Source organism: Sphingomonas tagetis (assembly GCF_024211275.1).
GTDB lineage: Bacteria > Pseudomonadota > Alphaproteobacteria > Sphingomonadales > Sphingomonadaceae > Sphingomonas > Sphingomonas tagetis.
On the sequence record NZ_JAMLDX010000001.1, the window covers coordinates 109,887 to 223,231 of the forward strand.

General features: G+C 66.7%; 109 protein-coding genes, 2 tRNA genes and 1 riboswitch (2 of these 112 cut by a window edge). Of the genes, 60 read left to right on the forward strand and 51 right to left on the reverse strand.

Translation table 11 applies throughout. The features are described 5' to 3' along the window. The 4 genes in view from M9978_RS00565 to M9978_RS00580 are tightly spaced (at most 58 nt apart) and all read left to right on the forward strand, a layout consistent with a single transcriptional unit that may run on beyond the window. Positions 1-579: the 3' portion of a hypothetical protein gene (locus M9978_RS00565; protein WP_254290845.1), read on the forward strand. Its footprint begins 108 nt before the window's first position; only the last 579 of its 687 coding nucleotides appear in the window; its start codon lies off the left edge, out of view; it ends in the stop codon at positions 577-579. Between the two features lie 41 nt (positions 580-620). Then, positions 621-833 (forward strand): hypothetical protein, encoded by a 213-nt coding sequence (locus tag M9978_RS00570; protein WP_254290846.1) that lies wholly within the window; start codon positions 621-623, stop codon positions 831-833. A 51-nt stretch (positions 834-884) separates the two neighbouring features. Continuing rightward, a complete protein-coding gene (locus tag M9978_RS00575) occupies positions 885-2,159 on the forward strand; it encodes an MFS transporter (protein WP_254290847.1) in 1,275 nt (424 codons plus the stop codon). A 58-nt stretch (positions 2,160-2,217) separates the two neighbouring features. After that, positions 2,218-3,324, forward strand: a complete 1,107-nt coding sequence (locus M9978_RS00580; RefSeq protein WP_254290848.1) for a helix-turn-helix transcriptional regulator — start codon at positions 2,218-2,220, stop codon at positions 3,322-3,324. A gap of 175 nt (positions 3,325-3,499) precedes the next feature. On the opposite strand, the gene M9978_RS00585 is transcribed toward M9978_RS00580, so the two are convergent. The 4 genes from M9978_RS00585 to M9978_RS00600 all read right to left on the reverse strand — a co-directional run bounded on the left by M9978_RS00585 (position 3,500) and on the right by M9978_RS00600 (position 5,480). Beyond that, positions 3,500-3,775 (reverse strand): type II toxin-antitoxin system RelE/ParE family toxin, encoded by a 276-nt coding sequence (locus tag M9978_RS00585; protein ID WP_254290849.1) that lies wholly within the window; start codon positions 3,773-3,775, stop codon positions 3,500-3,502. Beyond that, on the reverse strand, positions 3,768-3,944 hold the full coding sequence (gene relB / locus M9978_RS00590) for a type II toxin-antitoxin system RelB family antitoxin (RefSeq protein WP_254290850.1): 177 nt from the start codon (positions 3,942-3,944) through the stop codon (positions 3,768-3,770). Before relB ends, M9978_RS00585 begins: the two co-directional genes overlap by 8 nt. A gap of 47 nt (positions 3,945-3,991) precedes the next feature. Then, positions 3,992-4,068: transfer RNA gene (locus M9978_RS00595), tRNA-Pro, on the reverse strand. Between the two features lie 113 nt (positions 4,069-4,181). Continuing rightward, on the reverse strand, positions 4,182-5,480 hold the full coding sequence (locus M9978_RS00600; RefSeq protein ID WP_254290851.1) for an FAD-dependent oxidoreductase: 1,299 nt from the start codon (positions 5,478-5,480) through the stop codon (positions 4,182-4,184). 37 nt (positions 5,481-5,517) lie between these two features. Here M9978_RS00600 and pnuC point away from each other — a divergent pair, with 37 nt between their 5' ends. Beyond that, positions 5,518-6,126, forward strand: coding sequence for a nicotinamide riboside transporter PnuC (gene pnuC / locus M9978_RS00605; RefSeq protein WP_367305025.1), 609 nt, complete (start codon positions 5,518-5,520; stop codon positions 6,124-6,126). Then, positions 6,123-6,635 carry an AAA family ATPase gene (locus tag M9978_RS00610; RefSeq protein ID WP_254290852.1) on the forward strand — a complete coding sequence of 171 codons (513 nt, stop codon included), beginning with the start codon at positions 6,123-6,125 and terminating at the stop codon, positions 6,633-6,635. The genes pnuC and M9978_RS00610 overlap by 4 nt, the downstream gene beginning before the upstream one ends. Here the strand turns inward: M9978_RS00610 and M9978_RS00615 are convergent. From M9978_RS00615 to M9978_RS00635, 5 genes are all read right to left on the reverse strand, one after another. Then, positions 6,632-7,585: a YVTN family beta-propeller repeat protein gene (locus M9978_RS00615; protein WP_254290853.1), complete on the reverse strand. Its 954-nt coding sequence runs from the start codon at positions 7,583-7,585 to the stop codon at positions 6,632-6,634. The genes M9978_RS00610 and M9978_RS00615 overlap by 4 nt on opposite strands. Positions 7,586-7,687: 102 nt before the next feature. Further along, the gene (locus M9978_RS00620; RefSeq protein ID WP_254290854.1) at positions 7,688-8,530 is read right to left on the reverse strand and encodes a CsgG/HfaB family protein; all 843 of its coding nucleotides are present in this window, start codon (positions 8,528-8,530) and stop codon (positions 7,688-7,690) included. A 172-nt stretch (positions 8,531-8,702) separates the two neighbouring features. Then, positions 8,703-9,173 (reverse strand): phosphoglycerate mutase family protein, encoded by a 471-nt coding sequence (locus M9978_RS00625; RefSeq protein WP_254290855.1) that lies wholly within the window; start codon positions 9,171-9,173, stop codon positions 8,703-8,705. Beyond that, positions 9,173-10,942, reverse strand: coding sequence for a B12-binding domain-containing radical SAM protein (locus M9978_RS00630; RefSeq protein WP_254290856.1), 1,770 nt, complete (start codon positions 10,940-10,942; stop codon positions 9,173-9,175). Before M9978_RS00630 ends, M9978_RS00625 begins: the two co-directional genes overlap by 1 nt. 67 nt (positions 10,943-11,009) lie before the next feature. Next, the gene (locus M9978_RS00635; RefSeq protein WP_254290857.1) at positions 11,010-11,726 is read right to left on the reverse strand and encodes a DUF72 domain-containing protein; all 717 of its coding nucleotides are present in this window, start codon (positions 11,724-11,726) and stop codon (positions 11,010-11,012) included. Positions 11,727-11,793: 67 nt separating this feature from the next. On the opposite strand from M9978_RS00635, the gene lepA reads away from it, so the two are divergent. The 4 genes from lepA (at position 11,794) to M9978_RS00655 (ending at position 18,254) form a co-directional block, all read left to right on the forward strand. Continuing rightward, a complete protein-coding gene (gene lepA / locus M9978_RS00640) occupies positions 11,794-13,602 on the forward strand; it encodes a translation elongation factor 4 (RefSeq protein ID WP_254290858.1) in 1,809 nt (602 codons plus the stop codon). 214 nt (positions 13,603-13,816) lie between these two features. Then, complete coding sequence (locus M9978_RS00645) at positions 13,817-15,679, forward strand: EAL domain-containing response regulator (RefSeq protein ID WP_254290859.1); 1,863 nt, start codon at positions 13,817-13,819, stop codon at positions 15,677-15,679. Next, on the forward strand, positions 15,679-17,544 hold the full coding sequence (locus tag M9978_RS00650) for a sensor histidine kinase (protein WP_254290860.1): 1,866 nt from the start codon (positions 15,679-15,681) through the stop codon (positions 17,542-17,544). The genes M9978_RS00645 and M9978_RS00650 overlap by 1 nt, the downstream gene beginning before the upstream one ends. Before the next feature lie 53 nt (positions 17,545-17,597). Then, positions 17,598-18,254: a hypothetical protein gene (locus M9978_RS00655; RefSeq protein ID WP_254290861.1), complete on the forward strand. Its 657-nt coding sequence runs from the start codon at positions 17,598-17,600 to the stop codon at positions 18,252-18,254. On the opposite strand, the gene M9978_RS00660 is transcribed toward M9978_RS00655, so the two are convergent. The 5 genes from M9978_RS00660 to M9978_RS00680 form a co-directional block, all read right to left on the reverse strand. Further along, positions 18,251-19,402, reverse strand: a complete 1,152-nt coding sequence (locus M9978_RS00660; RefSeq protein WP_254290862.1) for an SET domain-containing protein-lysine N-methyltransferase — start codon at positions 19,400-19,402, stop codon at positions 18,251-18,253. The two genes, M9978_RS00655 and M9978_RS00660, sit on opposite strands and share 4 nt — an antisense overlap. An 88-nt stretch (positions 19,403-19,490) precedes the next feature. Continuing rightward, the gene (locus M9978_RS00665; protein ID WP_254290863.1) at positions 19,491-20,210 is read right to left on the reverse strand and encodes a 3'(2'),5'-bisphosphate nucleotidase CysQ; all 720 of its coding nucleotides are present in this window, start codon (positions 20,208-20,210) and stop codon (positions 19,491-19,493) included. A 22-nt stretch (positions 20,211-20,232) separates the two neighbouring features. Continuing rightward, entirely contained in the window at positions 20,233-22,146 is a 1,914-nt protein-coding gene (cysN, locus tag M9978_RS00670; protein WP_254290864.1) for a sulfate adenylyltransferase subunit CysN, read from the reverse strand. Next, positions 22,146-23,042 carry a sulfate adenylyltransferase subunit CysD gene (gene cysD, locus M9978_RS00675; protein ID WP_254290865.1) on the reverse strand — a complete coding sequence of 299 codons (897 nt, stop codon included), beginning with the start codon at positions 23,040-23,042 and terminating at the stop codon, positions 22,146-22,148. Before cysD ends, cysN begins: the two co-directional genes overlap by 1 nt. A gap of 83 nt (positions 23,043-23,125) precedes the next feature. Further along, positions 23,126-24,433 (reverse strand): UDP-glucose dehydrogenase family protein, encoded by a 1,308-nt coding sequence (locus M9978_RS00680; RefSeq protein WP_254291295.1) that lies wholly within the window; start codon positions 24,431-24,433, stop codon positions 23,126-23,128. A gap of 43 nt (positions 24,434-24,476) precedes the next feature. Between M9978_RS00680 and M9978_RS00685 the strand changes: the two genes are divergently transcribed. The 4 genes from M9978_RS00685 (at position 24,477) to M9978_RS00700 (ending at position 29,105) form a co-directional block, all read left to right on the forward strand. Continuing rightward, the gene (locus tag M9978_RS00685; protein WP_254290866.1) at positions 24,477-24,617 is read left to right on the forward strand and encodes a hypothetical protein; all 141 of its coding nucleotides are present in this window, start codon (positions 24,477-24,479) and stop codon (positions 24,615-24,617) included. A 356-nt stretch (positions 24,618-24,973) separates the two neighbouring features. Then, entirely contained in the window at positions 24,974-26,236 is a 1,263-nt protein-coding gene (locus tag M9978_RS00690) for a GGDEF domain-containing phosphodiesterase (RefSeq protein WP_254290867.1), read from the forward strand. After that, entirely contained in the window at positions 26,236-28,662 is a 2,427-nt protein-coding gene (locus M9978_RS00695) for an ATP-binding response regulator (protein WP_254290868.1), read from the forward strand. Before M9978_RS00690 ends, M9978_RS00695 begins: the two co-directional genes overlap by 1 nt. Positions 28,663-28,715: 53 nt before the next feature. Next, on the forward strand, positions 28,716-29,105 hold the full coding sequence (locus M9978_RS00700; protein ID WP_254290869.1) for a response regulator: 390 nt from the start codon (positions 28,716-28,718) through the stop codon (positions 29,103-29,105). Between the two features lie 40 nt (positions 29,106-29,145). On the opposite strand, the gene M9978_RS00705 is transcribed toward M9978_RS00700, so the two are convergent. The 5 genes from M9978_RS00705 to M9978_RS00725 form a co-directional block, all read right to left on the reverse strand. Continuing rightward, positions 29,146-29,847, reverse strand: a complete 702-nt coding sequence (locus M9978_RS00705) for a 2OG-Fe(II) oxygenase (protein ID WP_254290870.1) — start codon at positions 29,845-29,847, stop codon at positions 29,146-29,148. A gap of 88 nt (positions 29,848-29,935) precedes the next feature. After that, a complete protein-coding gene (locus tag M9978_RS00710; protein ID WP_254290871.1) occupies positions 29,936-30,832 on the reverse strand; it encodes an RcnB family protein in 897 nt (298 codons plus the stop codon). 108 nt (positions 30,833-30,940) lie between these two features. After that, positions 30,941-31,450 (reverse strand): (2Fe-2S)-binding protein, encoded by a 510-nt coding sequence (locus tag M9978_RS00715; RefSeq protein WP_254290872.1) that lies wholly within the window; start codon positions 31,448-31,450, stop codon positions 30,941-30,943. Next, on the reverse strand, positions 31,447-31,902 hold the full coding sequence (locus M9978_RS00720; protein WP_254290873.1) for a MaoC family dehydratase: 456 nt from the start codon (positions 31,900-31,902) through the stop codon (positions 31,447-31,449). Before M9978_RS00720 ends, M9978_RS00715 begins: the two co-directional genes overlap by 4 nt. Before the next feature lie 50 nt (positions 31,903-31,952). Beyond that, the gene (locus M9978_RS00725) at positions 31,953-32,810 is read right to left on the reverse strand and encodes a LysR family transcriptional regulator (protein ID WP_254290874.1); all 858 of its coding nucleotides are present in this window, start codon (positions 32,808-32,810) and stop codon (positions 31,953-31,955) included. Between the two features lie 104 nt (positions 32,811-32,914). Here M9978_RS00725 and M9978_RS00730 point away from each other — a divergent pair, with 104 nt between their 5' ends. After that, on the forward strand, positions 32,915-34,066 hold the full coding sequence (locus M9978_RS00730; protein WP_302053747.1) for an isovaleryl-CoA dehydrogenase: 1,152 nt from the start codon (positions 32,915-32,917) through the stop codon (positions 34,064-34,066). Between the two features lies 1 nt (position 34,067). Here the strand turns inward: M9978_RS00730 and M9978_RS00735 are convergent, their stop codons facing one another. Continuing rightward, a complete protein-coding gene (locus M9978_RS00735) occupies positions 34,068-34,406 on the reverse strand; it encodes a DMT family protein (protein WP_254290876.1) in 339 nt (112 codons plus the stop codon). A 48-nt stretch (positions 34,407-34,454) separates the two neighbouring features. Here M9978_RS00735 and M9978_RS00740 point away from each other — a divergent pair, with 48 nt between their 5' ends. Beyond that, entirely contained in the window at positions 34,455-36,056 is a 1,602-nt protein-coding gene (locus M9978_RS00740; RefSeq protein WP_254290877.1) for a carboxyl transferase domain-containing protein, read from the forward strand. 5 nt (positions 36,057-36,061) lie between these two features. After that, complete coding sequence (locus M9978_RS00745) at positions 36,062-37,942, forward strand: acetyl/propionyl/methylcrotonyl-CoA carboxylase subunit alpha (protein ID WP_254290878.1); 1,881 nt, start codon at positions 36,062-36,064, stop codon at positions 37,940-37,942. A 7-nt stretch (positions 37,943-37,949) separates the two neighbouring features. Here M9978_RS00745 and M9978_RS00750 read toward each other — a convergent pair whose 3' ends face one another. Beyond that, on the reverse strand, positions 37,950-38,711 hold the full coding sequence (locus M9978_RS00750) for a class II aldolase/adducin family protein (RefSeq protein ID WP_254290879.1): 762 nt from the start codon (positions 38,709-38,711) through the stop codon (positions 37,950-37,952). Between the two features lie 90 nt (positions 38,712-38,801). Then, positions 38,802-38,913: riboswitch (yybP-ykoY riboswitch) on the forward strand. A gap of 92 nt (positions 38,914-39,005) precedes the next feature. Between M9978_RS00750 and M9978_RS00755 the strand changes: the two genes are divergently transcribed. The 3 genes from M9978_RS00755 to M9978_RS00765 all read left to right on the forward strand — a co-directional run bounded on the left by M9978_RS00755 (position 39,006) and on the right by M9978_RS00765 (position 41,237). Continuing rightward, on the forward strand, positions 39,006-39,575 hold the full coding sequence (locus tag M9978_RS00755; RefSeq protein ID WP_254290880.1) for a TMEM165/GDT1 family protein: 570 nt from the start codon (positions 39,006-39,008) through the stop codon (positions 39,573-39,575). A gap of 9 nt (positions 39,576-39,584) precedes the next feature. Further along, the gene (locus M9978_RS00760; RefSeq protein ID WP_254290881.1) at positions 39,585-40,457 is read left to right on the forward strand and encodes an ROK family protein; all 873 of its coding nucleotides are present in this window, start codon (positions 39,585-39,587) and stop codon (positions 40,455-40,457) included. Between the two features lie 153 nt (positions 40,458-40,610). Continuing rightward, positions 40,611-41,237 carry a PilZ domain-containing protein gene (locus tag M9978_RS00765; RefSeq protein WP_254290882.1) on the forward strand — a complete coding sequence of 209 codons (627 nt, stop codon included), beginning with the start codon at positions 40,611-40,613 and terminating at the stop codon, positions 41,235-41,237. A gap of 26 nt (positions 41,238-41,263) precedes the next feature. On the opposite strand, the gene M9978_RS00770 is transcribed toward M9978_RS00765, so the two are convergent. The 4 genes from M9978_RS00770 to M9978_RS00785 all read right to left on the reverse strand — a co-directional run bounded on the left by M9978_RS00770 (position 41,264) and on the right by M9978_RS00785 (position 44,724). Next, positions 41,264-42,409, reverse strand: a complete 1,146-nt coding sequence (locus M9978_RS00770) for a glutathionylspermidine synthase family protein (RefSeq protein ID WP_254290883.1) — start codon at positions 42,407-42,409, stop codon at positions 41,264-41,266. Between the two features lie 34 nt (positions 42,410-42,443). Further along, on the reverse strand, positions 42,444-42,854 hold the full coding sequence (locus M9978_RS00775) for a hypothetical protein (RefSeq protein WP_254290884.1): 411 nt from the start codon (positions 42,852-42,854) through the stop codon (positions 42,444-42,446). A gap of 21 nt (positions 42,855-42,875) precedes the next feature. Beyond that, entirely contained in the window at positions 42,876-43,283 is a 408-nt protein-coding gene (locus tag M9978_RS00780) for a DUF350 domain-containing protein (protein WP_254290885.1), read from the reverse strand. A 76-nt stretch (positions 43,284-43,359) separates the two neighbouring features. Further along, positions 43,360-44,724, reverse strand: coding sequence for a class II 3-deoxy-7-phosphoheptulonate synthase (locus M9978_RS00785; RefSeq protein WP_254291296.1), 1,365 nt, complete (start codon positions 44,722-44,724; stop codon positions 43,360-43,362). Positions 44,725-45,097: 373 nt separating this feature from the next. Here M9978_RS00785 and M9978_RS00790 point away from each other — a divergent pair, with 373 nt between their 5' ends. After that, the gene (locus M9978_RS00790) at positions 45,098-45,499 is read left to right on the forward strand and encodes a hypothetical protein (RefSeq protein WP_254290886.1); all 402 of its coding nucleotides are present in this window, start codon (positions 45,098-45,100) and stop codon (positions 45,497-45,499) included. Between the two features lie 3 nt (positions 45,500-45,502). Here the strand turns inward: M9978_RS00790 and M9978_RS00795 are convergent, their stop codons facing one another. From M9978_RS00795 to M9978_RS00825, 7 genes are all read right to left on the reverse strand, one after another. After that, complete coding sequence (locus tag M9978_RS00795) at positions 45,503-45,718, reverse strand: hypothetical protein (RefSeq protein WP_254290887.1); 216 nt, start codon at positions 45,716-45,718, stop codon at positions 45,503-45,505. Positions 45,719-45,782: 64 nt separating this feature from the next. After that, positions 45,783-47,039, reverse strand: a complete 1,257-nt coding sequence (locus tag M9978_RS00800) for an N-succinylarginine dihydrolase (protein WP_254290888.1) — start codon at positions 47,037-47,039, stop codon at positions 45,783-45,785. Continuing rightward, a complete protein-coding gene (locus M9978_RS00805) occupies positions 47,026-48,036 on the reverse strand; it encodes an arginine N-succinyltransferase (RefSeq protein ID WP_254290889.1) in 1,011 nt (336 codons plus the stop codon). The genes M9978_RS00800 and M9978_RS00805 overlap by 14 nt, the downstream gene beginning before the upstream one ends. Beyond that, entirely contained in the window at positions 48,033-49,238 is a 1,206-nt protein-coding gene (locus tag M9978_RS00810; RefSeq protein WP_254290890.1) for a hydrolase, read from the reverse strand. The genes M9978_RS00805 and M9978_RS00810 overlap by 4 nt, the downstream gene beginning before the upstream one ends. 217 nt (positions 49,239-49,455) lie before the next feature. Next, positions 49,456-50,379 (reverse strand): DUF481 domain-containing protein, encoded by a 924-nt coding sequence (locus M9978_RS00815; protein ID WP_254290891.1) that lies wholly within the window; start codon positions 50,377-50,379, stop codon positions 49,456-49,458. Positions 50,380-50,425: 46 nt separating this feature from the next. Next, a complete protein-coding gene (locus M9978_RS00820) occupies positions 50,426-50,914 on the reverse strand; it encodes an RNA pyrophosphohydrolase (RefSeq protein ID WP_254290892.1) in 489 nt (162 codons plus the stop codon). Beyond that, positions 50,911-51,885 (reverse strand): alpha/beta hydrolase, encoded by a 975-nt coding sequence (locus tag M9978_RS00825; protein WP_254290893.1) that lies wholly within the window; start codon positions 51,883-51,885, stop codon positions 50,911-50,913. The genes M9978_RS00820 and M9978_RS00825 overlap by 4 nt, the downstream gene beginning before the upstream one ends. A 325-nt stretch (positions 51,886-52,210) precedes the next feature. Here M9978_RS00825 and M9978_RS00830 point away from each other — a divergent pair, with 325 nt between their 5' ends. Next, the gene (locus M9978_RS00830) at positions 52,211-53,236 is read left to right on the forward strand and encodes an aspartate-semialdehyde dehydrogenase (protein ID WP_254290894.1); all 1,026 of its coding nucleotides are present in this window, start codon (positions 52,211-52,213) and stop codon (positions 53,234-53,236) included. Positions 53,237-53,342: 106 nt separating this feature from the next. Here the strand turns inward: M9978_RS00830 and M9978_RS00835 are convergent, their stop codons facing one another. The 6 genes from M9978_RS00835 to M9978_RS00860 form a co-directional block, all read right to left on the reverse strand. Then, a complete protein-coding gene (locus M9978_RS00835; protein WP_254290895.1) occupies positions 53,343-54,914 on the reverse strand; it encodes a M56 family metallopeptidase in 1,572 nt (523 codons plus the stop codon). Next, entirely contained in the window at positions 54,911-55,279 is a 369-nt protein-coding gene (locus M9978_RS00840; protein ID WP_254290896.1) for a BlaI/MecI/CopY family transcriptional regulator, read from the reverse strand. The genes M9978_RS00835 and M9978_RS00840 overlap by 4 nt, the downstream gene beginning before the upstream one ends. Before the next feature lie 294 nt (positions 55,280-55,573). After that, positions 55,574-56,872: a glycosyltransferase gene (locus M9978_RS00845; RefSeq protein WP_254290897.1), complete on the reverse strand. Its 1,299-nt coding sequence runs from the start codon at positions 56,870-56,872 to the stop codon at positions 55,574-55,576. Positions 56,873-56,905: 33 nt separating this feature from the next. Further along, positions 56,906-57,235, reverse strand: a complete 330-nt coding sequence (gene grxD, locus M9978_RS00850) for a Grx4 family monothiol glutaredoxin (protein ID WP_254290898.1) — start codon at positions 57,233-57,235, stop codon at positions 56,906-56,908. A 4-nt stretch (positions 57,236-57,239) separates the two neighbouring features. Beyond that, a complete protein-coding gene (locus M9978_RS00855; protein ID WP_254290899.1) occupies positions 57,240-57,506 on the reverse strand; it encodes a BolA/IbaG family iron-sulfur metabolism protein in 267 nt (88 codons plus the stop codon). 1 nt (position 57,507) lies between these two features. Beyond that, complete coding sequence (locus M9978_RS00860; protein WP_254290900.1) at positions 57,508-57,831, reverse strand: DUF1476 domain-containing protein; 324 nt, start codon at positions 57,829-57,831, stop codon at positions 57,508-57,510. Between the two features lie 150 nt (positions 57,832-57,981). On the opposite strand from M9978_RS00860, the gene nadC reads away from it, so the two are divergent. The 3 genes from nadC to M9978_RS00875 are packed head-to-tail and all read left to right on the forward strand — an operon-like array spanning position 57,982 to position 60,000. Beyond that, positions 57,982-58,827: a carboxylating nicotinate-nucleotide diphosphorylase gene (gene nadC, locus M9978_RS00865; RefSeq protein WP_254290901.1), complete on the forward strand. Its 846-nt coding sequence runs from the start codon at positions 57,982-57,984 to the stop codon at positions 58,825-58,827. A gap of 34 nt (positions 58,828-58,861) precedes the next feature. Then, positions 58,862-59,311, forward strand: a complete 450-nt coding sequence (locus M9978_RS00870; RefSeq protein WP_254290902.1) for a hypothetical protein — start codon at positions 58,862-58,864, stop codon at positions 59,309-59,311. Then, a complete protein-coding gene (locus tag M9978_RS00875; protein ID WP_254290903.1) occupies positions 59,308-60,000 on the forward strand; it encodes a ribonuclease T2 family protein in 693 nt (230 codons plus the stop codon). Before M9978_RS00870 ends, M9978_RS00875 begins: the two co-directional genes overlap by 4 nt. On the opposite strand, the gene M9978_RS00880 is transcribed toward M9978_RS00875, so the two are convergent. From M9978_RS00880 to M9978_RS00890, 3 genes are read right to left on the reverse strand one after another with little or no spacing between them, the layout of a single operon-like run. After that, the gene (locus M9978_RS00880; protein WP_254290904.1) at positions 59,997-60,407 is read right to left on the reverse strand and encodes a DUF4112 domain-containing protein; all 411 of its coding nucleotides are present in this window, start codon (positions 60,405-60,407) and stop codon (positions 59,997-59,999) included. The two genes, M9978_RS00875 and M9978_RS00880, sit on opposite strands and share 4 nt — an antisense overlap. Before the next feature lie 12 nt (positions 60,408-60,419). Then, entirely contained in the window at positions 60,420-61,883 is a 1,464-nt protein-coding gene (locus tag M9978_RS00885) for an ABC transporter substrate-binding protein (protein WP_254290905.1), read from the reverse strand. A 38-nt stretch (positions 61,884-61,921) separates the two neighbouring features. Further along, complete coding sequence (locus M9978_RS00890) at positions 61,922-62,389, reverse strand: Lrp/AsnC family transcriptional regulator (protein WP_254290906.1); 468 nt, start codon at positions 62,387-62,389, stop codon at positions 61,922-61,924. Between the two features lie 123 nt (positions 62,390-62,512). Here M9978_RS00890 and putA point away from each other — a divergent pair, with 123 nt between their 5' ends. Further along, positions 62,513-66,109, forward strand: coding sequence for a trifunctional transcriptional regulator/proline dehydrogenase/L-glutamate gamma-semialdehyde dehydrogenase (gene putA, locus M9978_RS00895; RefSeq protein WP_254290907.1), 3,597 nt, complete (start codon positions 62,513-62,515; stop codon positions 66,107-66,109). A 93-nt stretch (positions 66,110-66,202) separates the two neighbouring features. After that, entirely contained in the window at positions 66,203-67,423 is a 1,221-nt protein-coding gene (locus M9978_RS00900; RefSeq protein WP_254290908.1) for an NAD(P)/FAD-dependent oxidoreductase, read from the forward strand. Between the two features lie 79 nt (positions 67,424-67,502). Here the strand turns inward: M9978_RS00900 and M9978_RS00905 are convergent, their stop codons facing one another. Next, positions 67,503-67,967, reverse strand: coding sequence for an Hsp20 family protein (locus tag M9978_RS00905; protein ID WP_254290909.1), 465 nt, complete (start codon positions 67,965-67,967; stop codon positions 67,503-67,505). Between the two features lie 254 nt (positions 67,968-68,221). Between M9978_RS00905 and M9978_RS00910 the strand changes: the two genes are divergently transcribed. The 13 genes from M9978_RS00910 (at position 68,222) to rutA (ending at position 83,694) form a co-directional block, all read left to right on the forward strand. After that, the gene (locus M9978_RS00910; RefSeq protein WP_302053748.1) at positions 68,222-70,693 is read left to right on the forward strand and encodes a TonB-dependent receptor; all 2,472 of its coding nucleotides are present in this window, start codon (positions 68,222-68,224) and stop codon (positions 70,691-70,693) included. A 540-nt stretch (positions 70,694-71,233) separates the two neighbouring features. Next, the gene (locus M9978_RS00915) at positions 71,234-72,484 is read left to right on the forward strand and encodes a lipoprotein-releasing ABC transporter permease subunit (protein ID WP_254290911.1); all 1,251 of its coding nucleotides are present in this window, start codon (positions 71,234-71,236) and stop codon (positions 72,482-72,484) included. Continuing rightward, on the forward strand, positions 72,477-73,181 hold the full coding sequence (locus M9978_RS00920; RefSeq protein ID WP_254290912.1) for an ABC transporter ATP-binding protein: 705 nt from the start codon (positions 72,477-72,479) through the stop codon (positions 73,179-73,181). The genes M9978_RS00915 and M9978_RS00920 overlap by 8 nt, the downstream gene beginning before the upstream one ends. Beyond that, positions 73,178-73,780, forward strand: a complete 603-nt coding sequence (locus M9978_RS00925) for a GNAT family N-acetyltransferase (protein ID WP_254290913.1) — start codon at positions 73,178-73,180, stop codon at positions 73,778-73,780. Before M9978_RS00920 ends, M9978_RS00925 begins: the two co-directional genes overlap by 4 nt. Positions 73,781-73,916: 136 nt before the next feature. Beyond that, positions 73,917-74,504, forward strand: a complete 588-nt coding sequence (locus M9978_RS00930; RefSeq protein ID WP_254290914.1) for an amidohydrolase family protein — start codon at positions 73,917-73,919, stop codon at positions 74,502-74,504. Then, complete coding sequence (locus tag M9978_RS00935) at positions 74,498-74,959, forward strand: amidohydrolase family protein (protein WP_254290915.1); 462 nt, start codon at positions 74,498-74,500, stop codon at positions 74,957-74,959. Before M9978_RS00930 ends, M9978_RS00935 begins: the two co-directional genes overlap by 7 nt. Positions 74,960-74,978: 19 nt before the next feature. Next, positions 74,979-75,464, forward strand: coding sequence for a glutathione peroxidase (locus M9978_RS00940; protein ID WP_254290916.1), 486 nt, complete (start codon positions 74,979-74,981; stop codon positions 75,462-75,464). An 80-nt stretch (positions 75,465-75,544) separates the two neighbouring features. Next, positions 75,545-79,027 carry a DNA polymerase III subunit alpha gene (gene dnaE / locus M9978_RS00945; protein WP_254290917.1) on the forward strand — a complete coding sequence of 1,161 codons (3,483 nt, stop codon included), beginning with the start codon at positions 75,545-75,547 and terminating at the stop codon, positions 79,025-79,027. Positions 79,028-79,110: 83 nt separating this feature from the next. Further along, entirely contained in the window at positions 79,111-80,706 is a 1,596-nt protein-coding gene (locus M9978_RS00950; protein WP_254290918.1) for a long-chain fatty acid--CoA ligase, read from the forward strand. Positions 80,707-80,737: 31 nt separating this feature from the next. After that, the gene (gene rutB, locus M9978_RS00955) at positions 80,738-81,457 is read left to right on the forward strand and encodes a pyrimidine utilization protein B (RefSeq protein ID WP_254290919.1); all 720 of its coding nucleotides are present in this window, start codon (positions 80,738-80,740) and stop codon (positions 81,455-81,457) included. Positions 81,458-81,462: 5 nt separating this feature from the next. Then, positions 81,463-81,846 (forward strand): pyrimidine utilization protein C, encoded by a 384-nt coding sequence (gene rutC, locus M9978_RS00960; protein ID WP_254290920.1) that lies wholly within the window; start codon positions 81,463-81,465, stop codon positions 81,844-81,846. Continuing rightward, positions 81,846-82,631 carry a pyrimidine utilization protein D gene (rutD, locus tag M9978_RS00965; protein ID WP_254290921.1) on the forward strand — a complete coding sequence of 262 codons (786 nt, stop codon included), beginning with the start codon at positions 81,846-81,848 and terminating at the stop codon, positions 82,629-82,631. Before rutC ends, rutD begins: the two co-directional genes overlap by 1 nt. 4 nt (positions 82,632-82,635) lie before the next feature. Then, positions 82,636-83,694, forward strand: coding sequence for a pyrimidine utilization protein A (rutA, locus tag M9978_RS00970; protein WP_254290922.1), 1,059 nt, complete (start codon positions 82,636-82,638; stop codon positions 83,692-83,694). Here the strand turns inward: rutA and M9978_RS00975 are convergent. From M9978_RS00975 to M9978_RS00985, 3 genes are all read right to left on the reverse strand, one after another. Then, positions 83,691-84,230 (reverse strand): DUF4199 domain-containing protein, encoded by a 540-nt coding sequence (locus tag M9978_RS00975; protein WP_254290923.1) that lies wholly within the window; start codon positions 84,228-84,230, stop codon positions 83,691-83,693. The genes rutA and M9978_RS00975 overlap by 4 nt on opposite strands. A 97-nt stretch (positions 84,231-84,327) precedes the next feature. Further along, positions 84,328-84,765 (reverse strand): helix-turn-helix transcriptional regulator, encoded by a 438-nt coding sequence (locus M9978_RS00980; RefSeq protein ID WP_254290924.1) that lies wholly within the window; start codon positions 84,763-84,765, stop codon positions 84,328-84,330. Between the two features lie 39 nt (positions 84,766-84,804). Further along, positions 84,805-85,875, reverse strand: a complete 1,071-nt coding sequence (locus M9978_RS00985) for a PA0069 family radical SAM protein (RefSeq protein ID WP_254290925.1) — start codon at positions 85,873-85,875, stop codon at positions 84,805-84,807. A gap of 128 nt (positions 85,876-86,003) precedes the next feature. Here M9978_RS00985 and M9978_RS00990 point away from each other — a divergent pair, with 128 nt between their 5' ends. Continuing rightward, on the forward strand, positions 86,004-87,200 hold the full coding sequence (locus M9978_RS00990; RefSeq protein ID WP_254290926.1) for an MFS transporter: 1,197 nt from the start codon (positions 86,004-86,006) through the stop codon (positions 87,198-87,200). A gap of 106 nt (positions 87,201-87,306) precedes the next feature. Here the strand turns inward: M9978_RS00990 and moaB are convergent, their stop codons facing one another. Genes moaB through M9978_RS01005 form a run of 3 tightly spaced genes read right to left on the reverse strand, consistent with a single transcriptional unit; the run spans position 87,307 to position 90,327 of the window. Then, positions 87,307-87,834, reverse strand: a complete 528-nt coding sequence (moaB, locus tag M9978_RS00995; protein ID WP_254290927.1) for a molybdenum cofactor biosynthesis protein B — start codon at positions 87,832-87,834, stop codon at positions 87,307-87,309. Continuing rightward, the gene (locus tag M9978_RS01000) at positions 87,824-89,596 is read right to left on the reverse strand and encodes a lytic transglycosylase domain-containing protein (RefSeq protein WP_254290928.1); all 1,773 of its coding nucleotides are present in this window, start codon (positions 89,594-89,596) and stop codon (positions 87,824-87,826) included. The genes moaB and M9978_RS01000 overlap by 11 nt, the downstream gene beginning before the upstream one ends. Next, positions 89,593-90,327, reverse strand: coding sequence for a uracil-DNA glycosylase (locus tag M9978_RS01005; protein WP_254290931.1), 735 nt, complete (start codon positions 90,325-90,327; stop codon positions 89,593-89,595). The genes M9978_RS01000 and M9978_RS01005 overlap by 4 nt, the downstream gene beginning before the upstream one ends. 116 nt (positions 90,328-90,443) lie before the next feature. Here M9978_RS01005 and M9978_RS01010 point away from each other — a divergent pair, with 116 nt between their 5' ends. The 9 genes from M9978_RS01010 to M9978_RS01050 all read left to right on the forward strand — a co-directional run bounded on the left by M9978_RS01010 (position 90,444) and on the right by M9978_RS01050 (position 100,936). Then, positions 90,444-92,105: an electron transfer flavoprotein-ubiquinone oxidoreductase gene (locus M9978_RS01010; RefSeq protein ID WP_254290932.1), complete on the forward strand. Its 1,662-nt coding sequence runs from the start codon at positions 90,444-90,446 to the stop codon at positions 92,103-92,105. Between the two features lie 22 nt (positions 92,106-92,127). Beyond that, positions 92,128-93,765, forward strand: a complete 1,638-nt coding sequence (locus tag M9978_RS01015) for a tetratricopeptide repeat protein (protein WP_254290933.1) — start codon at positions 92,128-92,130, stop codon at positions 93,763-93,765. Continuing rightward, complete coding sequence (locus M9978_RS01020; protein WP_254291297.1) at positions 93,762-94,592, forward strand: 4-(cytidine 5'-diphospho)-2-C-methyl-D-erythritol kinase; 831 nt, start codon at positions 93,762-93,764, stop codon at positions 94,590-94,592. Before M9978_RS01015 ends, M9978_RS01020 begins: the two co-directional genes overlap by 4 nt. A gap of 184 nt (positions 94,593-94,776) precedes the next feature. Next, positions 94,777-95,505 carry an enoyl-CoA hydratase/isomerase family protein gene (locus M9978_RS01025; RefSeq protein WP_254290939.1) on the forward strand — a complete coding sequence of 243 codons (729 nt, stop codon included), beginning with the start codon at positions 94,777-94,779 and terminating at the stop codon, positions 95,503-95,505. Beyond that, positions 95,502-96,233, forward strand: coding sequence for an N-formylglutamate amidohydrolase (locus M9978_RS01030; protein WP_254290941.1), 732 nt, complete (start codon positions 95,502-95,504; stop codon positions 96,231-96,233). The genes M9978_RS01025 and M9978_RS01030 overlap by 4 nt, the downstream gene beginning before the upstream one ends. Positions 96,234-96,240: 7 nt before the next feature. Then, positions 96,241-97,962, forward strand: coding sequence for a dihydroxy-acid dehydratase (gene ilvD, locus M9978_RS01035; protein WP_254290942.1), 1,722 nt, complete (start codon positions 96,241-96,243; stop codon positions 97,960-97,962). Then, complete coding sequence (locus tag M9978_RS01040; RefSeq protein ID WP_254290945.1) at positions 97,943-98,344, forward strand: hypothetical protein; 402 nt, start codon at positions 97,943-97,945, stop codon at positions 98,342-98,344. The genes ilvD and M9978_RS01040 overlap by 20 nt, the downstream gene beginning before the upstream one ends. Next, on the forward strand, positions 98,341-99,747 hold the full coding sequence (locus M9978_RS01045; RefSeq protein ID WP_254290947.1) for an NAD(P)H-hydrate dehydratase: 1,407 nt from the start codon (positions 98,341-98,343) through the stop codon (positions 99,745-99,747). Before M9978_RS01040 ends, M9978_RS01045 begins: the two co-directional genes overlap by 4 nt. Continuing rightward, on the forward strand, positions 99,740-100,936 hold the full coding sequence (locus tag M9978_RS01050) for a class I SAM-dependent RNA methyltransferase (RefSeq protein ID WP_254290948.1): 1,197 nt from the start codon (positions 99,740-99,742) through the stop codon (positions 100,934-100,936). Before M9978_RS01045 ends, M9978_RS01050 begins: the two co-directional genes overlap by 8 nt. Here M9978_RS01050 and truA read toward each other — a convergent pair. Then, positions 100,927-101,667 carry a tRNA pseudouridine(38-40) synthase TruA gene (gene truA, locus M9978_RS01055; RefSeq protein ID WP_254290949.1) on the reverse strand — a complete coding sequence of 247 codons (741 nt, stop codon included), beginning with the start codon at positions 101,665-101,667 and terminating at the stop codon, positions 100,927-100,929. The genes M9978_RS01050 and truA overlap by 10 nt on opposite strands. Continuing rightward, complete coding sequence (gene fmt, locus M9978_RS01060; RefSeq protein WP_254290951.1) at positions 101,664-102,569, reverse strand: methionyl-tRNA formyltransferase; 906 nt, start codon at positions 102,567-102,569, stop codon at positions 101,664-101,666. The genes truA and fmt overlap by 4 nt, the downstream gene beginning before the upstream one ends. Before the next feature lie 321 nt (positions 102,570-102,890). Here fmt and recR point away from each other — a divergent pair, with 321 nt between their 5' ends. From recR to M9978_RS01080, 4 genes are all read left to right on the forward strand, one after another. Then, positions 102,891-103,487 carry a recombination mediator RecR gene (recR, locus tag M9978_RS01065; protein WP_254290952.1) on the forward strand — a complete coding sequence of 199 codons (597 nt, stop codon included), beginning with the start codon at positions 102,891-102,893 and terminating at the stop codon, positions 103,485-103,487. Positions 103,488-103,524: 37 nt separating this feature from the next. After that, a complete protein-coding gene (def, locus tag M9978_RS01070) occupies positions 103,525-104,052 on the forward strand; it encodes a peptide deformylase (RefSeq protein WP_254290953.1) in 528 nt (175 codons plus the stop codon). Positions 104,053-104,277: 225 nt separating this feature from the next. Then, the gene (locus tag M9978_RS01075; RefSeq protein ID WP_254290955.1) at positions 104,278-105,624 is read left to right on the forward strand and encodes a DNA recombination protein RmuC; all 1,347 of its coding nucleotides are present in this window, start codon (positions 104,278-104,280) and stop codon (positions 105,622-105,624) included. Continuing rightward, positions 105,624-105,884 carry a hypothetical protein gene (locus M9978_RS01080; RefSeq protein WP_254290956.1) on the forward strand — a complete coding sequence of 87 codons (261 nt, stop codon included), beginning with the start codon at positions 105,624-105,626 and terminating at the stop codon, positions 105,882-105,884. The genes M9978_RS01075 and M9978_RS01080 overlap by 1 nt, the downstream gene beginning before the upstream one ends. Before the next feature lie 13 nt (positions 105,885-105,897). Here M9978_RS01080 and M9978_RS01085 read toward each other — a convergent pair. Beyond that, a tRNA-Cys gene (locus M9978_RS01085) sits at positions 105,898-105,971 on the reverse strand. 168 nt (positions 105,972-106,139) lie between these two features. On the opposite strand from M9978_RS01085, the gene M9978_RS01090 reads away from it, so the two are divergent. From M9978_RS01090 to M9978_RS01115, 6 genes are all read left to right on the forward strand, one after another. Beyond that, complete coding sequence (locus M9978_RS01090; RefSeq protein WP_254290957.1) at positions 106,140-106,799, forward strand: protein-L-isoaspartate O-methyltransferase family protein; 660 nt, start codon at positions 106,140-106,142, stop codon at positions 106,797-106,799. Positions 106,800-106,816: 17 nt separating this feature from the next. After that, the gene (locus tag M9978_RS01095; protein WP_254290959.1) at positions 106,817-108,319 is read left to right on the forward strand and encodes a TolC family outer membrane protein; all 1,503 of its coding nucleotides are present in this window, start codon (positions 106,817-106,819) and stop codon (positions 108,317-108,319) included. Between the two features lie 68 nt (positions 108,320-108,387). Further along, on the forward strand, positions 108,388-108,834 hold the full coding sequence (locus tag M9978_RS01100; RefSeq protein ID WP_254290960.1) for a DUF2497 domain-containing protein: 447 nt from the start codon (positions 108,388-108,390) through the stop codon (positions 108,832-108,834). A 36-nt stretch (positions 108,835-108,870) separates the two neighbouring features. Further along, positions 108,871-111,693, forward strand: coding sequence for a valine--tRNA ligase (locus tag M9978_RS01105; RefSeq protein ID WP_254290963.1), 2,823 nt, complete (start codon positions 108,871-108,873; stop codon positions 111,691-111,693). Positions 111,694-112,079: 386 nt separating this feature from the next. Beyond that, the gene (hemB, locus tag M9978_RS01110; protein ID WP_254290965.1) at positions 112,080-113,069 is read left to right on the forward strand and encodes a porphobilinogen synthase; all 990 of its coding nucleotides are present in this window, start codon (positions 112,080-112,082) and stop codon (positions 113,067-113,069) included. Between the two features lie 12 nt (positions 113,070-113,081). Further along, positions 113,082-113,345, forward strand: the 5' portion of a protein-coding gene (locus tag M9978_RS01115) for a GNAT family N-acetyltransferase (RefSeq protein WP_254290966.1). 285 nt of this gene lie beyond the right edge of the window; the window shows 264 of its 549 coding nt (coding positions 1-264); the start codon lies at positions 113,082-113,084; its stop codon lies beyond the right edge, outside the window.

Consider the following 113,345-nt stretch of genomic DNA (forward strand, 5'->3'; position numbering starts at 1 on the left):
GAATGGCTGGGCGATTTCGGCGGCGAGGGCGAGCAGGGGCTGGAGCTGCTGTTCGGGGTTTCGGACATGCTCGTGATCGGGGCGGAGGCGGAGTTCGAGGGGCCGCGCGAAGGGCTGGTGTTCGAGGAAGCTTCGGCGGTGGTGATGTGGCGCTTTGCCGATCCCGGGGATGTGCCGGTGGGCCTCGGGCTGATGGGCGAGGTGGCAGTGGACCGCGGCGGGCGCGTGTCGGGGCTGGAAGCGCGCGGGATCGTCGAGGTGCAGCGCGGCGGCTGGTGGCTGCAGGGCAATGCGATGCTGCGGCATATGCGCGAGGATGGCGAGCGGGGGACAGGGCTGGCCTATTCGGCTTCGGTGCAGCGCGATGTCGGCGGACTGTTCGTGGGGATCGAGGCTTCGGGGCAGGCGGTGCGGCTGGGTGGTGAGTTCGGGCTTGGTCACTATGCCGGGCCGAGCGTGACGTTCGAGCATGAGTTTGGCGACGAGCGCGAGGTCGAGATCGGGCTGGCGTGGCTGGAGCGGCTGAAGGGCGACGGCGCGCCGTCGGGGCCGCGGGTGTTCGTGCAGTTCACCTTCTGAGGGCGTTGACGCGGGCCGGGTGAGCGCCGACATGCGGCGTCATGATCGACAAGCTCAAGGGCCGCTTCACCCCGCGCCGGATCGCGCTGATCGTCGCGCTGGCAGTGATCGTCGCGTGGGCCGGCTGGCGCACCGGCGCGTTCGAGGGACAGCCGCAGAAAAAGCCGTGCGAGGCCGGGCGCAAGGAGATCAAGGACAATATGGGCAAAGTGATTCAGGTGATCCGCACCACCTGCGGCACCGCGAAGGATTGACCTCACCGCTGACGTAGCGGAAAGCCGTCCGATAATTTCGGAGGGGGCATGATGGACGCGGATCGGGCACGGCAGCGGCGCGCGCTGTGGGCGAGCTTTGTCGGCACGGGAATCGAATTCTACGATTTCTACATCTACGCCACCGCCGCGAGCCTGGTGTTCGGGCAGATCTTCTTTCCCAAGGGCGACCCCGGCGTGCAGCAGATGGCGGCGTTCGCGACGCTGGCGGTGGCGTTCTTCGCGCGGCCGGTGGGGGCGGCGGTGTTCGGCCATTATGGCGACCGCATCGGGCGCAAGGCGACGTTGGTCGCGTCGCTGCTGACGATGGGGCTTTCGACGACGTTGGTGGCGTTCCTGCCGACCTATGAGATGGCGGGCTGGATCGCGCCGCTGGCGCTGTGCGTGCTGCGCTTCGGGCAGGGCTTTGGCTTGGGCGGCGAATGGGGCGGGGCGGCGTTGCTGGCGGTGGAGAATGCGCCGCCGGGCTGGCGCGCGCGGTTCGGCGCGGCGCCGCAAATGGGTGCGCCGGCGGGGTTCATCGCCGCCAATGGGCTGTTCCTGCTGCTCGGGCTGATGATGACGCCGGCGGAGTTTGCCGACTGGGGCTGGCGGATTCCGTTCCTGCTTTCGGCGGGGCTGGTCGCGGTGGGGCTGTGGGTGCGGCTCAAGCTCACCGAGACGCCCGAGTTCAAGGCGAGCCTGGCCGAAGCGCCGCCGCCCAAGGTGCCGCTGGGCGAGGTCGTCTCCAAGCATGGCAGCGCGCTGCTCGGGGGGACGATCGGCGCGGTGTGCTGTTTCGCGGTCTATTATATCGCGACGGCATTCCTGCTCGGCTGGGGGACCAAGACGCTGGGTTATTCGATGCGCGACTTTCTGGGGTGCCAGCTGGCCGCGATCCTGTTCATGGCGGGCGGCATCTATTTTGCGGCGTGGCTTGCCGATGCGAAGTTCGATCCGCGCCGCGTGCTGGCGGGCGGGTGCGTGCTGGTCGCGCTGAGCGGGTTCACGATCGCGCCGCTGATGGGCGCGGGGTTGCCGGGCGTGTTCGTGTTCCTGTCGCTGCTGCTGTTCGCGATGGGCTTCGTCTATGGTCCGCTCGGCGCATGGCTGCCCGGGCTGTTCCCGCCGCGCGTGCGCTACACCGGCGCGTCGATGACGTTCAACATCGCCGGCGTGATCGGCGGCGGGCTGACGCCGCTGATCGCGCAGGCGCTGGCGCTGCGGGGCGGGCTGGCACCGGTCGGCTGGTATCTGAGCGCGGCCGGGCTGCTCAGTTTGATCGCGCTGGTCGCACTTCGCCGCCAAGCGGCTGAAACTGCGGATTGACTTGCCTTAACGGATCGTTCTTCGCATTTTTCCTCAAGAAGCTGGAATCGAGGCAAGGGTGCGAGCGGCCAATTCCCCGGACTGGGACGATGTCTTCATGGCGGCGGCGCTCGAGCCGCACCGGTGGATGGAGTCGCTCGACCTGATGGCGAGCCGCACCGGCGCGTCGCACGGCCAGCTGATCGGGATCGGCGGCGCGCGCGACGTGCCGTTCAACCTGATCACCAATTCGGATGGCTGGCCGATGGACGAGCTGGTCGAGGCCGGTGGCTATGGCGCGGACGTCAATTTTCGTGTTGCCGCCAACGCCAGTTCGCTGATGCGCGGCCATTATGATCCGGTGCTGCACGAGGATCATTATGACTCGGTCACGCCGGGGCTGGCGTCGCGCAGCTATGTCGACTTTTGCGACGCGATCGACATCCCGCATGGCTGCCAGACCAATCTGGTGCTCGACGGGGTGGGGCTGATCGGGCTGGCGACGCTGCGCAAACGGCGCGAGGGGCGCACCACGCCAGCGCAGCGGCGGACTTTCGCACGGGCGGCGGCGGCGGCGCGGCGCGCGGTGCGGCTGCAGGAACGGCTCGAAGGGCAGCAGGCGATGCTGCTGGCCGGGGCGTTCGACGCGCTCGCGCTGACCGCGTTCATCATCGACGCGCGCGGGCAGTTGCTCGCGCACACGGCAGCGGCGGACGAGCGGTTGCGTGCCGGCGACGTCTACCTGCGCGACGGCGTGCCCCATGCGCCGGGTATGCCCTGGCCGCTGAGCCGCGCGATCGCGGCGCTGACCGCGGACGACGGGACGGCGCATGTGCAGCTGCGCATCGACCTGCCGGCGGGGCGGGCGCCGCTGTTTCTCGAAGGGTTCCGGCTGCCGCCGCGGCCCTGGTCGCTCGGGCGGCTGCCGCACGCCATCCTGGTCGCCCGGCAGCCGCGCCGCGACCGTGCCGGCGTGATGGCGTTCCTCGCAGCGATCTATGGCCTGACCAGCGCGGAGGCGGACATTGCGATCCGCCTGTTCGAAGGCAAGCCGCGCGGCGAGATCGCCGCCGAGCGCGGCGTGACCGTGGAGACGCTGCGCGGGCAGATCAAGTCGCTCTATGCCAAGACCGGCGCGGACGGCGAGGCGGCGCTGGTGCGCGTGCTGGCGGTAATTCTCGCTTAAAGGGCTCGGTTGGACGCATATCCCCCGCTTGGGGGATGCGGCGATGCAGCATAAAAGGCATCATGCTGAGGTCCGGCCGTTGCACGCCGTCGGACGGCTACGCCGGGAGTTTTCGGGCTCCCGTGGGGCGCAGGGTGGCAGCGTAACGCCGTCCTGCGCCCTTTACGGCTAGCGGTCAGGGGTAAAGCTGGCGGGCGTGCAGGACGCGCAGAATGCGCACCCGATCTTCGTTGACGTGATAGACGATTATGTAATTGGGATGCACGATCGCTTCGCGTGTGCCGGGTTGGCGGCCAGAACGATAAGCGAATGGAAGCGACGCAGCGCGTTCGGCACCCTCGACGATCAATTGCTCAAGCCGTTCTGCCGCGGCTCGATTGCGCTCCGATACGAAGATGAAGAGGTCCCGCAGGTCGCGTCGGGCTTCGGAAGCCCATGTGAGCTTACGCACCGCCGTGTTTTTCGATGATAGCGCGGATTTCGGCCTTCATCTGTTCGTGAGAAATATCGGGTTCTGTGGAGTTGAGTGCGGCCTCGACCTGCGCGCGAAACCATTTGTCATAGGCTTGCGCGTCTTCCTCGGTCTCGAACTCCGAGTAGATTGGATCGAGCTTTCCCATTCGGGCAATATACCCGCTGCCGGGGTGGACGACAAGTTGGGCGAATGTGGTCGGGGAGAGAGGATTCGAACCTCCGGCCCCTGCCTCCCGAAGGCAGTGCTCTACCAGGCTGAGCTACTCCCCGACGGAGTGCCAAGTCCTTTGAAATGCCCCGGGTTGGGCGGACCGGCTTTCGCTTGGAGCGGGGCCTATAGCCAGCCGTATCGCGGCGCGCAAGCACTCAACGCCAGGGATTTTTCAGCTGCTGCGCGCGGCGAGCATGGCGTCGATGCTGGTGAATTTCTCGCGCGGGGCGCCGTCGCGGGCGGCGGCGATCTCGGCGGCTTCGATCTTCTGCCAGTCGCGGAAGGTGACGACATCGGCACCGCGCGATTCGAGCAGCGCGTCGAGGCCGGCGCGGCCGCGCTTGCGGCTGTTGGGTTCGGTGTCCTCGGCGATCTTCTCGACGATCGCGAAGCCGTCGGGGCGGTTGGTGCCGATCGTGCCCGTGGGGCCGCGCCGCGCCCAGCCGACCGCATAGAGGCCAGGCAACACGCGGCCTTCGGCATTGGCGAAGCGGCCGGCGCGGTCGTCATAGGGCACGCCCTCGATCGGCGGCGTGCGATAGCCGATGCACGACACGACCAGGCTGGCGGGGACGGCATAAGTCTCGCCGGTGCCGACCGCGGCGCCGCGCTCGTCCAGCCGAGTGCGCTCGACGATCACGCGCTCGACCTTGCCGTCGCCTTCGATGCGGACGGGCATGGCGTAGAAGTCGAACACGATGTGCACCGGCTTTTCGACATGCGCGGCGGCGAAGTGGCGCAAATGGGTGACCGACTTGCGGTGGCCGGGTTCGAGCATCGCGTCGTCGAGTTCGGGCGGGAGGTCGGCGGGGTCGATCACCGGGGCGGCGCGCTGGAGTTCGCCGAGCTCGCCAAGTTCCTTGGGCGTCATGTTGATCTGGTGCGGGCCGCGGCGGCCGAGCAGGGTGATCGTCTCGACCTTCGCGCCGTCGAGTGCGGTGAGCGCGTGGCCGACAATGTCGCTGCCGGCGAACTCGGCCTGGGTCTTCGCAAGCACGCGCGCGACGTCGAGTGCGACATTGCCGTTGCCGATCACGACCGCGCCGGGGCCGTGCAGCGACGGGTTCAGATCGGCGAAGTCGGGATGGCCGTTGTACCAGCCGACAAAGGCGGCGCTGCCGGTGACGCCGGGCAGGTCGGCGCCGGGGATGTCGAGCGGGCGGTCGCGCGGCGCGCCAGTGGCGAGGACAACGGCGTCGTAGAGCTGGAGCAATTCGGGGATCGACACCTGCTCGCCGATGGTGATGTTGCCGACGAAGCGGACATTCTCGCTCAGCGCGGTGGTTTCGTAGCGGCGCGAGACCCCCTTGATCGACTGGTGATCGGGCGCGACGCCGGTGCGGATCAGGCCGAACGGGACCGGCAGGCGATCGATGATGTCGACGCGGACCTGATCGCCGAACTGCTTTTGTGCAGCCTCGGCGGTATAATAGCCGGCCGGTCCCGATCCGATCACCGCGATATGACGCATGCAGACCCTCCCGCTATTTTCAGAGGAGCGTAGCGGCTTGGCGGGGGAGGGCAAGTGCGGCATGGCGTGGAGCGTGAACCCGGTCGAGATCCTCGCGGCGCTGCTGGTGCTGATCAACATCGCGCTCGTGGCGAAGCGCAGCGTGTGGAACTATCCGTTCGGGATCGTGGCGGTGGCGCTCTACGCCTTCCTGTTTTTCGGGGCGAAGCTGTACAGCGACATGCTGCTTCAGGGATTTTTCCTGGTGCTCAACCTGTATGGCTGGGTCAACTGGCGGCGCTCGCAGGTCGATGCTGGCGAAGTGGTGGTGCTGACGCTTGGCTGGCCGGCACGAGCGGCGTGGCTGGCGGGATGCGGGGTGGCGATCTGGGGGTGGGGCGCGTTGATGCACCGATTCACGGACGCGTCGCTGCCGTGGTGGGACGCGGGGGTGGCGATCACCAGCGTGGCGGCGCAGCTGCTGCTCTCGCGGCGCATCCTCGAGAATTGGGTGCTGTGGATCGCGGTTGATGTGGTCGCGGTGCCGTTGTTCGCGGTGCGCGGGCTGTGGTTTACCGCGGGCGTCTATGTGGTGCTGCTGGGGCTATCGTTGTGGGGGCTGATCGACTGGCATCGCGCGTCGGCGCGGCATAGGGCGGTGGCATGACGTTTCGCACGATCTGCCTCCACGGCCCCGAGAGCACGGGCAAGTCGGCGATCGCGCCGCGGCTGGCGGCGTATCTGGGCGGCGAGGTGGTCGAGGAATATGGCCGCGAATATGCCGAGGCGCGCGGGACGGACTTCACGATGGGCGATCTGCTGGAGATCGCCAAGACGCATGATGCCGGGGTGCGGACCATGCTGGCGGCGGGGATCGAACCGCTGATCCTCGACACCGACCCGCTGATGACGGCGGTGTGGGCGGACATGCTGTTCGGGCAGCGCGATCCGTGGTTCGATGCGTGGCAGGGCATGGCGGACCTGTATCTACTGTTCGATATCGATTTGCCGTGGGTGGCGGACGGGACGCGGCTGTTCGGATCGCCGGACGCGCGACGGCGGTTCTTCGATCTGTCGCGGGCCGAGCTGGAGCGGCGCGGGGTGCGCTGGGCGCTGGTGCGCGGCGAGGGCGAGGCGCGGTGGGCGAGCGTGTTGCGGGCGGTCGAGGGCGTTTAAGGGATTTTCGTCACCGCCAGCCCGTCGCCATTCTTGCCGACGGTGATGCGGCGGAGCACTTTGCCCGCTTCGGCATCGATCTCGGCGACCTGATTGCGGGCGGTTTCGGCGGCGTAGAGGCGCTTGCCGTCCGCCGACCAGATCAGCGTGACCTGACCGGCCTCGGCACTGCCCGAGACGGGGAAGTTGCGCAGCACGCGGTGCGTCGCGGCGTCGATCAGCGTGACGCTGCCCTTGCCGATATTGCTGGTGGCGACGGTCTTGCCGTCGGGGCTGGCGATGACGCGGATCGCGTTGCCGTCTACGGTCAGCTCGGCGAGCTTTTCATGGGTGGCGGCGTCGAGCACGGTGAGGCGGGGCGCGTCGAGGTCGCCGACGAAGACCTTGCCGCCGGCGACCGCGATCCCCTCCGGCTTGCCGCCCACGGCGATGTCGGCGAGTTTGGCGTTCTTGATGAGGTCGAGCGCGGTGACCGTGCCCGAGCCGATATTGGCGACGAACGCCTTTTCCTCGCCGAGCAGTGCGACCATGTGCGAACCCTGCTGGCCGGTCGCGATCGAGGTGAGCTTGCCGTCCGGCTCGACGATCGCGACCGACTGGCTGGCTTCGGTGGTGGCGATCAGGCGCTCGCTTTTGGGCATCCAGAGCAGGCCGTGCGGGCGCTTGTTGGGGTCGAGCGCGATCGTCGCGATCTTGCCGAGCGGGTCGAGGTCGATGACGTCGATCGTCGTGCCGCCATAGGAAACCACCGCCGCCTGCGTGCCGTCGCCCATCACCGCGATCTCGTGCGGCTGGTTGCCGGTCGGGATCTTCGCCAGCTCCTTGCCAGTGGCGAGATCGTAGATGCCGAGCGTGTCCTCGCCCTTGTTACCGACCAGCAGCAGGTCGCGCGCCGTGGCGGGCGGGGTGCAGGCGGACAAGGCGATTGCGGCGAGGATCAGGCGGCGCATGGGTGTCTCCCGGTTGCGATGCCGGGAGGCTAGCGCGGTGGCGGCGAAAGAAAAGGGCCGGAGCGTCGCCGCCCCGGCCCATTTTTCATCGTGACGCCTTGATCAGCGGCGCGTGGCGGGCGGGGCCGCCGCGGCGGCATCGTCCGGCAGGCCGCCGAGCTGGTCGACCAGCTTGATGTACGCGTCGAGATAGGCGAGCACGATCACCTGGCCGATCTCGGTGTTCTGATAGCCGCCGCCGCCGGCCGCGGCGAAACCGCCCCACCAGCCGGCGCCGCCGCCCGCGCCGAAGCCGACATCGGTCTTGCGCGCATAGCCTTCGGTCAGCGCCTTTTCCTCGGTGGTGCGGGCATCGACCATCGAGAGGGTGACGCTGGCTTCCTTCTTGCTGATCTTCAGCCCGCCGGCGATCGCGCCGACGCCGCCGAGGATGCCGCCGCGGCGGCCGAGAATGCCGCCGATCGCGCCGCCCACGGCGCTGCCGCCCGAGTCACGGTTGCCCGAGACGATGTCGGGCTGGAGGAAATAGTCGGCGGTGCGGACCTGGCCCTTGCCGATGTTCTGGCCGCGCTGCATTTCGCCTTGCTCCTGCATCGCGCGCTCCATCGCGCGGCTCTGCATCGCGCGGCCGCGGTTGACGATGGTGAAGCAGCCCGATTGCTGGACGAACACCTTGAGCACCGCTTCCGGGCTGCCGAGGTTGAATTCGCGCCACCACTGATTGTCGGGCTCGACGATCGCAACGGTGCCGAGGTTGCGGGTGCAGCGCGGAATCTCGCGCTGGCCGCGCTCCTGGTCGCGGCGACCCGACGAGGCGCCCTTGGTGGTGCCGTCGCGATAGGTGCGGCCCGACGAGCTGGTCGCGGTCTGCGCCGAAGCGGCGATCGGGCCGGCCGCCATCGAGGCAAGCGCGGTGGCGGCGATGAGATTCCGAACGATACGCATGAAGTGATCCTCCCTTGTCGGGGCGGGATGTACGCCCCGTGGCATTGCCGGCGAATTTGCCGGAACAGGCCAACGCGAACAACTGATACGCTCTGACAGTGTGAAGGCTTGCGCCCTCCCCAGTGGCGTTAATACCAGAGGGGCAGGGCGGGCGTCATGCGAAAAACGCGGTTCAAGGCTCGATTTTGACGTGCTTCGCCTTGCCGCCGCGCACGGTCCACAGATCGCCGAAATCCTCATGCTTCAAATCCGCCGGGCGCTGGCCGCCGAGTTGCTGGACGAGGTCGGGCACGGTGTTGCTGTGGCCGACGATCAGCACCGGCTTTCCCGCCGCTCTGGCGCGGGCGACGATGGCGGGGGTGTCACGTGGGTCATAGGGTTCGGGCACGATGCCGCGGATAGCCGCCAGCGGGGCGGCGGTCTGGCGGGTGCGCTTGAAATCGCTGACATAGATCGCCGCGAGCTTCTTGCCGCGAAACCATTTGGCGAGCTTGTCCGCGCGCGCCGTGCCGGCGGGCAGAAGGTCGGGGTCGCGCTCGCCAGCGGGCGTGTCGTAATGGCGCGTGACATAGACCGGCGCAGCCTGCGGCGGCGCGAAGCCCGCGCAGAGCAGGGCGGCGAGGGCGGCAATCAGCAGGCGCATCAGGCGGCGACCGTCTGTTCCTTGGGCGGGCGCACGCGCGTTTCGCGAACCACCGCGTCATGGCCGCCGCGCGTCTCGTTGAACAGGCCGAGGCTTTCGAGCTCATCGGGATTGGGCGGGCTGATCGACACGTCCATGTAATCCCAGCGGTCTTGCGCCGCGAGCACCTTCTTGAGCACGCGCTTCTCCTGCCAGAAGCCGAAGGCGTAGCGGGCGATCTTGACCACGCTGCCGACCCAGTAGCGCGGGTAGAAGACCAGCGGGTTCTCGATCTTCATGCCCGGGCGGCGCGAGCGGCGGCGCTTCCGGCGGACGACGCCGCCTTCGAGCGTATGCACTTTCTCGTGACTGTAGAGCATGCGGAACTCGTTCATATATTGGAGCGCGCGGCGCGGACTGCCGTTCTTGCGGCGGGCGTGGCGCTTGGCCACCGTCTCCATATGATCCCAGGTGAAATAGGCGTCCCACGCCGCCTGATACGCATCCTCCCATTCCTCGTTCGACATTCTGGGGTGAGTCGAGACGCGGTGGTGCAGGTCGTATTTGTTGAGGTCGGGGTCCATCCACTCGCCCTTTTTGAGCTTGACGAGATGGTCCTCCGAACCCGGCAGCGGGGTGAGGATGAAGAATTCGAGGATATCGACCGGCAGCTCTTTCTTGATGATTTCGATATCGTGGAGGATCGACTCCTTGGTGTCGCCGGGGAAACCGAGGATATAGCCGGCGAGCAGGAAGCAGCCGCGCTCGTGCCACATCTGCATCATGTGGCGATATTCGGTGATCTTGTTCTGGCGCTTGTTGGCGGCGATCAGATTGTCGGGGTTGATGTTCTCGAGCCCGAGGAACACGCGCCACGCACCGGCTTTGGCCGCCTTGTCGATGAAGCCGGGGATGCGATGGCACATGGTGTCGACCTGAATCGTCAGGTGGACCGCCATCCCTTCCTCTTCCTTGAGGCGGATCAGCGTGTCGAAGAACGCTTCCCAGTCCTTGTTGCGCGCGAGATTGTCGTCGGTGACGAAATAGGCCTTGATCCCCTGCGCGTAATTCTCGCGGATCATCAGCTCGAGGTCTTCGGGCGAGCGGAAGCGGCTCTTGCGGCCTTGGACGTTGATGATCGTGCAGAAGCTGCACTGGAACGGGCAGCCGCGGCCTAGGTCGAAGCTCGACCAGGGGGCTGAGGTCTTGATCGATTCGGCGGGCAACCAGGGCGTGGGGGCGCCGGCGATGCTCGGCAAGTCGTTGATATAGTTATAGACCGGCTTGAGATCGTCGTTCCAGGCATCGCGGAAGACCTGGTCGAGCCGGCCTTCCTCGGCCTCGCCCGCGAAGATCGAGCAGCCGATGTCGAGCGCTTCCTGGATTTCCGGGGGGATATCCTTGAGCATCGACAGGCAGCCCGAGACGTGGAAGCCGCCGATCACGACTTGCAGTCCCTCGTCGCGGAACTCGCGCGCGAGGTCGAGCGCGTGGGGATATTGGTTCGACTGCACGCCGACCAGCCCGATCAGCGTCTTTGCGCCGCGGCGGCGGGCGTCGCGGGCGATCTTTGCTGGATCGATATGGGTGTTGCACTCGTCGATCGGAGTCAGGTTGATCCTGACATCCGGACCGAGCACCTGCCGTCGCGTCGCGTCGCGGCCGAGGCCGTTGAGCGCGGCGAGCGAATTCGAGGGCAGGACAGTGCGAAACCACACGATCGGGTAGCCGTCATCGTCATAGTGCGTCGGCTTGATCATGATGAAGTCGAAGTCGGTGGGCGTCGTCATGTCATGTCCCCCTGATGTCGTTACCGTAACGTCATTCCGCGGCTTCCGCAAAGGCTGGTTGCAGTGGCTATGTCTTTGTCAGATCGAGGAAAGTCAGCGCGTTACGAGTGGCCGCGCCGCTGATCGTGTTGTCGAACACCACCCAGCGTTCGCCGACCGCCGCGCGTACCTTGCCGAGCCACGCCGCCAGCGCGGCGTCGTCATAGGGGGAGCGGTAGATTTGCGGCGACCCGTGCAGGCGAAAATAGGTGAGGCCGGTCCAGCCGCCCGGCTCCCCAGCGACCGGCGCCGGTGCGGGATCGGCAGCGGCGCGGGCGATGCGGTGCGCGGTAAGCAGCGCCTCGGCCTGCGGCTCGAACCAGCTCGCGTGGCGCGGTTCGAGCACGACCGGGCCGCCGGCAGTGGCGGCGAGCCGGGTGAAGAAGCGGTCCGCGAGCGCCGCGTCGAACGCGAAGCTTCGCGGAAGCTGAACGAGGATCGGCCCGCGCTTTTCGCCGAGTCCGCCGGCTTCCTCGGCGAAGCGCGTCAGCAGCGCGTCGCAATCGGCCAGCCGCGCTTCGTGCGTGATCGCCTTTGGCAGCTTGACGGCGAAGCGAAAGTCCGCCGGCACGCTCGCCGCCCAGCGTTCATAGGTGGCGCGTTTGTGCGGGCCGTAGAAGCTCGAATTGATCTCGGTGGCGTTGAGACGGCCGGCATAGCGTTCGAGATTGCTCGCGCCCGCCGGGAAACGGTCGCGCACGTCGCGCGGGAGCGCCCAGGCGGCGGTGCCGATGTACAGCCTCATGCCGCACAAGCGCATCGTGGCGCGGGGGGTTCCTGCGCCGCCATCCCCCTGCTAAGCGCGCGCCATCATGGCCACCGACCTTTCCCGTATCCGCAATTTTTCGATCATCGCCCATATCGACCACGGCAAGTCCACGCTGGCCGACCGGCTGATCCAGCGCACCGGCGGGCTGACCGCGCGCGAGATGTCCGAGCAGGTGCTCGACAATATGGACATCGAGAAGGAGCGCGGCATCACGATCAAGGCGCAGACCGTGCGCCTCGACTGGAAGGGGCCGGACGGGCTGGATTACGTCCTCAACCTGATGGACACGCCGGGGCATGTCGACTTCGCCTATGAGGTGAGCCGGTCGCTGGCGGCGTGCGAGGGCGCGCTGCTGGTGGTGGATGCTGCGCAGGGCGTCGAGGCGCAGACGCTCGCCAACGTCTATCAGTCGATCGAGCACGACCATGAGATCGTGCCCGTCATCAACAAGATCGACCTGCCCAGCGCCGAGCCAGAAAAGGTGCGCCACGAGATCGAGGAAGTGATCGGCATCGACGCCTCGAACGCGGTGCTCGCCTCGGCCAAGGCGGGGATCGGGATCGAGGAGATCCTGAACGCGGTGGTCGAGCGGATTCCGGCGCCGAAGGGCGACGCCAGCGCGCCGCTCAAGGCGATGCTGGTGGATAGCTGGTACGACCCGTATCTCGGCGTCGTCATCCTTGTCCGCGTGATCGACGGGATGATCAGGAAGGGCCAGCAGATCAAGTTCATGGCCGCCGGGACGACGCATCTGGTCGACCGCGTCGGCGCGTTCCGGCCCAAGATCGAGCAGCTGCCCGACCTTGGCCCGGGCGAGATCGGCTTCATCACCGCGCAGATCAAGGAAGTGGCGCAGGCGCGCGTCGGCGACACGCTGACCGACGCCAAGCGGCCGGCGCTGGAGGCGTTGCCGGGCTTCAAGGAAGTGCAGTCGGTGGTGTTCTGCGGGCTGTTCCCGGTCGATGCCAATGACTTCGAGAAACTGCGCGAGAGCATTTCGAAGTTGCGATTGAACGATGCCAGCTTCTCGTTCGAGATGGAGACGTCGGCGGCATTGGGCTTCGGCTTCCGCTGCGGGTTCCTGGGCCTGCTGCATCTGGAGATCATTCAGGAGCGGCTGACGCGCGAGTACGATCTCGACCTGATCACCACCGCGCCGTCGGTGGTGTACCAGATCGAGCTGACGCATGGCGGCGGGCATATCGAGCTGCACAATCCCGCCGACATGCCCGAGCCGAACAAGATCGAGAGCATCGCCGAGCCGTGGATTCAGGCGGTGATCTATGTCCCCGACGAATATCTCGGCTCGATCCTGAAGCTGTGCCAGGACCGGCGCGGGATCCAGAAAAACCTGACCTATGTCGGCGGGCGAGCGCAGGTGACCTATGAGCTGCCGCTCAACGAGGTGGTGTTCGATTTTTACGATCGACTGAAGTCGTTGTCGAAGGGCTATGCCAGCTTCGATTACGAGCAGATCGGCTATCGCGAGGGCGATCTGGTGAAGATGGGCATCCTCGTCAACGAGGAGCCGGTCGATGCGCTGAGCATGATCGTCCACCGCGCCACCGCCGAGGTGCGCGGGCGCGGGATGGTCGAGCGGCTCAAGGAGCTGATCCCGCGCCATCTGTTCAAGATCCCGATCCAGGCGGCGATCGGCGGCAAGGTGATCGCGCGCGAGACGATCAGCGCGATGCGCAAGGACGTGACCGCGAAATGCTATGGCGGCGACGCGACGCGCAAACGCAAGCTGCTGGAGAAGCAGAAGAAGGGCAAGGCGAAGATGCGCGAATATGGCTCGGTCAGCATCCCGCAGGAGGCGTTCATCGCCGCGCTGCGGATGGGCGAGGAATAGCGCGTCAGAGTCTGACCGTGGTTTGGGACGGCGCACCGGGGCATTGAATGGCCATGCGGTGACGCATCATCCCCTCCTGACTTCGGGGCGCCCCGGCGAGAGCCGCGGCGCCCCTTTTTTCGTGCCAAGTCGGATGCAACGAAAGTTAACCCTTTTACGCCCCCTTAACCCTGCTCGCTTACGTCCTCTTCAAGGAATTTAGGGGGAACCGGCCTTGCGCATTCTGATCGTGGACGACGAACCGGGGATGCACCAATCCTATCGCCAGTGCTTCAAGAGCACCGGCGGGGAAAAGGCAGCCGCGCTCGACGCGATGGCGGCGGAGCTGTTCGGCGACGACGAACCCGTCGAGGCGCCCGCGGGCGAGCTGTCGTTCGAGGCGACGCATTGCATGCAGGGACTCGAGGGCGTCGAGGCGGTCGCGGCCTCGCTGGAGAGCGGCGAGCGCTATGCGGTGGCGTTCATCGACGTGCGCATGCCGCCGGGCATCGACGGGAAGGAGACCGCCAAGCGAATCCGCGCGCTCGATCCCGACATCAACCTCGTCATCGTCACCGGCTATTCCGACTTCTCGCCGCTGGAAATCAGCCGCGAGGCGGGGCCGGCGGACAAGATCTTCTACATCGCCAAGCCGTTCCAGGTCGAAGAGGTGGTGCAGACCGCGACGGCGCTGAGCAAGCGCTGGGAAGTCGACCACGCGCTGGCGGCGGCGATGGTGACGCTGGAGGCGCAGAAGGCCGAGCTCGCCGCGAACGAGAGCAAGGCGACGCATCTCGCCAATCACGACAGCCTGACCGACGCGCCCAACCGGCTCGCCTTCATGCGCGCGCTGACCGAGCATGTGCGTGGCCCCGACACGTTCGCCATGGCGATGATGGACCTCGACCGGTTCAAGCTGGTCAACGACACGTTCGGCCATGTCGCCGGCGACGAGTTGATCCGCATGGTGTGCGAAGTGGTGCAGGATTGCGTCACCGACGGCTTTGTCGCGCGGCTGGGCGGCGACGAGTTCGCGATGCTGATGAAGGTCGGCGGCGAGGGCGAGGCGGTCGAGACGGTCGAGAAGCTGCTGAAATGCTGCGCGACGACGTTCACGGTGTTCGGCCATTCGGTGCAGGGTTCGGCTTCGGCCGGCCTCGTCATCGTCGAGCCGGGCATGCAGCATGACCCGATCGACGTGATGCGCCGCGCTGACCTGGCGCTCAACGAAGCCAAGAAATCGGGCCGCGGCGTGGTGCGCGTGTTCGACGAGAGCATGGACGAATCGATCCGCTTCCGACGCCAGATCGAGGGCGGGCTGAGCCAGGCGATCGCCAATGGCGAGCTGCGGCTGGTCTATCAGCCGATCGTCGCGCGTGAGCAGATGGAAGTGGTGGCGTTCGAGGCTTTGCTGCGCTGGAACAGCCCGCAATATGGTCAGATCTCGCCCGGCCTGTTCATCCCGATCGCCGAGGAATCGAACCTGATCCACGAGCTGGGCGACTGGGTGCTCGACGAGGCGCTCAAGATGCTGGCGCAGTGGCCGGGGCAATATGTGTCGGTGAACTTCTCGCCGCGCCAGTTTCGTCGTCAGAATTTCGTCGGCCATGTCGTCGAGCGGGTGCAGCATGCCGGGATCGAGCCGGGCCGGCTGCAGATCGAGATCACCGAGACCGCGATCTTCGACAATGCCGAGCGCGCCGCCGACACGCTCTACCGGCTGCGCCAGATGGGCTTCCGCATCGCGCTCGACGATTTCGGGACGGGCTATTCGAGCCTCTACAATATCCGCAAATTCGCGCTGGATTGCCTGAAGATCGACCGCAGCTTCATCGACGGCATGGGCCGCGAGCGCGAGAGCGCGGCGATCGTCCATTCGATCATCCATCTCGGCCATGCGCTGGGGCTGGAAGTGGTGGCCGAAGGCGTCGAGACCGAAGCGCATCTGCAGGCGCTGCGCGTCGCCGGGTGCAGCCACTATCAGGGCTATTATCTCGCACGGCCGCTGGAGGCCGCGGTCGCGGTCGAGATCGCCAATGAGCGGTATATGGAGCCGGTGATCGAGCAGGCCACGGCGAGCAACGGCACGCACGGATAATGGCGAAAAGGCGCGCCGCATGGACGCGGCTGCGTGGCCGCATTCCCCGCTCGCTCGGCGCGAAGCTGGTCGCGATCCTGACCGGGATCGGGCTGCTCGGCGCGGGCGCGGTGACCTTGCTGCTCGCACTCGTCATCACACCCAATTTCGACCGGCTGGAGCAACAGGCGGTCGAGGGGCATATCGAACGCACGCGCGCGGCGCTGACCGAATATGCATCCAAGGTGCAGGCGTCGGTGCGCGACTATGGCGACTGGAACGAGAGCTACGACTATATGGGCGCGCCCAACCGCGCGTTCGAGGAGGATAGCTTCGCGACCTCGGCGATGGTCAATCTCGGCGTCAACGGCATGGCTTATGTGACGCCCGCCGGGAAGGTGGTGATCGCGCGCTGGCTCGATATCGGGACGGGCAGGGACCAGCCGGCGATGCGCGGGCGGATGCTCGACGCGATCGGGCGGATCGATTTCGGCAAGGCGCTGGCGAAGGACAATTCGGCGAGCTTCTATGTGCGGCTGGGCGACCAGATCGCGGCGTTCGGCGTGGCGCAGGTGCGGCGCACCGACGGCAGCGGGAGCCCGCGCGGGCATGTGGTGATGGCGCGCCTGATCAGCTCGCAGCAATTGTCCAATTTGCTGCAGCTTCAGGCGAAGCTCGACGTGCCGCATCCGGTGCCCGACGCGACGGTGATCCGCCATAACGGCACGATGGCGGTCGCGGTGCCGGTACGCGGGCCGGACGGCGTGCCCGTGGCGAGCGCGACCTATGATGTGCACCGCGACCTGTCGGCGCTCGGCCGTTCGATGCTGACGCTGGCGGTGGCGGGCACGACGCTGCTGTTGCTGGTGGTGATGGCGGTGCTGAGCTGGATGATCGTGCGGCTGGTGCTGCGCCCCTTGAACCGCGTCGAGCGGCATATGGGGCTGGTGCGTCAGTCGGGCAATCTGACGCCGTTCGTCGATACGCCGCGGCAGGACGAGATCGGGCGGATGGTCGGCAGCTTCAACGCGATGCTGAGCCAGCTCAAGGATCTGCGCGAGCAGGTCGAGGCGCAGTCGTTCAAGCTCGGCCAGTCGGAGAGCGCGGTGGCGGTGATGCACAATGTGCGCAACGCGCTGAACCCGATCAGCACCGTGCTGAGCCAGGGGCTGGCGCAGGCCCCGGCAGCGGACAAGGCGCTGCTCGACCGTGCGTTGGCGGAACTGGCCGACGAGGGCATTCCCGCGGCGCGGCGGCAGAAGCTTGCTGCGTTCGTTGCTGCAGCATTTGAGGGCGAAGCTCAGGCGCGCACGACCCGCAAGGGGCAGATGGAGATCGGCCGCGACGCGCTGCACAATGTCCTCGAGATCATCGGACGGCAGCAGGAGCAGGCGCACGAGCGGCCGCCGCTCGACACCTGCGACGTCACCGATGTCGTCGCGCGCAACGCGACGATCGCGCGCTATTCGGGCGCGAGTTCGATCGCCTTCCACTTCCCGTCCAAACCGCATTGGGTGCAGGCGAACCGTGTGCTGTTGAGTCAGGTGATCGGCAACCTGTTCGCCAACGCCGCCGAGGCGATCACCGCGACCGGGCGGGACGGGGGCAGCATCGCGGTGACCATCCACCAGAAGGACGGTCATGTCGAAGTGCTGATCCGCGACGATGGCGAGGGGTTCGATCCGGAAGCGGCGTCCCAGCTGTTCCAGCGCGGCTTTTCGACGCGCGCCAGCAAGACCGGCGGGCTGGGGCTGCACTGGTGCGCCAACTCGATGCTGTCGATGGGTGGCAGTCTGACGCTGAAGAGCGAGGGCAAGGGCTATGGCGCGCGGGCGGTGCTGACATTGCAGGCGTCGGACGCGATGCGCGCGGAAGCGGCGGCCTGAGGCGTCAGGCTTTGTCTCTGTTGGGTTCAGCCAGAGCCATCTAGATCGTCGCGATGCTGTTCCGCTTGTCGCTTGCTGCTGCACTGGCCGCTACCGCCTTGCCCGCCACTGCCTGTTCGGTCGTGCAGGGGTATCGCATTCCGAGCACGCTCGAACTGACCCAACGAGCCGATGCGATCGTGCTCGCGCGCGTCGAAGGCGGTGTGGCGGCAAGACCTTCAGCACGGGATGAACGACTGACGCTGGCGCTGATCCTGTCACTGAAAGGCCAGAGCCTGCCGCTCCGCATCACGATGCCGGGCTGGCTGGAAGCGGGACCTGCGAAGGCGACGCGGAGCGACCCGGCCGAGTTGGCGCAGGCCAATCCCGATGCGTTCAGTGGCGCGTGCAACCGTTACATCTTTGCCAAGGGCATGACGCTGCTGCTGTTCCTGACCAAGCGCGATGGCGAATGGCAGGCGATCAGCGCGCCGTTTGCGCGCACCGCAGAGGACGTGCCGTCGCTCGACGCGCGCTGGGTCAAGGCGGTGCGGGAATATGTCGCCATCGCCGCTTTGCCCGAGGCGGCGCGACGCGCGCGGCTGGTGGCGCGGCGCGATTTGCTGCGCAGCAAAGGCGATGCGGACTCGCGCGCGATTGCTGCGGACATGGACCGCGAACTGGCCGGACCACGCAAGCCGTTGCGCGAGCCGTTGCCGCCTATGCCCTAACGCCCCCAGCCCGCCTTGCGCGCCGGCGTCACCGCGTCCTTGCGCCGTAGATAGGGCGCGACGAGGTTGCGGGCGCGGAAGAACTCCTGGCGGTCGGCTTCGAGCGTGTCGAAATTACCGATCACGCGGCGGCAGGCGTCGCTGCGGCACTGGCAGATCATGTGCCAATTGGATTGCGCGAGCGTGGTCGAATAGTCCCAGCTGATCTCGTCGCCGCTGGCGATGTCGCGGATCGCGACCAGGATCACGCCGTCCTCGGTAAAGCGCAGCCCGGCATTGGGGTCGCAGCTGTGGTTGACGAGATCGTCGAGCTGGCCGGACGGCCCCATATAATGGTCGGGCGTCACCTGCACGAAGCGGTCGTCGCTGCCGCGCATCAGGCTGGGGATCTCGTTGGTGCGGAAGCGGCGGCCGGTGAAGCGCATCAGCTCCGCGCCCTCGGCGAAGCGCACCGTCGCATAGACCGCCTTGCCGAGATGGTTCTCGCCCACCGCGAACAGGTTGCGGCTGTGGCGGTAGCGGTCGAGGATCAGGAAGCCGCCGCGCTTCCAGCCAAGCGAGCGCAGCGGGTTGATCGTGGCGAGGCCGATCATGAACCAGATGCTGGCGTGGCAGGCCAGTTCGACGAAGATATAGGCGAGCTCGTCGGTGCCGGTGCCGCCGGCGCGCACCGCGACGAACAGCGTGGCGAGGTCGCCGATCGTCCACAGGCCCCAGGCGGGCGAGCGCTCGCGGCTGCGGTCCTGCCAGACGCTCGCCCAGGTCGGCCAGAAGCTGACCGGTACGGCGGCGACGACCAGCATGTGCGCCCAAAAGGCTTCGCGGAAGGCGACCCACAGGATCAGGGCGACGAGGCAGGCCGCCATGCAGAAGGCCTCGATCGTGGTCGGCGGCGCCCAGCTCGACCGGCGCCACAGCGCGAGCGTGACGGCGATGCAGCAGATTGCGGAGAGCAGGAACACCCAGCCCTGCGGCGCACCGGGATTGACCGCGTAATAGGTCAGCGCCTCGATCGAGGCCGACGCGCTCCAGATCAGCCAGGAGGCGCGATTGGGCTGGACGATCTGCCGGCGCAGGCCGAGCAGATAGACTCCATAGGCCGCGAAGCTGAAGCTCATCGCGATCAGGAACCAGATATCGGTCGTCACTCGGCCCCCCTTATGTGAAGAGCCGTTTACCTTGTTTATTTACCGTCGTCAAAGCACGACTCGTGGTGACTCCACGAGTCGCGGCGAATCAGCGGGGATGGCGAGCGACGAGTTCGAGCACCGAATCGGCGAGTTCGCGGCGGCAGATGAGCAGGTCGGGGATGCTGGTCGAGGCCTCGTTGTAATGCAGCGGGGCGCCGTCGATGCGGCTCGCGTGCAAACCGGCGGCGAGCGCGACCGCGACCGGTGCGCAGTTGTCCCATTGATGCTGGCCGCCCGAATGGAGGTAGATTTCCGCTTCGCCCAGCACGACCGCCATTGCCTTCGCCCCGGCCGAACCCATGCCGATCGGGGTTGCGGGCAAGGCTTGCGCGACCGCGGTGCAAAGCTGGCTGGGCCGGGTGCGGCTGACCAGCATGCGCGGCGGCGTGGCCGCGGGCGGCAGCGGTGGTAGCGCGTCGCTGACCAAGGTGATGCCGCGGCGGGGAAGGGCGACCGCACCGACCGCGGGCGCACCGTCGATCGCGAGCGCGATATGCACGGCCCAGTCGTCGCGGCCTTCCGCGAATTCGCGCGTTCCGTCGAGCGGGTCGACGATCCATACGCGGCGCGACGACAGCCGCGCGGGATCGTCCACCGATTCCTCGGACAGGATCGGGTCGTCGGGCCGTGCGCTGCGCAGCATGTCGAGGATCAGCCGGTTGGCCTCACGATCGCCACGCGCACCGTCCGCGCCCTCGTCCTGCACGCGCAGCAATAGCGCGCCCGCCGCATCGGCGATGTCGCGCGCGAGTTGCGCGTCGGTCATGCGTCGGCCCCGCTCATCGCCGTCAGAGTACCGGCGACCAGACGCCGAGGATATGCTCGATGATCAGTTCGGCAGCCTGTTCAGGCGTGATACGTGACGTGTCGATGCGGATTTCGGGGGTTTCCGGCGCCTCATAGGGGCTGGAGATGCCGGTGAAGTTCGCGATCTCGCCGGCGCGGGCCTTTTTGTAGAGGCCCTTCACGTCGCGGCGCTCTGCCTCCTCGAGCGGGGTGTCGATGAAGATCTCGAAGAACTCGCCATCGGGGATCATGCTGCGCACCATTTCGCGCTCGGCGCGGAACGGCGAGATGAAGGCGGTGAGCACGATCAGCCCGGCATCGGTCATCAGCTTGGCGAGCTCGCCGACGCGGCGGATGTTCTCCACGCGGTCGGCGTCGCTGAAGCCGAGGTCGCGGTTGAGCCCGTGACGGACATTATCGCCGTCGAGCAGGAAGCTGTGCTTGCCCATCGCGTGCAGCTTTTTCTCGACCAGATTGGCGATGGTCGACTTGCCCGAGCCGGACAGGCCGGTGAACCACAGCAGGCGCGGCTGCTGGCCCTTTTGCGCGGCATGGAGGTCGCGCGTGATCTCGACCGCCTGCCAATGCACATTCTGCGCCCGGCGCAGCGCGCGGCGGATCATGCCGGCGGCGACGGTGGCGTTGGTCAGCTTGTCGATGAGAATGAAGCCGCCAAGGTCGCGATTAACCTCGTAGGGCTCGAACACGATACCGCGGTCGGTGGCGATCTCGGCAACGCCGATGTCGTTGAGGTTGAGCGTCTTGGCCGAAAGCTTGGCCAGCGTGTTGACGTCGATTGCGTGCTCGGGCTCGCGGATCGAGACGCTGACCGTCTGCGTGCCGAGCTTGAGCCAATAGCTGCGGCCCGGGAGCAGCGGCGTCTGGTCCATCCACACGATCGTCGCGCTGAACTGGTCGGCGACCTCGGGCGGTTCGGCGGCGGCGACGATGACGTCGCCGCGCGAACAATCGACCTCGTCAGCAAGCGTGAGCGTGACCGACTGATCAGGGCCGGCCTGCGCAAGGTCGCCGTCGAAGGTGACGATGCGGCTGACCGTGCTGGTGCGGCCCGAAGGCAGGATGCGCACCTGATCGCCGGGCTTCACCGAGCCGCTGGCGATCGTGCCGGCAAAGCCGCGGAAGTCGAGATTGGGGCGGTTGACCCACTGCACCGGCAGGCGGAACGGGCGCGTGTCGCCAGCCACGCCGACCGGCACCGTTTCGAGATGCTCGATCAGCGCGGGGCCGGTGAACCACGGCGTATTGGCGCTGAGCGCGGTGATGTTGTCGCCCTTGAACCCCGAGATCGGGATGGCGGTGAAGTCGTCGATGCCGATGCTGGTGGCAAACTCGCGATAGTCGGCGACGATCCCGTCGAACACAGACTGGTCATAGCCCACCAGATCCATCTTGTTCACCGCCAGCACGATGTGGCGGATGCCGATCAGGTGCGCGAGATAGGAGTGGCGGCGCGTCTGGGTGAGCACGCCCTTGCGCGCGTCGATGAGGATGACGGCGAGGTCGGCGGTCGATGCGCCCGTCACCATGTTGCGGGTATACTGCTCGTGGCCCGGCGTGTCGGCGACGATGAACTTGCGCTTTTCGGTCGCGAAGAAGCGATAGGCGACGTCGATCGTGATACCCTGCTCGCGCTCGGCGGCGAGGCCGTCGACCAGCAACGCGAAGTCGATCTCCTGCCCCTGCGTGCCGACTTTCTTGCTGTCGGCCTCGAGCGCGGCGAGCTGATCCTCGAAGATCATCTTGCTGTCGTAGAGCAGGCGGCCGATCAGTGTAGACTTGCCGTCATCGACGCTGCCGCAGGTGATGAAACGCAGCAGCGACTTCGACTGATGCTGCGCCAGATACTCGGCGATATCGGTCGCGATCAGATCGTCGGGGCGGTAGGAGGAGGTCATCAGAAATAGCCCTCCTGCTTCTTCTTCTCCATCGACGCGGCCTGATCGTGGTCGATCGCGCGGCCCTGGCGTTCGCTGGTGGTGGTCAGCAGCATTTCCTGAATGACGTCGTCCAGCGTCGCGGCCTCGCTTTCGACCGCACCGGTGAGCGGATAGCAGCCGAGCGTGCGGAAACGGACCGAACGCGTGACCGGCGTCTCGCCGTTGAGTGGGAAACGCTCGTCATCGACCATGATCGTCAGGCCGTCGCGCACCACGGTCGGGCGCGGCGCGGCGAAATAGAGCGGCACGATCTCGATCCCCTCGGCGCGAATATATTGCCAGATGTCGAGCTCGGTCCAGTTGGAGAGCGGGAAGACGCGGATGCTCTCGCCCTTCGCCTTCTTGGCATTGTAGAGCCGCCACAGCTCGGGGCGCTGCGCTTTGGGGTCCCAGCGGTGGCTGGCCGAGCGGAAGCTGAACACGCGCTCCTTGGCGCGGCTCTTCTCCTCGTCGCGCCGCGCGCCGCCGAACGCCGCGTCGAAGCCATATTTGTCGAGCGCCTGCTTGAGCCCTTCGGTCTTCCACAGATCGGTATGCAGCCCGCCATGATCGAACGGATTGATCCCGCGCGCCTCGGCTTCCGGGTTCTTGTAAACAAGTAGCTCCATCCCCGCCTCGCGCGCGGCGCGGTCGCGCAGCGCGTACATGTCGCGGAATTTCCAGGTCGTATCGACATGGAGCAGCGGGAAGGGCGGCGGGGCGGGGAAGAACGCCTTCTTGGCGAGGTGAAGCATCACCGCGCTGTCCTTGCCGATCGAATAGAGCATCACCGGGCGCTCGGCCTCGGCCACGACCTCGCGCAGGATATGGATGCTCTCGGCTTCGAGCCGGGAAAGATGGGTAAGCGACTGCATGGGCGGCGATCTAGTGAGCGCGAAGCCCATGCGCGATCTAGATAAAGTTTAGGCCGCCCCAGCCGGCCATCATCCCCCTTGCGTTACCCCTTGCCGATGCCGACCAGTTCGAACCCGGCGCGCAGTGCTTCGCCGGCGGGGTAGATGTTGCGCAGGTCGACCAGCAGCGGGCGGTTGAGCAGGCCCTTCATGCGGGTGAGGTCGAGCGCGCGGAACTCGTCCCATTCGGTGACGATGACCAGTGCGTCGGCGCCGTCCGCGGCGGCATAGGGGCTGGCGGTGAACTCGACATCCTTGAGCATTTTCCGCGCCTGTTCGACGCCCTCGGGATCGTAAGCCTTCACGATCGCGCCGGCGTCCTGCAGCGTTTGGATCACCGCGATCGACGGCGCGTCGCGCATGTCGTCGGTGTTGGGCTTGAAGGTGAGGCCGAGGATCGCGACGGTCTTGCCGCGCACCTCGCCACCCATCGCCTTGATCACCTTGCGGCCCATCGCGCGCTTGCGGCTGTCATTGACCTGCACCGTCGCCTCGACGATGCGCAGCGGCGTCTCGGCGTCGTCGGCGGTCTTGAGCAGCGCGAGCGTGTCCTTGGGGAAGCACGAGCCGCCATAGCCGGGGCCGGCGTTGAGGAACTTGCGGCCGATGCGGTTGTCCATGCCGATGCCACGCGACACCTCCTGCACGTCGGCGCCGACCGCCTCGCACAGATCCGCAATCTCGTTGATGAAGGTGATCTTGACCGCGAGGAAGGCGTTGGCAGCGTATTTGATGAGCTCGGCGGTGCGGCGGCCGGTGAACATCACCGGGGCGGACTGGTTGAGCGAGAGCGGGCGGTAGATGCCGCGCATCACCTCGCTCGCGCCTTCGTCCTCGCTGCCGACGACAACGCGGTCGGGCCGCTTGAAGTCCTCGATCGCGGCGCCCTCGCGCAGGAATTCGGGGTTGGAGACGACCGTGATGCCCTTATCCGGCGCGATTCGCGCGACGATCCGCTCGACCTCGTCGCCGGTCCCGACCGGAACGGTCGACTTGGTCACGATCACCGCCGGGCCGTCGAGCGCCGCGACGATCTCCTCGGCGGCGGCGAAGACGTAGGAGAGATCGGCATGGCCGTCGCCGCGGCGGCTCGGCGTGCCGACCGCGATGAACACCGCGTCGGCGCCCTTGACGCCCGCCGCGAGATCGGTGGTGAAGGCGAGGCGGCCGGCCTTGACGTTCGAGGCGACCAGCTCGGCCAGCCCCGGCTCGTAGATCGGCATCACATTCTGGTGCAGCAATTCGATCTTGCGCGCGTCCTTGTCGACACACACCACGTCATGCCCGAAATCCGAAAAACACGCCCCCGACACCAGGCCCACATAGCCCGTACCGATCATCGCTATGCGCACGAACAAGTCCCTTTCGATCGCAGACTGGGCGCGGTTTAGCGGAATGGCGATCTACGGCAAGGGCGGCCGCGGCAGGCATAAAAAAACGCGCTATCCCAGCAGGATGCGCGTCGATCTCAGTGGGGAGAACAGCCCGGACGAGTGCTACGCGGAGCCTAAGCGCCGCGCCGACTGTCCGGGCTAAAGAAGGTTACCAGGGGCGAAGGCCTTCGCCGTAGGTCTCTTCCTGAAAGAAGACGAACATTAATATTCTCCCATTGCACGCGTCTCGCGCGCCAAAATGGGTTAACCTAAAATTAATGCTGAATCAACTGTTAACGTTCCATAGTGAACAAACTGCTGCTCGCAGCGAGGGTTTCGTCCTTAAGGGTTCCTTCAAGTCTGGCCGTTATCGCGGTGGAGATGTCCGAGCGTGCCGACCTCTCCGCTGCGCAGAATCCGCCTCCGCGGATGCCGATCACGGCTGCCGGTTTACCAATGGGTCTGGACGCGCCGGCAAGCTTTCCACGAGCGCGTGCAGGACTTGGGGCGCGGGGTGCGATGTCGCGTTCGACGGCCGCCAACGGCCTGTGGCGCGCGCTGGCGCTGTGCGAAGTCGCCAATTTCCAGTCGCTCCGCCGCCACCTCGGCCGGCCGCGTGCCGACACGCTGGTTCTCGACATCGCCGACCGCATTCTGGAAGCCGAGCCGACGCTGCGCGTGTCGGCGGCCGGGCGTGCGCTGGTCGAGATTGGCTTCGAAGCCGAATCCGCCGAACAGGCGACGGCAGTGATCGAAGGTCTTTGCCGCATCTTTTCGCGGTCGCTCGACATTGATGGCGAACGGCATGTCGTGCAGCTGCGCTGGGGCCTGGCGACGATGCCGGCGGGCGAGGATGACGATGTCCGCCTGACCGAAGCGGCGGAGCAGGCGCTCGAACAGGCACGTAGCGAGGCGCGCGTGGTGACGCTGGACCTGTCCAGTGCCGACGCGACGCTCGACCGGGTCAGCCTGATGCGCGAACTGCCGCGCGCGATCATCTCGGGACAGCTGTTCCTGCAATATCAGCCCAAGGTGAATGTGCGGCGCGAGGCGGTGACCGGAGCCGAGGCGCTGGTCCGCTGGCGCCATCCGGTGCGCGGCCTGATCCTTCCGGGCGATTTCATCGCCGCGGCGGAAGAATGCGGCGAAATCGCCGGTCTGACGATCTGGACGCTGCGCCAGGTGATCGCGGATCAGCAGGTAATGCGCGCGCACGGGCACGACATGCCGGTGTTCATCAATATCTCCGGCGTGCTGCTGGCCGATGACGCGTTCGTCAACGAAGCGTGCCGGATCGTTCAGGACTCGGGCGCCAAGATCGGGTTCGAGATCACCGAGACCGCAGTGATCCGCGATCCCGACAGCGCCATCGCGCATCTGCAACGCTTTTCCGACATCGGCATTCCGCTGGCGATCGACGATTATGGCGCTGGCCTGTCGTCGCTGGCCTATCTCAAGCAGCTGCCGGCGACCGAGCTGAAGATCGACAAAATGTTCGTGATGCAGCTGACGTCGAGCAACCGCGATCCGCTGATCGTGCGCTCGACCATCGATCTGGCACACGCGCTGGAGATGGAAGTCACCGCCGAGGGCGTCGAGACGCCCGCCGCGCTGGCGCTGCTGAGCGTGATGGGCTGCGACATGGTTCAGGGCTTCCTGATCAGCCGTCCGATCGCGCTCGACGCGTTCGTCCGCTTCCTCGACGAAGAGGGGCACAAGGCGGTGTCGGCGGTGCGGCCGAGCTTCATGCGGCCCGACGGATTCTGGCGCAAGAGCGGCTGATGCGTCGTTCGCTGACGATCCTGGCGCTCGCCGCCGCTTTTGCCATTGCCCTTCCTGCTGCCGCTCAGCAGCAAGCGGCCGACGCGCTGAACGAGCGTGCCAAGGCCGCGATGATGTCCGAGCCGCCGCAGGCGCTCGCACTGGCGACTCAGGCCGAGCAGCGTGCAGCGACGATCGGGGACGTGACCGCCCGCAACCGCACCGCGGCCACCGCGCTCTGGTTGCAAAGCGAAGCGCTGATCCGGTCGCGCGACGCCAAGGCGGCGGCGCCGCGGATCACCAGGGCGCTCCGGCTGATCGGCGGCGCGTCGGGGCCGAGCAAGCTGCGCGGCGACCTGTTGCTGGCGCGGGCTGGCGTGCAGCAATCGCAGGCGCGACCCGCCGAGGCGCTGGCGTCGCTTCAGGAAGCCTTCCGGATTTTCGGCGAGGTCAACGAAAAGCGCAGCCAGTCGATCGCGCTGCAGACGATGGCGATGCTGTACACCGACGCCATCGATCTCGCGAGCGCCGACAAATATCTCAAACAGGCGGCGGAGATTTATGAAGGCGATCCGCAGCTCCTGCTGTTCCTCTACAACAACCGTGGCAACGTGCTGCTGCAGATGGAGCGGGCGACCGAGGCCACGGCGCAATATCGCCGCGCGCTGAACGTTGCGCGAACGCTGGGCAGTGAGACGGTGCTGCCGCCGATCCTGGCCAATCTGGCACGCTCGCTGATGGTCGAGAACAAGCTCGACGAGGCGGACACGGTCATCAGCGAGGGGCTGGCGATCATCCGCCGCAGCGGCAAGGGCTCAGAAGCGCGGCTGCTCACGCTGGCCGCCGATTCGGCCTACCGTCATCGCGATCTTCCGCGCGCGCGGGCACTGATCGAGCGCAGCTTCGTCGGGGTCAATCTCGCCGAAACGCCGATCGCGTTCCGCGACGCGCATCTGACCGCGTACAACATCTACAAGGCGCTCGGTGACGACGCGCGGGCGCTCCCGCATCTCGAACGCGTGCGCAAGCTCGGTGACGACACGGCGAAGCTTGCCACCACGACCAGCACGGCGCTGATGGCGGCGCGGTTCGACTATGCCAATCAGGAACTGCGCATCGCGAACCTGAAGGCCGAAGAACTGCGCAAGGCGGCCGAGTTCCAGCGCACGATCTTCCTCGGACTGGGCGGCGCGACGCTGGTGATCATCGTGCTGCTGAGCATCGGCCTGTTCACGATCCGCCGCAGCCGAAACCAGGTGCGTGCGGCCAACACCGAACTCAACCAGACCAATGTGGCCCTCGAAAAGGCGTTGAAGGCCAAGACCGAATTCCTGGCGACGACCAGCCACGAGATCCGCACGCCATTGAACGGCATCCTCGGCATGACCCAGATCATGCTGCGTGACCCTGCGGTGCCGGCGGCGACGCGCGACCGGCTGGGGATCGTGCATGGCGCGGGCATGACGATGCGCGCGCTGGTCGACGACATTCTCGACGTCGCCAAGATGGAGACGGGCAATCTGACCGTCGAGCTTGCAGCGACCGACCTCCACGCCACGCTGCGCGACGTGACGCGGATGTGGGACGAGCAGGCGCGCGCCAAGAATGTCGGGTTCAAGCTCGATTTCGCCGACGCGCCGCGCTGGATCGAGACCGACAGCGGTCGGCTGCGCCAGATGCTGTTCAACCTGCTGTCGAACGCGGTCAAGTTCACCGAAGCCGGCGAGATTGGCGTGCGCGCGGTGGCCGAGGGCGAACGGCTGCGGCTGGCGGTGTCGGACAGCGGCATCGGCATTCCAGCCGATAAGCATGAGGAAATCTTCGAATCCTTCAAGCAGGCGGATTCGGGCACGACGCGCAAGTTCGGCGGCACCGGGCTTGGTCTGGCGATCGTGCGCAATCTCGCGCATGCGCTGGAAGGCGAGGTCGCCGTCGCCAGCGTGGAGGGTCAGGGGACCACCTTCACCGTCGATCTGCCGCTCAAGCTGGTCGAGGCGCCAGCCGGTAGCGATGCGGAAACGCAAGGCGGCGAGACGATCGTCGTGCTCGACAAGAACCCGATCGCGCGCGGCATGCTGCGCACCATGTTCACGCCGAAATTCGCTGCGGTCGAGTTCGCCGCTACCCCGGACGAGGCGATCGATCGCGTGCCCGACGACCAGCCTACACTTCTGCTCGCGGACGAGGCGACGCTGAAGTCCGCGGGCGAGGATGCGGTCGCGGTGCTTGCCGCACTGGTCGAGCGAGCCAAGCAGAAGGGTGCGCGCACGGCGGTGCTGTGGGCCAAGCCGGATGAGGAAATGATCGCCGCCCTGAACGGCACCGGCGTCGGCACGATCGTCGCGAAACCCGTTGCAGGCCCGGCACTTATCGAGGCGCTGATTGCCGGCGCGCAAGAAAATCATCGTCGCAGTGGAGACGGTAAGCTTGAATCGCAGGCGGCTTAGAGCGATAGCACACATATGACCTCACGGCCCCGCAATCTGGCGACGATCCGCCAATGAATATCCTGTTCATCGAGGATGATCCGATGAACCGGCGGGTCGTTCGCGACATGCTCGACGTCGCCGGGGCGAACATGGCGGAAGCCGAGCATGCCGAAGCGGGGCTCAAGCGGATCGACGAAGAGGATTTCGACGTCATCCTGGTCGATCTGCGCATGCCGGGCATGGACGGGATCGAAGCGATCGAGCGCATCCGTGCGCGCGGCGATCAGAAGGCCGAGCTGCCGGTGATCGTGGTAACCGCTGACACTGCCGTGGACCTGCGCGAACGCTGCATGACGGCGGGCGCCGACGAGGTGCTGTTCAAGCCGGTGGCGATGGACGATCTGTTCGACACGATCGGCCGCGTGCTGGCACAGCGCAGCGGCGACGGGATGCTGATCTAGCTTTTGCCGGATCGGCGGGCGGGCTGGCGCCGCCAACCAATCAATATGTCTGGATCGGCATGTTGATCCAGGGATGTTCCCTGAACCATTTGGTGATGATGTACTTGACGCCTTTCACCACCGGCGTGCCCTCGTGCAGCGTCGCCGGGTTGGGCGCGCCGTCGGGCTTCATGTTGTTCCAGGCGAGCAGCAGGCCGCGCTTGGGCGCGACGCGGACGCCGGCCTGGGGGAACCAGGTCGCGCCGCCTTCTTCGACATCGTTGAGGTAGATCATCGCCGTCCAGGTGCGCTGGCCGCCCGACGCCTTCATCGCCGCCCAATAATCCTGATTCTCGGCGAACCAGTCATAATGCGCGCGGAATTGCTGGCCGGGGGCATAGCGCTGCCCTTGCATCGTCTCGCCATGTTCGGGCGGCACGCCGATCAGATTGGCCATGCGCTCGTCGATCGGGCGCACTTCCGGCGACCAACGGTCGAGATCGCAGCTCTCACTGGTGCGGAAATAGGGGTCGTCGGACGCGGCGAGCAGGGTCGATGGTCGGCGGTTGGTGTCGATCAGCCGGATCAGCGTGTCGCAGTCGCGGTCGTCGAGGAAGCCGGGATAATAATAGACCTGCGCATTCTCGACCTTGGCCTTGCGGATCGCGGGATTGGCCTCGAGCCGGGTGGCGACCTGGGCCGAGACGCGCGCACGGGCAAGCGAGCCGCCGCCGATCGGGGGTTTCTTCGCGAAGATGCTCATCGCGCGGCAATTTGCCGAGGAGCCGCGGAAACGCAAGAGGCCCGGCCGTTGCCGGCCGGGCCTCCCGTGCGTGACTTCGGGCAATCGCTTACCAGAAGATGTCGTACTCGACGTCGATCACCTCACCGGTCTCGATATCGACCAGCAGCGCATCGTTGTAATAACGCACCCAGCGATACGGGCCATAGGCCGGCGGCAGGCGGTAGTAGAACGGATCGTTGATCCAGTAGCTCGGCGAGAACAGCATCGAGCCCAGGGTCAGGCCGATCGAGAAACGCCGGTAGCCGTAATTCCACCCCGACGGCGCATAGTAGCGCGGCAGGCGATAGACGTTGCGGTTGTACTGGCGATAGCTGCCCCAGTCGTAGCGGCGGTCCTGACGCCAGCCGCGGCTCCAGTCGCGCGTGTCGCCACGCCGATACTGCTGCTGACCGCTGTAGCGACGCTGCCCGTCATACTGGCGCTGTCCATCATAACGGCGCTGGCCGTCATACTGGCGCTGGCCATCGTAGCGGCGTTGTCCGTCATAGCGGCGCTGGCCATCGGCCTGACGCTGGCCCTGCCAGTCGCGGCGCTGGCCGTCGGCCTGACGCTGCTGGCTCCAGTCGCGGCGCGGCTGCTGCTGGATCTGCGGTGCAGCCTGCTGCTGCGGCGCCTGATATTGGCGCTGCTGACGATCGCCGCCGCTCCACTGGCGCTGCGGACGCTCGCCGCCGCTCCACTGGCGCTGACGGTCGCCGCCGCCACTCCACTGACGCTGCTGCGGCTGGGCCTGTACCTGCGGTTGAGCCTGCTGCTGTTGCGGCGCCTGAGCCTGACGCTGCTGGCGCTCGCCGCCACTCCACTGGCGCTGCGGACGCTCGCCGCCGCCCTGACGGGCTTCGCCGCCGCCGCGGCCGCGCCACTGACCGCGCTCCTGCGCGGACGCCGCCACCGGGGTCAAAATGGTCGCACCGATCAGCGCGGCCAGGATAAACTTCTTCATTTGTGTCCTCCGCTCCCGGCAGAGCGCCGGCATTCAGAATAACGCACTATTGGACCGAGTCGGCTGACGCGTCTCTGAATTGCACTGACAGCATTGCGAAAGGATTCACTATTCGGTGGCGGCCGCCGGCGCAGTGCTTTCGGCCTCGTCGCCGGCATCGTCCTCGCCGCGCGCCAGCCGCGCCGCGCGGCCGACCGCTTCGACCAGCCGGGGGTAGATGCCGCAGCGGCAGAGGTTGGTGATCGCCGCCTTGATGTCCTCGTCCGAAGGGTTGCGGTTCTTGCGCAGCAACGCGGCGGCGGTCATCACCATGCCGGGAATGCAATAGCCGCACTGGCCGACATTGGCGTCGAGAAAGGCGCGCTGGACCGGGTGATCGCGATTGTCCGACAGCCCCTCGATCGTGGTGACGAAGGTGCCCTCGATCGAGCCGATCGTCACCTGGCACGACCGCACCGCTGCGCCGTCGATATCGACCGTGCACGCGCCGCAATCGCCAGAGCCGCAGCCATATTTGGTGCCGGTGAGGTTGGAAGCGTCGCGCAGCGCCCAGAGCAGCGGGGTGCGCGCGTCGAGCTTGTATTCGACCGGCTGGTTGTTGACGGTGAACCGGGTCATGCTGCGGGTTTGGAGCGCAGCAAGGCGCTGCGGAGCGTGGTGCAGACGATCTCGTCGCGCTGGTTGAGCATCACATGCTTGAAGGTGACGATGCCCTGGCCGGGGCGCGACTTCGACGGACGCAGTTCGACCACTTCGGTCTCGGCGCGCAGCGTGTCGCCGATGAACACCGGCTTGGGCATTCGCACCTCGTCATAGCCGAGATTGGCGATCAGTGTGCCGAGCGTGGTGTCGCCGACTGAGATGCCGACCAGCAGCGCGAAGGTGAAGGTGCCGTTGACGAGGATACGGCCGAACTCGCTCGCGCCCGCCGCTTCGGCATCCAGGTGTAGCGGCTGCGGATTGTGCGTGAGCGTCGAGACGAGCAGATTGTCGGTCTCGGTCACCGTGCGGCGCAGGTCGTGGACGATGCGGTCGCCGATTTGCCATTCGTCATAAAACCGGCCCGCCATTCGTCGTCTCCCGCTTGGTTTGCGTTCAAATAGCCGATGAGCGGCGCGTGTCAGCCCCCGAACTGAGCGCGCAATGCGTCGAGCAGCGGTTCGGCATCGTCGCGCAGCCGTGCGGCATCCTCGCCCCAGACAAGCCCAAGCGTGCGCGTGAGGTCGAAACCGGTCAGCGCCGGACTGGCGACGCCGGCGTGGCGGTGAGAGGCGGGGACGACCGTCACGCCGAGCCCGGCGCGGACCATGTCGAGCGCGCGATCGTCATTGGTGGTGCGCAGCGCGAAGAAGGGGCGGATGCCGCGCTGCGTGAAATAGCGGCTGGTTTCGGACAATGCCTCGCAATGACGGCGCACGATCATCGTCTCGCCCGCCATCGCCTCGCCGGGCAGCGAGGGCTCGGCGGCGAGCGGATGCGCGCTGGGGAGGGCGAGCGCATAGCCTTCGGTGCGCAAGGGTTCGGCATCGGCATCGCGCACGATCGTCAGCGCAAGGTCGATGCGGCCGCGCGCGAGATATTGCGTGAGGCTCCGTTCATTGCCTTCAAGCAGTTCGACGCGGACGCCGGGCGCGGTCTGCGCCAGCGTCACGACCAGCGCGGACAGCTCGGCCGTGGCGATCGTCGAGAGCACGCCCAGCCGCAGCGTATCGACCGGGGCGAGTCCCGTGATCGACGCCTGCGCCAGATGAAATTCGCGTTCGATCCGCCGCGCATGCACGGCGAAGCGCGCGCCCGCCTCGGTCAGCTCGACGCGCTGGCTGTTGCGGCGGAGCAGCTTCGCGCCCGCCTCGCGCTCCAGCTTGGCGATGCCGGCGGAGAGCGTGGGCTGCGTCACATTCACCTGATTGGCCGCCGCGGTGAAGCTGCCGTTATCGATCACGGCGAGAAAATAGCGCAGCAAATAGCGGTCTATCATAGATCACATCTATACTGTTGCGCGCTGCCTTTCAATTTTTCTCGGGCACCACGACGCGATATGCTGCGTTCAACGAACTTGACGATCCAGGAGAGCGTATGAGCCTGCCCCAGATGGACTTCGCGCTCGGCGAAACCGCAGAGATGATCCGCGACACTACGCAGCGCTTTGCCAAGGAGCGGATCGAGCCGCTCGCCGCGAAGATCGATGCCGACGACTGGTTCCCGCGCGACGAGCTGTGGACCGCGATGGGCGAGCTCGGGCTGCACGGCATCACCGTCAGCGAGGAATTTGGCGGCCTCGGCCTCGGCTATCTCGAGCATGTCATCGCGTGCGAGGAAGTCAGCCGCGCCTCGGCGTCGATCGGCCTGAGCTATGGCGCGCACTCGAATTTGTGCGTCAACCAGATCAGCCGCTGGGCGTCGCCCGAGCAGAAGGCGAAATATCTGCCCAAACTGATCTCCGGCGAGCATGTCGGATCGCTGGCGATGTCCGAGGCCGGCGCTGGCAGCGACGTCGTCGGCATGAAATTGCGCGCCGAGCACAAGGGCGACCGCTACATCCTCAACGGCACGAAGTTCTGGATCACCAACGCGGCCTATGCCGACACGCTGGTCGTCTATGCCAAGACCGGTGAGGGCTCGCGCGGCATCACCACCTTCCTGATCGAGAAGGACATGCCCGGTTTCAGCATCGGGCAGAAGATCGACAAGATGGGGATGCGCGGCTCGCCGACCGCCGAGCTGGTGTTCGACGATTGCGAAGTGCCCGAAGAGAATGTCATGGGGCCGCTCAACGGCGGCGTCGGCGTGCTGATGTCGGGCCTCGACTATGAGCGCACTGTGCTCGCCGGCATTCAGCTCGGCATCATGCAGGCGTGCCTCGACGTGGTGCTGCCGTACCTTCGCGAGCGCAAGCAGTTCGGACAGGCGATCGGCTCGTTCCAGCTGATGCAGGCCAAGGTCGCCGACATGTATGTCGCGCTCAACTCGGCGCGGGCCTATGTCTATGCGGTGGCGCAGGCGTGCGATGCCGGGCGGACCACGCGCTTCGACGCGGCGGGCGCGATCCTGCTGGCGAGCGAGAATGCGTTCAAGGTCGCGGGCGAGGCGGTGCAGGCGCTGGGCGGCGCGGGCTATACCAAGGACTGGCCGGTCGAACGCTTCCTGCGCGACGCCAAGCTGCTCGACATCGGGGCGGGGACCAACGAGATCCGCCGAATGCTGATCGGTCGCGAGCTGATCGGCGCGGCGTGAGCTATTTGCCCACGAACAGGAAGGCCACGCCGGCCATGATGCAGCCGAACGCGGCGAAGTGGCGCCAGTGCAGCGCTTCGCCGAGCACGGTGACCATGAACACGCCGAACACGGTCAGCGCGATCGCCTCCTGCGCGATCTTGAGCTGGCCCGGTGTCCAGCCGGCGAGGAAGCCGACGCGGTTGGCCGGGACGGCGAAGCAATATTCGACCCCGGCGATCAGCCAGGAGATCAGGATCACGGTGAGCAGCGGCTTTTCGAGTCCGCCTTTGCCGAGGTGCCAATACCAGGCGATGGTCATGAAGATGTTGGATGCGACGAGCAGCAGGATGGTCAGCATGATGGCTCCCTTGGCGACGATGTGCGCGAGCGGGACGGGAGAGGCAAGATGAGCGGTCCGGTGCTCAAGTCCGCGCTGAACGCGGAGGACGCGGGGTTTCAGGCCAATGCTGCGCACAATCGCGCGCTGGTCGAGCGGCTCCACGCCGATGTCGCGCAGGCGGCGCTGGGCGGCAACGAGAAGAGCCGCGAGCGCCACACGTCGCGCGGCAAGCTGCTGCCGCGCGAGCGCGTCGAGCGGCTGCTCGATCCGGGCGCGCCGTTCCTCGAGATCGGCCAGCTCGTCGCGTGCGACATGTATGACGGCGAGGTCCCTGGCGCGGGTGTGATCGCAGGGATCGGCCGCGTATCGGGCCGCCAGGTGATGATCCTGTGCAACGACGCCACGGTGAAGGGCGGCACCTACTATCCGATGACCGTCAAGAAGCATCTGCGCGCGCAGGAGATTGCCGAGGCGAACCGGCTGCCGTGCATCTATCTGGTCGATAGCGGTGGCGCCAACCTGCCGCATCAGGCTGAGGTGTTCCCCGACAAGGAGCATTTCGGCCGCATCTTCTTCAATCAGGCGAACATGTCGGCCAAGGGCATCCCGCAGATCGCCTGCGTGATGGGCAGCTGCACCGCGGGCGGCGCCTATGTGCCCGCCATGTCCGACGAGACAGTTATCGTGCGCAATCAGGGCACGATCTTCCTTGCCGGCCCGCCGCTGGTGAAGGCCGCGACGGGCGAGGAGATCACTGCCGAGGATCTGGGCGGTGGCGACCTGCACGGGCGCAAGTCGGGCGTGGTCGATCATGTCGCGGAGAATGACGCGCACGCGCTGACGATCGTGCGCGACATCGTGTCGCACCTGCCGCGCGACCGGAAGCCCGACGTCCCGATCATCGACCCGATCGCGCCGAAGTTCGACGCCGAAGACCTTTACGGCATCGTCCCGACCGACGTGCGCGCGCCCTATGACGTGCATGAGGTGATCGCGCGGATCGTCGATGGTAGCGAATTTCACGAGTTCAAGGCGCTCTATGGTTCCACGCTGGTGTGCGGCTTCGCGCATATCTGGGGCATCCCGGTCGCGATCCTCGCGAACAACGGCGTGCTGTTCAGCGAGAGCGCGGTCAAGGGCGCGCACTTCATCGAGCTCGCCTGCCAGCGCCGCATCCCGCTGCTGTTCCTCCAGAACATCTCCGGCTTCATGGTCGGCGGCAAATACGAGGCTGAGGGCATCGCCAAGCATGGCGCCAAGCTGGTGACCGCGGTGGCCACGGCGAGTGTGCCGAAGATCACCGTGCTGATCGGCGGCAGCTTCGGCGCGGGCAATTACGGCATGTGCGGGCGGGCTTACAGCCCACGCTTCCTGTTTTCGTGGCCCAACTCGCGGATCAGCGTGATGGGCGGCGAGCAGGCCGCGTCGGTGCTGGCGACGGTCCATCGCGATGCCGACAAATGGTCGCCGGAGGATGCCGAGGCGTTCAAGGCGCCGATCCGTCAGAAGTACGAGGACGAAGGCAACCCCTGGCACGCCACGGCGCGGCTGTGGGACGATGGCATCATCGACCCGGCGCAGACCCGCGACGTGCTGGGACTGGCCTTCGCGGCGACGTTGAACGCGCCGATAGCAGAGACACCGCGCTTCGGCGTGTTCCGGATGTGATGGCCATGATCAACTCCCTCCTCATCGCCAATCGCGGCGAGATCGCCTGCCGGATCATCCGCACGGCGCGGCAGCTCGGCATCCGCACCGTTGCGGTCTATTCGGACGCCGACGCCAAGGCGATGCACGTCCGTGCCGCCGATCAGGCAGTGCATATCGGCGGCTCGCAGGCGCGCGAATCCTATCTGATCGGCGAGCGCATCATCGCCGCCGCGAAGGAGACCGGGGCCGAGGCGATTCACCCCGGCTATGGCTTCCTCTCCGAAAATGCCGAGTTCGCACAGGCGGTGATCGATGCGGGGCTGATCTGGGTCGGCCCCAACCCCGACAGCATCACCGCCATGGGCCTCAAGGACGCGGCCAAGGAGCGGATGATCGCCGCCAACGTCCCGGTCACGCCCGGCTATCTTGGTGAGGACCAGTCCCCAGAACGCCTCCAGGCCGAAGCCGATGCGATCGGCTATCCGGTGCTGATCAAGGCGGTCGCGGGCGGCGGCGGCAAGGGCATGCGGCGCGTCGATGCTGCGCAGCATTTTGCCGATGCGCTGCAATCGTGCCAGCGCGAAGCGGCTTCTTCGTTTGGCAACACGCAGGTGCTGATCGAGAAATACATCCTCTCGCCGCGCCATATCGAGGTTCAGATCTTCGGCGACCGGCATGGCAATGTCGTCCACCTGTTCGAGCGCGACTGTTCGATGCAGCGCCGCCATCAGAAGGTGATCGAGGAAGCGCCCGCGCCCGGCATGAGCGAGGCGGCACGCGCAGCAGTGTGCGACGCGGCGGTCAAGGCGGCGAAGGCGGTGAACTATGTCGGCGCAGGCACGGTCGAGTTCATCGCCGACGCCAGCGCGGGCCTGCACGGCGACCGCATCTGGTTCATGGAGATGAACACGCGGCTCCAGGTCGAGCATCCGGTGACCGAGGCGATTACCGGCGTGGATCTGGTCGAATGGCAGTTGCGCGTCGCGTCGGGCGAACCGATCCCGCTGCGCCAGGATCAGCTGTCGATCACTGGCCACGCGATCGAGGCGCGGTTGTATGCCGAGGACCCCGCGCGCGGCTTCCTGCCCTCGACCGGAAAGCTCGAAATACTCGATTTCCCGACCAATTCGCGCGTCGATACCGGCGTCGAGGCAGGGTCGGTGATCTCGCCCTATTACGACCCGATGATCGCCAAGCTGATCGTGCATGGCGAGACGCGCGACGATGCCATCGCACTGCTACGCGCGGATTTGAGCCATCTCACCGTGTGGCCAGTGCGCACCAACGCCGGCTTCCTGTTCCGGCTGCTCGACGACGCCGATTTCCGGCGCGCGCAGCTCGACACCGGGCTGATCGAGCGGCGCGGCGAGGCGCTGACGATCGATCCGCTGCCGGGTGCGGCCGATCTGACGCACGCGCTCTACTTCCTCGAACAGGACCCGCGCGCCGACACGCTGCTGATCACCACCGGGCTCGAAGGCTTCCGCCTCAATCGCACGCCCGCGACCGAGCGCGCGGTCAATGTCAGCGGCGAGCGGGTGACGTTCGAGATCGACCGCGGCCCGATCCAGTCACACTTCCAGCAATATCGCCGCGAGGGCGATGCGCTGCTCGTGCATGGCGGCGCGACCTTCCGAGTCACCCCCGACCGCACCGAGGGCGGCCCCGGTGGTGCGACCGGCGACGGCTCGATCCTCTCGCCGATGCCGGGCCGGATCGTCTCGGTCGAGGTGAGCGAAGGACAGGCGGTGACAGCCGGTCAGAAACTGCTGGTGCTCGAAGCGATGAAGATGGAGCAGGCGCTGACCGCGCCGTTCGACGGCGTTGTCGAAACGCTCAACGCCGTCGCCGGCGCGCAGGTGCAGGTCGATACGCTGCTGGTGAAGGTCAGCAAGGCGGACTAGCGGGCGCTCATTCCCGCCAGCTCTTGTCGGTCCGGTCGACCAGCCGCACCATCGCGGCGAAGTCGGCGGCGCCGGGGCCGCCGGGGACCTGTGCCATGTGCAGGTCGCGCTGATGCACCGCGACAACCTCGTCCGAGACGGTGAGCGGCGTGCCCATGCTGGCGGTGGCGACCTGGATCTCGCAGGCGCGCTGCAACGACCAATGCTTGATGAACGCCTCGGGCAGGGTGCGGCCCATGACGAGGATGCCGTGGTTGCGCAGCAGCATCACGCGCTTGCTGCCCAAATTCGCCAGCAGCCGCGCGCCCTCTTCGTCGCGCACGGTCACGCCCTCGAAATCATGATACGCGATCTGGCCAGCGAAGTTGCAGGCGTAGAAATTGGTGGGCCTTAGGCCGCCCTCGACGCTGCTGACCGCCATGCCCGCCGTGGTGTGCGTGTGCATGATGCAATGCGCGTCGGGCAGATGGCGGTGGAACAGCGCATGCTGGACGAAGCCGGCGCGGTTGACGGGGTAGGGGCTGTCGTCGAGCTTGTTGCCGTCGATGTCGATCTTGACGAGGTTCGACGCCTTCACCTCGCTGAAGTGCAGCCCGAACGGATTGATCAGGAACGCGCCTTCCTCGCCCGGGATCTTCAGCGTGATGTGGTTGTAGATCATCTCCGACCAGCCGAGCATGTCGAACACGCGATAGCAGGCGGCGAGTTGCTGGCGGGCCTCCCATTCGGCTTCGGTGATCTGCGGCTTGTCGAGACTCGCGGTGGCCATGACCCTCTCCGTTTTCGTGGTTGCGGTATGTATGCCATGAGCCGGGCGCGCGGAGCAACTTGCCTTGGCCGCGGCGGGCAGCTAGGGGCCACGTCAGTCATCTGGGGAGTAGCCAGCCGTCGCGAGACGGGCCTTCGCGTCAACATACTTGGTCGAGAGGCCATGGTGCGAAGGGGACGATACCGCGAGCCGGTGTTCGTCCGGGCGAGACCAATGGCGCCATGCTTTCCGCTCAGGCCGGGCGGGGGGGCATGGTGTCATTGCGTTCGAACCTGCCCGGCCCGGAGACGTTTCTTGGAAGCCCTGCTCACCTCCACCGCCGTTGTCGCGCTCGCCGAAATCGGTGACAAGACGCAGTTGCTCGCGATCCTGCTGGCGACGCGGTTCAAGCGGCCGCTGCCGATCATCCTCGGCATCCTTGTGGCGACGCTGGCCAATCATTTCCTGGCCGCGCTGGTCGGGCAGCAAGCGGCCACGATCCTCGAAGGGACGTGGTTCCGCTACGCGATTGCCGCGTCGTTCATCGCGATGGCGCTGTGGACGCTGGTTCCCGACAAGCTCGACGATCTGGAAGACAAGCCGGCGCGGTTCGGCGCGTTCGTCACGACGACCGTCGCGTTCTTTCTGGTCGAGATGGGCGACAAGACACAGGTCGCGACGGTGGCGCTGGGCGCGCGCTTTGCCGAGGTCGGCTGGGTGACGGCGGGAACGACGTTGGGCATGATGATCGCCAATGTTCCTGCCGTGCTGCTGGGCAACGAATTGGTGAAGCGCGTGCCGATGAAAGCCGTGCGCTTTGCCGCGGCGCTGTTGTTCCTTGCGATCGGGCTATGGGTCCTCGCGCAGACGATATTGCGTGGCTAAGCAACAGCGATGAGCAGCGAATCCCATTTTCTAGCGGTCGAGACCGGCGGCACCAAATTGCTCGCGCGGCTGGTGCGCGGCGATGCCGTGGTGGCGGAAGAACGGTGGCCGACCACCACGCCCGCGTCGGCGGAGGCGGCGCTGGTCGCTTTTGCCGGGGCCGTGCCGGTTGCCGGAATCGGCATCGCGGCGTTCGGGCCGATCGTGGTCGACCCGGCGGCGGCGAATTATGGCGAAGTGCTGGCGACACCCAAGCCGGGCTGGACCGGCGCGAACTTGCGCAAGCTGTTGAGCGAGCGGCTGGGCGCACCGGCGGCGGTCGATACCGATGTGAACCTCGCCGCGGTCGCCGAGCAGCGGCATGGTGCGGGGCAGGGCTGCGCGAGCGTCGCCTATGTCACGATCGGCACCGGGATCGGCGCCGGACTGGCGCGCGAGGGGCGGACATTGGTGGGGGCACTGCATCCGGAGATGGGGCATGTGCCGGTGCTCCGGCTGGCCGGTGACGAGACGCGCAGCGGCTGCCCGTTCCACGCGAGCTGCGCCGAAGGAATGGCTGCCGGACCGGGTGTGCAGGCGCGGCTACAGGGTCGCAAGCTCGAGGATTCGCCGGCCGATTTCGCCGCTGTTGCCGACTATGTCGGCCAGTTGTTCGCGACGATCGTGCTGGCATGGTCGCCGCACCGCATCGTCGCGGGCGGCGGCGTGCTCGGCGTGCGGGGGCTGCGCGAAGCCGCGGCGGTCCGGATGACGGCGGCGCTGGGCGGCTATGGCGTCGGCGCGGCGGCGCAAGCTGCTGGGTTTGTCGCCGCGCCCAAGCTCGAACATGCCGGGCTCGAGGGCGCATTGCTGCTCGCCCGGACTGCCGCCAAAGCGGTGTGAAATCGACCCGGATCGGCGAATTCTAACTTAATATTAAGTGCACTTTTCAAGGCGTTGGTAGCAGGAGTTCCCATAAAGGAGGCTCGGGGTGGGCTGGAACGGCTGCGGTGAGCACACGCGGTTCCAGTTTCTGGGTGCTCGCGGGGGATGCCCGTGCAGAGAAAGAAGAAGGACGTGGCCGGTCAGGCGAACGAGGATCGCCGTTCCGGTAATCGATTTACCACGGTGTTTCAGGTGGCGCGCGTCGAGACCGATGCGGGCAGCGAACATTTGTGCCTGATCCGCAATATCGGGCCGGGCGGCGTGATGCTGGAGACGCCGGTGCCGGTCGAAACGGGCACGCGGCTTCATATCGAACCCAAGGTCTGCGCGCCCCTGAAGGGCACGGTCTGCTGGGTGAAAGACAAGCATGCCGGCATCGCCTTCGACGATCCGATCGACGTCGAATCCTATCTCCGGACGGCGCGCCCGCTGCCCTCGGGGCAGGTGCCGCGTAGGCCACGAGTCTCGGCCGGATTTCAGGGACAGTTGCGGATCGGGCGGGACTGGTATCCGGTCCAGATCCTCGATCTGTCGCAAGGCGGCGCGAAGGTGGAGGCCGAAATCATCATCGAGCAAGGCGTCGCGGTCGAGCTGTGCGTAGAGCGTTCGGTTTCGCTGCACGCCCATGTGCGATGGATGCGCAATGGCCAGGCCGGATTGATCTTCGTTCGCGCGCTGTCGATTGCCGATCTCGCCAAATGGACCGGGCCGGCGGCTTCGGGCGCCGCGGCGGCATGAAACGGGGATGCTGAGGCGGGAGCGCTTCAGCCCCGGATCACATGCGGCACGAAGCGCGCGCGGTTGCCGGTGATCAGCCCGTCCTCGCGAATGCCCATGCCCGCCGCAGCGCCATCGACGATCCAGCTGCCGATCACCGGATAGCCCTTGCCGAAATCGCGCATCGGATAGAGTTCCTGATACATGGTCAGGCCCTCGCGATAGTCGCCCGCCGAACGGGCGAGCGTCTCGCCGTGGCGGACGACCTCGATGTTGGCGCCTTCACGCGCGAGGAACGGCTTGGCGACATAGCTTTCGCCGATGCGGTCCTTGACGACCGACGCGGCGAGCAGGTTCGGGTGGCCGGGGAACATCGCCCATAGCACCTGCAGGATCGCCTTGTTGCTCCACAGCATCTTCCAGATCGGCTCGATCCAGGCGGTGTCGTCGAGATGGCGGACGATATCCTCGCCATAGCTTTCGCGGACGATCCATTCCCATGGATAGAGTTTGAAGATCGCGCTGATCAACTGGTTTTGGTGGTCGAGGATGCGGCCGTCCTCGTCGATCCCGATATCGTCGATCACCACGGCATGCGTCGTCAGCCCCGCTTGCTGCGCGAGATCGCGCATATAGGTGGTGGTGATTGTGTCCTCATGCGCCGCGTCGGCGACATGGGTGAACCAGACATGCTGGCCGGGCAGGCGCGAGCGGATCGCGGCCCATTGACCGATCAGCTTTTCGTGCAGGCTGTTGAACTGGTCGTCCTGCGGAAAGACGGCTTCCTTCCAGTCCCATTGCACCACCGCGCATTCGAGCATCGAGGTCGGCGTGTCGCAGTTGAACTCGAACAGCTTGGGGTCGCCGTCACCGTTGTAGCCGAAATCGAACCGGCCATAGTTCAGCGCGGGCGGCTCGTGCTTCCACGCGGTGCGGATGGCCCTGTGGCAATAGCTCGGGATGCCGAACTGTTCGAGGATCTCGGCGTCCTTGACGATATAGTCGCCGGCTTCGAGGAACAGCTCGTGGACGGTCTCGGTCGCGGTCTCGATTCGGTCGATCTCGTCCATCGTGAACGAATAACAGGCGCTCTCGTCCCAATAGGGGCCGTCGGCATCGCTGTGCCAGATCAGCCCCTGCGCCTCGACCGCTTCCTGCCAGTTTTCGCGCGGGGCGACATCGTGGCGCTGCATCAGCGGCGTCCGCTATAAAAGACTTGCCGCTCCATCAGGAGCGGCCGCCGCCAAAGCTCCGCCCGCTCGATCCGAGGCCGCCTCGCGACACTGCCGCCGAGCGCGCCATGCGGGTGTGCATCGGCGCGCTGGCATAGCTGGCGCCGGCGGCCGGGCGGTACGAGCCGTATTTCGCGTAACGCGCGTCGCGAATGGACTCGCCATAATAGGGGATCATCGAGCGGCGCCCGAGGTAGAACCAGTAATAGCCGCCATAGCCGCCGCCGCTGTAATAGCTGCGCTTGTCGCAGCGATCCTCATCGATGCGGTTGCCGTTCTGGTCGACGCAGATCGCGGTGTCGCCATCGGCATAGGTGTCGCCGTTCCAGTCGCTGCCCGGCGAGCAGCCGGGCAGGGATGCGAGCGCCGCGGCCATCGCGGTGGTCATGGTGAGTTGCTTGCGCATGTCGGTTTCCCTTCGCTCGGCTCAGGGGACCATGCACGCGGCCTGGAGCACGCCGATGCCCAGGCCCATGCCGCCGACGAAGATGCCGGATGCGACGCATTTTTCGGTGATGCGGTCGGAGATCGTCCTGAACACCAATCGTGCGATGACGAAGAACACCACCAGCTGGACGATCGCGGCGACCGCGCCCCACAACAACATGTCCGGAATGCTGACCGAATTGCCGATCACCACCGCGACAGGAATCGCGAAGCCGAGAAAGGTGCCGGTGAGCTGGGTTGCGGCGGCAGCGTTGCCCTCACGGATCAGCGCGAACTCGCGGTGCGGCGTGATCATCACGTAAAGGACGAGAAAACCGATCGCCAACCCGACCGCGCAGCCGAAATAGGCCAGGAAATGCGGCAGCGTCTCGAGGAAAATCTGAAACATGGAACCCCCTCCCGTTACGCGACGGCAGCCGCGACACGGGAAGGTGTATCAAGCGCTTAGCCGCGCGCAAGAGACATCACGCCGCCTTGCGCCGCTCCGCCATCTCGTCGTTGAGCATCTCGGCCAGCAGGAAGGCGAGCTCGAGGCTCTGGCCCGCGTTGAGCCGCGGGTCGCAATGCGTGTGGTAGCGGTCGGCAAGGTCGTGCTCGCCGATGTCGATCATGCCGCCAGTGCATTCGGTGACGTTCTGTCCGGTCATCTCGGCATGGATGCCGCCGGCATGCGTGCCCTCCGCGCGGTGGACGGCGAAGAAGCCGCGGACCTCGGCCAGGATGCGCTCGAACGGGCGCGTCTTGTAGCCATTGGCGGCCTTGACGACGTTGCCGTGCATCGGGTCGCAGCTCCACACCACGGGATGTCCCTCGCGCTTCACCGCGCGAACGAGCTTGGGCAGGCCGTCCTCGATCTTGTCATGGCCATAGCGGGTGATCAGCGTGATCCGCCCCGGCGTGCGGCCCGGGTTGAGCGTGTCGAGCAGCTTGAGCAGCGCGTCGGGCTCGAGCGTCGGGCCGCACTTCATGCCGATCGGGTTGCCGATGCCGCGCAGGAACTCGACATGCGCCGATCCCTCGAACCGCGTGCGGTCGCCGATCCACAGCATGTGCGCGCTGGTGTCGTACCAATCGCCGGTCAGGCTGTCCTGCCGCGTCAGCGCCTGCTCATAGGGGAGCAGCAGCGCCTCATGGCTGGTGTAGAAGTCGGTGCGCTTGAGCTGCGGCACGGTGTCGGGGTTGATCCCGCACGCCTCCATGAAGTCGAGCGCCTCGCCGATGCGGTCGGCGACATTGGCGAACTTGTCCGCCCACGGGCTGCGCCCCATGAAGTCGAGCGTCCATTTGTGGACCTGATGCAGGTTCGCATAGCCGCCCTGCGCGAACGAGCGCAGCAGGTTGAGCGTCGCCGCCGACTGGCTGTAGGCGCGCAGCAGCCGTTGCGGATCGGGGATGCGCGCTTCGGGGGTGAAGGCGATGTCGTTGACGATGTCGCCGCGGTAGCTGGGCAGCTCGACGCCATCGATCGTCTCGGTCCCGGCCGAGCGCGGCTTGGCGAACTGGCCGGCCATGCGCCCGACCTTCACCGTCGGCAGCTTCGAGGCGAAGGTCAGCACGACCGCCATCTGCAGCAGTACGCGGAAGGTGTCCCGGATGTTGTTGGCACTGTGCTCGGCGAAGCTTTCGGCGCAATCACCGCCCTGCAAAAGGAACGCCTCGCCACGCGCGACCTTGGCCAGTTCCTGCGTCAGCGCGCGGGCCTCGCCGGCGAAGACCAGCGGCGGGAAGCTGGCGAGCGTGTCGGTGGCGGCGTTCAGCGCAGCGGCATCGGGGTAATCGGGCATCTGGACCGCATTGGCCGACGTCCAGCTCGAAGGGGTCCAGTCCATGGCCTGCTCCAGATTGCGGACATGGACGTACCAGTCCTGATGATGCGCGATGCCGTTGGCGGCGATCTGGTTGAGAACGGCGGGTGAGGCGCGCTTGCCGTCCTCTTCCCAGCCCTGCACGGTCGAGCCGGGCGTGTCGAACCAAGCGCCGAAGGCGGCGCGGGAAAGCGAGCGTTCCTCACGGAAGCGGCGGATCTTTGAACCAGCGAGAGTCGTCATGATGCGGGCGCATTACCCCCGCGGGGTAAATAGATGCAAGTGCTAAATTCACCCCTACGGGGTAAATGGTCCTCGAACGGGCGAAGCCATGATCTCGCCATTCATCTTCCCTAAATGCGTGGGGCCGGAATGCCGGTGTGTGAAGGAGTATCGCATGACCCGCTTGTTGTTGCTTGCAGCGTTCGCCGTCGCCACGCCCGTACTGGCGCAGGAGGAGGAAGCGCAGAGCACACAGCCGCAACGGGTGCGCAGCGTGCTGCTCTATGGCGACCAGCAATGCCCCAAGGCGGAAAGCCCAGACGAGATCGTGGTGTGCGCCAATGCCGGGGACTCGCCCTATCGCATTCCCAAGAATCTGCGCGAGCGCACGCCCGGGCCAGAAGGCACGAGCTGGGTGCGCCGCGCCGAGCTGATCGACGAGGTCAACCGCGTCGGCATGCCGGGCAGCTGCTCGCCGGTCGGCAGCTATGGCGCGAGCGGCTGCACGCTGCAGGCGATCCAGCAATGGGCGGCGGAGCGGAAGGCGCAAAAGGCGCGCGAGTCCAATATCCCCTAAAGTCTATTCGATCCCGGCGTCGAGCGAGTCGAGTATCCGCGCGCCGGCCATGAACACCGCGACGGGGCAGGCCGCGAACAGCAGCCAGCCGCCGAAGCCGGGATATTGGTCGAGGTAATGGATGCCGCGATCGACCGAGCCGACGCCGAGCGCGTAGATCACCATGAACGCCTCGAACCGCGTCTTGATCGTGAAGAGGCGTTTGACCCGCGAGAACATGCGCATCTTAACGCAAGAGCCGGGCCAGTGGCGGAAAAGGCGGGGTCCGCGTTAACGGATATGGTTACCTGTCAATTAATTCGACAATGCCGAGCGCTTCGAGAAGGGCCGATCGCGCAGTCTCGATCCGGCGGATGAGGGCTGGGTCGCCGATTTCGTCCTGCGCGATGGTTTCGGGCCAATGCTGTTCGACGACGCCGACGACCAGGTCGAGCCGGGCCTCGTCCACCAGGAAGCGGCGGTCGACCGTGTCGGGATCGGCGACGACGCGCAGGCGCAAACAGGCCGGGCCGCCGCCATTGGCCATTGACTGGCGCACATCGACCACCTCGAGATGACGGATCGGGCCGTTGCCCGCGACATGCGCTTGCAGCCAGGTCCAGACCGACGGCGTGTCCCGCGCTTCGGTGGGCAGGATCAGCGCGGTCTCGCCCGAGGGTATCGTGACGAGCTGGGCGTTGAACAGGTAGGAAGCGATTGCATCGGCGAGGCTGACCAGCGCGGCGGGCACTTCGACGATCTCGACCTCGGGCATCAGGCGGCGAAGGTCGGTGTAGAAGCGATCCCTGTCGGCGAAGGCTTGTTCGTGCGCGAACAGCACGCGGCCATTGGCGACGGCGACGACATCGTTGTGGAATGCGCCGGCCGCGATTGCTGCTTCGGACTGCTGGACGAACAGCGTTCGCGCCGGGTCGAGGCCGTGGCGGCGGGCGACGGCTTCGCTGGCCTCACGATGCTGACGCGCAGGGAAGGGGCCGCCGGATAGGCCATAGACAAAGATCTCGACGCCCGGCGCGTCATGCGTGGTGGCGAGGCGCATGTGGTTGGCGGCGCCCTCATCGCCGAACGGGGCGGGGGCGGGGCTGTGGACGCGGAAAGCATCGTTCGCGAAGGCGAGGCGGAGCTGTGCCAGCGTGTCCGGCCATTCGTGGCTGCGGTGCGGCATCGTGACGAGGTTGGCGACCGAGAGGTGGCAGCGGCCGTCGGCGGTATCCGGGGCGGGGGAGACGGTCGCGGCGTTGGCCGCCCACATCGCAGAGGCGGAGAGCGCTTGTGCCTGAAGATGCGGCGCGGCGTTGGCATAGTCGGTGGCAAGGCTGTCGAGCCAGCGATGGTCGGGCCGGGGGTGCGGCAGCAGGATTCCCTGCGTCAGCCCGAGCGCGAGGTTGGCGCGCGTCTTGGCGATGCCCTGCAACGCGGCCGCGCGCGGCTGCGATACCGCGCCGCTGTTGCGCGTGGCGGCGAGGTTGCCGGGACTGAGGCCGGCATAATTGTGGCTCGGCCCGATCAGCCCGTCGAAATTGATCTCAACGAGGGGCATGGCGGATGTCCTGCCCGGCTTCGATGCCGAGTGCCGCCGCGGCCTTGCCGTCGATCGTGACGCCGCCGTCGGTGTGACCGATGCGGGCGTGGCAGGCGCGGAAATCGCCGAGCGTGCCGCACGCCGCGATGCTCGGCGCACCGCCCTCGGCGATGGCGGCGACGGTGTCGGTCACCGAGTCGCGCACGGTCACCACCTGATCGATCCGTGCGGTCATGGTCGGGCCGCCGTCGAAGATGTCGACATAATTCTCGAACGCGAACCCTTCATTCTCGAGCATCCGCATCGCCGCGCGGCCCGAGGGGTGGGGCAGCCCGATCACGCTGCGCACCGGCTCGCCGAGCATCGCAGTGTAGATGGGATGTTTGGGCATCAGGTCGGCGATGAACTGGTTGCCGTGGATCGCGTTGAACTCGTCGGCCTGCTGGAAGTTCATGCCGAAAAAGCGGCCCGCGACACCGTCCCAGAAGGGCGAACCGCCGGCCTCGTCGATCACCCCGCGCAGTTCGGCGATGATGCGGTCGGCGAAGCGCGCGCGGTGCATCGCGATGAACAGATAGCGGCTGCGCGCGAGCAGCATGCCCAGACCCCCGGCGCGCTCGCCCGGGTGGAGGAACAGCCCGCCGACCTCGGTCGCGCCCTCAAGGTCGTTGACGAGGCTGAGAATTTCGGCGCGAAAGGTGCGGTCGAGCGCTTCGCTATGCTTGGTCACGGTGCCGATGCGATAGCTGTAGAATGGCCAGCGCTGGCCGACCTGAGTGAAGATCTGGCAGGTGCCGCGGACTTCGCCGGTGTCGAGATTTTGAAGGACGAAGACGAACAACTCGTCCTTGAGCGCGTCATCGGTCCGCGCGAACGCCTCGACGCTGCGCGCGATCTTGGCTTTCAGCGACGGTTTCTCGGGCGGGAGATTGGTGAAGCCGCCGCCGGTGAGCTTGGCCATCTCATAGAGCGGCTGGAGATCGTCTTCACGCGCGGGACGGATGATGAAGGTCATAGGCGGCCCCGTTCGGCGATGCGCAGGATGGTGAGGGCGGAGAGCGCGGCGCGCTCGAGCAGGCTTGCGGGAATCAGATATTCGTCCGCGCTGTGGATCGCGCCGCCGCGCACGCCCATCGTATCGACCACGGGGACGCCGCACGCGGCGATGTTGTTGCCATCGCACACGCCGCCGGTGGCCTTCCAAGCGATGCCGATGTCGAGATCGGCGCCGGCTTGCTTGACGAGACCGAACAGGCGCTCGGCGGCGGGGTCGAGCGGCTTGGGCGGGCGGTTGAAGCCGCCATGGACATGGATGTGGACGTCATGGATCGCGCGGACCTCGGCGACCGCGGTTTCGAGCGCGGCGCGGGCACGGGCGATCGCTTGCGCCGAGGCGGGGCGGAAGTTGACGCGCAGGATGGCGAGATCAGGGACGACATTGTTCGGTCCGCCGCCTTCGATCCGCGCCGGGTTCACCGCCAGACCGTCACCCCTGGCGGCGGCGAGGCGCAGTGCGAGATCGGCAGCGGCGACGATCGCGTTGCGGCCGTCCTCGGGATTGCGCCCGGCATGCGCGCTGCGGCCATGAACGGTGATCGAGAAATTGCCGGTCCCGCCGCGTGCGCCCGCAAGCGTGCCGTCGGGCAAGGCGGGCTCATAGGTGAGCGCGGCGACCTTGCCCTGCGCAGCTTTCGCGATCAGCGGGGCGGAGGCGAGCGAACCGGTTTCCTCGTCGGAATTGAGAATCACCTCATAGCCGAAATCCGCCGCCGCCGGGCTGGCCTCGATCGCTTGCAGCGCTGCCAGCATCACCGCGATCCCGCCCTTCATGTCCGCCGCGCCGGGGCCATTGAGCGTGCCGTCGGGCAGCCAGGTTGCGGTCTGGAACGCGTGATCGGCGGCAAACACCGTGTCCATATGTCCGGTGAACAGCATCCGCACCGGCGCATCCGGACGGACGTCGAGGTGAAGGTGGCGGCCATGCGCGATGGGTTGGACCTGCCCGGCGCCGTCGACGGCCTCGACCGGGGCTGGATCGACCAGCGCGAGGTCGCCGGGCAGTACCGCAAAGGCGTCGGCGAGCAAGCCAGCCATCGTCGCAAGGCCCGCAAGGTTGCGTGTGCCGCTGTTGACCGCGACCCATTGCTCGACCTGCGCCAGCATCGGTGCCGCGCGGGCTGCTTCGATCGCGGCGGTCTCGGTTGCGGTCAGCCCCATGTAAGGGGTGTATCGGGTGACGCGCGGCGGGTGAACCCCCGGCGCGCAAAAGTATCGAATGTTACCGAATCAGAATGGACGGCAACCGTGCGGCAGGAGCAGCATGACGATCACGGCCAACGGGACGAGGACGAAAATGTAGCGGCTCCAGCGCGGCTCTGGTTGGTTCGGCGGATCGCCGCCGGTCCATGCCGAACTGTCGTGCCGCTTCGTCACGTCAAAAATCGATCAGCAGCGAGGCCCGGCTGGTCGTGTCGGTGGTCTTGCGGCCCACAGGCGGGGCGCTCTCGTAATTCACCGCATAGGACATCTGCGCCGAGAACGGACCGAACAGTCGCGCGCGCAGCGCGGTCTTGCCGGTGATCGTGCTGTTCGCCTCCTGCACATAGGCCGAGGCGTCCTGGCTGAAGGTGACGCCGCCGCCCAGCTTCCAGTCGAGATCGAGCTTGCCGCGGGCGGCCAGCTGGCTTTCGGTGGTGGCGTCGGTGAAGGCGGTGTGGCGGAAAGCCGGGCCGAGCTCGACATCGATCTTGAGCGCGGGGGTCTTCACCGCCGTATAGCCAGCCCCCGCCGACAGCGATGCGCGCGCATCGAAGCCGAGGAAGCGGTCGCTCTCGAACAACGCCGCACCATAGACATAGGCGCGGTCGTCGACCTTGAAATTGGGTTCGTAGGTGGCGAGGTAACGCTCGCGTACCGTGCGGCCGAGGCTCTCCTGATAATCGGCCTGCACCCGCAGCTTGTGGCGCCAGTCGAGGCCTTCGCGCTTGAGGTCCAGCACGCCGGTCAGCCCGATCTGCTCGGTATTGCCGGTGGTGTAATAGCCGCCCACTTCCGCGCGGCCCTTGACCAGATCGAGGAACCTCGCCTCGCGGATGCGGCGCTCGGCAGCCTCGCGCCGTTCCTTCTTCCACGCGCTCGCGGCCTTCTCGAACGCTTCGGCGCGCTGCTTGTCGGCGGCCTTGGCATATTTGACGATCGCGTTGACCGCGCCCTCGTCGCCCGCCTTCATCGCGGCGTCGAGCATGGCTTGCACTTCGAGCGAAGTTTCAACCGACGGGATCGGTGCGTCCACGCTCTGCGCCTGCACAGGCATGGCGGCGAGCAGCGGCACTGCGAGGAGCGAGATCGTCTTGCGCATAATCATCCTACTAATGACGCAATGCGGCAAAATCGAGAAGCTTGTGTCAGCTTTCGATGCCAAGCGGCTCCGAAAATATCTCGAGCAGCCGGGCATAAAGCTCGCGTTTGAACGGCACGATGACGTGCGGCAGCTCCGCCGGTTCGATCCAGCGCCAGGCCCGGAATTCAGGCTCGGCGGTGGCGATGTCGATCGCCTCGTCGCCGGCGGTCAGGCGGAACAGGAACCAACGCTGGCGCTGGCCTCGCCATTTGCCCTTCCACACCTTGCCGATCAGATCGTCGGGCAGGTCATATTCCAGCTCTTCCTCGGCCTGCGCAACCAGCTCGACATGCTCGCGCGCGACGCCGGTTTCTTCCCATAACTCGCGATAGGCGGCGTCGAGCGGGTCCTCGCCCGGATCGATCCCGCCCTGCGGCATCTGCCACGCCTCCAGCGTCGAATCGAGCCGCTGGCCGACGAACACCTCGCCGTGCGCGTTGAGCAGCATGACGCCAGCGCAGGGGCGGTAGGGAAGGTGGGCGTGCGGGCTCATGCCGCCGCCTGCATCATCACGCGGTTGCCCTCGGCCTCGACCAGCAGATCCTTGAACGCGGCGAGCATGCCAGCGACATCGCCCTGGCTCGACGGGATGCCCTTGCGCAGCGTGATGAAGCCGTGGACGTTGCCCTGCGCCTCGCGATAGATCACCGGCACGCCGGCGCCGATCAGCGCGGCAGCGTAAGCGCGACCCTGATCGCGGATCGGGTCGAGGCTCGCGGTGATCACCAGCGCCGGGGGCAGACCGGCGAGCGACGCCGCCCGCATCGGCGAGCAGCGCGGGTGGCTGCTGTCGGCGGCGTAGCAGTCGCGGAACCAGTCCATGCCCTTTTCGGTGAGGACATAGCCTTCGGAGAAGGTCTTCAACGAGGGATAGCCGGTGCCGATATCGGCCGCCGGGTAGATCAGCAGTTGCGCGATCACCGGCACCTTTGCGGGACTGTCGCGCAGGTCGAGCGCGGCGACGGCGGCGAGCTGGCCGCCCGCGCTGTCGCCCGCGAGCGCAAGCGAAGTGACGGCGCGGCCAAGCTCGGTGGGGCTGGACGCGACCCAGCGCGCGGCGGCTTCGCAATCGTCCGAAGCGGCCGGCCAGGCGTGTTCGGGCGCAAGGCGATAGTCGACCGAGATCACCGGCAGATCGAGCTGACGCGCCATCTCCGCAGCGACGCCGGCATGCGTGTCGATATCGCCGATGACGAAGCCGCCGCCGTGGAAGAAGACCACCGCCGGCCCCGGCTCACGATGGGCACGCGCGTCGAACAGGCGGGCGCGCAGCGCACCCGCCGGGCCGGGGATTTCAAGGTCGCGCATCTCAGCGAGGTCGCCGACGGGCAGATCGACCAGATCCTTCATCGCATTATACTGCGCGCGATAGACAGCCGGTTGCGGCGGCCATTCAGGCTGGGGCATCGCGGCGACCATGTCCAGAAATGCGCGGACGTCGGGGCGAACGAAGGGATTGGTCAAGGCATCGTCTCCAATCGGCTTGCGAGCGTTGTAGGCGAGCCGCCGCCGCGGCGTCCACAGCGCCCCTCAATCCTAGCTTCACTGCAACGAAAGAAGATTTTCGCTGTTCCGCGCGCAACGAAGCTGCTAGGCGCGCCGCCATGTTTCGAAAACAGGCCATTATCACCACCCGGACCGCGACCCGCTAATCAGCAGGCCGCGCGGCTCCGGGTATCCGCCGCGAAACATCTACAGGGGGCGCTCCGCCCGCTTACTTTTCACCGCAAAATCGCTAAGTCGCCGCCGGTCGTGTCCGCGCGGCCGTGCCACTGAAAGGGCCTGATCAATGGGTTACCGTGTCGTCGTCGCAGGTGCCACCGGCAATGTCGGTCGTGAAATGCTCAACATCCTGGCCGAGCGGGAATTCCCGATCGACGAGCTGGCAGTCGTCGCCTCGTCGCGTTCGACCGGCGACATCGTGGACTTTGGCGAGACCGGCAAGCAGTTCAAGGTCCAGAATATCGAGCATTTCGATCCGACCGGCTGGGACATGGCGCTGTTCGCGATCGGATCGGACGCGACCAAGGTGCACGCCCCGCGCTTTGCCGCCGCCGGCTGCGTCGTGATCGACAATTCGTCGCTCTATCGCATGGACCCGGACGTGCCGCTGATCGTGCCCGAGGTGAACCCGGATGCGATCGACGGCTACAAGGCCAAGAACATTATCGCCAACCCGAACTGCTCGACCGCGCAGATGGTGGTGGCATTGAAGCCGCTGCACGACGCCGCGACGGTCAAGCGCGTCGTCGTCGCGACCTATCAGTCGGTGTCGGGCGCGGGCAAGGCGGGGATGGACGAGCTGTTCGAACAGTCGCGCAACATCTTCGTCGGCGATTCGGCGGAAGCCAAGAAGTTCACCAAGCAGATCGCGTTCAACGTGATCCCGCACATCGACAGCTTCCTCGACGATGGTTCGACCAAGGAAGAGTGGAAGATGGTGGTCGAGACCAAGAAGATCCTCGATCCCAAGGTCAAGGTGATCGCGACCTGCGTGCGCGTGCCGGTGTTCGTGGGCCATAGCGAGGCGGTGCATGTCGAGCTGGAGAACGAGCTGTCGGCCGAGGACGCCCAGAAGATCCTGCGCGAGGCGCCAGGGATCATGCTGGTCGATAAGCGCGAGGATGGCGGATACGTCACCCCGGTCGAGTGCGTCGGCGATTATGCCACCTTCGTCAGCCGCGTGCGCGATGACTCGACGGTGGAGAATGGCCTCGCTTTCTGGTGCGTCAGCGACAACCTCCGCAAGGGCGCTGCGCTGAACGCGGTGCAGATCGCCGAGCTGCTCGGTCGCCGGCACCTCAAGAAGGCGTGACCTGAGCTAAAACCAAAAAGGCCGGCCGTGCGACGGGTGCACGGCCGGCCCGGTTGGAGCTGGGCTCGCAACGATGGGCGTGTTGCGGGCGGTCTCCTCCCTCCCTTCAGTCCTGTTCGGTGGCTTCCAGCTCGCGGATCGCGTCGTCGATGCCCTTGAGCGCGGCCGACTTCTGCGCGGCGCTGAGGCTGTCCTGCGCCTCGATCGACTTGCGCGCCATCTTGAGGCTGAGCATCGCATGGCGCTTGCCCATGTCGGCGCTGGCGATCGCGAAGACGCGATGCTTGCCGGCCCAGGCTTCGGCGGCCTCGGCACGAGCGGCACCGTCGGCGGCGCGCGCTTCGATCCGGTCGGTGCAGATGATGATCTTGCGCTTGTCGCCGTCCTTGCGCTCGATCTTGACGTCGTCGGCCTTGCCGCCGCCGCACCGGGCCGAGAGGATTTCGGGCATGTCGGCCATCGGCATGCCGGCGATGACCTTGCCGTCCTTCATCACCAGCCGCTTGTGGAAGATGCGCGGCATGTCGCCGGCGTCATCCTCGGTGATGGTGATCTTGCCGTCCTTGTCCTTGGTGACGATGCGGATCTTCTTGACGACCTTGGGCGCGTCCTTGGCTTCGGGCGCCTTGGGGGCGGCCGGCGCTACCGGTGCAGGGGCCGCAGCGGGTGCCTCGGGCGCCGCAGGGGCTTCCTGCAGATCGACGCCGATCGCCTCGCCGACATCGGCGCGCAGATTGGCCGCTGCCTGGGTGCCCGACGCGGTGAGCGCGAGGCCCGCCAGCGTCAGCGCCGCCGCGCCGGTCACCCCGGCGGTGACCCGGGTGCGCGATTTACGGTCGTGCTTCGAAAGCATTCTCAACCTCCCTTTGAGTTCGTTGATGGTGTGAAGATGGCAGGCCGCCGAGACCGCACCCCCGTGCGCGGACTTGACGATGGCGCGGCCATAAGCGTGGCGCAGCGCGGGCGCCCGCCCGGCGAGCACCAGCGCGTCGCAGGCCATTTCCTGATCGGCGCGGAAGGCGCGGAACGCGCGCCAGGCGACCGGATTGAACCAGTGCAGCGCGAGCACGACCAGGGCGATCCAGTTGGCGATCAGGTCGCCGCGCAGATGGTGGCCGAGTTCATGCGCGAGCGCGAGGTTGCGCTCGAGCGGGTCGTAGCGCTCGTTGAAGTCGCGCGGAAAGGCGACGTATTTCCGCCAGATGCCGAAGGCGAGCGGGCCGGTCGCGGCCTCGGTCTCGATCACATGCACGCGGCCCTCGGCCACGGTGCGCTCGACGCGGGCACGGCGCAGCAGATTGGCGCAGAAACGGCGATGCACGATCAGGTGATAGCCGAGGAAAGCGAGCGCGCCCGCAGCCCAGATGGCGAGCATGACCGGCAGCCAGTCGAACGGCGCGGCTTCCACCGCCGCACCCGTGCTGGCCGCGGCTTGCGGCACATAGAGCGGATCGACGAAATAATAGGTGATGACCTCGCTCGCTGCGGCGACCGGCGTTTCGGCGGTCGCGCGCCAGCTGTCGGGCAGCGGCGGCAGGGCGAGGCGGATGACGGGGAGCAGCCACAGCGCATAGGCGATACTGGGGCCGAAATACCGGCTGACCGGCTTTCGCAAGGCCAGCACCAGCAGCATGAGGACGGTGGTGGCGACGAACGTCTCCAAGATCCAGGCGATCATGACTTGATCTCCTTCAACAGAGCCTCGATTTCGGCGATGTCCTCGTCGGTGAGCGCGTCACGCTCGGCGAGATGCGCGACCAACGGCGTCAGCTTGCCGCCGAACAGCCGGTCGATCAGGCGCCGCGACTCACCCTCGACATAATCGCCGCGCTCGACCAGCGGGCGGTAGAGATAGCGGCGGCCATCCTCTTCCGCGGCGATCGTGTTCTTGGCGAGAAGCCGGCCGAGCAACGTCTTGACGGTGTTGGCGCTCCAGCCGCGCGCGGGGGCGACTCGCTCGGCGACATCCTGGGCGGTAAGGGGGGCTTCGTCCCACAGCACCTCCATCACGGCATGCTCGGCGTCGCTGATCCGTTCGCTCATCGGCCTCCCTTTCGATTACAGGCGTAATCGTTACGACCACATCTGTAATCGATCAGATGAACGCTTTCTGAACAAGCGGTTGGCGAAGGGGGCGACGAGGCCGGCGACTGTCGGAAGAACTTACACCTGCGTGGCAGGTTAATTTGCGCTAACCACGCAAATCCGCGGTTTTCTGCCGCTCACGGAAACTGGCACGGCGGTTGCGAAAGATAGGGCACACCCATCACTGGTGTGTAACGCTTCAGGGCGGGCAGCCATCGGTTGCCCGCCCGCCCGTTTTTCAGGCCCCAAAAACTAGGCGTAGATCACCGGCTGACCGTCGCGGCGGCGGCGGCGGCGGAAGAGCTTCGCGCCATCCTCTTCGAGTCGCACCTGTGCCCGTTCGAGCGCCTTGGGATAGATCTCCCCGAACAGCCGGTCGAAGGTGCGTGTCCAGCCATAGCGCTCGACCACCATCGCGCGGGCGCGGGCGCCGGTCAGCTGCGCGCCGTCTTGCCAGAGCTTGACGACGTTCGCCGCCATTGCCGCGGTATCGTCGACCGGGCCGAGCAGGCCAAGGCCTTCGGGCACGCGGTCGGGCATCGCACCGCTGGCGACGCCGACCACCGGCAGACCGCAGGACTGGGCCTCCAGCACCGAGATGCCGAACGTCTCGTCTGCCATCGCCGAGACGTAGATATCGGAAGAAGCGAGCGCGCGAGCGAGTTCGCGGCGGTCTTTCTCGAAGCCGGTGAACGCGATCGGCAGCCCGGAGGACTGTGCCGTCAGTTGCTCGCGCAGCTTGCCGTCGCCGACCATGACCATCGCCGCGCCCAAATCGGCGGGGAGCTTGCGGAACATCTCAACCAGCCGGTCGGCGCGCTTCTCATTGTCGATCCGCCCGGCATAGATCAGCAGCGGCCCGTCACCGGGCAGGCCGAGCGCGGCGCGATAGCCGGCGTCGCGTTTGGAAGGCGCGAACATCGTCGTGTCCACGCCGAGCGGGAGCACATCGGTGCGGGTGATCGTCTTTCGTGCAAGAATGCGCTGCGCGTCTTCGCTCAGCGTATAGACGCGGTCGAACTCACGATAAGTGACTTCGGCATAGCCATAGGCGAGCAGGCGCGCGAACCGCGCGAACACCTCGCCGCCCAATGCCTGCCCGACGCGATAGACGTGCGCGTTGGGGAAATCGGTGCGGTAGCCCGCGACCAGCGCGGTCTCGGGGAAGTCGCGGCGGAAATCGATCGCGGTCCATGGCAAGATCCACGGGCAGAGCGATTCGATGATGTCGGGACGAAACTCGTTCAGCACGTCGCGCACGGCATCGGTACGCAGAATGAACCGGTAATTGGGACTGCCGCGCACCGGTTCGGCGCCGATCTCGGCAAAGATGTGGCGGCCGTTGACGGTGATGCGATCCTCAGGCCCCGGCACGATCTGGAGCAGATGATGCCGCGTATGTGTCAGCACATAATCGCGCTTTTCGCGAAGATAAGTGCTGATGCCGCCACCGCCCGCGGGCGAATAGCTTTGCGTAAGATCACAAATCAGCAGGGACGAGTCGTCCCGTGCCGCCGCGCCGGGCGCGGCGGTTACTGGCTGAAGGAACATGGTACGCTAACCCTTTAACCACTCACCGCATTGTTACGCGGCAGTAACGCCCTTCTCTTCGAGAAGTTGCGCCAGCTCGCCCGACTCGTACATCTCCATCATGATGTCCGATCCGCCGACGAATTCGCCCTTCACATAGAGCTGGGGAATGGTCGGCCAGTCCGAAAAGGCCTTGATGCCCTGGCGCACGCCCTGGTCCTGCAGCACGTCGACGCTCTCGAACTCGACGCCGAGATGATTGAGGATCGACACCGCGCGGTTGGAGAAGCCGCACTGCGGGAACAGCGGCGTTCCCTTCATGAACAGCAGCACGTCGTTGCCATCCACCAGGCCCTGGATCCGGCTCTGGGTCTCGTCGGTCATCTCACTACTCCACTTGTTCTTTGGCAGCAGGTTCGCTTGCTGCCGGTACGGCGGTCGTCAATTGCAGCGCGTGCAGCACGCCGCCCATATTTCCGCCCAGCGCAGCATAGACCGCGCGCTGTTGCTGCAGCCGTGACAGGCCGCGAAAGCTCTCGCTCACCACGCGCGCCGCATAGTGATCGCCGTCACCGGCAAGGTCGGTGATCTCGACGCGGGCATCGGGAATGCCCGCCACGATCATCGCCTCGATCTCGCTGGCGGCCATCGGCATGCTACTTGGCTTCCATCAGCTGGCGGCGGGCCTCGACCATCTGGTCGTCGAGCGCCTGGCGCACCGTGGCTTCGTCGATCTCCACGCTGGCGGCGGTGAGATCGCCGACGATCTTGCGGATGACGTCCTCGTCACCGGCTTCCTCGAAATCGGCCTGGACCACCGCCTTGGCATAGGCGTCGGTTTCCTCGGGAGTCAGGCCCATCCTGGCCGCCGCCCACTGGCCGAGCAGCCGGTTACGCCGCGCGGTCACGCGGAACGCCATGTCCTCGTCCATCGCAAACTTGGTCTCGAAGGCACGTTCGCGATCATCGAAGGTCGTCATCACAGTCCCCTTGGCTGCACCGTTTCGCTTCGGAGATAGGTTCGCCGCGGCGGCATGGCAACGGGGAGACTGAAACTGTCCGCGCGGGCTTTGCGAGCCGCGCCGATGCGGTATAGCCACGGCCTCACGCGACGAGAGGATGCGGTACCGATGGATGAGTTCGGGATCGAGGGGTTCGACCTCGACGCCTTTGTCGCTGCGACACTGGCCGAGGATGTGCAGGGCGGCGACGTGACCTCTGCCGCGGTGATCCCGGCGGACGCCGCCTTTACCGGGGTGATGGACAGCCGCGACGCGATCGTCGCGGCCGGGCTGCCGATCGCGGCGGCGTTCTTTCGCGCGCTCGATCCGGCGGTTGAGATCGAGATCCTGGCCGAGGAGGGCGCGCGGGTCGCCGCGGGATCGGACCTGATGCGGCTGCGCGGCAATGCGCGCGCGCTCCTGACCGCGGAACGGTCGGCGCTCAACACCGTGCAACATCTGTCGGGGATCGCGACGATGACGCGAAGCTATGTCGACAAGATTGCTGGGACCGGCGCGACATTGCTCGATACGCGCAAGACCATTCCGGGCCTGCGCCGGCTGGAGAAATACGCCACGCGGATGGGCGGGGCGACCAACCACCGGATGGGGCTGTGGGACGCGGCGATGATCAAGGACAATCATGTCGCGGTCGCCGGATCGGTCGGAGAAGCCGTGCGCCGCGCCGTCGCGGCGGGGATCGAGCGGATCATCGTCGAGGTCGATCGGGTCCATCAGATCGAACCGGCGCTCGCGGCGGGCGCGACCCATCTGCTGCTCGACAATATGGACCCGCCGACGCTGCGCGGGGCGGTCACGCTGATCGGCGGACGCGTGCCGAGCGAGGCGTCGGGCGGTGTTCGGCTGGACACGATCCGCGCCATTGCGGAGACCGGCGTGACCTATGTCAGCGTCGGGCGGCTCACGCAGTCGGCGCCGGCGGCGGATATCGGGCTGGACTTCGCGCCGGTTTGACTCTTAGCTTGCCGTCAACAGGAGGGGATTGGCCATGCGACCGCAATCGATCATCAATTTCGAACGAGCCTATCTGGCGTCCGTGCTGGTCGGCCTGATCAATCTTGCCGTGAGCTGGAACACCAAGATCGCGACGATGGAAAATGATCCGCGCTTCAGCGGCAACCCGCAAATGGCGCAAATCGGCAGCGGGATGATGATCGGCATGGCCGCGTTGGGCGTGCTGATCTCGCTGCTGCTCTGGTATTTCGCGGCGCGGCGGGGCAGTGAGGTCGCCAAGTGGATCCTCGTGGTGTTCCTCGCTTTCTCGGCGGTCGGTGTCGCATCCTCGCTGGCGCAGTTCGCCGTGGTCGGTGCGGTCAGCACGGGCCTCGCGCTGCTCGCCTTCGCGCTCAACGCCTATGCGGTGTGGATGCTGTTCAAGCCGGACGCCAAGGCCTGGATGCGCGGCACGCCGGCGGGAACGACCGAACCGGTCGAATGAAGCGCGCGGCGGCGCTGGCCGCTGCGCTGACCATTGCACCGCCAGCTTCGGCCCAGGCGTTGCGGTGCGCCGTGCCGCGCGATGTGCCAGACGCAACCGGAACGGAGCAGGGTGTGCGGCGGATCGTTCCGGTCAGCGGCTACACGCTGGCGCTCAGCTGGAGCCCCGGCTTTTGCCGTCAATCGGGTCGGCGCTCGCGCTTTCAGTGCGGTGGCGGCAACCGCTTCGGCTTCGTGCTGCATGGCCTGTGGCCCGATGGCCGGGGCCGGCAATGGCCGCAATATTGCGCACCCGCCCCGCGTATTCCGCGTGCGGTCGTGCGACAGACCTTGTGCGCGATGCCATCGCCGCAATTGCAGTGGCACCAATATGCCAGGCACGGCAGTTGCTCGGGGCTCGATCCCGCCGCCTATTTCGCGCGGGCGAGGTCGCTCTATGCGCAGCTGCGCTATCCCGACATGGAGGCATTGTCGCGCGACCCGGGCCTGACGGCGGGCCGGTTCGCGGTGGCTTTCGCGCGGGCCAATCCGGGGGTGAACGCCGCGTCGATCCGCATCGAGGCCGGGCGCGACGGGTGGCTGGACGAGGTGCGGCTGTGCCTCGATACGGCCTTCCGCCCGCGCGCCTGTCCTTCCCACCTGCGCGGCATCGCGGCGAGCGCACGCCTCAAAATCTGGCGTAGACCCTAGCCTTCGATCGTTGCGGTCGACGGATGATGCTTGTCGAGATGCCGCCGGATCAGCTTCAGATTGCGGGTGTTGGAGCGGAAGAAGAAGTCGGCGGCGTCGCCCACGCCCGGAATCAGGCCGATCAGCCAGTCGAAACCGACATTGCCGGCCATTCGCGCCATCGCGCCCTTCGACATGCCGAGATTTCGCGCTTCCCACAGCATGTAAGCGCCCATGACGGCGGTGATGACGTCGCCGCCGACCGGGATCAGGCCGATCAACGCGTCGAGTCCGACGGTCTGGCGCGTGCCGGGAATGGTGAAGCTGCGCTCGAGCAGCTTTTCCATCGCCTCGACCCGGCGGCGGACCGACAGCGCGTCACGGCCGAGCGGTAGCTTGTCACCCTGCATGCGCGTCACTTCGGCCATTCCAACTCCTTATCAGGGCCGCTCCCGCCGCAAATGCGTCAGCGGATGCCAGGCGCGGCTGTTCTCCTGCCACGCCTGCAACCGCAACGCGACCAGCGACCAGCGCAGCGGCTGCGCGATCGGGATATAGGCACCGTCCTGCGTCATCGCCAGTTCGGCGGCCGCGATCCGCGAGGCTCGTTCGGGCAAGGTCGGGGCTTCGCGCGCCGCCTCGATCAGCGCCGTCAGCCCGTCGGGACACTGGCGGCAGGCGGTCACGAGATACCAGCGGCCGCTGTCATAGGGCGCGACTTCGTCGATCAGCCGCAGATCGGCATCCTCATCCGACCCGAGGCGCTGGGGTTGCAAGCCGATGTCGCGCAAGTCGCGCGCGACGCGGCTCCAGACCAGCGTGCCGCCGGGTCCGCCGGGCAGCGCGATGCGGATCGCGAGCGAGCCGTCGGGATTGGCCGCATGCCAGGCCGCGACACGGTTGCGTGCGAGGATGCGGCGGCCGTCGAGCGGCAATGATTGCCAGTCCGGAGCCGCTGGATTGGCGGACGAATCCAGCTTAGATGGCAACAGAGTCTCGACGATCGGCCAGTCGGGGCGGACCGATGCCGTCAGCGCGGCGCGGTCGATTGCCATCGCCAGCGCGCGGCGGTTGTCAGCGGTCGAGAGAAACCCCTCGCGCGAAACCAGCGCAAGACCGAACAGCCCCGTAGCCGGGTCGACATGGATATTGGCGGGCGCGATTTCGGTGTGCGCGAGCAACGGCCAGTCGCGGAAGGTGCCGCCGAGGACCAGATCGGACTCGCGCTCGGCGAAGCGGACGATTGCGCTCGCCGCGCGTTCGCCGCGCAGCAGCAGCGTATCGGTCGCCGCGGGTTCGGCTTCGGCAGCCTCGGCGCGAGCGGGATTGAATGCGGGACGCAAAGCGCGCCAGCCCGCCGGGCCGTCGGCGATCCGGAAAGGCCCGGTGCCCGAGGCATCGCCGACGCGAATGACCGCGAGTTCGGGCTGCGCGAACAGCTTGAGCAAGTCCGGACGCGGGCGCGACAGCCTGACTTCGATCACCTGCGGCGTCATCTCGACGATCTCGTCGATCACCGCGAGGAATGGCGCGAGCGTCGTGCGGCTGCGCGCGTCGATCGTGTGGCGCAGGCTGGCGACGACCTGTTTGGCGGTGACCGGTTCGCCGTCAGCCCATTCGGCCTCGTCCAGCCGGAAGATGTAGCTGCGGCCGCCATCGGTGACGATCCAGCGTTCGGCGAGACCCGGCTCGATCCCGCCCGCCGCGTCATAGCGGACCAGGCCTTGCGCGGTCGCAGCGGTATAGGTGCGGGCAGCCGCCGACATCGGCCCTCGGGCCGACTCGCGCAGCTCGGCGGCGCCTCCGATCACGCTGATCGTGACCGGCACGTCATCCGGCCGGCGCTCGCAACCAAGCGTCGCGAGTGCGATCAGAGCCGCGAGCAGCGGACGGTTACCAGGCATGGCGCCCGTCTTATGGGGCGGTGTCGAAGCTGCCAACCCTAAGTCGAGGCATCGCGGATGGTTTCCATCGCCACGAAGGTCGACGTGCTGGCGACATGGGGAAGGGCGGAGATGCGCTCGCCGAGCACTTCGCGGTAGCGGCGGATGTTGGCGGTGCGGACCTTCAGCAGATAGTCGAAGCTGCTCGCGATCATGTGGCACTCCTCGACCTCGGGGATCTTGAGCACGGCGCGGCGGAACGCTTCGAGCGCTTCCTCGCGCGTATCCGACAGTTTGACCTCGGCAAAAGCGACATGGTCGAGCCCGAGCCGCGCGGGATCGACGATCGCGCGGAAACCGCGGATCGTGCCGCTGGTGACGAGCCGCTTCACCCGCACCTGGCACGGCGTCTTGGACAGGCCGACGCGCTGCGCGAGGTCGGTGATCGAGATCCGGCCGTCCTGCCGCAGCACGTCGATGATCTTGCGGTCGAAAGGGTCGATTTCACTGTCGAATGGAATTTCCAAGAGCAATTTCTCCTTTGAATGACAAAAATTCAGACGAATTGATATCATTGATGCTAATCAAAAGTCGAATCGTCGATCGCGCTTTTGCTATGATGGGCCGTCCACAGCATCAGCAGGTTCGCCATGACGCCTTTCGCCGATTTCGCGCCTCCGGTTCGTCCCGCCACGCCGCTGCGCGCCGCGATCACTGCGGCCTATCGCCGGCCCGAGCCTGAATGTTTGCCGCCGCTGGTCGAGCAGGCGACGCTGTCCGAAGCGGCGCGCGAAGCCGCGCGCACGACCGCGGCTGCGTTGATCACCGCGCTGCGTGCCAAGCACAAGGGCACCGGGGTCGAGGGGCTGGTGCAGGAATATGCGCTGTCGAGCCAGGAGGGCGTCGCGCTGATGTGCCTCGCCGAAGCGCTGCTGCGCATCCCCGATGACGCGACGCGCGATGCGCTGATCCGCGACAAGATTTCGGACGGCGACTGGAAGTCGCATATCGGTGACGGCCGCTCGCTCTTCGTCAATGCCGCGACCTGGGGACTGGTCGTGACTGGCAAGCTGACCGGCAGCGTCAACGATGCAGGTCTCGCAGCGGCACTGACGCGGCTGATCGCGCGCGCCGGCGAGCCGGTGATTCGCCGTGGCGTCGACATGGCGATGCGGATGATGGGCGAACAGTTCGTCACCGGGGAGACGATCGCCGAGGCGTTGAAGCGCGCGCGGACGCTCGAGGCGCGCGGCTTCCAGTATAGCTATGACATGCTCGGCGAGGCGGCGACGACGATGGCCGACGCCGAGCGCTATTATCGCGACTACGAGAATGCCGTGAACGCGATCGGTCAGGCCTCGTCTGGTCGCGGCGTCTATGGCGGGCCGGGCATTTCGATCAAGCTGTCGGCGCTGCACCCACGCTATGCCCGGTCGCAGGCCGATCGGGTGATGGGCGAATTGCTGCCAAAGGTGAAAGCGCTGGCGCTGCTGGCCAAACGCTACGACATCGGCTTCAACATCGATGCCGAGGAAGCCGACCGGCTTGAACTGTCGCTCGACCTGCTCGAAGCCCTCGCGCTCGACCCGGCGCTGGCCGGGTGGAACGGCCTCGGCTTCGTGGTGCAAGCCTATGGCAAGCGCTGTCCGTTCGTGATCGACTGGATCGTCGATCTGGCGAAGCGCTCTGACCGGCGGATCATGGTGCGGCTGGTCAAGGGCGCCTATTGGGACGCCGAGATCAAGCGCGCGCAGGTCGATGGCTTGCCCGACTTCCCGGTCTATACCCGCAAGATCCACACCGACGTCGCGTACGTCGCCTGCGCACGCAAGCTGCTGGCCAACCGTGACCGCGTGTTCCCGCAATTCGCCACGCACAACGCGCAGTCGCTGGCGACGATCTACCAGCTGGCGGGACCGGACTTCGCGATCGGCGATTACGAATTCCAGTGCCTGCACGGCATGGGCGAGCCGCTCTATGACGAGGTGGTCGGCGCGGACAAGCTGAACCGCCCGTGCCGCATCTATGCCCCGGTCGGCACGCACGAGACGCTGCTCGCCTATCTCGTCCGGCGCCTGCTGGAGAACGGCGCGAACTCGTCCTTCGTCAACCGTATCGCCGATCCCGAGGTGTCGATCTCCGAGCTCGTTGCCGATCCGGTCGAGATCGTTCGCGCGATGGACGTGGTCGGCGCCAAGCATCCGATCATTGCGCTGCCCGCCGGACTCTATGGCGAGCGGCGTAATTCGGACGGGATCGACCTGTCGAACGAGACCGCGCTGACGTCGCTCGGCGATGCGTTGCGTGAGAGCGCGGCGGTGAACTGGACCGCGGCGCCGGCGGATAAGCAGGGCGTCGCGCGTCAAGTGCTCAACCCGGCCGATCATTGGGATATCGTCGGTACGGTGTTCGAGGCCACCCCCGAGACGGCGAGCGCAGCGGTGGAAGCGGCGCAGGCCGCGGCTTCAAGCTGGGCCGCGATATCGCCCACTGAGCGCGCCGCCTGCCTCGATCGCGCCGCCGACCTGATGCAGGACCGCATGCAGACCCTGATGGGCCTGATCATGCGCGAGGCAGGCAAGTCCGCGCCCAACGCGATCGCCGAGGTGCGCGAGGCGATCGATTTCCTGCGCTATTATGCGCAGCAGGCGCGCGCGACGTTGGGCGCGGCGCACAAGCCGCTCGGCCCGGTGGTGTGCATCAGCCCATGGAACTTCCCGCTGGCGATCTTCACCGGTCAGGTCGCCGCGGCGTTGGTCGCTGGCAACCCGGTGCTGGCCAAGCCCGCCGAGGAAACCCCGCTGATCGCCGCGCAGGGCGTCGCGATTCTGCACGAGGCGGGCATCCCTGCCGAGGCCGTGCAGCTGATTCCTGGCGACGGCGCAATCGGCGCGGCACTGGTGGCTGCGCCGGGCACACAGGCGGTGATGTTCACCGGCTCGACCGAGGTGGCGCGGATCATCCAGAAGGAACTGGCCAAACGGCTCACCGCGGACGGCGCGCCGATCCCGTTCGTCGCGGAGACTGGCGGACAGAATGCGATGATCGTCGATAGTTCGGCGCTGGCCGAGCAAGTCGTCGCCGACGTCATCGCCTCGGCCTTCGACAGCGCGGGACAACGCTGCTCGGCGCTGCGCATCCTCTGTTTGCAGGAGGACGTCGCCGACCGCATCCTCGCCATGCTCAAGGGCGCGCTGTACGAATTGTCGATCGGTCGCACCGACCGCCTCTCGACCGATATCGGTCCGGTGATCACCGCCGAGGCCAAGGACAATATCGACAAGCATATCGAGCGGATGCGCGGGCTGGGCCGCGCGGTCGAACAGATCGAATTGGCCGGCGAGACGGCGCACGGCACCTTCGTTCCGCCGACCATAGTCGAGCTCCAGAGCATCGCCGACCTCGAGCGCGAGGTTTTCGGCCCGGTGCTGCACGTCGTCCGCTACCGCCGCCGCGATCTCGACAAGTTGATCGATTCGATCAACGCCACCGGCTACGGTCTGACCTTCGGGCTGCACACGCGGCTCGACGAGACGATCGAGCATGTCAGCCAGCGGATCGAGGCGGGCAATCTCTACATCAACCGCAACATCATCGGCGCGGTGGTCGGCGTGCAGCCATTTGGCGGGCGCGGGCTGTCAGGGACCGGACCCAAGGCGGGCGGGCCACTCTATCTCGGTCGGCTGGTGCAGGCCGCGACGGTTCCCCCCGGGATCGCTTCGACCAGCGCCGATCCGGCGGTGCGCGATCTTGCGATCTGGCTCAACGGCACCGGCGATGCGGCGCGGCTGGCAGCGGAACGGTCGCTGCTGGGTGCCGAGGTCGAGCTGCCGGGTCCGGTCGGCGAGCGCAACATCTATAGCCTGCATCCGCGCGGGCGCGTGCTGCTGCTGCCGCAGACTCGCGAGGGGTTGATCGAACAGCTCGCGGCGGCGCTGGCAACGGGAAACCATGCGGTGATCGGCAACAGCGGATTGCGCAGCGAGCTGGCGGAATTGCCGCAACGCGTGGTTGGCCGGATCAGCTGGGCCGACGACTGGCGCAAGGCCGGACCGTATAGCGGGGCACTGATCGAAGGCGATGCCGACGCGCGCCGGGCCGCGCTCGCCGCCATCGCCGAACTTCCCGGCCCGATCGTGCTGCCGCAAACCGGCGAGCCCCGGCTCGACTGGCTAGTGGAAGAGGTCTCCACATCGGTCAACACCACGGCGGCTGGCGGCAATGCGAGCCTGATGGCAATGGCTTGACGCCACAGCTCCGACCTATTGCTGATCGGCGTTTTATATTTTGCCATTCCCCGCGCCGCTGCTAACCGCTCGCAAAAAGCGGGGAGTGTGCGGATGCGATATGATGTGCTGATCGTGGGCGCGGGGCATGGTGGCGCGCAGGCGGCGATCGCGCTGCGGCAGAACAAGTTCGAGGGCAGCATCGCGGTGATCGGCGACGAGCCGGAGCTGCCTTACGAACGCCCCCCGCTGTCGAAGGAATATTTCCAGGGCGAAAAGACGTTCGAGCGCATCATGATCCGCCCCGCTGCTTTCTGGGCCGAGCGCAATGTCGAGATGCTGCTGAGCCGCCGCGTCGTCTTGGTCGACCCCGAAGCGCACAGCGTCACCACCGCCGATGGCGCGACCATCGGCTATGGCCAGTTGATCTGGGCGACCGGCGGCAGCCCGCGCAAGATTCCCTGTGCCGGCAACGACCTAACCGGCGTCCACACGGTCCGCACCCGCGCCGATGCCGACCGCATGACCGCCGAGCTCGACGGGCTCGATCAGGCCGTAGTGATCGGCGGCGGCTATATCGGGCTCGAAGCGGCGGCGGTGCTCGCCAAGTTCGGCAAGAAAGTGGTGCTGCTCGAGGCGCTCGACCGCGTGCTCGCGCGCGTCGCGGGTGAGGATCTGTCGCGCTTCTATGAGGCCGAGCATCGCGCGCACGGGGTCGAGGTCCGGCTCGGTGCCGCGATCGACTCGATCGAAGGCGACGGCAAGGTCAGCGGCGTCCGCATGAAGGACGGCGAAGTCATTCCGGCGCAAATGGTGATCGTCGGCATTGGCATCATCCCGGCCGTGGAGCCGCTGATCGCGGCGGGCGCGGAGGGCGGCAACGGCGTCGCGGTCGATCACCAGTGCCGCACCTCGCTGCCCAATATCTTCGCGATCGGCGATTGCGCGCTGCACTCGAACGGCTTTGCCGACGACATGCCGATCCGGCTCGAATCGGTACAGAACGCCAATGATCAGGCGACGCTGGTGGCCAAGACGATCATGGGTCAGGAACTGGCCTATGATGCGGTGCCGTGGTTCTGGTCGAACCAGTACGACCTCAAGCTTCAGACCGTGGGCCTGTCGACCGGCCATGACGCGACGGTGCTGCGCGGCGATCCGGCGAACCGCAGCTTTTCGGTCATCTATCTCAAGGAAGGCCGGGTGATCGCGCTCGACTGCGTCAATGCGACCAGGGACTATGTTCAGGGCCGCAAGCTGGTGGTCGAGCGGCTGTCGCCCGACCCTGCGAAACTCGCCGACGCCGAGACGCCGCTCAAGGAACTCGCCGCCTGAAACATAGGACGCCCGGACGTTGATCCGGGCGCCCCTGGGGCAGCGCGCAAGGGGTCAGCGCACCGCCTTTGGTTTGGCTTTACGCGACCGAGCGATGCTCGATGGCTTCGGCCTCGCTGTTGCCGCCGATCGCGATCTTCTTGGGCTTCATCGCCTCGGGCACTTCGCGTACCAGCTCGATGACCAGCAGGCCATCGGTCAGGTCGGCGCTCTGCACCAGCACGAAATCGGCCAGTTCGAAGCGGCGCTCGAAGCCGCGATTGGCGATGCCGAGGTGCAGCATCTGCGCGGCATTGTTGTCCTGCGACTCGGTCTTCTTGCCGGCTACCAGCAGCAGATTCTGCTGCGCCGTGATCTCGATCTCGTCGGCCTTGAAGCCGGCGACGGCGATCGTGATGCGGTAGCGGTCGTCCGAGATCCGCTCGAGGTTGAAGGGGGGGTAGTTCTCGCTGCTGGACTGGCGTGCAGTCGTTTCGAGCATGTCGAACAGACGGTCGAAGCCGATCGTCGAGCGGCGGAAGGGGGTCAAGTCGATCTGACGCATGGAATGAATCCTCCAATGAGCAATTACAACGTCTTGGCTGCGCCCGGACCATCCGCGGCGCGATGCCAGCCCGGCCCCGAAGGCACCGTGCTTCGCTGATTTGGGAAGTGTGCGGCCGGTTTCAAGTCGGACGAAATGTGGCGAATGCACGATATAAAGCCCATCGATTGGATAGGAATAGAATAGCTTTGTGGCTAAACCCTAGCAACTTGGTGGAGTTTGCCTGGGACACCACAAGGGGACATTTCGTGAGCCTGAACTCGTTCGCATTCGCGCTGCTGGCCAGCACATCGACCGTTGCATTCGCGCAGGACGCGCCCGTCGTGACCGCCAAGGAATCGCCCGCGCAGCAGGTTCCGGGCGCGCAGGGTCGTGACGAAGAGGATGTGCAGCGCAGCTCCGCGGCGTCCGACATTATCGTGACCGCCCGCCGCCGTCAGGAGCAGGTGCAGGACGTGCCGATCCCGATCAGCGTGGTCGGCGTCAAGGAGCTCGACAGCACGGGCAGCTTCAACGTCTCGCGCCTCGCCCAGCTTCAGCCGACGCTGCAATTCTATTCGACCAATCCGCGAAACTCGTCGGTCAACGTCCGCGGCCTCGGCGCGCCGCTCGGCCTGACCAATGATGGCATCGATCAGGGCGTCGGCGTCTATATCGACCAGGTCTATTTCAGCCGCGTTGCGGTCGCCACGCTCGACTTCCTCGACGTGCAGCAGGTCGAGACGCTGCGCGGTCCGCAGGGAACGCTCTACGGCAAGAACACCGTAGCCGGCGCGATCAGCATCACGTCGAAGGCGCCAAGCTTCAACTTCGAGGGCCGCGCCGAAGTGTCGGCGGGCAGCCTCGCCTTTAAGCAGGCCAAGGCGTCGGTCAGTGGCCCGCTGGGAGAGACCGTCGCCGCGCGCTTCGGCGTCGCCACCACCAGCCGCCGCGGCACGGTGTATAACGTCCGCACCGGCAACTACGTCAACGAGCAGGACAATATCGGCTTCCGCGGCGCGATCCTGTGGCGCGCGAGCGATACGCTCGATCTGACGCTGAGCGCCGACTACAACCGCCAGGATCCGGAATGCTGCGCGCAGATCTACATCAAATACGGCCCGACCCAGCGCGCTGCGAACCGGCAATATCCGGCGCTGACCGCCGCGTTCCCGGCGACGACGCAGACTTCCGGGACTTATCGCGTGCCGAGCACCAATCCGTTCGACCGCTTGACCGACCTCGACGCCGACCTGAACGCCCGCAACACGCTGGGCGGTGTGTCGCTGCGCGGCGAGCTCGAAGTCGGTTCGGGCACGCTGACGTCGGTCACCGCCTGGCGCTTCTGGGACTGGCTGCCAGCCAACGACCGCGATTTCACCGGTCTGCGGGTCACCACGCTGTCGCAGAACCCGACGCGGCAGGACCAGTTCACACAGGAACTGCGCTATGCCGGTGAAGGCAATGGCTTCGACTATGTCGTCGGCGCCTTCGCCTTCTATCAGGACATCCACACCACCGGCACGCAGCGCCAGGGCCCGGACGCCAGCCGCTGGCTGATCAATCCGAGCAACGCGCTGTCGAACGATCCGACTGTGCTCGACGGACTGACGGCTGCGAACGACATTCGCCTCAAGAACTTCTCGGGCGCGCTGTTCGGCAAGCTCAACTGGGACGTGACCGATCAGATTACGCTCTCGCCAGGCGTCCGCGTCAATTATGACGACAAGGTCGGCAGTTATGTCTCGATCGTCCGCGACAGCGCGGGCAATCTCGTCCCGGCCACCGGCGGCACCGCGCGTCAGGTCGAGCAGCGCACGGCGCTGGGTCCGCAGTCGTTCCAGAACGAAGCCTATCGCGCGTGGAACGTGTCCTATGACTTCACCGCGTCGTACAAGCCGTCGCGCGACGTACTGGTCTATGCGACCTATGCCCATACCTTCAAATCGGGCGGCCTCAACCTCAACGGCGTGCCGGTCGTCAACGGCGTCGCGCAGACCCAGTTCGCGCAGGTCGATCCGGAGAAGGTCGATCACTTCGAGATCGGCGTGAAGTCGCAATTCTGGGACCGCAAGGCGACGCTCAACGTCACTGGTTTCTGGACCTCGATCAAGGACTATCAGGCGCTGGTCAATGATGGCCAGAACACCACGCTGCGCGGGTATCTGGCCAATGCCGACGAGGTGCGGGTACGCGGTATCGAGGCCGATTTCTCGGTCCGGCCGAGCGAGCGGATCAGCCTTTACGTCAACGGCGCCTATACCGATCACGAATATGTCCGCTTCACCAACGCGCCGTGCCCGCCCGAGCGGTCGGGCGGTTCGACGGTCGGCAATGGCCTGCCCGGCGTGCCCGGCCAGCCCAGCCCGGCGGTGTGCGACATCTCCGGCCAATGGTTGCCGGGCATTTCGAAGTGGGCGTTCTCGTTCGGCGGTGAGGTCAATCAGCCGGTCAATATCTTCGGCAAGGACGGCGAGATCTATTTCGGCGCGGATGGCAGCTACCGGTCGAAATTCTCGTCCAACGCCTCGCGCTCGATCTACACCGATATCGAGGGCTATGGGCTGGCGAACTACCGCCTGGGTTATCGCACCGACGACGGGCTGAACGTCTTCGCCTGGGTGCGCAACGCGACCGACTCGGAATATTTCGACGTGCTCGCGACCACGCCGGGCAACACCGGCCTGATCTCCGGCAATGTCGGCGATCCGCGCACTTACGGCGTGACGGTGGGCCTCAGCTTCTGAGGCCGGAACAAGGACGCATCTGCCCCCGCGATTGATCACAACCGGTAAAGCGCGGACGGCAGAAGCCAGGGGAGGGAGCGGCAACCAGGCTCCTGCTGCTCTCTCCCCGTTTTTTTTGGTGGTCAGCTAGAGATGATGCTTCGCATCGTCGGAGCCTATCGCTGCTCCGCCCGCTCCCCACCCGGCCACCTATCAAAGATACCCTGAAGTGGGTGGCCGTGTGGGGAGCGGCCCGGTGCCGCCTGCGCTACAAGGCGCCAAACACAAAGCAAAGGCCCGGGCCGTTTCCGACCCGGGCCCCTGCGTGACGATGCCTCGTCAGCCCCCTTGTGGCCACTTCGCCCGCACGCCTCGATAAGGCGGGGCAGAAGAGCCTCCCCGAACCACGGCCATTGCCTGCGCTTCGTTCGGTCTGACTAGGGAGCGTTAAGGCCCTTGTCACGATGCTAACGTTACGTCTCCGCGCTTTGCCACGGCCCTGTGTTGAATCGGCAACAGGGCGGATTGCGCCTGTCATCTTCACCCCCTAACACCGCCCCCATGCTGCTTTCCCGATACGAGCGCACCATCGCCCGTCGCTACCTTTTGCCCGGGCGGGGCGAGGCGTTCATCTTCCTCGTCGCGGCGATCAGTCTGGTCGCGGTGATGCTCGGCGTCGCCGCGCTGGTGATCGTGATGAGCGTGATGAACGGCTTCCGCGCCGAACTGTTCGACAAGATCACGGGGCTGAACGGCCATGCAGTGGTGCAGGGCTATGGCGGGCAATTGCGCGACTGGCGGCAGATCGTCGAGGAGGCGCGCAAGACGCCCGGTGTCACCAGCGCGACCCCGCTGATCGAACAGCCGCTAATGGCGAGCTTTCAGGGCCGGGTCGAGGGCGTGCTGGTGCGCGGAATGAATGTCGGCGACATTCGCGGCAACCCGACGATCAACAAGAACGTGCTGCTCGGCGAACTCAGGAATCTCACGGCCGGGTGCGAATGCATCGCGATCGGTTCGCGGCTCGCCAATGCGCTCGGCGCGTCGGTCGGCAGCAGCGTGTCGCTGCTCAGTCCGCAGGGCCTCACCAGCCCGTTCGGCACGGTGCCGCGGATCGTCGCCTATCGAGTCGCGGCGGTGTTCGAGGTCGGCGTCTATGACTACGACAAGGCGTTCGTCGTCATGCCGATGCAGGACGCGCAGACGCTGCTGCTGATGGGCGACTCGGTCGGCATGGTCGAGATCGACACGACCGATCCCGACAAGGTCGGCGAAATCCTCGCGCCGCTGACGCAGAAGGTCGCCAAGTCGGGCCAGGTGACCGACTGGCGCACGCTCAACGCCACCTTGTTCGAGGCACTGGCGGTCGACCGCATCGTCACTTTCACCGTGCTGTCGATCCTGATCCTCGTCGCGGTGTTCAACATTCTCTCGTCGCTGATCATGCTGGTGCGCGCCAAGACGCGCGATATCGCGATCCTGCGCACGATGGGCGCGACGCGGAGCGGGCTCATCAAGATCTTCGTGACCGTGGGCACCGTCATCGGCTCGCTCGGCATCCTGGCGGGGCTCATCCTCGGCTTCATCTTCCTCTATTTCCGGCAGGGCGTGCTGAGCTTCATCGGCTTCGTCACGGGGCAGAATATCTGGGACCCGTCGATGCGTTATCTGACCGAGCTGCCGGCCAAGACAGATCCCGTCGAGGTGGCGGGAATTGCGCTGATGGCGCTGTTCTTCAGCTTCCTCGCGACGCTCTACCCCGCGTTTAAGGCGGCGAGCACCGATCCGGTGCAGGTGCTGCGCTATGAATAGCTTTGATGGACGCGCCGTGAACGGCGCTGAGGCAGTTCTGCAGACAAGCGGCCTCAAGCGCGCCTTCGTGCAGGGCGAGACCACGATTCATGTCCTTCGAGGCGTCGATCTGACCGTGGGGCCGGGCGAGATCGTCGCACTCCTCGGGCCGTCCGGCTCGGGCAAATCGACCTTGCTTCAGGCGGTCGGCCTTCTGGAGGGCGGGTTCGAAGGCTCGATCCGCATCGCCGGCGTCGAAGTCGGCAAGCTCGAAAGCCATGAGCGCACCGTCACCCGGCGCGACAAGCTCGGCTTCGTCTATCAGTTCCACCACCTGCTGCCCGACTTCAACGCGGTCGAGAATGTCGAGCTTCCGCAGCTGATCCAGGACGCGACTCGTCCCGATGCCAAGGCACGCGCCGAATCGTTGCTGACCGCGCTCGGCCTCGGCCAGCGGCTGACCCACCGACCGAGCCAGCTGTCGGGCGGCGAGCAGCAGCGAGTGGCCGTCGCGCGTGCGCTCGCCAACCGTCCGGCACTGGTGCTGGCGGACGAACCGACCGGCAATCTCGACGAGAAGACCGCCGACATCGTGCTCGCCGAGTTGCTGCGGCTGGTGCGTGGCGAGGGTTCGGCGGCGCTGATCGCCACGCATAACGAGCGGCTCGCGGAGAGAATGGACCGCGTCGTCCGGCTCCATGACGGGGTGCTCGAATGAGCGCGTGGACCGACCCGCCCACGCTTGAAGGCGGCCATGTCACGCTGCGCCCGCTCGAACCCGAGGACCGCGACGCGCTGTTGTCGGCATCTGCGGACGGGCGGTTGTGGGAGCTGTTCTACACCGTCGCACCGGGTCCCGACACGATCGACTATTGGCTTCAGAACGCCTTTCGCGAGCGCAGTGAGGGCAGGGGCATGGCCTTTGCCGTGCTCGACGCCGGCGGCAGCGTGGTCGGCACGACCCGTTACCTGCGGATGAACCGCGCCAACCGCCGAGTCGAGATCGGCGGCACCTTCTACGCCGCACGAGCGCAGCGGACAGGCCTCAACACCGAAGCCAAGCTGCTGCTGCTCGGCTATGCGTTCGAGGTTCTGGACTGCGTCTGTGTCCAGTTCCGCACCGACTGGTTCAACAAGCCATCGCAACGCGCGATCGAGCGGCTCGGCGCAAAGCTCGATGGCGTGCTACGCGGCCAGCGGATCATGCCCGACGGACGCGTGCGCGATACTATGACCTATTCGGTGTTGGAGCAGGAATGGCCGGGTGTGAAGCTGAACCTCGAAACGATGCTGGCGAGGGGAAGCAGGAAGACATAGCCGTCTCCCGCCGTCGTAGCAGGCATTTTCCGACTTCCATTCGCATTTTCGGACAATTTGTGCCCGATCGCGACGATGGGCTGATCTCGATCAGCGTACGATATTCGCGCCGTACCAAATCAGGGGGCACAGGACGATGCCGTACCTTTCGGTCAACACCGCCCGCCGGTTGATCCCGCTTTCCTTGCTCATGGCCACATTCTTTTCCGGATCGGTCGATGCGCGTGAGGTAGCGCCCGTCAGGGTGGTCGCGGACCATCATCTGCACCTCAATTCACCCGCCATGACCGAATTTCTCGCAACGGAGTGCGAAGTGGCGCCAGGGAGAAAATGCCTGGATCGATCCAAAGCGCCATTGACCGCCGCCAATCTGATCGCGGCAATGGATCATGCCGGAATTAAACACGGCCTGCTGGTTTCGACCGCCTATTTTGCTGAGAGCATCTTCATCAAGCCGCCGTCTGCAAATGGACCGGCGGTGTTGCGCGCATCCAACGATTACACCGTTGCCGTGGCCCGCGCGTATCCAGCGCGGCTCAAGGCGCTCGTTGGAATCAATCCGCTCACAGCGACCGCGCTGCCCGAAATCGAACGCTGGCGAAGTGACCGCCATGTCGTGGGGATCAAGCTGCACCTCGCCAATTCCGGCTTCGATTTCCGCAAGCCAGGAGACGTGGCGAAGCTGGCCGAAGTGTTTCGCGCCGCCGCGCGAACCGCATGGTGATCCTGATCCACATGCGCACGTCAGTGCCCGATTTCGGCCGCGTCGATACAGAGATCTTCATTCGTGACGTGCTGCCGCATGCGGCGGGGAGTTATATCCAGGTTGCCCATGCCGCGGGGTGGGGCGGGATCACCGAACACACCATTGCCGCGCTGACAACGTTCGCGGACGCGTTCGATCGCGAGCCGCGCCTTGCGGGCAATATCTATTTCGATCTCGCTGCGGTGATCGGCGATTCCAACGAACCCACCCGAAGGAACGAACTCGCGGCACTGATCCAACGCATCGGATCGCAGCACTTCCTGAGCGCATCCGACTATCCGCTGGCGCCCGATCTGCTGGATCATTACACGCGGGTTTATCCGATGTTGCCGCTTTCGGCGCGCGAATGGCGCGTGGTGCGCGGCAACATCGCACCTTATGTGCGGCCCGGTTTTCGCCGATCCGTGCGTTGAAGCCTGCGGAGAAGCAGTCATGACGGTCGGATCGATCGCGAACATTCCGGTGACGGCAGCCGATGGCAGCGAAACCGATCTGTCGGTGTACGACGGCAAGGTGCTGCTGATCGTCAACGTCGCGTCGAAATGCGGGTTCACGCCGCAATATACCGGGCTGGAGGCGCTTCACCGCAACTACGCCGATCGCGGGTTCGAGGTGCTCGGCTTCCCGTGCAACCAGTTCGGCGCGCAGGAGCCCGGCGATGCGGCCGAGATCGCCAGCTTCTGCTCGCTGACCTATGACGTGACCTTCCCGGTCTTCGCCAAGGTCGACGTCAACGGCGACGCCGCCGCGCCGCTGTACCGCTATCTCAAAAAGGCCGCGCCGGGGCTGTTCGGGACCGAGGGGATCAAGTGGAACTTCACCAAGTTCCTGATCGACCGCGACGGCGAGGTGGTGGAGCGCTATGCGCCGCAGACCAAGCCTGAGGATATCGCGAAGGATATCGAGAAGCTGCTCTGACGGCGGAGCGTGCCGGATAAGCTGTGGACAACTCCGGCGACGGCTTTGACCGGCGGCGGCACCCCCATATAGTCGGAGCCATGCCCCATTCCGGCTTCGTCCCGCTCCGCGTCTTCTCCGCCTACACCATGCTCGAAGGCGCGATCGAGCCGAAGGCGATCGCTGCGCGCGCGCGCGAGCTGGGCTTTCCCGCCGCGGGGCTGTGCGACCGCAACGGACTCTACGCCGCGATGTCCTATTCGGATGCGGCCAAGAAGGCTGGCGTTCAGCCGGTCATCGGCGCCTTGCTGTGCGTCCAGCGCCCCGACATGCCCGATGGCGTCGAACCCCCGCTCGACTGGCTGGCGCTCTATGCGCAGGACGAGCGCGGCTACAACAATCTCTGCGATCTGGTTTCGCGCGCGCATCTCGAACGGCCGATCGAGAAGGATGCGCATGTCCGGTTCGAGGATCTGGAAGGCCGCACCGATGGCGTGATCGCGCTGACTGCCGGCAAGGAAGGCGCGCTCGCCCGTCTGTTTGCCGAGGAGCAGGACAGCGCCGCCTTCGCCTATGCCGACCGGCTCCAGGCGCTGTTCGGCGACCGGCTCTATATCGAGATCGTCCGCGGGCTCGATTCTGTCGAGGGCGCGGCCGAGCCGAAGCTGCTCGACCTGGCTTATGACCGCAACCTGCCGATCGTTGCGACCAACCCGGCCTGTTACGCCGAGCCGACCTTTCACGAGGCGCACGACACCATGTTGTGCATCGCTGGCTCGGCCTATGTCGCGAGCGACGACCGCGCGCGTTCCTCTCCAGACGCGTGGATGAAGCCCGCGACTGAGATGAAGCGGCTGTTCGACGATCTGCCCGAGGCGATCGCCAACACGCTCGTCGTCGCCCAGCGCTGCGCCTTTGCCGCGCCCAAGCGCAAGCCGATCCTGCCGAGCCTTGCCGGTGACCTCGAAGGCGAAGCGGCGCAGTTGCGCGACGACGCCCGCGCGGGCCTCGAAGCGCGCCTGGAATATGCCGGGATCACCGATCCCGACCAGCGTCAGGAATATTTCGATCGGCTCGCGTTCGAGACCGACATTATCATCCAGATGGGCTTCCCCGGCTATTTCCTGATCGTCGCGGACTTCATCAAGTGGGCCAAGGCGAATGGCATTCCGGTGGGGCCGGGGCGCGGTTCGGGCGCCGGCTCGGTCGTCGCCTGGGCGCTGACCATCACCGATCTCGATCCGCTGGCGCTGGGCCTGCTGTTCGAGCGATTCCTGAACCCCGAGCGCGTGTCGATGCCCGACTTCGACATCGACTTCTGCGAAACGCGGCGCGGCGAGGTGATCCGCTACGTCCAGGCGAAATACGGCCGCAACCAGGTGGCACAGATCATCACCTTCGGGACGATGAAGGCACGCGCGGTGCTCAAGGACACCGGCCGCGTGCTGCAGATGAGCTATGGTCAGGTCGACCGCCTTGCCAAGCTCGTCCCTAACCACCCCACCGACCCGTGGACGCTGCCTCGCTCGCTCAACGGCGTTAGCGAGTTCAAGGCCGAATATGATGGGGACGAGGGTGTCCGCCACCTGATCGATCTCGCGATGCGGCTGGAAGGACTCCCGCGCCACAGCTCGACTCACGCCGCCGGCGTGGTGATCGGCGACCGCCCGCTCGCGCAGCTGGTGCCGCTTTACCGCGATCCGCGCTCCGACATGCCGGTCACCCAGTTCGACATGAAATATGTCGAGGGCGCCGGCCTCGTGAAGTTCGACTTTCTCGGCCTCAAGACGCTGTCGGTGCTGCAAAAGGCGGTCGAGCTGCTCGCCGAGCGCAACATCGACATCGATCTCGGCGCGCTCGCCTGGGACGATCCGGCGGTGTACGAATTGCTCCAGCGCGGCGACACGGTCGGCGTGTTCCAGCTCGAATCGGAGGGCATGCGCCGCACGCTGACCGCGGTGCGCCCGACCAATTTCGGCGACATCATCGCGCTCGTCTCGCTCTACCGTCCCGGTCCGATGGACAACATCCCGATGTTCGGCCGGCGAAAGCAGGGGCAGGAGCCGATCGAGTACCCGCACCCGCTGCTCGAAGGGATCCTCAAGGAGACCTACGGCATCTTCGTCTATCAGGAGCAGGTGATGCAGGCGGCGCAGATCCTGGCCGGCTATTCGCTCGGCGGCGCCGACCTGCTGCGCCGCGCGATGGGCAAGAAGATCAAGGCCGAGATGGACGCGCAGCGCGCGCTGTTCGTCGAAGGCTGCGCCAAGGTGAACGGCATCGCCGAGGGAAAGGCCAACGAGCTGTTCGACTTGATCGACAAGTTCGCAGGCTACGGCTTCAACAAGTCGCACGCCGCCGCCTATGCGCTGCTCGCCTATCACACCGCCTGGTTCAAGGCGCACTACCCGCACGAATTCTACGCCGCCTCGATGTGCTTCGAACTCGGACAGACCGAAAAGCTGGCGGTGTTCGTCGAGGACATGAAGCGGCTCGGCGTGCCGTGCCTGCCGCCCGACATCAACGCGTCGCAAGCCGAGTTCTCGGTCGAGGCAGTCGAGGATGCGTTCGCGGTCCGCTATGCGCTCGCCGGCCTGAAGGGCGTCGGCGAGAAGGCGATGGAGCAGATCGTCGAGGAGCGCGACGCCAAGGGCCGCTTCCAGAGCCTCGACGATTTCGCCCGCCGCGTCGATCCGCGCCAGCTCAACAAGCGCCAGGTCGAGGCGCTGGCCGGCGCGGGCGCGTTCGACAGCGTCGCGCCCGACCGCCCCGGCGTGTTTGCCGCCGCCGAGACGATCCTCGCCGTCGCGCAGCGCACCCACGCCAACCGCACCAGCGGACAGGGCGGCCTGTTCGGCGAGGCCGAGCCGGTCGGCTCGGCGATCCAGCTGCCCAAGAGCGCGAGCTGGACACTGGGCCAACGAATCGAGGCCGAGAAGGATTCGTTCGGCTTCTTCTTCTCGGCGCACCCGCTCGACCGCTACCAGCATCTCGCGCGGCTGCATTCGGCACGCGCCATCGCCAGCCTCAATGAGATCCAGATCGCCGAGGGCGGCCGCGCCGGCGCGACCATCGCCGCGCTGATCGAGGATGCGCGCTGGCGAACCTCAGCGCGCGGCAAGCGCTATATGATGGCGACGCTGTCGGACGCGAGCGGCACGGTGCCGTGCACCTGCTTCGACGAGTTCACCGCCAAGGAGATGGAGGAGGCGTCGCGCGTCGGCGGCTGCGGCATCCTGACGATCGAACTCGACCGTCGCCCCGGCGAGGACACGCCCCGCGTCACCGTGCGCAAGGTCCAGCCGTTCGAGGGCATGGCGAAGGACGTCCGTCTGACGCTGCGGCTCGCGGTGGACGAGCCGGCGGCGCTGAAGCAGATCGCCGCCTTGCTCGCTGATGCGCGCGGCGGCCGCTGCGAAGTGATCGTCGATGCGCCGCTCCCGGGCGGCGGCGAAGCGGAACTGGTGCTTGGCCGCAATTTCCGTCTCGATGGCGAGCTGGCAACGCGGATCGAGAACCTGCCCGGCATCGCCCGCGCCGAACTCAAGCCGACCGAACAACCGCGGCTGGCCCTCGCCAGCTAGGACCCCTTGGACCTTGCATCGCGGGCCTCGAAACCGCAGGATGGTTTCCGGACACGGAATTCCGTGCGGTAATGGAGAGAGCGATGCTGGGCGCGATGCAGGACTTCGAGCTTCGGGTACCCCGGGTGGTCGAACATGCCGAGCGCGAGCATGGCAATCGCGAGATCGTCAGCCGCTGGGCCGATGGCAGCGAGACGCGCACGACCTGGGCCGGCGTTGCCCGCGATTCCCGCAAGCTGTCGCAGGCGCTGGAGCGGATGGGGCTGAGGCCGGGCGACCGCGTCGCCACGCTGGCGATGAACCATGCCCGCCACCTCGTCACCTGGTACGGTGCGATCGGCATGGGCGGCATCGTCCACACCATCAACCCACGGCTGTTCGACGACCAGCTCGCCTATATCGCCAACCATGCCGAAGACCGCGTGCTGATCTATGACAAGGCATTCCAGCCGATTGTCGATCGCCTCAAGCCGCAATTGTCCACGATCGAGCATTACATCGTCTATGATGGCGAAGGCGACGACAGCTTCGAGGCGGTGATCGGGCGCGAGGACGGCGATTACCGCTGGGTCGAGGGCGACGAGCGCGAGCCGTGCATGCTCTGCTACACCAGCGGCACCACCGGCAATCCCAAGGGCGTGCTCTACAGCCACCGCTCGTCGCTGATCCACGCGATGGCGGCGATCCAGCCCGCGGTGTTCGACATGTCGACTCAGGCGGTCGTGCTGCCGGTGGTCCCGATGTTCCATGCCGTGGGTTGGGGGCTGCCCTTCTCGTCGCCGATGGTGGGCGCCAAGCTCGTCTTCTCGGCGGTGAACGAGGGCAAGGTGCTTTGCGAGCTGATGAACCGCGAGAAGGTCACGCATTCGGCGGGCGTGCCGACGGTGTGGCTGGCGATGTTCCAGCACATTGATGAGACCGGCGATACGCCCAAGCACCTCAAGATCGTCACGATCGGCGGCTCGGCGGCGCCGCGTGCGATGATCGAGCGGATCATGAAGATGGGGGCACGGGTCAATCACGCCTGGGGCATGACCGAAACCTCGCCGATCGGCACGATGGGCGCGCCGAGCTGGAATTGGGACGAGCTGTCGTTCGAGCAGCAGGTGGACCAGACCGTCTATCAGGGGCGCGCGCCGTTCGGCGTGCAGCTGCGCGTGGTCGATGACGAGGGCGCCGCGCTGCCGCGCGATGGCGAGAGTTCGGGCCGGCTCCAGGTCAAGGGGCCGTGGGTGATCAAGCAATATTTCAAGGACCAAGGCGGTCCGTGCCTGACCGAGGACGGCTTTTTCGACACCGGCGACGTCGCGGTGCTGCATCCCGACGGCGTGATGCAGATCACCGACCGCGCGAAGGACGTGATCAAATCGGGCGGCGAGTGGATCAGCTCGGTCGATCTGGAAAATGCTGCGGTCGGTTGTGCCGGCGTGGCCGAGGCCGCCGCGATCGGGGTTGCCCATCCGCGCTGGGACGAACGCCCGCTGCTGGTGGTGGTGCGCAAGGCCGGGAGCGAGATTACGGCGGACGAAATCCGCGCGCATCTCGCGACGCAGGTCGCCAAATGGTGGCTGCCCGACGAGATCGTGTTCGTTGATGCACTCCCGCACACCGCGACCGGAAAGCTGCTCAAGACTGCGCTGCGCGAACAATTCAAGGACTTCAAGCTCGCGGCGGCTTGATTAACCCGCGGGGCCGGGCGAACATCGCGTGATGGATGATGCCGGTGACGTGATCGTGGGGAAGGGCGGCGTCACGCTGCCCGCGCAGCCTGAAGCGCTGAACATCTCGCCAGCCGAGACCGCGGTCGTCGTGATCGACATGCAGAACGCCTATGCCTCGCCCGGCGGTTATGTCGATCAGGCCGGGTTCGACATCTCCGGCGCAGCGCGCACGATCGGCCGGATCGCTCAGGTGCTGGAGACGGCGCGGAGCGCAGGCATCCAGATCGTCTATCTGCAAAATGGCTGGGACCCCGACTATGTCGAGGCGGGCGGGCCGGGCTCGCCCAACTGGCACAAATCGAACGCGCTCAAGATGATGCGGCGCAAGCCCGAGCTGGCCGGACAATTGCTCGCACGCGGGAGCTGGGATTACGAGCTGGTCGAGAAGCTGAAGCCCCAGCCCGGCGACATCACACTGCACAAGACGCGCTATTCCGCCTTCTTCAACTCGCAGCTCGACAGCGTGCTGCGTGCGCGCGGCATTCGCACCATCGTGTTCGTCGGCATCGCCACCAATGTCTGCGTCGAAAGCACGCTGCGCGACGGCTTCCACCTCGAATATTTCGGGGTGATGCTGGAGGATGCGACGCATCATCTCGGTCCGCCGCAGATGCAGGCGGCGAGCGTCTACAATGTCGAGAAGTTCTTCGGCTGGGTGAGCAATGTCGCGGACTTCTGCGGCACGTTCGGCCAGCTTCCCAGGGAGTGAGTTCCATGCCGTTCGAAGCGATCAATCCGCCGCAGTTTCCTACGCCGATCGCGCCTTATTCGGCGGGCGCAAAGGCGGGGAACGCCGTCTATGTCTCGGGCGTGCTGGCGCTGGGCGAAGGCGGGGTGGTGCTGCATCCCGGCGACGCGGCGGCACAGACGCGGCATGTGCTCGACGTGATCAAGACGACGCTGGAAGCGGCGGGCGCGAGCCTCGCGGACGTGGCGATGAACCACATTTTCCTCAAGGACTATGCCGATTACGCCGCGTTCAACGCGGTCTATGCCGAGTATTTTCCGGGCCAGAAGCCCGCGCGCTTCTGCGTGAAGGTCGAGCTGGTCAAGCCCGAAGCCCTGATCGAGATCGCATCGATCGCGCATATCGCCTGATGGCCGAGGCGGGGGGCCTCTATTACGAGCTTCACGGGCCGGAGGATGGGCCGCGGCTGATCCTGAGTTCCGGGCTGGGCGGTTCGGCGAGCTATTGGCAGCCGAATCTGGCGGGACTGGCCGAGCGGCATCGCGTGCTGCTCTACGACCATCGCGGCACCGGGCGGAGCGACCGCGCGCTACCTTCGACGGTCACCGTCGATCACTTTGCCGACGACATGCTGATGCTGATGGACCTGCTCGGCTCGGAGCGGGCGAGCATCGTCGGTCACGCGGCGGGCGGCGTCGCGGGCCTAGCGCTCGGACTGAAGGCGCCGGATCGGCTCGAAAAGCTCGTGGTCGTCAATGGCTGGGCAAGCGCCGACCCGCATTTCCTGCGCTGCTTCGAGGCGCGGCTCAACCTGCTGAGACATGCCGGGGTCGAGCCATTCCTGCGCGCGCAGCCGATCTTCCTTTATCCCGCGCCGTGGATCAGCAAGCACGGTGCCGAACTCGACGCCGAACTGCCGCTCCAGATCGCGAGCTTTCCCGGCCGCGAAACCATGGAAAAGCGCATCGCCGCACTCGCCGCCTTCGACGCGCGCGGCACGCTGGCGTCGCTCGGCGGGCGCACGCTCGTTCTCGTCGCGGATGACGACATGCTGGTGCCGTCGACGGCGGGCGAGTTGCTCGCCAACGAGCTCGGAGGCGTCGAACTCGCCGCGATCGACTGGGGCGGCCACGCAGTCAACGTCACCCGTCCGCAAGCTTTCAACCACATCGTTCTGAATTTTCTGGGGAGCTAAAGCCATGCAGGTCGGCGTCTTCGTGCCCATCAACAACAATGGCTGGCTGATCAGCGAGAACGCGCCGCAATACATGCCGTCGTTCGATCTCAACAAGCAGATCGCACAGAGCGCCGAGAAGCACGGCCTCGACTTCCTGCTTTCGATGATCAAGCTGCGCGGCTTCGGCGGCAAGACTCAGTTCTGGGAATACGGCCTCGAAAGCTTCACGCTGATGGCCGGCCTCGCCGCCGTCACCGAACGCATCAAGATCTACGCCACCTGCCCGACGCTGATCATCCCGCCCGCCTTCGCCGCGCGCATGTGCAACACGATCGACAGCATCAGCCATGGCCGCTTCGGGCTCAACCTGATCACCGGCTGGCAGCCGCCCGAATATACCCAGATGGGCGTGTGGCCGGGCGACGAGCATTTCCGCAACCGCTACAAGATGCTCGACGAATATGCTCACGTCCTGCGCGAGCTGTGGGCGACCGGGCGTAGCGACTTCAAGGGCGACTATTACACGATGGACGACTGCCTGGTCCGGCCCAAACCCGATGGCGACATGAAGATCATCTGTGCGGGGTCGTCCGACGAGGGCCTCGCCTTCTCGGCAAAATGGGCTGACTATGCCTTTTGCCTCGGCAAGGGCGTCAACACGCCCACCGCCTTCGCATCCAACAACACCCGCCTCGCCGCGGCGACCGCGAAGACTGGCCGCGACGTCTCGGTCTTCGTGCTCGTCATGATTATCGCCGCCGAGACCGACGCGGAAGCGATGGCCAAGTGGAAATCATACAATGACGGCGTCGATCTCGAAGCCATTGCCTGGCTGGCGGATCAGGGGGCGAAGGATACCGTCAACAAGGACACGAACGTCCGACAACTCGCCGCGCCCGAAGGGGCGGTGAACATCAACATGGGCACGCTGGTCGGCAGCTATGAAAGCATCGCGCGCATGCTCGACGAGATGGCCGAAGTGCCCAACACCGGCGGCGTGTTGCTGACCTTCGACGATTTTGTCGAGGGGGTGGAGGCGTTCGGCACGCGCATCCAGCCCCTCATGAAATCGCGGCGTTAGGCCGTCCGTAGCGGCAGGAAGCGCGGGTTGCGCAGCAGCGCGGCGGACAGCAGCGAAACCAGCAGCCCGACCGGGAACACCTCGACAAAGGTGATCGCGAACCGCGCGAACGAGTTGGTGTAGATGCGCTGCATCTCGGCCATTTGCGTGCGCAATTCGGCGATCTCGGCGGCACTGGCGCCCGCCGCCTGACGTTCCGCGACCATCTGCTCGCTCATCGACGCGATGAAGTCGCCGCCATTGACCGCGAGCACGGCTTCCCAGGCCAGGATGTAGCAAAGGCTTCCCACCAGCGCGATTGCCAGCCCCATGCCCAGCGCCGGCCAGAAGCGGATCACCCCGCCCAGCTCGACATCGCGCCGCCGTTTGATCGCGACGAAGATCGTCGTGAACGCGATCAGCATGGTCAGATAGCCGATCGCCATGCCGACCGCGCCGGTCGGCGGATTGTCGGCCATCAGCGTGCCCATCATGAACAACGGTACGCCCACGACGACGCCTGCGATCAGCCCATGAGTCAGTATCATGCGAAACATGGCATTGCCCCCATCTGGATGTGACCGGTCCACCCCATCGCCGATCCATCCGTGCCGCAATCGCCCATATGGGTGATTTGCCGCAATTCATCCGAAATCAGGAGAGCAAACCCAGCTCACGCGCCCGCGCAATGGCGTCGGTCCGGCTGCGCGCGCCGAGCTTTTCGAACAGCCGCGCGGCGTGAGTCTTGATCGTGTTGGGCGAGACGCCGAGCCGGCGCGCGATCTCCTTGTTGGCATGGCCCGCCGCGATCTCGCGCAGCACCTCCATCTCGCGCGAACTGATGCCGAGTTCCGCCTGCGCCGCCGGATTGCCCGGCTCGCGCGCCGGCGCAGGTGCCCTAATCACACGCGCGCCGACCCACAGGCCGATCGCCAGAAACGCGCCGGCGACGATCAGCAGATAGAGTTCGAGCGAATGCGAACGCGCCAGCCAGCGATAGTCGAGCCATTGCAACAGTGCCGTACCGAGTGCGAGCAGCCCACCGTAGAGCGCGACCTGCCGCCACCAGCTCTTTCGTGACGCCATCTGCATTCCGGCAACATTGCGCGGGATACGCCTCGGCGCAACTCGCTAGAACAGTTCGCCTTGCGCGCCCGCCGGCGGACGAAACAGGTCGCGGCGCAGCGCGATATAGGGCGTATCCAGTCCGTAGCGCCGCGCCGCGATCTTGAACCGGGTGCGCAGCAACTCCGCCCACGGCCCTTGTCCGCGCATTCGCGTGTGGAAATCGGGATCGTTGTCGCGCCCGCCGCGGATCGACTGGATCGTCGCCATCACCTTGGCCGCGCGGTCCGGGAAATGCGCATCGAGCCAGGCGCGGAACAACGGCGCGACCTCGTGCGGCAGCCGCACCGGCAAGAAGAAGCAGCCCAGTGCGCCCGCTTCCGCCGCGCGTTCCATGATATGCTCCATCTCGTGATCGGTGACCTGCGGGATTACCGGCGACAGCGAGACATAGGCCGGAATCCCCGCCGCGCGCAGCTTCGCCACGGCTGCCAGCCGCCGTTCGGGATGCGGCGCGCGCGGCTCGACCGTCGCGGCGATCTTCGGGTCGAGCGAAGTGACCGAGATCATCACCGCCGACAGCCCCTTCGCCGCCATCGGCGCGAGCAGGTCGATGTCGCGCGTCACGCGGTCGGACTTTGTGGTGATGGTAATCGGGTGATCGCACTCCGCCAGCACCTCGATACAGCCGCGCGTGATTCGCCAATGCGCCTCGATCGGCTGATACGGATCGGTGTTGGTGCCGAACGCGATCGGCTGGCAGGCATAGCCGCGCTTCGCCAGTGCCTCGCGCAGCAGGGCAGGGGCATCGGGCTTGGCGAACAGCTTCGTCTCGAAATCGAGGCCGGGCGAAAGGTCGTGAAAGGCATGCGTCGGCCGCGCGAAACAATAGATGCAGCCATGCTCGCACCCGCGATACGGGTTCACCGATCGGTCGAAGGCGATGTCGGGGGATTGGTTGCGCGCGATGATCGTCTTCGGCTTCTCGATCGTCACCGTCGTGCGCAACGGCGGTAGTTCGCCGTCGATCGCCGTCTGGTCGTCGAGCCAGTCGCCGTCGGCCTCCCGCTGGGGAAGGTTGAAGCGCGTGCTGTCGCTGTTGAGCGTCGCACCGCGGACGGGGCGGACCTTTGCCATAAGTGCAACATAACCGTGGAGTAGGAACAATACAAGAACACACGGTTTCGACAAACGGCGAGCGGGTTGCGTAATTCGCACGCGCTGGCGGGTGACAAATCGGTTCGGCTGTCCCATTTTGCGCAACTATGACCCTGCGCCGCGCTCCGATCGTCATCTTCGCTGCGGCGGCAATCGTTACGATCGCAATGGGCGTCCGGCAATCGTTCGGCCTGTTTCTGCCCGACATGAGCATCGGCCTCGGCATCGGCCGGTCGAGCTTCGGGCTGGCGCTCGCGCTGCAAAATCTGCTGTTCGGCCTGGCTCAGCCGTTCGTCGGCGCGATCGCCGACAAGCACGGCGCGGGGCGAGTCGTGGCGGTCGGCACACTCATCTATATCCTCGGTCTGATCGGCGCATCGGCGGCGGGCGGCGCACTCGGGCTGCATCTGTCATTCGGTCTGCTGGTCGGCATGGCGCTGTCGGCCACGACCTTCGTAGTCGTGCTGGGCGCCGTCGGGCGCGCCGTTCCCCCGGAAAAGCGCAGCCTTGCCTTCGGCCTCGTCACCGCCGGCGGATCGCTTGGCCAGTTCCTGGTCGTGCCCGCCGGGCAATTGCTGATCGGTGAATTGGGCTGGCGCATGGCGCTGGTCGCCCTGGCGGGGCTCGTCGCGGTGATGCTCCTGCTCGCCCCGGGCGTGGCGGGCCGGCCTCAACCCGTGGCGGCAGGCACTGCGGATCAGACGCTCGGCCAGGCGCTGCGTGAAGCGTCGGGCGAGCGCAGTTTCTGGCTGCTCAACGCGGGGTTCTTCGTCTGCGGCTTCCATATCGCCTTCATCGCGACCCATTTCCCCGCCTATCTGACCGACAAGGGGCTGGGCCTCGCGATCGGCGCCAACGCGCTCGCGCTGGTCGGGCTGTTCAACATCTTCGGCTCGTGGTTCTTCGGCGTGATGGGCGACCGGTGGAGCAAGAAGGGGTTGCTCGCCGCGCTCTATGCGGCGCGCAGCGTGGTGATGATCGGATTTCTCGCGATGCCGCTGACGCCGGTGACCGCGCTGGCGTTCGCTGCGGCGATGGGGTTCCTGTGGCTCGGCACTGTACCGCTGACCAGCGGTCTCGTCGGCGGGATCTTCGGCATCCGCTATCTGTCGACGCTCTACGGCATCGTTTTCCTCAGCCATCAGGTCGGCAGCTTCTTCGGCGCGTGGAGCGCCGGCCTGATGTTCGACCTGACCGGCAGCTACAACAGCATCTGGGCAGCCTCGGTAGCGCTCGGCTTCTTCGCCGCGCTGGTCCATCTCCCGATCCGCGAGGCGCCCGTTGCCCGGTTGCAGGCGGCATGAAGGCGCTCGGCCTGCTCGCGCTGGGGCTGGTGCTCGCGGGCGGCTGGTGGCTGTGGCAGCGCGCCGGTGCGGACGTGCTGCTGAACGCCTTCATTCAGTGGTGCGGTTAGCGCTCGGTCAGGCGCGGCATGAGCTCGACGAAGTTGCAGGGCCGGAACCGGCTGTCGAGCTGGCTGGCGAGGATACCGTCCCAGCCGTCCTTGACCGCTCCGGTCGAGCCGGGCAGCGCGAAGATATAGGTCCCGCGCGTCACACAGCCACAAGCGCGCGACTGGATCGTCGAGGTGCCGATCTTGGCATAGCTCAGCCAGCGGAACAGCTCGCCGAAGCCGGGGATCATCTTGTCGGCGACGCGTTCGAGCGCCTCGGGCGTCACGTCGCGCCCGGTGACGCCGGTGCCGCCGGTGGTGATGATGCAATCGATCGCTGGATCGTCGATCCACGCATGGAGCTTGCCGACGATCAGGTCGGTGTCGTCGGTGATGATCGCGCGGTCGGCCAATTCGTGCCCGGCTCCGCTCAACCGCTCGACCAGCGTGTCGCCCGAACGGTCGTCATCAAGGGTCCGTGTGTCCGAGACCGTCAGCACCGCGATCCGCACCGGGCGGAACGCGACGCTTTCGTCAATTGGCACCGGGAATGCTCGCCACGCCCGAAACGGAGGCCTGCATCCGCACCGCCGCGCCGCCCGCCGTGCCCGGCACCTTGGGCCAAAGCCCCTGGCTCAGCGCCGAACGGCTGCTGCTGTCGCGGCCGTCCTTCTTCTCGTACATCCAGTAGTTGCGCAGCACCGTCATGACGTAACCGCGCGTCTCCCAATAGGGGATGCTCTCGATATAGAGCAGCGGGTCGCCATTGTCGCGGATCTGGACGTTCCAGTTGCTTACCGGCAGCGGCCCGGCATTGTACGCGGCGATCACCTTGGGCAGCAGGCCGCCGGTGAAGGACTGGTCGCGCAGCTGCTCGATATAGGCTTGGCCGACCTCGATATTGGTCGAGGGACGCGACAGGTCGGTGCGGGCGATGACGCGGCCTTGCTTGCGGCCGATATCGGTCGCCGCTGCAGGCATGATCTGCATCAGACCATAGGCGCCGGCCGGGCTCTGGATCGTGGGATTGAAGCGCGATTCCTGCAGCGTGTGCGCGAACACCAGCGCCTTGTCGACGCGCCAGCCGCCATCGGGGGTCCAGTCGGGCGTGGGATAGCGCGCCTCGCTGATCGGGCGGGCGCCGATCGGGCAATTGTGCGTGAGCCACAGCTGTGTGCCGGGCAGGCCGAGCCGGCCCGACAGGCGCGTGAGCGAGCCATGCTCGCTGGCGTCGCCGATCTTCGCCTGCTGCTTGATCACATCCGACGCGAGGCCTTCCTCGCCAACCTCGACCAGCGCCGCAGCGACACGGACATTGGGACGGCGGTCGAGCGCCTTCCAGTCCGCCGCGACGAACTTCTCGGCCTTGCTCGGCACTTCCTTGATGCCGAGCGCCTGACGCGCGAGCAGGCCATAGAAGGTTTCGCCATGCTGTGCGGCGGTGCGTAGCCGCTGGCCGACCAGATCGGGCCGTCCGCACGCCATGTCGGCGCGCGACGCCCAATAGAGGCCGGCGGAGCGCTTCTCGGTATCGCTGGCGCGCTGCGCGACCGCGGCGAAGGCGGTCTGTGCACCCGCGCAATCCTTCTGCCGCCAGGCGGCGAGGCCCTGCACCCAGTCGGCGAGCGGCGCGAATTCGCCGCTGCCGGCTTGCGCCAGCGCGGCGATGCGGCGCGCATCGGCATCGCGGCCGACGGTGTAATACATCCAGGCGACCTTCTGCCGCCATTCGGTCAGCGCCTCGGGCGTCAGCTCGAGTGCCTTGCCCTCGACCAGCAGCTCCGCACTCGCGGCATCGTCGGCCTTGATCAACGGCTGCATGCTGGCGGCGATCAGCGTCGCGGCGGCATCCGAGCGGATCGAGCGTGCGCGAGTACGCACCGGCGGCGCATCGTGCCAGATCAGCCGCTGCGCCACTGGCAGCACCGGCATCTCTGCCGCGCCGCGCAGTTTGGCGAGGCGGGCGAGCTGCTCGCCCTGCGGCAGTTCGGGCGCCTCGGCGAGCAGCGCCATGATCTGCGCAAGTTCGACCTTGGGCGAACCCTTGGCGAGATAGAGTTCGGCGCGCGCCACGGCATGGAGCGGCCCGGTCTTCATCGAATCGAGCGCGATCTGGACGTCGGTCCAGCGGCCTTCGCGAATCGCGGCGAAGGCCGCGCGATAGCCGGTGCGCTGCGCCGCATCGAGCTGCGCGGGGACGCCGTCGCCCGCCTCGCGCTGCGCCGAACGCTCGGTACCGCGGTCCTCGGCCTGCGCGGCAAGCGGCGCCACCAGGGTCATCGCGGCGAGAAGGAAACGGGTCTTCACTGGTTCTGCCCCCCGATAAGCAACTGCAGGTCCTTCCAGGCATCGGCCTTTGCCGCGGGCTTGGTGATCAGGAACCGCGGATGATAGGTCGCAATCGCCTCCGATTGTCCTCCCTGATAGTTAACGGGCTGCAAACGGCCACGCCCGGTTCCCGCATCCGCCCCGAGAATGGCACGGCTCACCGTCTGGCCGAGCAGCAGCACCCGCTTCGGCGCCGCCAGCGCGACGTGATGGCGGGCGAGTTCGGCGAGCTTTTCCTCGATCTCGCGCGGCACTTGCCCCGTCACCGGCCGGGCAATGCACAGCGAAACCAGGTAGACCGACCCGCGGTCATGGCCGATCGCCGCGAGCATCCGGTCGAACAGCCGCCCGGCATCGCCGGTCAACAGCGCGCCTGCGTCGCAATCCCCCGATTCGGGCATGTCGGTCACGATCATCAGCGGCGAGGCGGGGTTGCCCGTGACATGGACGACCGGCTCGCCCCACGCCGATTCGGGCGCGTCGCCGCCGAAGCGCCAGTCGATGAACGCTTCCAGCGTCGCGGGAAGCGGCACTTCCTCCTCGACCAGCGGCGCCTGCTTGGCCGGGCCGGCCTTTGCCGGTGTGGCGTTTTCGCGTGCAGTCCAGTCGCGCGGCGCCTCGTCGACGACGGTGTCGACCCCGGCTTCCTGCCACCATGACAGCGCGCTCGCCGCGGCTTCACGCCAGTCTGTCGCCCCCTCGATACCCATGGGGCACAAAGAGTCATGCCTTGACGCCGCCGTCAATCTTCTTTCATCGGGGCGGGGACAGGGCGCGCGCGGCGTGCGACGGCATGCAGGCCCGCGTCCCGAGGGGAGACGAAGAAGTGAGCGAACGCGAGTCGATGCCTTACGATGTCGTGATCGTCGGCGCAGGGCCTGCGGGCCTGTCCGCCGCGATTCGGCTGAAGCAGCTGGCTGCCGAAAAGGGCAGCGAGATCAGCGTCTGCATCCTCGAAAAAGGCTCCGAGGTCGGCGCGCACATCCTGTCGGGCGCGGTCATCGACCCCAAGGCGCTCGACGAACTGCTGCCCGACTGGCGTGATTCGGGCTGCCCGCTGGCGCAGGTGCCGGTGACCGACAACCAGCACTGGATGCTGACCAAGAAGGGCAAGATCGGCGTCCCGCACTTCATCACGCCGGGCTTCATGCACAACAAGGGCACTTACACCGGCAGCCTCGGCAGCCTGTGCCGCTGGCTCGCCGAGCAGGCCGAGGGCCTCGGCGTCGAGATCTTCCCAGGCTTCGCTGCCGCCGAAATCCTCTACAATGAAGATGGATCGGTAAAGGGCGTCGCCACTGGCGACATGGGCGTCGCCCGCGACGGCACGCACAAGCACGATTATCAGCCCGGCCTCGAGCTGCACGCGCGCTACACCTTTTTCGGTGAGGGCGTGCGCGGGCATCTCTCCAAGCAGATCCAGCGCCAGTTCGGCCTGTGCGAAGGCGTCGAGCCGCAAGTCTATGGTCTCGGTATCAAGGAGCTGTGGGACATCGACCCCGCGCTGCATCAGCCCGGCCGCGTCATCCACACGCAGGGCTGGCCGCTCAACGAGACCGAAGGATCGAACGGCGGCGGCTTCCTCTACCACCAGGCCAATGGTCAGGTCGCGCTCGGCTTCGTCACCTGGCTCAACTACACCAACCCCTATCTCTCGCCCTTCCAGGAAATGCAGCGCTGGAAGACGCACCCGGCGATCGCCGAGATACTCAAGGGCGGCAAGCGCATCAGTTACGGCGCGCGCGCGATCAGCGACGGCGGCCTCCAGTCGATCCCCAAGCTGACCTTCCCCGGCGGCGTGCTGATCGGCGACAGCGCCGGCTTCCTCAACGTGCCGCGCATCAAGGGCACGCACACCGCGATGAAGAGCGGCATGCTTGCCGCCGAAGCGGCGTTCGCGGCGGTTCAGGCCGATCGCACCAGCGACGAACTCACTGCCTATACCGAAGGCTTCGAAGCGAGCTGGATGCACAAGGAATTGAGCATCGTCCGCAACGTCGTGCCGCTGGTCAAGAAGTTCGGCGACCTGATCGGCTCGGGCCTCGCCAACGTCACCATGTTCCTCGAAAGCTGGGGCGTGAAGATGCCCTTCACGCTCGGCCATCATCCCGACAATGAAAGCCTGTGGCGCAAGGATCTGGTCAAGCCGATCGACTATCCCAAGCCCGACGGCGTGCTGACCTTCGACCGCCTGTCGTCGGTGTTCCTGTCGAACACCAATCACGAGGAGGACCAGCCGGTCCATCTCACGCTCAAGGACCCGGACATTCCGGTCGAGTACGACCTGCCGCTCTATGACGAGCCGGCGCAGCGTTACTGCCCGGCCGGCGTGTACGAGATCGTCGGCGAGGAGGCGGGCGATCCCAAGTTCGTGATCAACGCGCAGAATTGCGTCCACTGCAAGACCTGCGACATCAAGGACCCCACCCAGAACATCAACTGGGTGGTGCCCGAGGGCGGCGGAGGGCCGAACTATCCCAATATGTAAGCGCCTGTTCCTGCCGCTGGCGGTGATCGCCGTCTGCGCGCCTGCCGTCGCGCATGCCGACACCAGCGCCTATGTCCGCGCGCGCGCAGCGGCGGCGGACGGTGCGGTCGATGCGGCCGCTGCGGGCTATGCCGCGGCGATGGCGGCGGCGCCGGGGGACGAGGTCGTCGCGATCCGCGCCTATCGCAACGCGCTCGCTTCGGGCGATCTGGTGCTGGCGAGGCGCGCGGCGGCGGTGCTGACCCGGTCGGATGTCGCGCCCGCCGACGTGTCGATCCTCGACCTGGCCGATGCGATCCGTACCGGCAACCGCACCGCGGCGGACGACGCGCTGGGCCGGATCGGGGCCGGACCGCTCGATTTCCTTGCCCCCGTGGTCCGCGCCTGGCTCGCTTATGACCGCGGCGCCGATCCGTTCGCGATCCTCGACAATGTCAAGGAAAGCGGGCTGAGCCGCCGCTACATCGCCGAACATCGCGCGCTGTTGCTGATCGCCTCGAACCGCACCGATGAGGGGCTGGCCGCGCTGCGTGCCGCGATGATCGCCGAGGCCGGCAATCTCGACCTGCGCTGGAACGCGGCGACGCTGCTCGTGGCGAAGGGCGAACGCAAGGCCGCGCTGGCGCTGCTCGACGGCGACGATGCCGATCTCGCCGGCTTGCGCGCCAATCTGCGCCGCGGCGTCAAGCCCGGCCCGGCATTCGGCGCGAGCCGTGCATTCACCCGGCTTGCCGCCGATCTCGCCGACCAGCAGACCGAAGCGCTCTCGATCCTGCTGACGCGCGCCGCGCTGTCGCTCGATCCCGGCGACGACCGCGCGCGCCTGCTCCTCGCCGAGGCGCTGACTGGCGAGGAAGCCTATGGCAGCGCGCTGGCGACGCTCGATGCCGTGCGCAAGGACAGCGCCTTTTACACCGCCGCGCAGACCGAGCGGATCGATCTGATCAAGGCGCGCGGCGAAAGCGCGACCGCGCTCGGCATCGCTGCCGCTCTGGCCACACGTGGCGGCGCGAGCATCACAGACCGTCAGCGTTACGCCGATCTTCTGGTGGAAGCGGGCCGTGAGGCGGAGGCGGCCAGGGTCTATGCCGCCGTGCTAACCGAGGCCGGCAATGGCGCCAGCTGGATCTATCACCTGCAACTCGGCGGCGCGCTCGAACGCTCGGGGCAATGGGAAGCGGCGCTGCCGCAATTGCGCAAGGCGGTCGAACTCGGCCCCGAACAGCCGGTCGCGCTCAATTATCTCGGTTATGCGCTGGTCGATCGCGGGGAAAAGGTCGCCGAAGGACGGGCGCTGCTCGAACGCGCGAGCGCCCTGCGGCCCGACGACCCCGCGATCACCGACTCGCTCGGCTGGGCCTATTTCCGTGGCGGCGATTACGCGAAGGCGCTGCCGCTGCTGGAGCGCGCCGCGCAGGGTAATCCGTCGAGCCCGACGATCAACGAGCATCTCGGCGACGTCTATTGGAAGGCGGGCCGCCGTTTCGAGGCGCGCTATGCCTGGCGCGCCGCCGCGCTCTATGCCGAGGGCGAGCAGCAGTCGCGCCTCGCCGGCAAGCTATCCGAGGGGCTCAAGACCGACACGCCCGCAGCACGCAAGGGCACCGAGGTCGGGCGCTGGGTCGGTGCGCGCACCGATCAGCGGATGGCATCGCGCTGACTCTCACCGAGCCTGCCCCCGCCAAGCTCAATCTCGCGCTGCACGTCCGGCGGCGGCGCGGCGACGGTTATCACGAACTCGAAACGCTGTTCGCCTTCGTCGCGGATGGTGACTCGGTCGAGCTGGACGAGGCCGGCAAAGGCTTTGCCGTCAACGGCCCCTTCGCTGGCGCGCTGGCGGCTGAGGCCGACAATCTCGTCACGCGCGCGGCCGCGAGCTTCGGCGCCGCCTTTGGCACCGCGCCGGCTGGGCGCATCACGCTGACCAAGAACCTGCCGGTCGCGTCCGGCCTGGGCGGCGGGTCCGCCGACGCCGCCGCGACCTTGCGGCTGCTGGCGCGCCGCCACGGCACAGCAATCGATGACCCGCGGCTGTTCGAATGCGCCGATGCGCTCGGTTCGGACGTACCGGCCTGTCTCTACAGCCGTTCCGCCATCGGCAGCGGGCGCGGGGAGCAGCTGCAATGGATCGACGGTGCGCCGGGCACCCCGGGGCTGCTGGTCAATCCCGGCGTTGCAGTGTCCACCGGCGCCGTATTCGCCGCATGGGACGGGATCGACCGGGGCGGACTCGGTCAAGGCGGCCTGCTCGACCGTGCCCAAGCCGGGCGCAACGATCTCGAGCCGCCCGCGCGCGCTATCGCACCGGTGATCGGGGAAGCGCTGACCTTGCTGGGTGAACAGCCGGGTGTGATCCTCGCCCGAATGTCCGGCTCGGGCGCGACCTGCTTCGCGCTGTTCGACAGCCCCGCTGCGCGCACCGCTGCCGCTGGAGCGGTCGCCGCGGCGCAACCGCGCTGGTGGTGTCTCGAAACGGCACTGTCGTGACACCTGTACGTCCCAAAGCGAGGCAAGACGCGCTCCGCGGCCCCGCACGCCCCTTGCGAAACGCGCTTGGCCCTGTTCTTGCTGATGTCAGCAAGCGGATCATGCGCCGGGAGCGAGACGTCCGCGGATGGCCCCCGCTCCGGATTACCGGATGCGGGCGCCATCCCCCTCTTCGAGGCGGACGATGATCTGCTGGCAGCTCGCCGATCGCATCGCCGTCCTCACGCTCGACCGCGGCAGTGCGCGCAACGCCATTCCCATCGCAGGCTGGGAAGCGCTGGCGGCCGCAGCGTCGGAAATCGCGCGGTCGGACCCGAGCGCCGTCATCCTGACCTCCGCTTTGTCCGGCGCCTTCTCGGCCGGCGCCGACCTCGCCGAATTTCGCAGCCTGGTCGCTGACCCTGCGCTCCGTATCCGCTTTCGCGAAGCGATGGCCGCTGGGATCGAGGCCGTCGCCGCGCTGCCCATGCCGGTGATCGCCGCGATCGATGGCGGCTGCTTCGGCGCAGCGGTCGCGTTGACGCTCGCCTGCGATATCGTGGTGGCGGGAGACAATGCGGTTTTCGCGACGACGCCGGCCAAGCTCGGCCTGTCCTACCCGGCGACCGACGTCGCGCGCTTGAAGGCGCGGGTGGGTGAGAGCTCCGCGGCGCTGATGCTGTTCACCGGCGACCGGATCGATGCCGATGCGGCCTTTGCCAGCGGTCTCGCGCATGTCCGCGCCGCGCATGCTGTGCCGAGGGCGCATGAACTGGCCAACGCCATCGCCGCCAACGTTCCGGAAGCAGTCACCAAGCTCAAGCGCGTGCTGCGTGACCCCGCGGCGCCCGGGCATGACGCGGCGTTCGACGACGCGTTCGGCTCGGTGGCGTTCGGCGAGCGGCTGAACGCCTTTCTGAGCGGCAAACGATGACCGCGCCCCGCGTGATCGACGGCACCGCCGACATCCTCATTCTGTGCGATCATGCGTCGAACGCGGTGCCGCCCGACGTCGATCTCGGCATCGATCCAGCGCTGCTCGGCAAGCATATCGCGGTCGATATCGGCGCTGCCGCTGTCACCGAACGGCTCGCCGCCGGGCTGTCAGCCCCGGCCATCCTCGCCACCGTCTCGCGGCTCGTGATCGATCTCAACCGCGAATCAGACAGCCCCGGCCTGATCCCGCACGTCAGCGATGGCCACCACATATCGAACAACACCGCCGCCGACCGCGCCGAGCGCATCGCCCGCTTCCACGCGCCCTATCACGCCGCCATCGCAGCTGAGATTCGCGCGCGCCGCCCAAATCTGCTCGTTTCGGTGCACAGCTTCACGCCCCGGCTCGAACTGCATGACGGTAACGACCGTCCGTGGGAAATCGGCATCCTCTACAACCGCGACGCGCGCGCGTCGCGGTTGGGCATCGCGCATCTGACCGCCGCCGGCATCGTCACCGGCGACAATCAGCCCTATTCGGGCCGCGTGCTCAACGCGACGATGAATCGCCATGCCGAAGCGAATGGCATCCCCTATCTCGGCCTCGAAATCCGCAACGATCTGATCGCTGATGCGGCTGGCGCAACACGCTGGACGGAAAGTTGTTCACATTTAGTAACAAGCGTGCGCGACCACCTTGCGCAAGGGGGCTGGCGAGGCTCATAGGCGCTCGATGACCGATCGTTTCGACAAATCCCGCCTGCCGTCGCGCCATGTCTCCGTCGGCCCCGAGCGCGCGCCGCACCGCAGCTATTATTATGCGATGGGCCTCACCGAAGAGGACATTGCCAAGCCGTTCGTCGCGCTTGCCAGCGCCGGCAACGACAGCGCGCCGTGCAACACCACGCTCGACTATCAGGCCGATGCCGCGCGCAAGGGCGTGATCGACAATGGCGGCATGCCGCGCCGCTTCAACACGATCACGGTAACCGATGGCATCGCCATGGGTCATGACGGGATGAAGTCCTCGCTCGCCAGCCGCGAGGTCATCGCCGACTCGGTCGAGCTCAGCGTCCGCGGTCATTGCTACGACGCGCTGGTCGGCTTCGCCGGATGCGACAAGTCGCTGCCCGGCATGATGATGGCGATGCTGCGCCTCAATATCCCGTCGATCTTCGTCTATGGCGGCTCGATCCTGCCCGGCCGCTATGAAGGCCGTGACGTCACCGTGGTCGACGTGTTCGAGGTGGTCGGCAAGTTTGCCGCGGGCAATTGCCCGATCAGCGAAGTCCACGCGCTCGAAAAGGTCGCATGCCCCGGTCACGGCGCGTGCGGCGGGCAATATACCGCCAACACCATGGCCTGTGTCGGCGAGGCGATCGGGCTGTCGCTGCCCAACAGCAACATGGTCCCTGCGCCCTATACCAGCCGCGAACAGATCGCCGTCGCCGCCGGCTGGCAGGTGATGGAACTGCTCGAGAAGAACATTCGGCCGCGCGACATCTGCACGCGTGAAGCCTTCATCAACGCCGCGCGCATCGTCGCCGCGACCGGCGGCTCGACCAACGGCGCGCTGCACTTGCCGGCAATGGCGCATGAGGCAGGGATCGAGTTCGACCTGTTCGACGTCGCCGAGATCTTCAAGACGACGCCGTACATCGCCGACCTCAAGCCGGGTGGAAAGTACGTCGCCAAGGACATGTACGAGGCCGGCGGCGTCTACATGCTGATGAAGACGCTGCTCGCCAACGACTTGCTCGACGGCAATTGCCTTACCGTCACCGGCAAGACGCTGGGCGAGAATATCGATCAGGTGACGTGGAACCCGGACCAGAAGGTGATCTACGACGTCAAGTCGCCGATCACCCCGACCGGCGGCGTCGTCGGTCTGCGCGGCTCGCTCGCTCCCAACGGCGCGATCGTGAAGGTCGCCGGCATGCACCGCCTCCAGTTCGAAGGCCCCGCGCGCTGCTTCGACACCGAGGAAGACGCTTTCGCCGCGGTCGAATCGCGCGGCATTAACGATGGCGAAGTCGTCGTCATCCGCTATGTCGGCCCCAAGGGCGGCCCCGGCATGCCCGAGATGCTCTCGACCACCGCCGCGCTCTATGGCCTCGGCATGGGCGAGAAGGTGGCGCTGATCACCGACGGCCGCTTCTCCGGCGCGACGCGTGGCTTCTGCATCGGCCATGTCGGCCCCGAAGCGGCCGAGGGCGGCCCGATCGCGCTGGTCGAGGATGGCGACACCATCCGTATCGATGCCGAGGCTGGCACGATCGACCTCGACGTCGCGGACGACGTGCTGGCCGAGCGCCGCGCGAAATGGCAGCCGCGTACCAACAACTACCAGTCGGGTGCGTTGTGGCGCTTTGCGCAGAATGTCGGTCCGGCCTATCAGGGGGCGGTAACGCATCCCGGGGCCAAATCAGAGACGCATGTCTACGCGGATATCTAGCGCACTATTGCTCGCCGGCGTCGCGCTGGCGGGTTGCGAGCAGAAGGTTCAGACCAAGGCCGACGCCGCCGCGATCAAGCGCGGTGAGGAAGCCCGTGCCGCCGCCGAGGGGCGCGTGCCGTGTGCGCTCGGCGGATCCGGCGCGTTCGACATGGTCTGCACGATTGACCGCAGCCAGACGCAGGACGGCCTGATCCTGACGATCCGCCATCCCGATGGCGGCTTCCATCGCCTGCGCGTGGCCACCGACGGGCGCGGCGTGATCGCGGCCGATGGCGCGGTCGAAGCGAAGGTGTCGGTGATCGACAAGGATGCGATCGAGGTTTCGATCGAAGACGCCCGCTACCGCCTGCCGGCCACGGTTCGCGATACGGCGAAATGATCGTTCCCGGCGATCCGATTCTCACCGCGGCACAGATGCGCGCCGCGGAAGGCCGGCTGATCGCCGCGGGATCGAGCGTCGGTGAACTGATGGAGCGCGCCGGGGCCGGCATCGCCGAGTGGGTGCACCGGCTCGCCGCCGGTTCGGATGTGCTGATCCTGTGCGGCCCGGGGAATAATGGCGGCGACGGCTATGTCGCGGCGCGCTTGCTCGCCGGGCGCGGGATGGCGGTGCGAGTCGCCGCGCTGGCCGAGCCCCGCACCGACGCTGCGGCGCAGGCGCGCGCGCGGTGGAACGGTCCGGTCGAGCCGTTTTCCGATGCGATTGCCGCTGGTTCGGCTGTCTTCGTCGATGCGGTGTTCGGCACCGGTCTGTCGCGGCCGCTCGATCCCACGGTCGCGCGTAAAATCGAGGCGCTCGCCCCATCTGCAAGGCTCGCGATCGCAGTCGATGTGCCGAGCTTCCTGAACAGCGACACGGGAGAGAATCTTGGTTCCGACGCGGTCACACCGTTCGATGTGACACTTGCACTCGGCGCGCTCAAGCCGGCGCATGTCCTCCACCCCGGCGCTTCCCGATGCGGCGCGGTGCGCGTGGTCGATATCGGTCTGGACCGTGCCGATATACCAGCCAGCGTTGCTCGCACGAGCACGCCGTCGATCGCCAAACCGCAGCCCTCTACTCACAAATACAGCCGCGGGATGGTCGCGGTGGTCGGCGGGCCGATGCACGGCGCTTCGGAGCTGGCAGCGCTCTCAGCGTATCGCGCCGGCGCCGGCTATGTGCTCTTGCTCACCGGCGGCCTGCCGCACCCACCGCATGCGATCGTCCGGCAGCGGTGGAGTGCGGACGCGCTTGCCGACGAGCGGATCGGCGCCGTCGTCGTCGGACCGGGCCTCGGCCGTGACGACCGCGCACGCGAAAAGCTCGACGTAGCGCTGGCCACCGCGCACCCACTGGTAATCGACGGCGATGCACTGCATCTGCTCGATCCCGGCCGCTTGCACGCTCGGCAAGCGCCCACCGTGCTGACCCCGCATGCCGGCGAGTTCGCGGCGCTGTTCGGTGAAGAGGAAGGAAGCAAGATCGTGCGGGCGCAGGCCGCGGCGCGGCGCAGCAATGCCGTCCTGGTGTTCAAGGGCGCGGATACGGTGATCGCCAGCCCCGATGGCAGGGCCAACGTCCTGCCCGCCGCAACGCCGTGGCTGTCGGTGGCCGGCACCGGCGACGTGCTCGCTGGCGCGATCGGTGCGATGCTGGCGCAGGCAAATCACGCGCCGTTCGAAGCCGCTTCGGCCGGGACATGGCTTCATGCTACCGCCGCGAACATGCTGAACCGCTGCTTCCTCGCCGACGAACTCGCCGACGCGCTGCCCTATGCCCTGGAGCGCGCGCATGGATGACGAGATCGTCCGCATCGCCGCGCGCGGCGACGGCGTCACCGCCGACGGGCGGCACGCCGCGCTCGCCGCGCCGGGCGACCGGCTGCTCGCCGATGGCAGCGTCGCGCCGGGGCCGCGTCACCAGCCGCCGCCGTGCCGCCACTTCCCCGAATGCGGCGGCTGCCAGCTCCAGCATCTCGACGATTCGGCCTATGCCGCGTTCCTGACCACCCGCATCGCCGGCGTGCTCGCCCAGCATGGCGTCGAGACCGAAATCCGCGCGCCGATGCTCTCGCCCCCGCGCACCCGCCGCCGCGCCGCGCTGCATGCCGAGCGGCGCGGACGGCAGGTGCATCTCGGTTTCACCGAACAGTCGAGCCACCGGCTGATCGACCTCCAGCAATGCGAGATTCTCGATCCGCGGCTGTTCGCGCTGCTTCAGCCGTTGCGCGGGTTGCTCGCCGCGCATCTGCCCGCCAGCCGCCGCGTCAACGTCCATCTGACGCTGACCGATCAGGGTCCGGACGTGCTGATCGACGGCCTCGCCACCGACAATCTCGGCGCGGTCGAAGCAGTCACTGCCTTCGCCCGCCGTCACGGCCTTGCCCGACTCGCGATCGACGATGGTCTCGGTCCCGAACCGCGCTGGGAGCCCGAGCCGGTCACGGTCAGCTTCAACGGCGTGTCCGTGCCGTTCCCCCCGGCCAGCTTCCTCCAGGCGACACCCGAAGGCGAGGCAGCGCTGACCGGCGCGGTGCGCGAGGCGATCGGCGGCGCGAAGACGGTCGCAGATCTGTTCGCCGGACTCGGCACCTTCGCGCTGTCGGTCGACCCGGCGGTCAAAGTCTATGCCGGGGAGGGCGCCCGCGACGCGATCCTGTCGCTCAAGGCCGCCGCCGCGCGGGCGCGACGCCAGGTCTTCGCCGAGCATCGCGACCTCTTCCGCCGTCCGCTGGTGCCGCAGGAACTCGACCGGTTCGACGCGGTCGTCCTCGATCCACCGCGTGCCGGGGCGAAAGAGCAAATCGAGCACCTAGCCGCATCAAAGGTGCCGGTGATCGCCTATGTATCGTGTAATCCCAGCACCTTCTCGCGCGATGCTGAAACACTTTGCAAAGGCGGCTACCGGCTCGATTGGGTGCTGCCGGTGGGTCAATTCCGCTGGTCGACCCATGCCGAACTGGCCGCCAAATTTAGCCGTCAGGGATAATCCGCCCGCACGAAATACAGTCCGTCCGGCGGCGCGTTGAGGCCAAGCCGGGCGCGATCCTTCGCCGCCAGCGCCTCGGCCAGATCGTTTGCGCTCCACTGCCGACGCCCGACCATCGCCAGGCAGCCGACCATCGACCGCACCTGATGATGCAGGAAGGAGCGCGCCGATGCGTGGATCACGACCTCGTCGCCCTCGCGCATCACATCGAGCCGGTCGAGCGTCTTGACCGGACTGGCCGACTGGCAATGCGCCGAGCGGAAGGTGGTGAAGTCATGCAACCCCACCAGCAGCTGCGCCGCCTCATGCATCGCCCCGGCGTCAAGCTCCGCCGGCACACGCCACTTCAATCCCTTGTCGAAGGTCAGCGTCGCGCGGCGGTTGACGATGCGGTAAACATAATGCCGCGCCACGCACGAAAAGCGCGCATGCCAGTCGTCCGCTACCGCCTCGCACGCCAGCACTGCCACCGGCGCGGGCCGCAGCCGCGCGTTGAGCGCTTCCATCAGCCGGAACGCGCCGATGTCCTTCTCGATCTGCGTATGCGCGCGCATCGCCAGCGCGTGCACGCCCGCATCGGTGCGGCCCGCGGCATGGACCAGCGCATTCTCGCCGGTGATCGCATGCAGCGCGTCCTCGATCGCCTGCTGCACCGACGGCCCGTGATCCTGATGCTGCCAGCCCATGAACGGGCGGCCGTCATATTCGATGGTGAGCGCGAACCGCGTCAAAGTCGTGTGCCCGCCGGGATCGGAAAGCCGCGGAGCAGCTCGCCCGCCGCCATGACGCCACGTCCGGCACGCTGAACTTGCGCCGGCCGGATCGCACCTGCACCACAGGCAATGGTCAGCGCGTCGTCGATCACCTCGCCCGGCTCCCCGTCGCCGTCGGTCAATTCGGCGGCGAGAAGCCGGATGCGTTCACCGCCGATCTCGACAAACGCCCCGGGCGGATTGAACGCCAGCACTTGCCGCAGCACGGCTTGCGCGGGCTGCGCGAAGTCGAGCCGCGCTTCGGCCTTGTCGATCTTGCTGGCATAGGTGACGCCGTCATCGGGCTGCGCCACCGGCGGATAGCGCGCCGGATCAGCCAGCACCTCGATCATCAGCCGCGCGCCCATTGCTGCCAGCTCGTCAGTCAGCTCGCCCGCCGTCTTGCCGGTAACGCTCGTCCGCCCCTCCAGCCGCACCGGCCCGGTATCCAGCCCCGCCTCCATCTGCATGATCCCGACGCCGGTCTCCGCGTCGCCCGCCAGGATCGCCCGCTGGATCGGCGCCGCCCCGCGCCAGCGCGGCAGCAGCGAGGCATGGACGTTCATGCAGCCGAGCCGCGGCGCCTCCAGCACGCTCACCGGCAGGATCAGGCCGTAAGCTGCGACCACTGCCACATCCGCCTCCAGCGCGGCGAACGCCGCCACCGCGTCCGGATCGCGCTTGAACGACAGCGGCGTGCGCACCTCGATCCCCAGCGCCTCGGCCCGTGCATGGACGGGTGAGGGGGTCAGCGCTTTCCCGCGTCGCCCGCCCGCGCGCGGCGGCTGGCTGTACGCCGCCACGACATCATGCCCCGATGCCACCAAGGCATCGAGCGCAGGCACCGCGAATTCGGGCGTTCCCATGAAGATCACACGCATTTAGGGCCTGAACTCAGCTGGAACGAGGTCGAGACGGAGCCGAATGTGGCACCAGGCTAGGAGCAAGGAGGGAGCGATGGGCATCCATCGTGACCGACGCGCAACGACGCATGGCGCCACATTCGGCCCGCCGCTTCGCGGTCGTCCATGGAAGGCCGCCGATCTGCGTTGCTTGCTTGCGCGTAGCACCGCTACGCGACTGCGCTGCGCTCCTTGTCGGCGGCCTTCCATGGACGATCTCGATCCTCGTTCCAGCTGAGTTCAGACCCTAAGCCCCATCGCCGCTTGGCAGGGGCGGGCGCAAGCCCCTATGTCCCGCAAATGGCCTCGCCCGAGATCGAAACCCTGACCCAGGCCCTGTCGCGCCTTCCCGGCCTCGGCCCGCGCTCGGCCCGGCGCGCGGTGCTGCATCTGCTTAAGAAGCGCGAGACCGCGCTCGATCCGCTGCTCGCCGCGCTCACCGCGGTCAGCCAGCGGCTCGCGACCTGCTCGACCTGCGGCAATGTCGATACCGCCGATCCCTGCGCGATCTGCGCCGATCCCCGCCGTGACACGCGCCAGCTCTGCGTAGTCGAGGAAGTCGCCGACCTGTGGGCGCTCGAACGCTCACGACTGTTCCCCGGCCGTTTCCATGTGCTCGGCGGCAAGCTCTCCGCGCTCGACGGCGTGCGGCCCGAAGACCTCGCGATCGACGCGCTGGTCAGCCGCGTCGCGAGCGGCGGGATCGACGAGGTCGTCCTGGCGATGAACGCCACGCTCGAGGGGCAGACGACGGCGCACTATATCGCCGAGCGGATCGAGGCTTATCCCGTCCGCGTGACCCAGCTCGCTCACGGCCTGCCGGTCGGTGGCGAGCTCGATTATCTCGACGAGGGGACGCTCGCTCAGGCGCTTCGGGCACGCCGCCCGGTTGCCTGACCTTGAAGGCGCGGGGCAGGGCGGCTAAATTGCCGTCATGGCCATTCTCCAGATCCTCGAAGTCCCCGATCCCCGACTCAAGACTGTCTCCGCGCCGGTCGAACAGGTCGATGACGATCTGCGCGCGCTGATCGCCGATATGTTCGAGACGATGTACGACGCGCCCGGCATCGGCCTCGCCGCGATTCAGGTCGGCGTGCCCAAGCGCGTCATCGTGATGGACTTGCAGGAGGAGGAGGACGAGGAGGGCAAGCCGGTCAAGGCGCCGCGCGTCTTCATCAACCCCGAAATCCTCGATCCGTCCGACGACCAGAATACCTATACCGAGGGCTGCCTGTCGGTCCCCGATCAGTTCGCCGATGTCGATCGCCCCGCCACCTGCCGCGTCAAATGGCTCGACGAACAGGGCAAGGCGCATGACGAGGTTTTCACCGGCCTGCTCGCGACCTGCATCCAGCACGAGATGGATCACCTCCAGGGCATCGTCTTCCTCGACCACCTCTCGCGCCTCAAGCGCCAGATGATCATGAAGAAGCTCGAAAAAGCGCGCCGCATCGCCGCCTGATCGGGATTCTGGCGTCGCGTCGGTGTCGCCAACGTGTCGCGTCACCGTCGCATCACTGTCGCGTCGAAAGCATTTTCCTAATCGTTGCGTTCAGGCTATGTTCCTGTTTCGCAAGGGCTGGGGGTGCGTTCGGCGCCTGACACCCCCGTAGAACTGTCAACTTCGTCAACCGCGGGATTGAACGTGTCGATCGAAATCGCCCTGGCCTTGCTCTTCGCCGTTCTTGTGGGTGCTGCATTGGGCTGGTTCATCGCCAGCCGCCGCGTCGCCGAGATTCGGGCGGAGCGCGACAAACGTGAAGCCGACTTCAAGGCCGCGATCACCGATCTGGCAGCGGCTGAGGAACGCGCGAGGGAAATCCCCGAGCTGCGCGACCAGCTCGATTCGATTCGCGACGAACGCGACGTCGCCCGGCTCCAGCTGACCGAATTGCGCGCCAAGGCCGAAGGGTTCGAGGAGCGCCTCGCCGAGTTCAAGGGCGCCAAGGACGCGATGGCGGGCCAGTTCCGCGAAACCGCCAGCCAGATGCTCGCCGAAACGCAGGAAGCGTTCCTCAAACGCGCCGAGGACCGCTTCAAGCAATCCGAAACGACCGCCGGACAGAACCTCAAGGCGCTGCTCCAGCCGGTCAACGAACGCCTCCAGCGCTACGAGGAGGGGGTCGCCAAGGTCGAGGCCGAGCGCCGCGACGCGTTCGGCGACCTCAAGGGCCAAATCGAGCAGATGCGGATCGGTCAGGAGCGCGTGAGCAGCGAGGCTGCGAAGCTGGTCAACTCGCTGCGCAACGCCCCCAAGTCGCGGGGCCGCTGGGGCGAGCAGCAGCTCAAGAACGTGCTCGAGACCTGCGGCCTGTCCGAACACACCGACTTCAACTTGGAAGTAAACGTGGCGGGGGAGGATGGCGGGCGCCTGCGCCCCGACGCGATCGTCCATGTGCCCGGCGGCAAGGCGCTGGTGATCGACGCCAAGGTGTCGCTCAATGCCTATCAGGACGCGTTCGGCGCGGTCGACGAAACCGAACGTCTCGCCGGCCTCACGGCCCATGCGATCTCGATGAAGAACCACGTCAACGCGCTTGGTAACAAGGCCTATTGGAACCAGTTCGACGACGCCCCCGACTATGTCATCATGTTCGTCCCCGGCGAGCATTTCCTGTCCGCCGCGCTCGAACATGATCCGCAGCTGTGGGATTTCGCGTTCGAAAAGCGTGTGCTGCTCGCGACGCCGACCAACCTCATCGCCATCGCCCGCACCGTCGCGGCGGTATGGCGGCAGGAAAAACTCGCCAAGGAGGCGCGCCAGATCGGCGAGCTGGGCAAGGAACTGTACGACCGGCTCGCCAAAGCGCTCGGCGACCTGCGCCTCGTCGGCAGCGGTCTCAACAGCGCGGTCAAGAACTTCAACACCTTCGCCAGCAGCCTGGAAACCCGCGCGATGGTCTCGGCGCGCAAGCTCAAGGATCTCAACATCGAAACCGGCACACGCGAGATCGAGGCGATCCCGCCGGTCGAACTGCTCGCCAGCCACGCCGAGGCGCCGGAGCAGGAACGCCCGGCCGAGGCCGCGGAGTAATGGACTTCGACGATCAGTTGCGCCGCTACTTCGGCACAGCCGATCTTGCGGCGATCCCGCCCGCCGCGCTGGACGCCGGCGCGGAGCGGATGCGCGTCGATCTCGGACTCGAACAGGACCGCGCGCGCCGGTTCGCCTTGTGGGCCGTGCTGCACATGCTCGGCGCCGCACCCGATCTGGACGTCGCGTTCGAGAATGCGGCCGACCGCGAGGCGGCGCGCAACTTCATGGACCTGACCGCGCCGCCGCGCGAGGAATGACCATGAAGGAAGCTGGAGGCCCGAGCCGGAATCGAACCGGCGTGCAAGGATTTGCAGTCCTCTGCGTAACCACTCCGCCATCGGGCCGTCTGGAGCGAGTGCGGGCAGATGCGCGGGGCCGCGATTGATGTCAACCGCTGTTGCGAAAATTGCGCGTCGTGTCGCTTGGCGTGCGCCGCAGCACAGGATAGAAGCGCGACGAACGACTAACTGTGTTGCACGACTAATACGGTTGTGCGAGAAGGCGGAGTGACAATGACCGCAACTGCCCCGGCCCTCGATCTGCAAGCCGCCCGCCACTCGATGGTGGCGAGCCAGCTGCGCACCAGCGGCGTCAGCGACGCCCGCGTCGTCGCGGCGATGGCGCAGGTCGAACGCGAGAAATTCCTCCCCGAATCGCAGCGCGCCTTGGCCTATCGCGACCGCTCGCTGCCGCTCGGCAACGGGCGTGCGCAGAACCCGCCGCTGGCGACCGGCCTGCTGCTGACCGAAGCCGCGATCAAGCCGGGCGATGCCGTGCTCGTGATTGGCGTGGCCGGCGGCTACACCGCCGCGGTCGCGGCCCGGCTCGCAACCCGTGTCGTCGCGGTCGAGAGCGACGGCGAGCTGGCTTCCGCCGCCCGCACGGCGCTCGGCGACATGGCGGAAGTGGTCGAGGCCCCGCTCGCCGAGGGCGCGCCGGCAAATGCACCCTATGACGTCCTCGTGGTCGACGGCGCGGTCGAGCAGCTGCCCGATGCGCTGATCGAGCAGGTCAGGCCGGGCGGGCGAATCGTGACGGGCGTGGCCGACCGCGGCGTCACGCGCCTGGCGTCGGGTATCCGCACGGAGGCGGGCTATGGCCTGTCGCCATTCGTCGACAGCGAATGCGTCGTGCTGCCGGGCTTCGAGCGTCCGCGCGGTTTCCAGTTCTGAGAGAGATGCAGCCAATCATGCGACTGAGCCACTTCCTCGCCGGCGTCAGCGCCGCCGGCCTCGCGCTGCCTGCGATCGCGCAGGCCCAGGCGCCCGCCGCAGTGCAGGCGCCCGCGCCGACCGAGACGCTGCGCGAGGCGATGGTCAAGGCCTACAACACCAACCCCGACATCACCGGCGAGCGCGCCAATCTGCGTGCCACCGACGAGACGGTACCGATCGCCCGCGCCGCCGGGCTGCCCGGTGTCAATTCCAGCGCCAGCTACAACGAGAATCTCTATGACAGCGACGGGTCCGGCGTGGGTTCGCCCCGCACCGGCGCCGCGGGCGTCAGTCTGAGCGTTCCGGTCTTTTCGGGTGGGGCGGTGCGCAACTCCATCCGCGCCGCCGAAACTCGTGTCGAAGCCGGCCGTGCCGGGCTGCGCACAGCCGAGACGCAATTGTTCAGCGACGTCGTCGCGGCCTATCTCGACGTGCTTCGCGACGAATCAATCGTTCGCCTCAACCAGCAGAATGCCCGCGTGCTCGGCGTCAATTTGCAGGCGACGCGCGACCGGTTCGAGGTCGGCGACCTGACTCGCACCGACGTCGCCCAGTCCGAAGCGCGGCTCGCCATTTCGGAGAGCCAGCTGCGCGGCGCCGAGGCGCAGCTGATCAGCAGCCGCGAGAACTATATCCGCATCGTTGGCACGCCGCCCGGCGTGCTCGCGCCGCCGCCGCCGCTGCCCAACCTGCCGGTCAATCCCGACCAGGCGGTGCAGGTCGCGCTTGCGGAAAACCCGTCGCTCGATGCCGCGAGCAAGCTGCGTGATGCCTCGGCCTATGACGTCAATGTGGCGCGGGCCAGCCGCTTGCCGCAGGTCAGCGTCGGCGTCGGCGGGGATTATTACAACCGCTTCGGTGGCGTCGGGACCGCGGGCCGTCTCGCGGGCCTCGCCAATGACGGCTTCGCGACCTCGGCGGGCGTGAACTTGACGCTGCCGCTGTTCCAGGGCGGCCGTCCGGCGGCGCAGGTGCGTCAGGCGCAGGCGCGCCAGTCGGCGGCGATCGAACAGGTCACCGCGACCGAACGCGGCGTGATTGCGCAGACCCGCTCGGCCTTCGCGGTGTATCAGTCCGCATTGCGGGTGATCGAGAGCAGCAAGCTTGCGGTCAGCGCCAACCGGCTAAGCCTGGAGGGCGTGCGCGCCGAGAACAGCGTGGGCACGCGCACCATCCTCGACATCCTCAACGCCGAGCAGGAACTGCTCAATTCGCAGGTCCAACTCGTCCAGGCCGAGCGCGACGCCTATGTCGCCGGCTTTGCGGTGCTGGCCGCGATGGGCCGCGCCGAGGCGCAGGATCTGGGCCTCGACGGCGGGCCGCTCTACGACCCGCTGGCCAATTACAACCGCGTCCGCCGCAGCATTTCGGACTGGCGCGACAATCCCAAGCCGCAGGCCGAAGCGACTCGCACGACCGGCAGCCCGGCACAGACGCCGGCGGTTTCCGGGCCGGTCGATCCGGTAAATCCGCGCTAAAGGTTGACAGCGGCCCGGATAATCCGACAGGTGATGGCTTCGGAACATCCCTAACGCGGGAATGACGAATGGGGGACATCAGTAACGAACCGTCGATGGAGGACATTCTGTCCTCGATCAAACGGATCATCGCCGAGGAAGGCGAAAGCGCCGCGACGGGCCGCCCCCGCCGCGCTGCCCGGGCGGCTGCGCCCATGCCTCAGGATGACGAGATTCTCGAGTTGAGCGAGCCGGCTCCCTCCGAACCCCCTCAGCCCGCCGCAGCGCCCGCGCCGGTAGCCACCGCGCCCGCCGAACCGATTCTCTCGCCGGTCACCGCCGAAGCGACCCGCGGCCCGCTCGAGCAGTTGTCGCGGATGATCGTGAAGCCCGATGTGGCGGGCAGCGACACGCTGGAAGGCATGGTGCGCGACATGCTCCGCCCGATGCTGCGCGAATGGCTCGACGCCAATCTGCCGCGGATGGTCGAGGACATGGTCCAGCGCGAGATCACGCGGATCACCAGCCGCAGCTGATCTTGCCATCATGGCTCCTCCCGTTAAGGGCGAGGCATGAGCGAGCTTCCCAAGACCTTCGACCCCGCCGACATCGAATCGCGCTGGTATGCGCATTGGGAGGCGAACGGCCTGTTCCGCCCCGACCGCCCCGGCGCCGAGCCGTGGACGATCGTCAACCCGCCGCCCAACGTCACCGGCTCGCTGCATATCGGCCATGCGCTCGACAACACGCTGCAGGACATCCTCGTCCGCCATGCGCGGCTGAAGGGCAAGGATGCGCGCTGGGTGGTGGGCATGGACCATGCCGGCATCGCCACGCAGATGGTGGTCGAGCGCCAGCTCAACGCACAGCAGCAGAAGCGCACCGACTTCAGCCGCGAGGCATTCGTCGAGAAGGTGTGGCAGTGGAAGGCCGAGAGCGGCGGCGCGATCACCGGGCAGCTGCGGCGGCTGGGCTGTTCGATGGACTGGTCGGACGAGCGCTTCACGATGGACGAAGGCTTCTCCAAGGCCGTCCTCAAGGTGTTCGTCGAGCTCTACAAGCAGGGCCTGCTCTACCGCGACAAAAGGCTGGTGAACTGGGATCCGGGCCTTGGCACCGCGATCAGCGACCTCGAGGTCGAGACGACCGACGTCAAGGGCGGCTTCTGGCACCTCAAATACCCGCTGGCGGACGGCAGCGGCTTTATTCAGGTCGCGACCACGCGGCCCGAGACGATGCTGGCCGATATGGCGGTGGCGGTGCATCCGTCGGACGAGCGCTATGCCGCGATGGTCGGCAAGCAGGTCAGGTTGCCGATCACCGGCCGTCTGATCCCGATCATTACCGACGAACATGCCGATCCCGAGCTGGGCTCGGGCGCGGTGAAGATCACCCCGGGGCATGATTTCAACGACTTCGAGGTCGGCAAGCGCGCCGGAATCAAGGCAGGCGACATGCTCAACATGCTCGATGCCAAGGCGAACATCACGCAGACCGCCGACGGGCTGATCCCCGACGAGCTGATCGGGATGGAGCGGTTCGCCGCGCGCAAGCGGGTGGTCGAACTGCTCAAGGAAGCGGGTTTCCTGATCCCGCATGTCGACAAGGACGGCAACGAGCATGACGCCGAACCGCGCACCATCGCGACGCCGTTCGGCGACCGCTCGGGCGTGGTGATCGAGCCGTGGCTGACCGACCAATGGTATGTCGATGCCGCGACGCTGGCCAAACCGGCGATCGATGCAGTGCGCTCGGGCGCGACGAAGATCGTGCCGAAGACCTGGGAAAAGACCTATTTCAACTGGATGGAGAACATCCAGCCGTGGTGTGTCAGCCGCCAGCTGTGGTGGGGCCATCGGATTCCGGCGTGGTTTGGGCCTTTGAAAAGAGAAGATGGATCGCTTGTAGAGGGAAGGCTCCAAAGACAGATCTTCGTTGCTGAGAACGAAGAGGAAGCTCGCTCGCAGGCCAAAGTATACTATGGAAGCGATTGGACCGTCGAGTTCTCTGACGTCCCAGCGTATTCTTTGGACGAAGACGGCAAGCCGCGCTTTGTCTTTGAAGCTAGTACAGAGAGAGTTTGTCATCTCCAGCGTGACCCTGACGTCCTCGACACCTGGTTCTCCTCGGCGCTGTGGCCGTTCGCGACGATCGGCTGGCCGGAAAGCGGCGATGCGGCGCTGGGTGGGCGTTATCCCAATGACGTGCTGATCTCGGGCTTCGACATCCTGTTCTTCTGGGATGCGCGGATGATGATGCAGGGTTTGCACTTCATGAAAGAGGTGCCGTTCAAGACCCTGTATCTCCACGGGCTTGTCCGCGCTGCCGATGGGCAGAAGATGTCCAAGTCGAAGGGCAATGTGGTCGATCCGCTGGGGCTGATCGACCAATATGGCGCGGATGCGCTGCGCTTCTTCATGGCGGCGATGGAAAGCCAGGGCCGCGACGTGAAGATGGATGAGAAGCGGGTCGAGGGGTATCGCAACTTCGCGACCAAGCTGTGGAACGCGGCGCGCTTCGCCCAGTCGAACGGCATCCGCGCGAGCGAGCAGATCGAGCCGCCCGCCGCCACGCTGGCGGTCAACAAATGGATCATCGCCGAGACGGTGCAGACGGTGCAGGCGATGGACCTCGCCTTTGCCGACTATCGCTTCGACGAGGCGGCGAACGCGATCTACCAGTTCACCTGGAGCCGCTTCTGCGACTGGTATCTCGAGCTGATCAAGCCGGTGCTGCAGACCGAAGGCGCTGAGGGTGCCGACGAGACGCGGGTGGTGGCGGGCTGGGTGCTCGACCAGATCCAGGTGCTGCTGCACCCGTTCATGCCGTTCATCACCGAGGAGCTGTGGTCGAAGCTGGGCGAGCGGCCCGACTATCCGCTGATCACCGCGAAATGGCCGATGGCCGATGCGCGGGCGCTCGATCCGGAGGCGGTGAAGGAAATCGACTGGCTGATCCGGCTGGTGAGCGAGTTGCGCGCCGCGCGGACCGAGCTGAACGTCCCGCCCGGAGCGCGGCTGCCGCTGCATGTCCGCGACGCCCATGGCGACACGCTGGAGCGGCTGGAGCGGCAGCATGCCGTGCTGGGCCGTCTGGCGCGGGTCGATCGTGCCGCCGGCGATGCGCCTGCGGGCGGCGCGTTGCAGATCGTGGTCGATGAGGCGACCTTCGTCCTTCCGCTGGAAGGTGTGATCGACCTCGACGCCGAGCGTGCCCGCCTGACCAAAGCGATCGGCGCGGCGGAGAAGGAGCGCGACAGCCTCAACGCCCGCCTGTCCAATCCGGCCTTTGCCGAGAAGGCGAAGCCCGAGGCGGTGGAGAAGGCGCGGGCGGACCATGCCGAGAAGTCCGCCGAGGCGGCGCGGCTTCAGGCGGCGTTGGGGCGGCTGGGTTAAGGACCGCGATAGCCGAAGCTCGACTGATTTCGTGGCGTGGTCGATGGGCACGGTTGACGAAGTTGACAGTTTTGCGGGGTTTCCGGGCGGAAACGACCGCGAAGCGACCATGAGGCGCCTGCAACGCGACACCTTCGCGACGACGGCGCGACACCCGCGCGACATTGGCGCGACGACCACGCGACGGGTATGCGACACCGGCGGTTCGCTCACGCGCCGGTGACGCGCCAGCGAAGCAACCGGACGGTCGGGCAAATCAGGAGGGAAGGCGTCCCGGGCGAGCATGGGACGGACCAGATATCGCGAAACCAGTGCTGTAGGAAAATGCTTTGTGTCGGGGTGGCTGGCCGCTTGCAGGGCCGCGTGAAGTGCCGCAAAAGCCCGCAATGTCTCACTATCCCGCGCTTCGCCTCCGCCGCACCCGTGCCTCGGCCTGGAGCCGGCGCATGTATGCCGAGACGGTGCTGACCCCGGCCGACCTGATCTGGCCACTGTTCGTGACCGATGGCGAGGGGGTCGAGGAGCCGATCGCGTCGCTGCCCGGCGTGTCGCGCTGGTCGGTCGATGCGGTCGTGGCGCTGGCGCGCGAAGCGGCGGCGCTGGGTATTCCATGCCTCGCGCTGTTCCCCAACACGCCGCACGAATTGCGCAGCGAGCGGGGCGAGGAAGCGCTCAACCCCGACAATCTGATGTGCCGCGCGATCCGCGCGATCAAGGATGCGGTGCCCGAGATCGGGCTGCTGACCGATGTCGCGCTCGATCCCTATACCGCGCACGGGCATGACGGGCTGATCGACGGGGCCGGCTATGTGCTGAACGATGACACGGCCGAGATCCTGGTCGGGCAGGCGCTCAATCAGGCGCGTGCCGGGGCCGATATCATCGCGCCGAGCGACATGATGGACGGCCGCGTCGGTCTGATCCGCGAGGCGCTGGAGGGCGAGGGCCATGCCAATGTCCAGATCATGGCCTATGCCGCCAAATATGCCTCGGCCTTCTATGGCCCGTTCCGCGACGCGGTCGGCTCGCGCGGGCTGCTCAAGGGCGACAAGAAGACCTATCAGATGGACCCGGCCAATAGCGAGGAAGCGCTGCGCGAGGTCGAACTCGATCTCGACGAGGGCGCCGACAGCGTGATGGTGAAGCCGGGGCTGCCCTATCTCGACATCGTGCGCCGCGTGAAGGAGCGGTTCGAGGTGCCGGTGTTCGCCTATCAGGTGAGCGGCGAATATGCGATGATCGAGGCCGCTGCCGCGGCGGGTGCCGGGGACCGCGACGCACTCGTGCTGGAGACGCTGATGGCGTTCAAGCGCGCCGGGTGCAGCGGCGTGCTGACCTATCATGCGGCGCATGCGGCGCGGCTGCTTGGCGCGTAACCGGGGCTGCCGATGATCGAGACTGAACGCCTGTTGCTGCGCCCCTGGCGTGAAGCGGACAAGCCCGTATTCCACGCGCTGGTCAACACGCCGCGCATGATGGAGCATTTCGGCGGACCGGTACCGCAGGCGAAGCATGACCTGATCCTCGACCGCCAGATGGCGCAGCAGGCGCTGCACGGCCATTGCATGTGGGCGGTGGAATTGCGCGCGACGGGCGAGCTGGCCGGGGTGTGCGGGCTGCGCACCGGGGGACATCCGGGCACGCCGGTCCTC

Bases quoted from the DNA above. Each gene is read 5' to 3' on its own strand.
- M9978_RS01040 (WP_254290945.1), top strand. From the start codon at position 97,943: ATGTCTACGCGGATATCTAGCGCACTATTGCTCGCCGGCGTCGCGCTG.
- M9978_RS00705 (WP_254290870.1), bottom strand. From the start codon at position 29,847: ATGAGCATCTTCGCGAAGAAACCCCCGATCGGCGGCGGCTCGCTTGCC.
- M9978_RS00685 (WP_254290866.1), top strand. From the start codon at position 24,477: ATGGCGATCTACGGCAAGGGCGGCCGCGGCAGGCATAAAAAAACGCGC.
- M9978_RS00905 (WP_254290909.1), bottom strand. From the start codon at position 67,967: ATGCGTCAGATCGACTTGACCCCCTTCCGCCGCTCGACGATCGGCTTC.
- M9978_RS00615 (WP_254290853.1), bottom strand. From the start codon at position 7,585: ATGCGCCGCCTGATCCTCGCCGCAATCGCCTTGTCCGCCTGCACCCCG.
- M9978_RS01090 (WP_254290957.1), top strand. From the start codon at position 106,140: ATGACCGCAACTGCCCCGGCCCTCGATCTGCAAGCCGCCCGCCACTCG.
- M9978_RS01105 (WP_254290963.1), top strand. From the start codon at position 108,871: ATGAGCGAGCTTCCCAAGACCTTCGACCCCGCCGACATCGAATCGCGC.
- M9978_RS00570 (WP_254290846.1), top strand. From the start codon at position 621: ATGATCGACAAGCTCAAGGGCCGCTTCACCCCGCGCCGGATCGCGCTG.
- M9978_RS00940 (WP_254290916.1), top strand. From the start codon at position 74,979: ATGACGGTCGGATCGATCGCGAACATTCCGGTGACGGCAGCCGATGGC.
- M9978_RS00715 (WP_254290872.1), bottom strand. From the start codon at position 31,450: ATGACCCGGTTCACCGTCAACAACCAGCCGGTCGAATACAAGCTCGAC.
- M9978_RS00880 (WP_254290904.1), bottom strand. From the start codon at position 60,407: ATGGCCGAAGTGACGCGCATGCAGGGTGACAAGCTACCGCTCGGCCGT.
- M9978_RS00830 (WP_254290894.1), top strand. From the start codon at position 52,211: ATGGGTTACCGTGTCGTCGTCGCAGGTGCCACCGGCAATGTCGGTCGT.
- M9978_RS00920 (WP_254290912.1), top strand. From the start codon at position 72,477: ATGAATAGCTTTGATGGACGCGCCGTGAACGGCGCTGAGGCAGTTCTG.
- M9978_RS00805 (WP_254290889.1), bottom strand. From the start codon at position 48,036: ATGACCTTCATCATCCGTCCCGCGCGTGAAGACGATCTCCAGCCGCTC.
- M9978_RS00775 (WP_254290884.1), bottom strand. From the start codon at position 42,854: ATGCGCAAGCAACTCACCATGACCACCGCGATGGCCGCGGCGCTCGCA.
- M9978_RS01095 (WP_254290959.1), top strand. From the start codon at position 106,817: ATGCGACTGAGCCACTTCCTCGCCGGCGTCAGCGCCGCCGGCCTCGCG.
- rutB (WP_254290919.1), top strand. From the start codon at position 80,738: ATGGATGATGCCGGTGACGTGATCGTGGGGAAGGGCGGCGTCACGCTG.
- M9978_RS00780 (WP_254290885.1), bottom strand. From the start codon at position 43,283: ATGTTTCAGATTTTCCTCGAGACGCTGCCGCATTTCCTGGCCTATTTC.
- M9978_RS00840 (WP_254290896.1), bottom strand. From the start codon at position 55,279: ATGAGCGAACGGATCAGCGACGCCGAGCATGCCGTGATGGAGGTGCTG.
- rutA (WP_254290922.1), top strand. From the start codon at position 82,636: ATGCAGGTCGGCGTCTTCGTGCCCATCAACAACAATGGCTGGCTGATC.
- putA (WP_254290907.1), top strand. From the start codon at position 62,513: ATGACGCCTTTCGCCGATTTCGCGCCTCCGGTTCGTCCCGCCACGCCG.
- M9978_RS00855 (WP_254290899.1), bottom strand. From the start codon at position 57,506: ATGCCGATGGCCGCCAGCGAGATCGAGGCGATGATCGTGGCGGGCATT.
- M9978_RS00745 (WP_254290878.1), top strand. From the start codon at position 36,062: ATGATCAACTCCCTCCTCATCGCCAATCGCGGCGAGATCGCCTGCCGG.
- M9978_RS00795 (WP_254290887.1), bottom strand. From the start codon at position 45,718: ATGTTCTCGCGGGTCAAACGCCTCTTCACGATCAAGACGCGGTTCGAG.
- M9978_RS00770 (WP_254290883.1), bottom strand. From the start codon at position 42,409: ATGCAGCGCCACGATGTCGCCCCGCGCGAAAACTGGCAGGAAGCGGTC.
- M9978_RS00620 (WP_254290854.1), bottom strand. From the start codon at position 8,530: ATGCGTATCGTTCGGAATCTCATCGCCGCCACCGCGCTTGCCTCGATG.
- M9978_RS00735 (WP_254290876.1), bottom strand. From the start codon at position 34,406: ATGCTGACCATCCTGCTGCTCGTCGCATCCAACATCTTCATGACCATC.
- fmt (WP_254290951.1), bottom strand. From the start codon at position 102,569: ATGCGTGTGATCTTCATGGGAACGCCCGAATTCGCGGTGCCTGCGCTC.
- M9978_RS00930 (WP_254290914.1), top strand. From the start codon at position 73,917: ATGCCGTACCTTTCGGTCAACACCGCCCGCCGGTTGATCCCGCTTTCC.
- M9978_RS00690 (WP_254290867.1), top strand. From the start codon at position 24,974: ATGTCGCGTTCGACGGCCGCCAACGGCCTGTGGCGCGCGCTGGCGCTG.
- M9978_RS00835 (WP_254290895.1), bottom strand. From the start codon at position 54,914: ATGATCGCCTGGATCTTGGAGACGTTCGTCGCCACCACCGTCCTCATG.
- lepA (WP_254290858.1), top strand. From the start codon at position 11,794: ATGGCCACCGACCTTTCCCGTATCCGCAATTTTTCGATCATCGCCCAT.
- M9978_RS01100 (WP_254290960.1), top strand. From the start codon at position 108,388: ATGGGGGACATCAGTAACGAACCGTCGATGGAGGACATTCTGTCCTCG.
- M9978_RS00990 (WP_254290926.1), top strand. From the start codon at position 86,004: ATGACCCTGCGCCGCGCTCCGATCGTCATCTTCGCTGCGGCGGCAATC.
- def (WP_254290953.1), top strand. From the start codon at position 103,525: ATGGCCATTCTCCAGATCCTCGAAGTCCCCGATCCCCGACTCAAGACT.
- M9978_RS00875 (WP_254290903.1), top strand. From the start codon at position 59,308: ATGAAGCGCGCGGCGGCGCTGGCCGCTGCGCTGACCATTGCACCGCCA.
- M9978_RS00655 (WP_254290861.1), top strand. From the start codon at position 17,598: ATGCTGTTCCGCTTGTCGCTTGCTGCTGCACTGGCCGCTACCGCCTTG.
- M9978_RS00700 (WP_254290869.1), top strand. From the start codon at position 28,716: ATGAATATCCTGTTCATCGAGGATGATCCGATGAACCGGCGGGTCGTT.
- M9978_RS00630 (WP_254290856.1), bottom strand. From the start codon at position 10,942: ATGACGACGCCCACCGACTTCGACTTCATCATGATCAAGCCGACGCAC.
- M9978_RS00575 (WP_254290847.1), top strand. From the start codon at position 885: ATGGACGCGGATCGGGCACGGCAGCGGCGCGCGCTGTGGGCGAGCTTT.
- cysN (WP_254290864.1), bottom strand. From the start codon at position 22,146: ATGACCTCCTCCTACCGCCCCGACGATCTGATCGCGACCGATATCGCC.
- M9978_RS00750 (WP_254290879.1), bottom strand. From the start codon at position 38,711: ATGGCCACCGCGAGTCTCGACAAGCCGCAGATCACCGAAGCCGAATGG.
- nadC (WP_254290901.1), top strand. From the start codon at position 57,982: ATGGATGAGTTCGGGATCGAGGGGTTCGACCTCGACGCCTTTGTCGCT.
- M9978_RS00695 (WP_254290868.1), top strand. From the start codon at position 26,236: ATGCGTCGTTCGCTGACGATCCTGGCGCTCGCCGCCGCTTTTGCCATT.
- M9978_RS00650 (WP_254290860.1), top strand. From the start codon at position 15,679: ATGGCGAAAAGGCGCGCCGCATGGACGCGGCTGCGTGGCCGCATTCCC.
- M9978_RS00985 (WP_254290925.1), bottom strand. From the start codon at position 85,875: ATGGCAAAGGTCCGCCCCGTCCGCGGTGCGACGCTCAACAGCGACAGC.
- M9978_RS00885 (WP_254290905.1), bottom strand. From the start codon at position 61,883: ATGCCTGGTAACCGTCCGCTGCTCGCGGCTCTGATCGCACTCGCGACG.
- M9978_RS00845 (WP_254290897.1), bottom strand. From the start codon at position 56,872: ATGTTCCTTCAGCCAGTAACCGCCGCGCCCGGCGCGGCGGCACGGGAC.
- ilvD (WP_254290942.1), top strand. From the start codon at position 96,241: ATGACCGATCGTTTCGACAAATCCCGCCTGCCGTCGCGCCATGTCTCC.
- rutD (WP_254290921.1), top strand. From the start codon at position 81,846: ATGGCCGAGGCGGGGGGCCTCTATTACGAGCTTCACGGGCCGGAGGAT.
- M9978_RS00925 (WP_254290913.1), top strand. From the start codon at position 73,178: ATGAGCGCGTGGACCGACCCGCCCACGCTTGAAGGCGGCCATGTCACG.
- M9978_RS01080 (WP_254290956.1), top strand. From the start codon at position 105,624: ATGGACTTCGACGATCAGTTGCGCCGCTACTTCGGCACAGCCGATCTT.
- M9978_RS00610 (WP_254290852.1), top strand. From the start codon at position 6,123: ATGACGTTTCGCACGATCTGCCTCCACGGCCCCGAGAGCACGGGCAAG.
- M9978_RS01050 (WP_254290948.1), top strand. From the start codon at position 99,740: ATGGATGACGAGATCGTCCGCATCGCCGCGCGCGGCGACGGCGTCACC.
- M9978_RS00785 (WP_254291296.1), bottom strand. From the start codon at position 44,724: ATGGACTGGACCCCTTCGAGCTGGACGTCGGCCAATGCGGTCCAGATG.
- M9978_RS00815 (WP_254290891.1), bottom strand. From the start codon at position 50,379: ATGCGCAAGACGATCTCGCTCCTCGCAGTGCCGCTGCTCGCCGCCATG.
- M9978_RS00975 (WP_254290923.1), bottom strand. From the start codon at position 84,230: ATGTTTCGCATGATACTGACTCATGGGCTGATCGCAGGCGTCGTCGTG.
- hemB (WP_254290965.1), top strand. From the start codon at position 112,080: ATGTCTCACTATCCCGCGCTTCGCCTCCGCCGCACCCGTGCCTCGGCC.
- M9978_RS01030 (WP_254290941.1), top strand. From the start codon at position 95,502: ATGACCGCGCCCCGCGTGATCGACGGCACCGCCGACATCCTCATTCTG.
- M9978_RS00790 (WP_254290886.1), top strand. From the start codon at position 45,098: ATGACCCGCTTGTTGTTGCTTGCAGCGTTCGCCGTCGCCACGCCCGTA.
- M9978_RS00665 (WP_254290863.1), bottom strand. From the start codon at position 20,210: ATGACCGACGCGCAACTCGCGCGCGACATCGCCGATGCGGCGGGCGCG.
- relB (WP_254290850.1), bottom strand. From the start codon at position 3,944: ATGGGAAAGCTCGATCCAATCTACTCGGAGTTCGAGACCGAGGAAGAC.
- M9978_RS00870 (WP_254290902.1), top strand. From the start codon at position 58,862: ATGCGACCGCAATCGATCATCAATTTCGAACGAGCCTATCTGGCGTCC.
- M9978_RS00900 (WP_254290908.1), top strand. From the start codon at position 66,203: ATGCGATATGATGTGCTGATCGTGGGCGCGGGGCATGGTGGCGCGCAG.
- M9978_RS01045 (WP_254290947.1), top strand. From the start codon at position 98,341: ATGATCGTTCCCGGCGATCCGATTCTCACCGCGGCACAGATGCGCGCC.
- M9978_RS00635 (WP_254290857.1), bottom strand. From the start codon at position 11,726: ATGAGGCTGTACATCGGCACCGCCGCCTGGGCGCTCCCGCGCGACGTG.
- M9978_RS00725 (WP_254290874.1), bottom strand. From the start codon at position 32,810: ATGATAGACCGCTATTTGCTGCGCTATTTTCTCGCCGTGATCGATAAC.
- M9978_RS00760 (WP_254290881.1), top strand. From the start codon at position 39,585: ATGAGCAGCGAATCCCATTTTCTAGCGGTCGAGACCGGCGGCACCAAA.
- M9978_RS00935 (WP_254290915.1), top strand. From the start codon at position 74,498: ATGGTGATCCTGATCCACATGCGCACGTCAGTGCCCGATTTCGGCCGC.
- M9978_RS00800 (WP_254290888.1), bottom strand. From the start codon at position 47,039: ATGCCCCTCGTTGAGATCAATTTCGACGGGCTGATCGGGCCGAGCCAC.
- M9978_RS00710 (WP_254290871.1), bottom strand. From the start codon at position 30,832: ATGAAGAAGTTTATCCTGGCCGCGCTGATCGGTGCGACCATTTTGACC.
- grxD (WP_254290898.1), bottom strand. From the start codon at position 57,235: ATGACCGACGAGACCCAGAGCCGGATCCAGGGCCTGGTGGATGGCAAC.
- M9978_RS01005 (WP_254290931.1), bottom strand. From the start codon at position 90,327: ATGGGTATCGAGGGGGCGACAGACTGGCGTGAAGCCGCGGCGAGCGCG.
- M9978_RS00740 (WP_254290877.1), top strand. From the start codon at position 34,455: ATGAGCGGTCCGGTGCTCAAGTCCGCGCTGAACGCGGAGGACGCGGGG.
- M9978_RS00600 (WP_254290851.1), bottom strand. From the start codon at position 5,480: ATGCGTCATATCGCGGTGATCGGATCGGGACCGGCCGGCTATTATACC.
- rutC (WP_254290920.1), top strand. From the start codon at position 81,463: ATGCCGTTCGAAGCGATCAATCCGCCGCAGTTTCCTACGCCGATCGCG.
- M9978_RS00915 (WP_254290911.1), top strand. From the start codon at position 71,234: ATGCTGCTTTCCCGATACGAGCGCACCATCGCCCGTCGCTACCTTTTG.
- cysD (WP_254290865.1), bottom strand. From the start codon at position 23,042: ATGCAGTCGCTTACCCATCTTTCCCGGCTCGAAGCCGAGAGCATCCAT.
- M9978_RS00810 (WP_254290890.1), bottom strand. From the start codon at position 49,238: ATGGGGCTGACCGCAACCGAGACCGCCGCGATCGAAGCAGCCCGCGCG.
- M9978_RS00860 (WP_254290900.1), bottom strand. From the start codon at position 57,831: ATGACGACCTTCGATGATCGCGAACGTGCCTTCGAGACCAAGTTTGCG.
- M9978_RS00950 (WP_254290918.1), top strand. From the start codon at position 79,111: ATGCTGGGCGCGATGCAGGACTTCGAGCTTCGGGTACCCCGGGTGGTC.
- M9978_RS00820 (WP_254290892.1), bottom strand. From the start codon at position 50,914: ATGAGCCCGCACGCCCACCTTCCCTACCGCCCCTGCGCTGGCGTCATG.
- M9978_RS00980 (WP_254290924.1), bottom strand. From the start codon at position 84,765: ATGCAGATGGCGTCACGAAAGAGCTGGTGGCGGCAGGTCGCGCTCTAC.
- dnaE (WP_254290917.1), top strand. From the start codon at position 75,545: ATGCCCCATTCCGGCTTCGTCCCGCTCCGCGTCTTCTCCGCCTACACC.
- M9978_RS00625 (WP_254290855.1), bottom strand. From the start codon at position 9,173: ATGCGCCTGCTGATTGCCGCCCTCGCCGCCCTGCTCTGCGCGGGCTTC.
- recR (WP_254290952.1), top strand. From the start codon at position 102,891: ATGGCCTCGCCCGAGATCGAAACCCTGACCCAGGCCCTGTCGCGCCTT.
- M9978_RS00720 (WP_254290873.1), bottom strand. From the start codon at position 31,902: ATGGCGGGCCGGTTTTATGACGAATGGCAAATCGGCGACCGCATCGTC.
- M9978_RS01025 (WP_254290939.1), top strand. From the start codon at position 94,777: ATGATCTGCTGGCAGCTCGCCGATCGCATCGCCGTCCTCACGCTCGAC.